Source organism: Burkholderia sp. BCC1988, assembly GCF_905339895.1.
In the GTDB taxonomy this organism is placed as follows: Bacteria; Pseudomonadota; Gammaproteobacteria; order Burkholderiales; family Burkholderiaceae; genus Burkholderia.
In genome coordinates, this window is record NZ_CAJPHA010000014.1 from 1 (window position 1) to 115343 (window position 115343).

General features: G+C 67.2%; 101 protein-coding genes, 3 tRNA genes and 1 pseudogene (1 of these 105 running past the window's edge). 67 read left to right on the forward strand and 38 right to left on the reverse strand.

Going from position 1 to position 115343, the window contains the following annotated elements; translation table 11 throughout:
* Positions 1 to 583, forward strand: a 583-nt coding sequence (locus tag U4012_RS20355) for an aminotransferase class III-fold pyridoxal phosphate-dependent enzyme (protein WP_321801050.1), incomplete at its 5' end; no start/stop codon positions are given.
* Between the two features lie 18 nt (positions 584 to 601).
* Here the strand turns inward: U4012_RS20355 and cysC are convergent.
* The 3 genes from cysC to U4012_RS20370 form a co-directional block, all read right to left on the reverse strand.
* A complete protein-coding gene (gene cysC, locus U4012_RS20360) occupies positions 602 to 1141 on the reverse strand; it encodes an adenylyl-sulfate kinase (protein WP_321801052.1) in 540 nt (179 codons plus the stop codon).
* Between the two features lie 275 nt (positions 1142 to 1416).
* Positions 1417 to 1491: transfer RNA gene (locus U4012_RS20365), tRNA-Val, on the reverse strand.
* Between the two features lie 83 nt (positions 1492 to 1574).
* A complete protein-coding gene (locus tag U4012_RS20370; protein WP_321801054.1) occupies positions 1575 to 2057 on the reverse strand; it encodes an Lrp/AsnC family transcriptional regulator in 483 nt (160 codons plus the stop codon).
* Positions 2058 to 2248: 191 nt separating this feature from the next.
* Here U4012_RS20370 and U4012_RS20375 point away from each other — a divergent pair, with 191 nt between their 5' ends.
* From U4012_RS20375 to U4012_RS20390, 4 genes are all read left to right on the forward strand, one after another.
* Positions 2249 to 3463: an amino acid aminotransferase gene (locus U4012_RS20375; protein WP_321801285.1), complete on the forward strand. Its 1215-nt coding sequence runs from the start codon at positions 2249 to 2251 to the stop codon at positions 3461 to 3463.
* Between the two features lie 30 nt (positions 3464 to 3493).
* A complete protein-coding gene (locus U4012_RS20380; protein ID WP_321801056.1) occupies positions 3494 to 3880 on the forward strand; it encodes a RidA family protein in 387 nt (128 codons plus the stop codon).
* Positions 3881 to 3980: 100 nt separating this feature from the next.
* Positions 3981 to 5051 (forward strand): porin, encoded by a 1071-nt coding sequence (locus U4012_RS20385; protein ID WP_415750391.1) that lies wholly within the window; start codon positions 3981 to 3983, stop codon positions 5049 to 5051.
* Positions 5052 to 5143: 92 nt separating this feature from the next.
* Entirely contained in the window at positions 5144 to 6562 is a 1419-nt protein-coding gene (locus U4012_RS20390) for an amino acid permease (protein WP_044847664.1), read from the forward strand.
* 36 nt (positions 6563 to 6598) lie between these two features.
* Here the strand turns inward: U4012_RS20390 and U4012_RS20395 are convergent, their stop codons facing one another.
* Positions 6599 to 7501 (reverse strand): LysR family transcriptional regulator, encoded by a 903-nt coding sequence (locus U4012_RS20395; protein ID WP_124522172.1) that lies wholly within the window; start codon positions 7499 to 7501, stop codon positions 6599 to 6601.
* A 172-nt stretch (positions 7502 to 7673) separates the two neighbouring features.
* On the opposite strand from U4012_RS20395, the gene U4012_RS20400 reads away from it, so the two are divergent.
* From U4012_RS20400 to U4012_RS20410, 3 genes are all read left to right on the forward strand, one after another.
* Positions 7674 to 9428 (forward strand): acyl-CoA dehydrogenase family protein, encoded by a 1755-nt coding sequence (locus tag U4012_RS20400; RefSeq protein ID WP_321801062.1) that lies wholly within the window; start codon positions 7674 to 7676, stop codon positions 9426 to 9428.
* Positions 9425 to 10645, forward strand: a complete 1221-nt coding sequence (locus U4012_RS20405) for a CoA transferase (RefSeq protein ID WP_321801064.1) — start codon at positions 9425 to 9427, stop codon at positions 10643 to 10645. The genes U4012_RS20400 and U4012_RS20405 overlap by 4 nt, the downstream gene beginning before the upstream one ends.
* Before the next feature lie 190 nt (positions 10646 to 10835).
* Positions 10836 to 12248, forward strand: coding sequence for an MFS transporter (locus tag U4012_RS20410; protein ID WP_321801066.1), 1413 nt, complete (start codon positions 10836 to 10838; stop codon positions 12246 to 12248).
* A 349-nt stretch (positions 12249 to 12597) separates the two neighbouring features.
* Here the strand turns inward: U4012_RS20410 and U4012_RS20415 are convergent, their stop codons facing one another.
* Together U4012_RS20415 and argA are read right to left on the reverse strand one after the other, a co-directional pair.
* Entirely contained in the window at positions 12598 to 12873 is a 276-nt protein-coding gene (locus tag U4012_RS20415) for an oxidative damage protection protein (protein ID WP_006478357.1), read from the reverse strand.
* A gap of 49 nt (positions 12874 to 12922) precedes the next feature.
* The gene (gene argA, locus U4012_RS20420) at positions 12923 to 14302 is read right to left on the reverse strand and encodes an amino-acid N-acetyltransferase (protein WP_044847668.1); all 1380 of its coding nucleotides are present in this window, start codon (positions 14300 to 14302) and stop codon (positions 12923 to 12925) included.
* 23 nt (positions 14303 to 14325) lie between these two features.
* Here argA and hrpA point away from each other — a divergent pair, with 23 nt between their 5' ends.
* From hrpA to U4012_RS20445, 5 genes are all read left to right on the forward strand, one after another.
* Positions 14326 to 18531 (forward strand): ATP-dependent RNA helicase HrpA, encoded by a 4206-nt coding sequence (hrpA, locus tag U4012_RS20425; RefSeq protein ID WP_321801067.1) that lies wholly within the window; start codon positions 14326 to 14328, stop codon positions 18529 to 18531.
* Positions 18532 to 18710: 179 nt separating this feature from the next.
* Entirely contained in the window at positions 18711 to 19700 is a 990-nt protein-coding gene (locus tag U4012_RS20430; protein WP_044847670.1) for a beta-propeller fold lactonase family protein, read from the forward strand.
* Between the two features lie 16 nt (positions 19701 to 19716).
* Positions 19717 to 20691 carry a sterol desaturase family protein gene (locus U4012_RS20435; protein ID WP_321801070.1) on the forward strand — a complete coding sequence of 325 codons (975 nt, stop codon included), beginning with the start codon at positions 19717 to 19719 and terminating at the stop codon, positions 20689 to 20691.
* Between the two features lie 111 nt (positions 20692 to 20802).
* Positions 20803 to 21630, forward strand: coding sequence for an EI24 domain-containing protein (locus tag U4012_RS20440; protein ID WP_044849102.1), 828 nt, complete (start codon positions 20803 to 20805; stop codon positions 21628 to 21630).
* Positions 21627 to 22442 (forward strand): competence/damage-inducible protein A, encoded by an 816-nt coding sequence (locus U4012_RS20445; protein WP_044849103.1) that lies wholly within the window; start codon positions 21627 to 21629, stop codon positions 22440 to 22442. Before U4012_RS20440 ends, U4012_RS20445 begins: the two co-directional genes overlap by 4 nt.
* 147 nt (positions 22443 to 22589) lie before the next feature.
* On the opposite strand, the gene U4012_RS20450 is transcribed toward U4012_RS20445, so the two are convergent.
* Entirely contained in the window at positions 22590 to 23054 is a 465-nt protein-coding gene (locus U4012_RS20450; RefSeq protein WP_044849104.1) for a rhodanese-like domain-containing protein, read from the reverse strand.
* 405 nt (positions 23055 to 23459) lie between these two features.
* On the opposite strand from U4012_RS20450, the gene glnA reads away from it, so the two are divergent.
* The 4 genes from glnA (at position 23460) to U4012_RS20470 (ending at position 29948) form a co-directional block, all read left to right on the forward strand.
* Positions 23460 to 24875, forward strand: coding sequence for a type I glutamate--ammonia ligase (gene glnA / locus U4012_RS20455; protein ID WP_044849105.1), 1416 nt, complete (start codon positions 23460 to 23462; stop codon positions 24873 to 24875).
* A 161-nt stretch (positions 24876 to 25036) separates the two neighbouring features.
* Positions 25037 to 26179 (forward strand): nitrogen regulation protein NR(II), encoded by a 1143-nt coding sequence (glnL, locus tag U4012_RS20460; RefSeq protein ID WP_044849106.1) that lies wholly within the window; start codon positions 25037 to 25039, stop codon positions 26177 to 26179.
* A 46-nt stretch (positions 26180 to 26225) separates the two neighbouring features.
* The gene (gene ntrC / locus U4012_RS20465; RefSeq protein WP_321801076.1) at positions 26226 to 27749 is read left to right on the forward strand and encodes a nitrogen regulation protein NR(I); all 1524 of its coding nucleotides are present in this window, start codon (positions 26226 to 26228) and stop codon (positions 27747 to 27749) included.
* Positions 27750 to 27830: 81 nt separating this feature from the next.
* Positions 27831 to 29948 (forward strand): prolyl oligopeptidase family serine peptidase, encoded by a 2118-nt coding sequence (locus U4012_RS20470; RefSeq protein WP_321801078.1) that lies wholly within the window; start codon positions 27831 to 27833, stop codon positions 29946 to 29948.
* Positions 29949 to 29973: 25 nt separating this feature from the next.
* Here the strand turns inward: U4012_RS20470 and xth are convergent, their stop codons facing one another.
* Complete coding sequence (xth, locus tag U4012_RS20475; RefSeq protein WP_321801080.1) at positions 29974 to 30750, reverse strand: exodeoxyribonuclease III; 777 nt, start codon at positions 30748 to 30750, stop codon at positions 29974 to 29976.
* 186 nt (positions 30751 to 30936) lie between these two features.
* Between xth and U4012_RS20480 the strand changes: the two genes are divergently transcribed.
* Positions 30937 to 31013, forward strand: a tRNA-Met gene (locus tag U4012_RS20480).
* 82 nt (positions 31014 to 31095) lie between these two features.
* On the opposite strand, the gene U4012_RS20485 is transcribed toward U4012_RS20480, so the two are convergent.
* On the reverse strand, positions 31096 to 31788 hold the full coding sequence (locus U4012_RS20485) for an aspartate/glutamate racemase family protein (protein WP_044849110.1): 693 nt from the start codon (positions 31786 to 31788) through the stop codon (positions 31096 to 31098).
* Between the two features lie 216 nt (positions 31789 to 32004).
* Here U4012_RS20485 and dinB point away from each other — a divergent pair, with 216 nt between their 5' ends.
* Positions 32005 to 33330, forward strand: a complete 1326-nt coding sequence (gene dinB / locus U4012_RS20490; RefSeq protein WP_321801083.1) for a DNA polymerase IV — start codon at positions 32005 to 32007, stop codon at positions 33328 to 33330.
* Positions 33331 to 33390: 60 nt separating this feature from the next.
* Here dinB and U4012_RS20495 read toward each other — a convergent pair whose 3' ends face one another.
* The 4 genes from U4012_RS20495 to fixL form a co-directional block, all read right to left on the reverse strand.
* Positions 33391 to 35478, reverse strand: a complete 2088-nt coding sequence (locus U4012_RS20495; RefSeq protein ID WP_321801085.1) for a M3 family metallopeptidase — start codon at positions 35476 to 35478, stop codon at positions 33391 to 33393.
* A 284-nt stretch (positions 35479 to 35762) separates the two neighbouring features.
* Positions 35763 to 36620, reverse strand: coding sequence for a bifunctional methylenetetrahydrofolate dehydrogenase/methenyltetrahydrofolate cyclohydrolase FolD (gene folD / locus U4012_RS20500; protein WP_124522157.1), 858 nt, complete (start codon positions 36618 to 36620; stop codon positions 35763 to 35765).
* Between the two features lie 236 nt (positions 36621 to 36856).
* Positions 36857 to 37495, reverse strand: coding sequence for an oxygen response regulator transcription factor FixJ (fixJ, locus tag U4012_RS20505; protein ID WP_006493245.1), 639 nt, complete (start codon positions 37493 to 37495; stop codon positions 36857 to 36859).
* Positions 37492 to 40008 (reverse strand): oxygen sensor histidine kinase FixL, encoded by a 2517-nt coding sequence (gene fixL, locus U4012_RS20510; protein ID WP_124488317.1) that lies wholly within the window; start codon positions 40006 to 40008, stop codon positions 37492 to 37494. Before fixL ends, fixJ begins: the two co-directional genes overlap by 4 nt.
* Before the next feature lie 270 nt (positions 40009 to 40278).
* On the opposite strand from fixL, the gene aceE reads away from it, so the two are divergent.
* The 3 genes from aceE to lpdA all read left to right on the forward strand — a co-directional run bounded on the left by aceE (position 40279) and on the right by lpdA (position 46745).
* Complete coding sequence (gene aceE / locus U4012_RS20515) at positions 40279 to 42975, forward strand: pyruvate dehydrogenase (acetyl-transferring), homodimeric type (RefSeq protein ID WP_044849249.1); 2697 nt, start codon at positions 40279 to 40281, stop codon at positions 42973 to 42975.
* 70 nt (positions 42976 to 43045) lie between these two features.
* Positions 43046 to 44701 (forward strand): dihydrolipoyllysine-residue acetyltransferase, encoded by a 1656-nt coding sequence (gene aceF, locus U4012_RS20520; protein ID WP_321801089.1) that lies wholly within the window; start codon positions 43046 to 43048, stop codon positions 44699 to 44701.
* Between the two features lie 274 nt (positions 44702 to 44975).
* A complete protein-coding gene (gene lpdA / locus U4012_RS20525) occupies positions 44976 to 46745 on the forward strand; it encodes a dihydrolipoyl dehydrogenase (RefSeq protein ID WP_321801091.1) in 1770 nt (589 codons plus the stop codon).
* 216 nt (positions 46746 to 46961) lie between these two features.
* On the opposite strand, the gene U4012_RS20530 is transcribed toward lpdA, so the two are convergent.
* The gene (locus U4012_RS20530) at positions 46962 to 47528 is read right to left on the reverse strand and encodes a phasin family protein (protein WP_044848197.1); all 567 of its coding nucleotides are present in this window, start codon (positions 47526 to 47528) and stop codon (positions 46962 to 46964) included.
* 92 nt (positions 47529 to 47620) lie between these two features.
* On the opposite strand from U4012_RS20530, the gene U4012_RS20535 reads away from it, so the two are divergent.
* Positions 47621 to 48031, forward strand: coding sequence for a hypothetical protein (locus U4012_RS20535; protein ID WP_321801093.1), 411 nt, complete (start codon positions 47621 to 47623; stop codon positions 48029 to 48031).
* Between the two features lie 151 nt (positions 48032 to 48182).
* Positions 48183 to 49331: a D-alanyl-D-alanine endopeptidase gene (gene pbpG / locus U4012_RS20540; protein ID WP_321801095.1), complete on the forward strand. Its 1149-nt coding sequence runs from the start codon at positions 48183 to 48185 to the stop codon at positions 49329 to 49331.
* A 100-nt stretch (positions 49332 to 49431) separates the two neighbouring features.
* Here the strand turns inward: pbpG and U4012_RS20545 are convergent, their stop codons facing one another.
* On the reverse strand, positions 49432 to 50241 hold the full coding sequence (locus U4012_RS20545) for an IclR family transcriptional regulator (protein WP_124488314.1): 810 nt from the start codon (positions 50239 to 50241) through the stop codon (positions 49432 to 49434).
* A gap of 182 nt (positions 50242 to 50423) precedes the next feature.
* Between U4012_RS20545 and U4012_RS20550 the strand changes: the two genes are divergently transcribed.
* From U4012_RS20550 to iscX, 12 genes are all read left to right on the forward strand, one after another.
* Positions 50424 to 51146: a (Fe-S)-binding protein gene (locus U4012_RS20550; protein WP_321801098.1), complete on the forward strand. Its 723-nt coding sequence runs from the start codon at positions 50424 to 50426 to the stop codon at positions 51144 to 51146.
* 35 nt (positions 51147 to 51181) lie between these two features.
* Positions 51182 to 52594, forward strand: coding sequence for a lactate utilization protein B (locus U4012_RS20555; RefSeq protein ID WP_321801100.1), 1413 nt, complete (start codon positions 51182 to 51184; stop codon positions 52592 to 52594).
* Positions 52595 to 52721: 127 nt separating this feature from the next.
* Positions 52722 to 52949 carry a hypothetical protein gene (locus U4012_RS20560; protein WP_044848193.1) on the forward strand — a complete coding sequence of 76 codons (228 nt, stop codon included), beginning with the start codon at positions 52722 to 52724 and terminating at the stop codon, positions 52947 to 52949.
* Between the two features lie 101 nt (positions 52950 to 53050).
* A complete protein-coding gene (locus U4012_RS20565; RefSeq protein WP_321801102.1) occupies positions 53051 to 53533 on the forward strand; it encodes a low molecular weight protein-tyrosine-phosphatase in 483 nt (160 codons plus the stop codon).
* Between the two features lie 117 nt (positions 53534 to 53650).
* Entirely contained in the window at positions 53651 to 54190 is a 540-nt protein-coding gene (gene iscR / locus U4012_RS20570) for a Fe-S cluster assembly transcriptional regulator IscR (protein ID WP_006760276.1), read from the forward strand.
* A 63-nt stretch (positions 54191 to 54253) separates the two neighbouring features.
* Positions 54254 to 55477, forward strand: a complete 1224-nt coding sequence (locus U4012_RS20575) for an IscS subfamily cysteine desulfurase (RefSeq protein ID WP_044848191.1) — start codon at positions 54254 to 54256, stop codon at positions 55475 to 55477.
* Between the two features lie 68 nt (positions 55478 to 55545).
* Positions 55546 to 55953 carry a Fe-S cluster assembly scaffold IscU gene (gene iscU, locus U4012_RS20580; protein WP_009691729.1) on the forward strand — a complete coding sequence of 136 codons (408 nt, stop codon included), beginning with the start codon at positions 55546 to 55548 and terminating at the stop codon, positions 55951 to 55953.
* 64 nt (positions 55954 to 56017) lie between these two features.
* Positions 56018 to 56341, forward strand: a complete 324-nt coding sequence (gene iscA, locus U4012_RS20585; RefSeq protein ID WP_011885413.1) for an iron-sulfur cluster assembly protein IscA — start codon at positions 56018 to 56020, stop codon at positions 56339 to 56341.
* 94 nt (positions 56342 to 56435) lie between these two features.
* On the forward strand, positions 56436 to 56963 hold the full coding sequence (gene hscB / locus U4012_RS20590; protein WP_044848201.1) for a Fe-S protein assembly co-chaperone HscB: 528 nt from the start codon (positions 56436 to 56438) through the stop codon (positions 56961 to 56963).
* Positions 56964 to 57017: 54 nt separating this feature from the next.
* A complete protein-coding gene (gene hscA / locus U4012_RS20595) occupies positions 57018 to 58886 on the forward strand; it encodes a Fe-S protein assembly chaperone HscA (RefSeq protein ID WP_044848190.1) in 1869 nt (622 codons plus the stop codon).
* A gap of 88 nt (positions 58887 to 58974) precedes the next feature.
* The gene (gene fdx / locus U4012_RS20600) at positions 58975 to 59316 is read left to right on the forward strand and encodes an ISC system 2Fe-2S type ferredoxin (protein WP_044848189.1); all 342 of its coding nucleotides are present in this window, start codon (positions 58975 to 58977) and stop codon (positions 59314 to 59316) included.
* 44 nt (positions 59317 to 59360) lie between these two features.
* Entirely contained in the window at positions 59361 to 59570 is a 210-nt protein-coding gene (iscX, locus tag U4012_RS20605; RefSeq protein ID WP_040144569.1) for a Fe-S cluster assembly protein IscX, read from the forward strand.
* Positions 59571 to 59696: 126 nt separating this feature from the next.
* On the opposite strand, the gene U4012_RS20610 is transcribed toward iscX, so the two are convergent.
* From U4012_RS20610 to U4012_RS20630, 5 genes are all read right to left on the reverse strand, one after another.
* A complete protein-coding gene (locus U4012_RS20610) occupies positions 59697 to 60452 on the reverse strand; it encodes a glycine zipper 2TM domain-containing protein (RefSeq protein WP_124522148.1) in 756 nt (251 codons plus the stop codon).
* Positions 60453 to 60798: 346 nt separating this feature from the next.
* On the reverse strand, positions 60799 to 62325 hold the full coding sequence (gene lysS, locus U4012_RS20615; protein WP_321801105.1) for a lysine--tRNA ligase: 1527 nt from the start codon (positions 62323 to 62325) through the stop codon (positions 60799 to 60801).
* Between the two features lie 75 nt (positions 62326 to 62400).
* A protein-coding gene (gene prfB / locus U4012_RS20620) for a peptide chain release factor 2 (RefSeq protein ID WP_124488306.1) occupies positions 62401 to 63505 on the reverse strand; the annotation gives its coding sequence in 2 pieces (ribosomal slippage) (positions 62401 to 63423 and positions 63425 to 63505; 1104 coding nt in all).
* 183 nt (positions 63506 to 63688) lie between these two features.
* Positions 63689 to 65386 (reverse strand): single-stranded-DNA-specific exonuclease RecJ, encoded by a 1698-nt coding sequence (recJ, locus tag U4012_RS20625; RefSeq protein WP_124488305.1) that lies wholly within the window; start codon positions 65384 to 65386, stop codon positions 63689 to 63691.
* A 10-nt stretch (positions 65387 to 65396) separates the two neighbouring features.
* Entirely contained in the window at positions 65397 to 66473 is a 1077-nt protein-coding gene (locus tag U4012_RS20630) for a regulator (RefSeq protein WP_321801109.1), read from the reverse strand.
* 146 nt (positions 66474 to 66619) lie between these two features.
* Between U4012_RS20630 and U4012_RS20635 the strand changes: the two genes are divergently transcribed.
* The 9 genes from U4012_RS20635 (at position 66620) to ftsB (ending at position 77753) form a co-directional block, all read left to right on the forward strand.
* Positions 66620 to 67873 (forward strand): lipoprotein-releasing ABC transporter permease subunit, encoded by a 1254-nt coding sequence (locus tag U4012_RS20635; RefSeq protein WP_044848183.1) that lies wholly within the window; start codon positions 66620 to 66622, stop codon positions 67871 to 67873.
* Positions 67866 to 68624 (forward strand): lipoprotein-releasing ABC transporter ATP-binding protein LolD, encoded by a 759-nt coding sequence (gene lolD, locus U4012_RS20640; RefSeq protein ID WP_081051465.1) that lies wholly within the window; start codon positions 67866 to 67868, stop codon positions 68622 to 68624. Before U4012_RS20635 ends, lolD begins: the two co-directional genes overlap by 8 nt.
* A gap of 64 nt (positions 68625 to 68688) precedes the next feature.
* Positions 68689 to 69477 (forward strand): TatD family hydrolase, encoded by a 789-nt coding sequence (locus tag U4012_RS20645; protein WP_044848181.1) that lies wholly within the window; start codon positions 68689 to 68691, stop codon positions 69475 to 69477.
* Positions 69478 to 69534: 57 nt separating this feature from the next.
* The gene (locus tag U4012_RS20650; RefSeq protein ID WP_321801114.1) at positions 69535 to 72042 is read left to right on the forward strand and encodes a DNA internalization-related competence protein ComEC/Rec2; all 2508 of its coding nucleotides are present in this window, start codon (positions 69535 to 69537) and stop codon (positions 72040 to 72042) included.
* 281 nt (positions 72043 to 72323) lie between these two features.
* Positions 72324 to 73169, forward strand: coding sequence for an alpha/beta fold hydrolase (locus tag U4012_RS20655; RefSeq protein WP_044848179.1), 846 nt, complete (start codon positions 72324 to 72326; stop codon positions 73167 to 73169).
* Between the two features lie 175 nt (positions 73170 to 73344).
* Complete coding sequence (locus U4012_RS20660) at positions 73345 to 74997, forward strand: CTP synthase (RefSeq protein ID WP_044848178.1); 1653 nt, start codon at positions 73345 to 73347, stop codon at positions 74995 to 74997.
* Positions 74998 to 75000: 3 nt separating this feature from the next.
* Positions 75001 to 75855, forward strand: coding sequence for a 3-deoxy-8-phosphooctulonate synthase (gene kdsA, locus U4012_RS20665; protein WP_044848177.1), 855 nt, complete (start codon positions 75001 to 75003; stop codon positions 75853 to 75855).
* Positions 75856 to 75961: 106 nt separating this feature from the next.
* Positions 75962 to 77245, forward strand: coding sequence for a phosphopyruvate hydratase (gene eno, locus U4012_RS20670; RefSeq protein ID WP_011885396.1), 1284 nt, complete (start codon positions 75962 to 75964; stop codon positions 77243 to 77245).
* An 82-nt stretch (positions 77246 to 77327) separates the two neighbouring features.
* On the forward strand, positions 77328 to 77753 hold the full coding sequence (gene ftsB, locus U4012_RS20675) for a cell division protein FtsB (protein ID WP_044848176.1): 426 nt from the start codon (positions 77328 to 77330) through the stop codon (positions 77751 to 77753).
* A gap of 94 nt (positions 77754 to 77847) precedes the next feature.
* Here ftsB and U4012_RS20680 read toward each other — a convergent pair whose 3' ends face one another.
* The 3 genes from U4012_RS20680 to U4012_RS20690 all read right to left on the reverse strand — a co-directional run bounded on the left by U4012_RS20680 (position 77848) and on the right by U4012_RS20690 (position 79845).
* On the reverse strand, positions 77848 to 78207 hold the full coding sequence (locus U4012_RS20680; RefSeq protein ID WP_321801120.1) for a hypothetical protein: 360 nt from the start codon (positions 78205 to 78207) through the stop codon (positions 77848 to 77850).
* 137 nt (positions 78208 to 78344) lie between these two features.
* Positions 78345 to 79295, reverse strand: a complete 951-nt coding sequence (gene hslO, locus U4012_RS20685) for an Hsp33 family molecular chaperone HslO (protein ID WP_321801122.1) — start codon at positions 79293 to 79295, stop codon at positions 78345 to 78347.
* A gap of 25 nt (positions 79296 to 79320) precedes the next feature.
* Entirely contained in the window at positions 79321 to 79845 is a 525-nt protein-coding gene (locus tag U4012_RS20690; protein ID WP_044848174.1) for a gamma carbonic anhydrase family protein, read from the reverse strand.
* 144 nt (positions 79846 to 79989) lie between these two features.
* Here U4012_RS20690 and U4012_RS20695 point away from each other — a divergent pair, with 144 nt between their 5' ends.
* From U4012_RS20695 to U4012_RS20745, 11 genes are all read left to right on the forward strand, one after another.
* On the forward strand, positions 79990 to 80847 hold the full coding sequence (locus U4012_RS20695; RefSeq protein ID WP_321801125.1) for a ferritin-like domain-containing protein: 858 nt from the start codon (positions 79990 to 79992) through the stop codon (positions 80845 to 80847).
* A gap of 232 nt (positions 80848 to 81079) precedes the next feature.
* Positions 81080 to 81970: an alpha/beta fold hydrolase gene (locus U4012_RS20700; RefSeq protein ID WP_124488297.1), complete on the forward strand. Its 891-nt coding sequence runs from the start codon at positions 81080 to 81082 to the stop codon at positions 81968 to 81970.
* A gap of 82 nt (positions 81971 to 82052) precedes the next feature.
* Entirely contained in the window at positions 82053 to 82883 is an 831-nt protein-coding gene (locus U4012_RS20705) for a 3',5'-nucleoside bisphosphate phosphatase (RefSeq protein WP_321801128.1), read from the forward strand.
* 79 nt (positions 82884 to 82962) lie between these two features.
* Positions 82963 to 83595: an L-threonylcarbamoyladenylate synthase gene (locus U4012_RS20710; RefSeq protein ID WP_124522131.1), complete on the forward strand. Its 633-nt coding sequence runs from the start codon at positions 82963 to 82965 to the stop codon at positions 83593 to 83595.
* Between the two features lie 45 nt (positions 83596 to 83640).
* The gene (locus U4012_RS20715) at positions 83641 to 84303 is read left to right on the forward strand and encodes a site-2 protease family protein (RefSeq protein ID WP_044847994.1); all 663 of its coding nucleotides are present in this window, start codon (positions 83641 to 83643) and stop codon (positions 84301 to 84303) included.
* A gap of 8 nt (positions 84304 to 84311) precedes the next feature.
* Positions 84312 to 85514 (forward strand): tryptophan--tRNA ligase, encoded by a 1203-nt coding sequence (locus tag U4012_RS20720; protein ID WP_044847993.1) that lies wholly within the window; start codon positions 84312 to 84314, stop codon positions 85512 to 85514.
* A 9-nt stretch (positions 85515 to 85523) separates the two neighbouring features.
* Positions 85524 to 86126: a class I SAM-dependent methyltransferase gene (locus tag U4012_RS20725; protein ID WP_321801133.1), complete on the forward strand. Its 603-nt coding sequence runs from the start codon at positions 85524 to 85526 to the stop codon at positions 86124 to 86126.
* A gap of 47 nt (positions 86127 to 86173) precedes the next feature.
* Positions 86174 to 87079, forward strand: a complete 906-nt coding sequence (dapA, locus tag U4012_RS20730; protein WP_044847991.1) for a 4-hydroxy-tetrahydrodipicolinate synthase — start codon at positions 86174 to 86176, stop codon at positions 87077 to 87079.
* A 111-nt stretch (positions 87080 to 87190) separates the two neighbouring features.
* Positions 87191 to 88336, forward strand: a complete 1146-nt coding sequence (bamC, locus tag U4012_RS20735) for an outer membrane protein assembly factor BamC (RefSeq protein ID WP_044847990.1) — start codon at positions 87191 to 87193, stop codon at positions 88334 to 88336.
* A gap of 4 nt (positions 88337 to 88340) precedes the next feature.
* Complete coding sequence (locus tag U4012_RS20740) at positions 88341 to 89117, forward strand: MBL fold metallo-hydrolase (RefSeq protein ID WP_321801138.1); 777 nt, start codon at positions 88341 to 88343, stop codon at positions 89115 to 89117.
* A gap of 142 nt (positions 89118 to 89259) precedes the next feature.
* Complete coding sequence (locus tag U4012_RS20745) at positions 89260 to 89442, forward strand: hypothetical protein (protein WP_185500420.1); 183 nt, start codon at positions 89260 to 89262, stop codon at positions 89440 to 89442.
* A 20-nt stretch (positions 89443 to 89462) separates the two neighbouring features.
* Here U4012_RS20745 and U4012_RS35975 read toward each other — a convergent pair whose 3' ends face one another.
* The gene (locus U4012_RS35975; RefSeq protein ID WP_011657350.1) at positions 89463 to 89708 is read right to left on the reverse strand and encodes a hypothetical protein; all 246 of its coding nucleotides are present in this window, start codon (positions 89706 to 89708) and stop codon (positions 89463 to 89465) included.
* Positions 89709 to 89762: 54 nt separating this feature from the next.
* Positions 89763 to 90983, reverse strand: coding sequence for a cupin domain-containing protein (locus U4012_RS20750; RefSeq protein ID WP_044847988.1), 1221 nt, complete (start codon positions 90981 to 90983; stop codon positions 89763 to 89765).
* A 32-nt stretch (positions 90984 to 91015) separates the two neighbouring features.
* Here U4012_RS20750 and U4012_RS20755 point away from each other — a divergent pair, with 32 nt between their 5' ends.
* Complete coding sequence (locus U4012_RS20755; protein ID WP_044847987.1) at positions 91016 to 91558, forward strand: FKBP-type peptidyl-prolyl cis-trans isomerase; 543 nt, start codon at positions 91016 to 91018, stop codon at positions 91556 to 91558.
* Here U4012_RS20755 and U4012_RS20760 read toward each other — a convergent pair.
* The 8 genes from U4012_RS20760 to U4012_RS20795 form a co-directional block, all read right to left on the reverse strand.
* Positions 91538 to 92812: a hypothetical protein gene (locus tag U4012_RS20760; protein ID WP_321801142.1), complete on the reverse strand. Its 1275-nt coding sequence runs from the start codon at positions 92810 to 92812 to the stop codon at positions 91538 to 91540. The two genes, U4012_RS20755 and U4012_RS20760, sit on opposite strands and share 21 nt — an antisense overlap.
* Complete coding sequence (gene mutS / locus U4012_RS20765) at positions 92793 to 95450, reverse strand: DNA mismatch repair protein MutS (protein ID WP_321801144.1); 2658 nt, start codon at positions 95448 to 95450, stop codon at positions 92793 to 92795. The genes U4012_RS20760 and mutS overlap by 20 nt, the downstream gene beginning before the upstream one ends.
* A 169-nt stretch (positions 95451 to 95619) precedes the next feature.
* Positions 95620 to 95997, reverse strand: coding sequence for a copper resistance protein CopC (locus U4012_RS20770; protein ID WP_321801146.1), 378 nt, complete (start codon positions 95995 to 95997; stop codon positions 95620 to 95622).
* Entirely contained in the window at positions 95997 to 96929 is a 933-nt protein-coding gene (locus tag U4012_RS20775) for a hypothetical protein (RefSeq protein WP_321801148.1), read from the reverse strand. The genes U4012_RS20770 and U4012_RS20775 overlap by 1 nt, the downstream gene beginning before the upstream one ends.
* A 111-nt stretch (positions 96930 to 97040) precedes the next feature.
* Positions 97041 to 97427 carry a DUF2946 domain-containing protein gene (locus tag U4012_RS20780; protein WP_321801150.1) on the reverse strand — a complete coding sequence of 129 codons (387 nt, stop codon included), beginning with the start codon at positions 97425 to 97427 and terminating at the stop codon, positions 97041 to 97043.
* Between the two features lie 346 nt (positions 97428 to 97773).
* Complete coding sequence (locus tag U4012_RS20785; RefSeq protein ID WP_321801152.1) at positions 97774 to 98679, reverse strand: AraC family transcriptional regulator; 906 nt, start codon at positions 98677 to 98679, stop codon at positions 97774 to 97776.
* Between the two features lie 211 nt (positions 98680 to 98890).
* Positions 98891 to 100513 carry an NAD(P)/FAD-dependent oxidoreductase gene (locus U4012_RS20790; RefSeq protein ID WP_124522119.1) on the reverse strand — a complete coding sequence of 541 codons (1623 nt, stop codon included), beginning with the start codon at positions 100511 to 100513 and terminating at the stop codon, positions 98891 to 98893.
* Between the two features lie 66 nt (positions 100514 to 100579).
* Complete coding sequence (locus U4012_RS20795; protein WP_044847980.1) at positions 100580 to 101383, reverse strand: inositol monophosphatase family protein; 804 nt, start codon at positions 101381 to 101383, stop codon at positions 100580 to 100582.
* Between the two features lie 280 nt (positions 101384 to 101663).
* Between U4012_RS20795 and U4012_RS20800 the strand changes: the two genes are divergently transcribed.
* Together U4012_RS20800 and cysE are read left to right on the forward strand one after the other, a co-directional pair.
* Positions 101664 to 102488: an RNA methyltransferase gene (locus tag U4012_RS20800; protein WP_321801155.1), complete on the forward strand. Its 825-nt coding sequence runs from the start codon at positions 101664 to 101666 to the stop codon at positions 102486 to 102488.
* A gap of 335 nt (positions 102489 to 102823) precedes the next feature.
* The gene (cysE, locus tag U4012_RS20805; protein WP_321801157.1) at positions 102824 to 103597 is read left to right on the forward strand and encodes a serine O-acetyltransferase; all 774 of its coding nucleotides are present in this window, start codon (positions 102824 to 102826) and stop codon (positions 103595 to 103597) included.
* A gap of 48 nt (positions 103598 to 103645) precedes the next feature.
* Here cysE and U4012_RS20810 read toward each other — a convergent pair whose 3' ends face one another.
* From U4012_RS20810 to U4012_RS20825, 4 genes are all read right to left on the reverse strand, one after another.
* Positions 103646 to 104446 carry a UDP-2,3-diacylglucosamine diphosphatase gene (locus U4012_RS20810; RefSeq protein WP_321801159.1) on the reverse strand — a complete coding sequence of 267 codons (801 nt, stop codon included), beginning with the start codon at positions 104444 to 104446 and terminating at the stop codon, positions 103646 to 103648.
* Positions 104447 to 104472: 26 nt separating this feature from the next.
* Positions 104473 to 104964 carry a peptidylprolyl isomerase gene (locus tag U4012_RS20815; protein WP_006483987.1) on the reverse strand — a complete coding sequence of 164 codons (492 nt, stop codon included), beginning with the start codon at positions 104962 to 104964 and terminating at the stop codon, positions 104473 to 104475.
* An 88-nt stretch (positions 104965 to 105052) separates the two neighbouring features.
* The gene (locus U4012_RS20820; protein WP_012364186.1) at positions 105053 to 105628 is read right to left on the reverse strand and encodes a peptidylprolyl isomerase; all 576 of its coding nucleotides are present in this window, start codon (positions 105626 to 105628) and stop codon (positions 105053 to 105055) included.
* Positions 105629 to 105667: 39 nt separating this feature from the next.
* Entirely contained in the window at positions 105668 to 106390 is a 723-nt protein-coding gene (locus U4012_RS20825) for a tetratricopeptide repeat protein (protein ID WP_321801163.1), read from the reverse strand.
* A 234-nt stretch (positions 106391 to 106624) separates the two neighbouring features.
* Between U4012_RS20825 and cysS the strand changes: the two genes are divergently transcribed.
* The 4 genes from cysS (at position 106625) to tilS (ending at position 111456) form a co-directional block, all read left to right on the forward strand.
* Complete coding sequence (cysS, locus tag U4012_RS20830) at positions 106625 to 108022, forward strand: cysteine--tRNA ligase (protein ID WP_044847975.1); 1398 nt, start codon at positions 106625 to 106627, stop codon at positions 108020 to 108022.
* Positions 108023 to 108065: 43 nt separating this feature from the next.
* A complete protein-coding gene (locus U4012_RS20835; protein WP_321801165.1) occupies positions 108066 to 108935 on the forward strand; it encodes a DNA-3-methyladenine glycosylase in 870 nt (289 codons plus the stop codon).
* 99 nt (positions 108936 to 109034) lie between these two features.
* A complete protein-coding gene (locus tag U4012_RS20840; protein ID WP_006478433.1) occupies positions 109035 to 110006 on the forward strand; it encodes an acetyl-CoA carboxylase carboxyltransferase subunit alpha in 972 nt (323 codons plus the stop codon).
* A 43-nt stretch (positions 110007 to 110049) separates the two neighbouring features.
* Entirely contained in the window at positions 110050 to 111456 is a 1407-nt protein-coding gene (gene tilS, locus U4012_RS20845) for a tRNA lysidine(34) synthetase TilS (RefSeq protein ID WP_321801168.1), read from the forward strand.
* A gap of 122 nt (positions 111457 to 111578) precedes the next feature.
* Here tilS and U4012_RS35980 read toward each other — a convergent pair.
* Positions 111579 to 111816, reverse strand: a pseudogene (locus U4012_RS35980) (hypothetical protein); the annotation flags it as partial.
* Between U4012_RS35980 and U4012_RS20850 the strand changes: the two are divergent.
* The 4 genes from U4012_RS20850 to U4012_RS20865 form a co-directional block, all read left to right on the forward strand.
* Complete coding sequence (locus U4012_RS20850; protein WP_257771683.1) at positions 111799 to 113052, forward strand: aspartate kinase; 1254 nt, start codon at positions 111799 to 111801, stop codon at positions 113050 to 113052. The pseudogene U4012_RS35980 and the gene U4012_RS20850 overlap by 18 nt on opposite strands.
* A 111-nt stretch (positions 113053 to 113163) precedes the next feature.
* Positions 113164 to 113257, forward strand: a tRNA-Ser gene (locus tag U4012_RS20855).
* 184 nt (positions 113258 to 113441) lie between these two features.
* On the forward strand, positions 113442 to 114815 hold the full coding sequence (locus tag U4012_RS20860) for a hypothetical protein (RefSeq protein WP_321801171.1): 1374 nt from the start codon (positions 113442 to 113444) through the stop codon (positions 114813 to 114815).
* A gap of 449 nt (positions 114816 to 115264) precedes the next feature.
* Positions 115265 to 115343 carry the start of an NADH-quinone oxidoreductase subunit M gene (locus U4012_RS20865; protein WP_321801173.1) on the forward strand. 1451 nt of this gene lie beyond the right edge of the window, so the window shows 79 of its 1530 coding nt (coding positions 1-79); it begins with the start codon at positions 115265 to 115267; its stop codon lies off the right edge, out of view.

Here is a 115343-nt window from a genome sequence, read left to right on the forward strand (position 1 = left end):
TTTCGGCCGCACCGGCGAATGGTTCGCGCACCAGCACTTCGGCTTCGAGCCGGACCTGATCACGATGGCCAAGGGCCTGACCTCGGGTTACGTGCCGATGGGCGCGGTGGGTATCCATGAACGCGTCGCGCGCCCGATCATCGACAACGGCGAATTCAATCACGGGCTCACGTACTCGGGCCACCCGGTCGCGGCGGCGGTGGCGGTCGCGAACCTGAAGCTGCTGCGCGACAACGGGATCGTCGAGCGCGTGAAGCATGACATCGGGCCGTACTTCCAGCGTCGGCTGCGCGAAGCGCTCGGCGATCATCCGATCGTCGGCGAGATCGCGGGGGCGGGGCTGGTCGCGGGCGTCCAACTCGCGCGCGATCGCGCGCGGCGCGAGCGGTTCGACGCCGGCGCCGATATCGGCACGATCTGCCGCGACTTCTGCTTCAACGGCAACCTGATCATGCGCGCGACCGGCGACCGGATGCTGCTGTCGCCGCCGCTTGTGATTCGTGAGGAGGAGGTCGACGAGATCGTCGACAAGGCGAAACGCGCGTTCGATGCGACCGCGGAACGGGTCGGGCGGGTGAGGTGAGCGAACGCAGCGCTTCGGTCAGGCGTAGGCGAAGCGCTGTTGATCGAACTCGATGATGCGCGCGACACACGCGGAGACGGACATCGTCCCGGTCTCGACAACGAGATCGGGCGCGACGGGTGCCTCATAGGGATCGGAGATGCCTGTGAACTGGCGCGTCTGGCCGGTCATGGCCTTCGCATACAGGCGTTTCGGATCGCGCGCGGAGCAGGTCTCGATATCGGTCTTCAGATAGATTTCGACGAAGCGCTCGTCACCGATGGTCTGCCGCGCCAGTTGCCGGTCGGCTGCATACGGGGAAATCAGCGCGACGATCACCATGATGCCCTGATTGTTCATCAGCTTCGCGATTTCGGCGGTACGTCGGCAGTTTTCGGCCCGGTCGTCGCGCCGGAATCCGAGATCGTGCGAGACGCCCGAGCGCAGTTCGTCGCCGTCGAGAATGCAGACCGGAATGTCGTGCGTGCGCAGGTACGCGGCTATCTCGCGCGAGAGCGTGGATTTACCGGCACCACTCAGGCCGGTCAACCACAGGGTATGTGAATTCGGCAATGTCATGATGTGTCGCGACGGCGTGAACCAGCCGCAATGCGCGTGCCGGATTCCGTTCGTCTTCTTGATGGTGGGAAGCCGGTGCCGCTCGGCCGGCTGTCATGGTGGTCGATTCTAGTCAGCCGCTATTCGTACACCGTTACCAATTCGTTACCGATTATTACGTACTGGCCGATGGCGCGCGTCGGAATCACGCGATTATCTCTTGGACGTGTGCATTACGAGTGCGACGCACAAAACGAAAAGGGCCTGCGTCGTGAGACGCAGGCCCTTGAATTCTTTGGTGGGCGGTACTGGGATCGAACCAGTGACCCCTGCCGTGTGAAGGCAGTGCTCTACCGCTGAGCTAACCGCCCAAAGAAGCTGAAATTATGTCAGAGCTTTTCGGGTTCGTAAAGCACTTTCTTCAAATATTTTTCAGGCCGGTGCAAGAGGTGCGTCAGCCGGCCGTCGACGGCTCGACGAGATCGAGGATCGAGCCGTCGCGCTTGAGCGTCGCGAGCACGATGCTCGAATTGATCGACATCACGCCCGTCGCGCGATGCAGCCGGTTGATCACGAAGTCCGAGTAGTGGTCGAGGTCGCGCGCCCGCACCGTCAGCACGTAGTTCGAGCCGCCCGTCACGATCTGCGCGGCGATGACTTCCGGCCACTGCTGGATCGCCTCCACGAAGCGGTCGTGCCATTCGGGCACGTCCGGCCGCATTGACACGTGCACGAGCGCCTCGAATGCGACGCCGACCTTCTTCGGCTCGATCGTGCAGCGGTAGCCGGAAATGGCGCCGCGTTCCTCGAGCAGCTTCACGCGCCGCAGGCATGCCGACGGCGACAGCGCGACCGCGTTCGCGAGGTCCTGATTGCTGATGCGTCCGTCCCGCTCGAGGTGCCGGAGGATCCGCATGTCGGTTCGATCCAGAATCATTTCGCAGAATCCCGTCATTTTTGAGATGGTAGGCGCAGACTCTACTGCAATCGGCGGGATTCGTCATCGAAAAGTGAAGCTCATTCTATTTCGTCCTCGATAACATGCGCTCCATGCCTCGACCGCACGGCCTGACGTGCCGTCACGCCGCCGGCCGTATCGCCGCCTTCAACCCCGACCGTCATTCCGCCATGTACGAACACATTCCCGCCTATCCGGGCGACCCTATCCTGTCGCTGTTCCAGGCGTTCCAGCAGGATGCCCATCCGCACAAGGTCAACCTCAGCATCGGCCTCTATTACGACGACGCGGGCCGCATCCCCGTGCTGGAGAGCACGCGCCTTGCGGCCGAGCGCCTGCGCGAAGCCGGCGCGCCGCATACGTATCTGCCGATGGAAGGGCTCGCCGCGTATCGGCAGGGCGTGCAGCGCCTCGTGTTCGGCGCCGGCTGCACGGCGCTCGCGCAAGGACGCATCGCGACGCTGCAGACGCTCGGCGGCTCGGGCGCGCTGCGGCTCGGCGCGGAATTCGTGAAGCGCTATTTCCCCGACAGCGCGATCTGGATCAGCGATCCGACGTGGGACAACCATCGCGTGATCTTCGCGGCGGCCGGCCTCGACGTGCACACGTATCCGTACTACGACGCAGCGCGCAACGACCTGCGCGTCGACGCGATGCTCGCGGCGCTCGACGCGCTGCCCGCACGCAGCATCGTGCTGCTGCAGCCGTGCTGCCACAACCCGACGGGCCTCGATCTCGACCGCGACGCGTGGCGCGCTGTGATCGACGTGCTCGCGCGCCGCGGGCTGATTCCGTTCCTCGACATGGCGTACCAGGGCTTCGGCGACGGTCTCGACGACGACGCATGGGCCGTGCGCGCGATCGTCGAAGCCGGGCTGCCGGCGATCGTCAGCAACTCGTTCTCGAAGAATTTCTCGCTGTATGGCGAGCGCGTCGGCGGCCTGTCGATCGTCTGCGCGAGCGCGGGCGAAGCGGCGACGGTGCTGAGCCAGCTGCAGGCCGGCGTGCGGCGCACCTACTCGAGCCCGCCGCTGTTCGGCGCGCAACTCGTGTCGGCGGTGCTGAACGACGACGTCCTGCGCGCGTGCTGGGAAGACGAGGTGGCCCAGGTGCGCACGCGCATCAAGCGCATGCGCGGCGCGCTGAAGGCGCGGCTCGACGCGCGCTTGGCCGGGCCCGCGTTCGACGCGCTCGTCACGCAGCGCGGCATGTTCAGCTATACGGGCATCGCCGCGGCCGACGTGGACCGGCTGCGCGCGTCGCACGGCGTCTACCTGCTGCGTTCGGGCCGCATGTGCATCGCGGGCCTGAACGACGCGAACGTCGAGCACGTCGCGTACGCGATCGCCGACGTGCTCGGCGGCACGTCGCGCCAGGCTGCCTGAGCGGCCGATTCCGAACCGAAGGAGGACACGATGGCAGACACGATCCCGGTCGACTTGCCGCAACTCGCGCAGCCGTTCTCGTGGACGACCCGCGCGGGCGGGCTGATGTTTACCGGCCACGGCCCGGTCGATGCGTCCGGCGCGATCGCAGGCGACACGATGGCGGAGCAGGCGCGCCTCACGCTCGGCAATCTCGCGAAGGCCGTCGCGGCGGCCGGCGCGACGATGGACGACGTCGCGCAGGTGCTCGTCTACCTGTCCGACGTGAAAGCGATGCCCGAATTCGACGCCGAATACCGGCGCCACTTTCGCGAACCGTACCCGAACCGCACGTGCGTGGGCGTGCAGGGCTTCGCGCACCCGGACATGCGCGTCGAACTCGTCGCATACGTGGCGTTGCCGGCGGCACGCGGCTAGCCGGCGCGCGACCGCGCGAAGATTGCAGTACCCACGATTACCGACAAGCACCAACACACCCCGACGAACATCAAATATTCAGACAAGGATGGAGACGAAGATGAAGAGTATCAATCGATTCGCACTACCGACGATCGCCGGCCTGCTCGCCGCGAGCGGCGCGATGGCGCAGAGCAGCGTGACGCTGTACGGCATCGTCGACCAGAGCATTCGCTACACGACGCATGCGAACGCGTCGAACGACGTGAGCGTGCAGATGACCAACGGTGCGATCACCAACAGCCGCTGGGGCCTGAAGGGCAGCGAAGCGCTCGGCGGCGGCCTGACGGCGATCTTCCGGCTCGAGAGCGGCTTCGAGCCGCAGAACGGGCAGCTCGACGGCGCGCTGTTCGGCCGCTACGCGTATGTCGGCCTGGCGAGCGACTGGGGCACCGTGAAGCTCGGCCGGCAGGCGACCGAGGCGTTCAACCTGTTCGGCGATCTCGATCCGCTGACGGTCGGCAACTACACGGCCAACATGTGGCCGTACTTCCTCACGCAGGGCCGCGCGAGCAACGTGGTCAGCTACGACGGCACGTTCGGCGGGCTGAACGTCGGCGCGAGCTACGGCTTCGGCGGCGTCGCGGGCAGCCTCGGCGCGAATGCGTACTGGGGCACGCACGTGTCGTACACGCTCGGCGGGCTGATGGTCGGCGCGACCTACCAGCAGGTGCGCGACCTGACGAGCCGCGCGCAGCAGGCATGGGGCGCGGGCGCACGTTACGCGTTCGGCGCGGCGACGCTGTACGCGGGCTATCTCGGCGGCATCGACCGCACCGGCATGCTCGACCGGCAATTGCTGAACGCGCCGGGCCGCGACGTGACCTACGGTGCGTTCGGCGACAATCCGCGCCGCGACGCGATCTTCTATACCGGCGCGAGCGTGCAGATCACGCCCGCGGTTTCGGTGACGGGCGTCGCGTACTACGACGACATCCGCAACGTCAACGGCATCGCCGGTAACGGCGGGAAGCGCTACACGGGCGTGCTCGAGGCCGAGTACGCGCTGTCGAAGGCGACGCAGGTCTACGCGACGGTCGACTACAACCGGGTGACCGGCGGCGCGTTCACCGAAATGCCCGGACGCGGCAACCAGACGGGTATCGCAGCCGGCTTGCGCCACCTGTTCTGAGCATGCGGCGCGCGGTGGCCGGTGCGGTCCGGCACCGGTCCGTGCGCCGTCGACGTTTCGGCCGGACACACGCTTTCGAACGAGGTCATTCGATGCAACCAGAAGGGCAATTCCAGCACATCGCGGCGCGCGAGCAGGGTCTGCGCCGCACGCTTTCCGCACGGCAGATGGCGATGATCGCGATCGGCGGTGCGATCGGCACCGGTCTCTTTCTCGGCAGCGGATTCGCGATCGGCTTCGCGGGTCCGAGCGTGCTCGTCAGCTACGCGATCGGCGCGTTCATCTCGCTGTTACTGATGGGCTGTCTCGCGGAGATGACGGTCGCGCATCCGACCTCCGGGTCGTTCGGCGCATACGCCGAACATTACGTGAGCCCGTGGGCCGGGTTCCTCGTGCGCTATGCGTACTGGGCGTGCATCGTGCTCGCGGTCGGCACCGAAGTCACCGCGATCGCGCTGTACATGAAGTACTGGTTCCCGGGCGTGCCGGGCTGGCTGTGGATCGTCGGCTTCTCGGCGCTGCTCGTGTTCGTCAACGCGCGCAGCGTCGACGTGTTCGGCGCGGTCGAATACGGCTTTTCGGTCGTGAAGATCGCGGCGATCGTCGGCTTCATCGTGCTCGGCGCGTACGTCGTGTTCGGCAATCCGGCACTGGTCGGCGACGGTGCGGCCCGCGCGGGCTTTCACCATTACACCGGGCACGGCGGCTTCTTCCCGAAGGGCATGTGGGGGATGTGGGTCGCGGTGATCGTGTCGATCTTCAGCTACCTGAGCATCGAGATGATCGCGGTCGCGGCGGGCGAGGCGGAAGATCCCGAGCGCGCGGTGACGCGCGCGTTCCGCTCGACGATCGTGCGGCTCGTGCTGTTCTACCTCGTCACGCTCGCGCTGATGCTCGCGATCGTGCCGTGGACGGCGGCAGGGCGCGACGAGAGCCCGTTCGTGAAGGTGATGGAGGCGATCCACCTGCCGGGCGCGGCCGGGCTGATCAACTTCGTCGTGCTGATCGCCGCGCTGTCCGCGATGAACAGCCAGCTCTACATCACGACGCGGATGATGTTCAGCCTGTCGCGCGCGGGTTATGCGCCGAAGGCGCTCGGCGAGGTCGACGCGCGCGGCGTGCCGTTCGGCGCGCTGCTGCTGTCGACGCTCGGCATCGCGCTCGCGACGGTCCTGAGCGTGCTGTACCCGGACGCGTCGTTCACGATCATGATGGCGGTGTCGATGTTCGGCGCGTTGTTCACGTGGATGATGATCTTCGTCACGCATTACTGCTTCCGGCGGCGTCGCGCGGCGCTCGGCCTGCCGGCGCCCGCGTTCCGGATGCGCGGCTTTCCGCTGCTGACGCTGCTCGGCGCGGCGCTGATGCTCGCGGTGATGGTGACGACCTACTTCACGGCCGAATTCCACATGACGCTGATCTTCGGCATTCCGTTCCTGGTCGCGCTGTCCGTCGTGTATGCGGTGTGGTACCGGCGCGCGCAGCCGGTGCTGCAGCCGGAAGCGAAGTAACAGGGAAATGCCGGCGCGAAATGCCGGCGCGCCGGCTCAGCCCGCGAGCGCGGGCAGCGCGTCGATCGATGCGCGCACGTAGTCGGCGAAGCGCAGTGCGACCGGTTCGGCGGTGCCGCTGCGCTTCAGTTCGAGCGTGCGCGATTCGAGCGACGCATCCTTCAGCGGCCGGAACGCGAGCCGGTCGCTCTTCACCTGCTGCAGCACGCGCGGCACCAGCGCGATGCCCATGCCGAACTCGATCATCGACAGGATCGTCTGCCACAGCCGCGCCTCGTGACGGATCAGCGGGCTGAATCCCGCGTTCACGCATTGCGCAATGATCAGGTCGTGATAGTGCGGCGCCGCGTCGCGCGGAAACAGGATGAACGGTTCCTCGGCCAGCGTGGCGAGCGCGACCTGACGGCGCCGCGCGAGCGGATGCGCGGCCGGCAGGCAGCAGACGAACGGTTCCGCGTAGACGGGCGCCGATTCGACCTCGGGCGGGCAGTGGCCCCAGTGCGCGTAGCCGAGATCGATCTGGCCGCGCTGGATCGCCTGCACCTGCGCCTGCGTGTTCATCTCGCTCAGCACGATCTCGACGCCCGGGTAATCGGCCTCGAAGCGCCGCACCGCATCGGGCAGCCCGCGATACAGCATCGAATGGACGAAGCCGATCCGCAGCCGGCCCGCGAGGCCGGACGCAGAGCGCACCGTGAGCCGCTCGGCCTCGGCCGCCTGCAGCAGCAGCCGGCGCGCTTCGCCGAGCAGCACCGCGCCCGCGTTGGTCAGCGCGACCGTCTTGTTGGTGCGCGAAAAGAGCTGCACGCCGAGCGCGTCCTCGAACTTGCGGATGTCGAAGCTCAAGGCCGGCTGCGAGATGAACAGGCGCTTCGCCGCGCGCCCGAAATGCAGTTCCTCGGCGACCGCCACGAAGTAGCGCAACTGCCTCAGTTCCATGCTGTCTCCTTCCCGCATCGGCATCGATAAGCACTGTCTATCGTACCGGATAAATCCTGTATTGGACGCTTATCGATCGCGCGCCTAGGCTCTGTTGAACGCCGGGCACCAGCCGGCCGCGCCGCCACGGCGCGTTCGCCGGCCGGCAGCCGGCCACCCTGGAGACGCATGCATGAACGACACCGCTCGCACGCCGGACACCGGCGCAGCCAACAACATCCCCGACAGCCGGGGCATCAATTTCTTCACGGCCGATCCCGATCTCGGCGCGTTGCTGAAACTGCATCTCGGTGACGCGCGCTACGCGGAACTCGAACCGCAGCTGCACGCGCTCGGCGCGCGCGTGTCGGGCGAGCTCGACGCATGGGCGTCGCGCGCGGACAAGCATCCGCCCGTGCTCGAACACCGCAACCGGCGCGGCGAAGCCGTGCAGCGGATCGACAAGGATCCCGCGTACGTCGCGCTCGAACGCGTCGCATATTCGGAACTCGGGCTTGCGTCGCTGAGCCACCAGCCCGAGGCGGTCGCGCCGCTCGTCAAGTACGCGCTGACGTTCCTGTTCGTGCAGGCCGAATTCGGGCTGTGCTGCCCGGTCAGCATGACCGATTCGCTGACGCGCACGCTGCGCCGCTTCGGCGACCCGGCACTCGTCGAGCGCTATCTGCCGATGCTCGCATCGCGCGATTTCGACACGCTGTTCCAGGGCGCGATGTTCATGACCGAACAGGCGGCCGGCTCCGACGTCGGCCGCATCGCGACGCGCGCGGTGCGCGAAGCTGACGCGCAGGGCGAGGCGGTGTGGCGCCTCTTCGGCGACAAGTGGTTCTGCTCGAACGCGGACGCCGACCTGGCGATGGTGCTCGCGCGGCCCGACGGCGCGCCGGACGGCATCAAGGGGCTCGCGTTGTTCCTGCTGCCGAAGACGCTGCCGGACGGCACGCGCAACCGCTACCGGATCGTGCGGTTGAAGGACAAGCTCGGCAGCCGTTCGATGGCGAGCGGCGAGATCGCGCTCGAAGGCGCGCAGGCATACCTGATCGGCGAGATCGGCCGCGGCTTTCACCAGATGGCCGACATGATCAACATGTCGCGGCTGTCGAACGGCGTGCGCGCGGCGGGCCTGATGCGGCGTGCGCTGAACGAGTCGCTGCACGTGGCCGCCCACCGCGCCGCATTCGGCCGCAAGCTGATCGAGATGCCGCTGATGCAGCGCCAGCTGATGAAGATGCTGCTGCCCGCCGAGGCCGCGCGCGCGATGTTCATGCAGATCGCGCTGCTGCTGCCGCAGGCGGATGCGGGCGACGAGCAGGCCGCGCGCTGCGTGCGCATCCTGACGCCGCTGATCAAGTTCCGCGCGTGCCGCGATGCGCGGCGCGTGACGGGCGACGCGATGGAAGTACGCGGCGGCACCGGCTACATCGAGGAATGGAGCGATGCGCGCCTCGTGCGCGATGCGCATCTCGGCTCGATCTGGGAAGGCACCAGCAACATCGTCGCGCTCGACGTCGCGCGCGCCGCGCAGCGCGAGCAGGCGCTCGATGCGCTGCGCACGTTCCTCGGCGACCGGCTCGGCGCGGCGCCGCTGCCCGACGCGAGCCGCGCGGCACTGCGGCGCATTCTCGCGCGTGCGTGCGATGCGCTCGCCCGGGTCGCGGCGGAAGGCGACGACGCGCGCGTGCGGCAGGCCGCGTCGGCGCTGTACTACGCGAGCGCGGCCGTGCTGATGGCATGCGAGGGCGCGCAGCTCGCGCCCGATTACCGGCGCCTCGCGCTCGCGCACCTGATCGTGCGTCACAAGCTGTTGCCGGTCGATCCGCTCGCGCCGGCGTCGCGCGACGACGAGGCAGCGGCGTTCGATGCGTTGCTGCGCGGCACGCCGGTACCGCTCGACATGGCGCTCGACCTGCTGCCGGAGGTCGAACGATGAGCACCACGAAAGCGACGGAAGCGACCCGCGGCGCACTGGACGGCCTGAAGGTCGTCGACCTGAGCCGCGTGCTCGGCGGCCCGTACTGCACGCAGGCGCTCGCCGACCACGGCGCGACGGTGATCAAGATCGAGCCGCCCGACGGCGACGAGACGCGCGGCTGGGGGCCGCCGTTCCTCGGCGACACCGCGTGGTACTTCATGGGCGTGAACCGCAACAAGGAGGGCGTCGCGCTCGACCTGTCCCGCGACGAAGGGCGCGCGATCCTGTGGCGCCTGCTCGAGAGCGCCGACGTCCTCGTCGAGAACTTCAAGCCCGGCACGCTCGCGCGCTGGGGCATGGACTACGCGCGCGACCTGCAGCCGCGTTTCCCGCGCCTGATCCACTGCACGGTGACGGGCTTCGGCGAGGACGGCCCGCTCGGCGGGCTGCCCGGCTACGACGCGGTGATCCAGGCGATGGCCGGGCTGATGAGCGTGAACGGCGAGCGTGACGGCGACGCGATGCGCATCGGGTTGCCGATCGTCGACATGGTCACCGGACTCAACGCGCTTGCCGGCATCCTGCTCGCGCTCGCGGAGCGCGAGCAGAGCGGGCAGGGCCAGTCGATCGACATCGCGCTGTACGACTGCGGCGTGTCGCTGCTGCATCCGCACCTGCCGAACTTCTTCGGCTCGGGGCGCGTGCCCGAGCGCAGCGGCAACGCGCACCCGAACATCGCGCCGTACGACAGCTATCGCACGGCCACCGTGCCGATCTTCCTCGCGGTCGGCAACGACCGGCAGTTCGCGCGGCTCGTCGCGCATCTCGGCGCGCCGGCGCTCGCCGGCGATCCGCGCTTCGTCGACAACCGCAGCCGCTGCGCGCACCGGCCCGAACTGAAGGCCGAACTCGAGGCACGGCTCACCGCGCATCCGTGCGAGCCGCTCGCGCGCGACCTGATGGCGGCGGGCGTGCCGTGCGGGCCGGTGCGCACGGTCGCCGACGTCGCGCGCGACCCGCATGCGTTGCACCGCGAGTTGTTCGTCGAGATCGGCGCGTATCGCGGCACCGCATCGCCGGTGAAGCTGTCGCGCACGCCGGCGACCTATCGTTCGCCGCCGCCCGCGCTCGGCCGCGACACGCGCGCGGTGCTCGACCGCCTCGGCGTCGATCCCGCGCTCCAGCAGCAGCTGCTCAACGCGGGCGTGCTGAAGGTCGCGCCGGACCCGGCGTGACCGGACGAGTGGCCCTGCAGGCGAGTGACCTGGACCGACAGATCGCGACGTAAAGCGACGTTGGGCAGCGTAAAACAGCCCCGCGTCGAGCAATCGCTCGTAACGCAACTCCGCCAGCCGGCGGCGCAAGGCCGGCCATCCGGCAACGCGCGCGACAGTCGCGCCGCCGATCACAAACATGGAGACATCGATGAGCCGTCCGCAATCCCCGTCCGCCGCGCAGCCGCGGCCTGGCCGTGCCGCCCTCGCGGCGTTCGTCGGCACCACGATCGAGTGGTACGACTTCTACATCTACGGCACCGCCGCCGCGCTCGTATTCGGCAAGGTGTTCTTTTCGAGCACGATGAATCCCGGCGTCGCGACGCTGCTCGCGTTCGTCACGTTCTGGGCCGGCTTCGCCGCGCGGCCGCTCGGCGGCATCGTGTTCGGGCATCTCGGCGATCGCGTCGGCCGCAAGACCGCGCTCGTGATCACGCTGGTGATGATGGGGCTTGCGACGACCGGCATCGGCCTGTTGCCCGGCTATGCGTCGATCGGCGTGTGGGCGCCCGCGGGCCTCGTCGTGCTGCGCGTGCTGCAGGGCATCGCGGTCGGCGGCGAGTGGGGCGGCGCGGTGCTGATCGCGAGCGAGAACGCGCCGAAGCATCGCAGCATCCTGTATGCGGCGTTCGCGCAGCAGGGTTCGCCCACCGGCAACCTGCTCGCCACCGCTGCCTTCTTCGCACTGAGCGCGCTGCCGACGCCGTCGTTCCTGATGTGGGGCTGGCGCATTCCGTTCCTGCTGTCGGCGGTGCTCGTGATCATCGGGATGGTGATCCGGCTGCGGCTCGAGGAATCGATCGACATGCGGCGCGTGCTCGCGCGCAAGCGCACGGTGAAGCTGCCGCTGCGCGACGTCGTGCGCGACCACTGGCCCGTCGTGCTGCTCGCGGCCGGCACGCTGCCGGTGATCAACGTCACGTACTTTCGCAGTACGTTCGCGCTGTCGTGGGCAACCCGGGAGCTCGGCTACGCGCAGGGCACGTTCCTCGGCATCCTGTCGATCTCGCTCGTCGTGCAGTTCCTGATGCAGCCGGTCGGCGCGTGGTTCGTGTCGAAGGTCGACATGCGGCGCGCGATGTGCTGGATCCTGATTCCGGAGATCGTGCTGATGCCGGTGATGTTCCATGCGCTCGCGACGCGTTCGTACTGGATAGCCGTCGCGGGCATGTGCATCTCGACGATTCCGTCGGCGATGTTCTACGGTGCGGTCGGCGGCATGCTCGCGCGCGTGTTTCCGGCCAACATCCGCTATACGGGCCTGTCGCTCGCGTACCAGCTGAGCGCGCTCGTCGTCGGCGGCGGCACGCCGGTGCTCGCGCAGGCGATCCTGAACGCGACCGGCAGCATCGTCGGCGTCGCGATCGCGTCGGGGCTGTACGCGCTCGTGTCGCTCGCGTGCATGCTCGCGCTGCTGAATCGCACCGGCTACCGCGCGGACGAGCTGTCGACGGCCGAGCGCAGTGATGCGGCCGAGTGGGGCGCCGAAAGTGCGAGCGCTGAAAGTCCGGCCGGCGAGACCACGCAGCCAGGCGAGCGCGGCGCGTTGAAACCGGCGGGGTGAGACGGGGAGGCCGGCGTGATTCGGCACGCTGGCGATTCGGTAATTCGGTAACGCGGTAATGCGGTGAGGCGGTAATGCGGTAATGCGGTAATGCGGTAATGCGGTAATGCGGTAATGCGGTGAGGAGGTGAGGAGGTGAGGAGGTGAGGCGGTGAGGCGGTGAGGCGATAATTCGCCGCTCCGGCGACATCGCGCGCCGGACGGATCGCGCGCCGCACGGCCTCGACTCACGCCAAAAATCACGCGTCCCAAAAGCAAACGGCACCGTGCGATCCACGGTGCCGTTTGCCTGGCGGTTGCTTCACTTCGCGACGAGGCCGGCACGGCCGGCCATCGCGATGCGCGGTGCTTAGCCTTCCGTCGGCGGCACGTAGCCGGACGCCTGGTCGGCGCCGTCGCCGAAGAAATACTTCTCGGTCTGCTTCATCAGGTACTGGCGCGCGCGCGGGTCGGCCATGTTCAGGCGGTTCTCGTTGATCAGCATCGTCTGCTGCTTGAGCCAGCCTTGCCACGCTTCCTTCGACACGCTTTCATAAATGCGCTTGCCGAGTTCGCCCGGCAGCGGCGGGAAATCGAGACCTTCGGCTTCCTTGCCGAGTTTCGCGCATTGGATCATTCGAGCCATCGTGTACTTCTCCTGTAATCGGTCTGGGGGAGGGCAGTCGTGCCTGTGCTCAGAGCTGCTTCATCAGCACGAGCGACTTGCGCTGCCAGTTATAGAGTTTGCGGCGGTCTTCCGGCAGGTCGTCGACGCTGACCTTGACGAAGCCGCGCTTGAGAAACCAGTGCTCGGTGCGCGTCGTGAGCACGAAGATGTGCGTGAGGCCGCGCGCGCGGGCGCGCTGCTCGATGCGCTTGAGCAGGCGTTCGCCGTCGCCCGAGCCCTGCGCTTCCGGCGCGACCGTCAGGCACGCCATCTCGCCGATCTTTTCCTGCTGGTACGGATACAGCGCCGCGCAGCCGAACAGCACGCCATCGTGCTCGATCACCGAGAAGTGGTCGATGTCGCGTTCGATCTGGTGGCGGCCGCGCCGCACCAGCGTGCCGTCCGACTCGAGCGGCTCGATCAGCGACAGGATGCCGCCGACGTCGTCCGGCGTCGCTTCGCGCAGGCTCTCGAGGTTCTCGTACGAGATCATCGTGCCGACGCCGTCGTGCAGGAACAGTTCGAGCAGCATGCTGCCGTCGAGCGACTGCGGAATCAGGTGGGCGCGGGTCACGCCGCCGCGGCACGCGCGGATCGAGTGCTTCAGGAAGAACGCGTCGTCACCCTGGATGTTGCCCGAATCGAGCAGTTCGGCGGCCGCGTCGAGCGACATTTCGCGGATCAGCCCGCCTTCGTCGTCGACGATGCCGGGCGCTTCGGTCAGGAAGATGATCTTGTCGGCGCGCAGCGCGATCGCGGCGGCCGATGCGACGTCTTCCATCGACAGGTTGAACGCCTCGCCGGTCGGCGAGAAGCCGAGCGGCGACAGCAGCACGAGCTTGCGGCTCGCGAGCGAATGACGGATCGATTCGGCGTCGATCTTGCGCACGATGCCCGTGTGCGCGAAATCGACCCCGTCGAGAATCCCCACCGGCCGGGCGGTCACGAAGTTGCCGGACACGACGCTGATGTGCGCGTGCGCCATCGGCGAGTTCGGCAGACCCTGGCTGATCGCGGCCTCGATGTCGAGACGCACTTCGCCGGCCGCTTCCTTCGCGGATTCGAGCGCGCGCGCATCGGTGATGCGCAGCCCGTGCGAAAACTCGGATTCGACACCATGCAGGCTCAGCTGCTCCTCGACCTGCGGCCGTGAGCCGTGCACCAGCACGATCTGGATGCCCATCGCCTGCAGGAGCGCGATGTCGGACACGAGCGCGTTCAGCAGGCCCTGCTGCACCACCTCGCCGCCGAACCCCACGACGAACGTGCTGTTGCGGAACTTGTGGATATAGGGCGCGACGGAACGCATCCAGTCGACGAACTGCGCGTGGCTGGCGGCCGAATCGTCGGCGGCCGGCGGCGTCGCGGCGCCGGTCTGGGCGGGAGGGAGGTCGGTTTGGGAATTCATGGGCGGGATTATAATGCGCCCCCATGTCGAATGTACCTAAAAGTCCCGCGCCGACGCGGGCCAAAGCGCCGTCGGCGAAGCACCCGGATGGTGCGGCCGACGCGCGTCAGCAGCAGGGCCAGCCGCCGCGCCAGCAGCAGGAAAAGCCGGCGGGCAAGCCGGCCCACGCGCCGCGCGGCGACGAACGGCGTGGCGATGCGCGCCAGCCGTCCGCGAAGGGCGCACCGCAGGCCGCCGGCGAGCGCGCTCCGCGCCGCGAGCGTGCGCCGCGCGCCACCGTCGCGCCGAATCCCGTTCCGCCGATCACTTACCCCGAAAGCCTGCCGGTGTCGGGCAAGCGCGACGAAATCGCGCGCACGATCGCCGGTCATCAGGTTGTCATCGTCTGCGGCGAGACGGGTTCGGGCAAGACCACGCAGCTGCCGAAGATCTGCCTCGATCTCGGCCGCGGCCTCGGCGCCGGCGGCACGGGCCTGATCGGCCATACGCAGCCGCGGCGCCTGGCCGCGTCGTCGACCGGCCGCCGGATCGCGGAGGAACTCGGCACGCCGTTCGGCGAGGTGGTCGGCTACAAGGTGCGCTTCACCGACAATCTCGCGCCGGGCGCGTCCGTCAAGCTGATGACGGACGGCATCCTGCTCGCCGAGACGCAGACCGATCCGCTGCTGAAGGCGTACGACACGCTGATCATCGACGAGGCGCACGAGCGCAGCCTGAACATCGACTTCCTGCTCGGCTACCTGAAGGAAATCCTGCCGCGGCGGCCCGACCTGAAGCTGATCGTCACGTCCGCGACGATCGACGCCGATCGCTTCGCGCGCCATTTCGGCACCGACGAGCGCCCGGCACCCGTGATCGAGGTGAGCGGGCGGCTGTATCCGGTCGAGATGCGCTATCGCCCGGTGGCCGAGGATCGCCCGGCGGTGAAAAACGCCGAAGGCACGGGCGGCCGCGACCGCGTGAAGACCGCGCGCGAGGCCGAGCGCGACCTGATGGACGCGATCGTCGACGCGGTCGACGAACTGTGCCGCGAAGGCCCCGGCGACGTGCTGGTGTTCCTGCCCGGCGAGCGCGAGATCCGCGAGGCGGCCGAGGCGCTGCGCAAGCACCATCCGCCGCACACCGAGATCCTGCCGCTGTTCGCGCGGCTGTCGGCGGCCGACCAGGACAAGGTGTTCAAGGCGTCGAACGCGCGCCGCATCGTGCTCGCGACCAACGTGGCCGAAACCTCGCTGACGGTGCCGGGCATCCGCTACGTCGTCGACACCGGCCTCGCGCGCGTGAAGCGCTATTCGTACCGGAACAAGGTCGAGCAGCTGCAGGTCGAGTCGATCTCGCAGGCCGCCGCGAACCAGCGCGCGGGCCGCTGCGGCCGGGTGGCCGACGGCGTCTGCATCCGCTTGTACGAGGAAAGCGACTACCAGGCGCGCGCGCGCTTCACCGATCCCGAAATCCTGCGCTCGTCGCTCGCGTCGGTGATCCTGCGGATGAAATCGCTGCACCTGACGGCGATCGAATCGTTCCCGTTCCTCGAGCCGCCGCCCGGCCGCGCGATCGCGGATGGCTACCAGCTGCTCAACGAACTCGGCGCGGTCGACGACGACAACGCGCTGACGCCGCTCGGCCGCGAACTCGCGCGGCTGCCGCTCGACCCGCGCGTCGGCCGGATGATTCTCGCCGCGCGCGACCAGCAGTCGCTGCGCGAGGTGCTGATCATCGCGAGCGCGCTGTCCGTGCAGGACCCGCGCGACCGGCCGATCGAAGCGCAGGAGCAGGCCGACCAGGCGCACCGCCGGTTCGCCGACGAGCGTTCCGAATTCCTGCAGTGGCTGAAGATCTGGGCGTGGTTCGAAGAGGCCGTCGCGCACAAGAAGTCGAACCGCCAGCTGATCGACGCATGCCGGCAGAATTTCCTGTCGCACCTGCGGCTGCGCGAATGGCGCGACGTCCATTCGCAGCTGCTGACGGTCGTGCGCGAACACGGCTGGCGCCTCAACGAGGTCGAGGCGACCTACGAGCAGGTGCATCTGGCCCTGTTGACGGGCCTGCTCGGCAACCTCGGCATGAAGGCCGACGACGATCCGCACTACCTCGGCGCACGCGGGATCAAGTTCTACCTGTGGCCGGGCTCCGCGCTCGCGAAGAAGGCCGGCCGCTGGGTGATGGCGGCCGAACTCGTCGAGACGAGCCGGCTGTACGCGCGCTGCCTCGCGAAGATCGAGCCGGAGTGGGTCGAGAAGATCGGCGCGCACCTGTTGAAGAAATCGCTGTCGGAGCCGCACTGGGAGAAGCGCCCGGCGCAGGTCAGCGCGTTCGAGCGCGCGACGCTGTACGGGCTGCCGATCTACCATCGCCGGCGCGTCGCGTTCGGCCAGCAGGACCCGGCCCGCGCGCGGGAGCTGTTCATCCGCGGCGCGCTCGTCGAGGGCGAATTCGACACGAAGCTGCCGTTCTTCGCGCACAACCGCAAGCTGCTGGCCGACATCGAGCAGCTCGAACACAAGTCGCGCCGGCAGGACGTGCTGGTCGACGACGAGCTGATCTACGCGTACTACGACCAGGCGATTCCGGCGGGCATCCATACGGGCGCCGCGTTCGAGCGCTGGTATCGCGACGAGGTGAAGAAGGGCGGCCAGGCGGACGACAGGCAGCGGCTGCTGTACCTGTCGCGCGACGACCTGATGCGCCACGAGGCGGCCGGCGTGACGACCGACCTGTTCCCGAAACGCGCGACGATGGCCGGCGTCGAAATGGCGCTCACCTACCATTTCGAGCCGGGCACGCCGCGCGACGGCGTGACGCTCGCGGTGCCGCTGTACGCGCTGAACCAGGTCGACGCGCGCCGCTGCGAATGGCTCGTGCCGGGGATGCTGAAGGAAAAGGTGCAGCTGCTGCTGAAGTCGCTGCCGCAGAAGCTGCGCCGGCATTGCGTGCCGCTGCCCGAGTACGCGGCCGGCTTCGTCGAGCGCACGGGCCGCGAGCGCTTCGGCGCGGGCGGCCTCGTCGAGGCGCTGATCGCCGACGTGCGCGGCGAGACGCAGGTCGCGATGAAGACGGCCGACTTCAAGCTCGAGACGCTGCCCGCGCACCTGTTCATGAACTTCAAGGTGATCGACGAGCACGGCCGCCAGCTCGCGATGGGGCGCAATCTCGCGCAACTGCGCCAGGAACTCGGTGCGCAGGCGCAGCAGCAGTTCCAGAAGATCGCGGCGGCGTCGACGATCGCGCCCGGCGGCGAAGCCGGCGCGGACGACGCGGGCGCCACGCCGGCGCCGGCCGCCACGGCGGGTTCCGCAGCTTCGGCGGCAAAGGGCGGCAAGCCGGGCAAGGGCGTCGCACCGCACACGGCCGCCCCGGCGGAAGCCGGCGCGACCGCGCTGTACGAGAACCTGACGACGTGGAACTTCGGCAAGCTCCCCGAGCTGCTGGAGATCCGCCGGCGCGGCCAGACGCTGTACGGCTATCCGGCGCTCGTCGATCGCGGCACGCATTGCGACGTCGAGGTGTTCGACTCGCCGGAGGAGGCCGCGCGGATCCACCGGGCCGGCTTGCGGCGGCTGTTCGCGCTGCAGCTGAAGGAGCCGATCAAGTTCCTCGAGAAGAACCTGCCGGGGCTGCGCGAGATGGCGATGCAGTACATGTCACTCGGCACGCAGGACGAGCTGCGCGACCAGCTGATCGACACGGCGCTCGACCGTGCGTGCCTGCAGGATCCGCTGCCCGACGACGACGCGAGCTTCCACGCGCGTCGCGACGAAGGCCGCAGCCGCCTGAACCTGCTCGCGCAGGAGATCGCGCGGCTCGTCGGGCAGATCCTCGCCGAGTACGCGGGGCTCGCGAAGAAGCTCGCGCAGGCGAAGCCGTTCGCACAGGCCCACGCGGATCTGCAGCAGCAGCTCGCCGCGCTGGTCGGCAAGCGCTTCGTGATCGACACGCCTTACGTGCAGCTTGCACACTTCCCGCGCTACCTGAAAGGCATCGCGCTGCGGATCGACAAGCTGAAGGCCGACCCGGCGCGCGACGCGAAGCAGTCCGGCGAGCTGCTGCCGCTCGTCCAGCAGTACCAGCGCGCGGTGTCGCAGCGCGGCGGCGTCGCCGACCCGCGGCTCGCGGAATTCCGCTGGCTGCTGGAGGAACTGCGCATTTCGCTGTTCGCGCAGGAACTGCGCACGCCGATGCCTGTCTCTGTCAAGCGTCTGCACAAGGTCTGGGAGTCGATGCAGCGCTAGCGCAACGGCGGTTGTCCGGGCCCGCACCGGCGGCCGGCCCGGCCGGCCGCGCGGCGCCTGCCGCGGCAGGCCGCACGGCGGCCGCGGCGTGCGTCGAAGTGGCGCAGGGCCGACTTCCGTCAACCGGCAGGGCCGGTCGAGCGTTTTACAATCACTGCTGTTCCACGACGTGAGTCTTCATGCGCACTTTCCTTTCCTTCGGCCGCACGCTTGCGCTGGCCGCCGCCGTGCTGGCGCCTGCCGCGCACGCGAATAACGTAATCATCCTCAATTCGGCCGAAGCGACGCTTTCCCTGATCGACCAGCAGACCCGCCAGGTCGTCGGCACGATGCCGACCGGCAAGGAGCCGCACCACCTGATGGCGACGCCGGACAATTCGTCGCTGATCGTCGCGAATTCGGTCTCGAACAGCCTGATGTTCGTCGATCCGAAGACGGGCAAGCTGCAGCGCACGGTCGAAGGCATCGAGGATCCGTACCAGCTCGGCTTCTCGCCCGACAACAAGTGGTTCGTGTCGACCGGGCTGCGGCTCGACCGGCTCGACATCTACAGCTACGACGGCCGCGACCTGCATCTCGTGAAGCGCTTGCCGCTCGCGGTGATGCCGAGCCACATCGCGTTCACGAAGGACAGCAAGACCGTGCTCGTGTCGCTGCAGGTGTCCGGCGAGATCGCGGCGGTCGACCTCGCGACGCAGACGGTCAAGTGGAAGATGCCGGTCGGCAACGTGCCGGCGGGCCTGTGGATGACGCCGGACGATAAGTACCTGCTGGTCGGCATGACGGGCGCCGATTACGTCGCGGTCGTCGACTGGCGCAATCAGAAGGTCGTGAAGACCATCCAGACCGGCAAGGGCGCGCACAACTTCCGCTCGCTCGCCGACGGCACGCACGTCGCGATCACGAACCGGGTCGCGAACACGATCAGCATCATCGACGAGAACACGCTCACCAAGGTCGGCGACATCACCGGCCTGCTGCCGGGCCCGGACGACATGGAGCTGTCCGCCGACAAGAAGACGCTGTGGGTGACGTTCCGCTTCGCGAAGAAGGTCGGGATCATCGACCTGGCCTCGCGCAAGCTGGTGCAGACGATCTCCGTCGGCCGTTCGCCGCACGGCATCTACTTCTACGACCGCGCGCCGTGGAAGGCTGCGAACGGCGCGTGACGGGCGGAGGCGGACGATGCTGCACCTGATCGATGCGTTCGTGTCGGACATCCAGACCTGGCTGTACGTCGACGTCGTGCAGCCGCTCCTCTTCAAGTTCAACCTGATGGACTATGACGAGGACACCTACGACGCGCTGTACTGGGTGATCATCGGCGCGCTCCAGATGGTGCTGATGTTCGCGCTGCTGCGCCCGCTCGAGGCGCTCGCGCCCGTCGAGCGCTGGAAGAACCGCCGCGCGGTGCGGGTCGACGTGATCTATACCGCGATCTCGAAGCTCGGCATCTACACGCTGTTCTTCTTCTTCGCGCTGCAGCCGGTGTTCGACCGCTTCCAGGCGTGGCTGCGCCTGCACGGCGTTGCCAACGTCAACCTCGATTATCTGTGGCCGGGCGTGACCTCGCGGCCGATCGTCGCGTTCGCGATCTACCTCGTCGTGCTCGACTTCGCCGGCTACTGGTATCACCGCTGGCAGCACAAGTTCGGCATCTGGTGGGAGCTGCACGCGGTGCATCACAGCCAGCGGCAGATGTCGTTGTGGTGCGACGACCGCAACCACCTGCTCGACAACGTGCTGCAATCCTGCTTCTTCGCGGCGATCGCGCTCGTGATCGGCGTGACGCCGTCGCAGTTCGTCGTGCTGACCGCGGTCACGAACTTCGTGCAGAGCATCCAGCATACGAATGCGCGGCTGTCGTTCGGCTGGCTCGGCGAGCGCCTGCTCGTGAGCCCGACCTTCCACCGGCGCCACCACGCGGTCGGCTACGGCCACGAAGGCACCAAGTACGGCTGCAACTTCGGCGTGCTGCTCCCGTGGTGGGACATGATGTTCGGCACCGCGTCGTGGAACCGCACGGTCGAGCCGACCGGCATCCGCGAGCAGGTCGAAGGCGTGTCCTACGGCGAAGGCTTCTGGGCGCAGCACGGCCTCGCGTTCGTGCGGATCTTCCGGCGCCTCGTTCCCGCGAAGCGCGGCGCGGCGTCGGCCTGAGCGCGTCACTTTCCCGTTGAACGGCTTTCCCGCACGGCCCGCATGCGCTTTGGCGCCTGCGGGCCGTGTGGTTTATCCTTTTCCCGTTTTTCATCGTCGATACAGGTTCGCATGAACGACTTGCTGCGCTCCTTCGTCCGGGCGTTCGCCAGCGCGCTGCACCCGCGCATGCTGTGGCTCACCCTGATGCCGTTCGTCGTCTCCGCGCTGCTGTGGGGCGTCGTGCTGTGGTTCTCGTGGCAAACGCTGATCGACGCCGCGCGCGGCGCGCTCGACGGCTTCGTGCTGACCGCCGCGCTGTACCGCGCGTTCGACGCGCTCGGGATGTCGCAGCTGCATGCGGTCGTCGCGCCGTTCGTCGTCGTGTCGCTCGCGATTCCGCTGATCGTGCTGACCGTGCTGCTGCTGATCGCGACGATCTCGATGCCGGTCGTGATCAGGCACCTGTCGAACCGGCAGTTCGCCGCGCTGGAGGCGAAGCGGGGCGGCACGTTCTTCGGCAGCGTGTTCAATTCGCTCGGCGCGGCGATCGTGGGTGTCGTGCTGCTCGTCGTCACGATTCCGCTGTGGCTGATCCCGCCGTTCTTCGCGTTGTTGCCGCCGGTGATCTGGGGCTGGCTCACGTACCGCGTGATGACCTACGACGCGCTCGCGCAGCACGCGAGCCGCGACGAACGCCGCGCGCTCGTGCGCCAGCATCGCTGGCCGCTGATCGGCATCGGCGTCGCGACCGGGCTGCTCGGCACCGTGCCGACGTTCGTGTGGGTGTCGTCGGTCTGGATGATGGTGCTGTTTCCGTTCGTGGCGGCGGCCATGATCTGGGTTTACGCTTTCATCCTCGTCTTCTCGGCGCTGTGGTTCGGGCACTATTGCCTGCGCGCGCTGGACGACCTGCGCGCGAGTTCGCGCGCCACCGCAATCGACATGGGGCAGGCATGAGCATCGGCATCATCATCATCGGCGACGAAATCCTTTCGGGCCGCCGGCAGGACAAGCATCTGGCGAAGGTCATCGAACTGCTCGGCGCGCGCGGCCTCGCACTCGACTGGGCCGAATACGTCGGCGACGATCCGGCGCGGATCACCGCGACGCTCGCGCGCGCGATCGCGTCGGGCGACATCGTGTTCTCCACGGGCGGGATCGGCGCGACGCCGGACGACCACACGCGCCAGTGCGCGGCCGCCGCGCTCGGCGTGCCGCTCGTGCTGCATCCGGAAGCGAAGGCGCTGATCTCGGAGCGCATTCGCGAGACGCACACCGATGCGGCCACGCCGGTCGACTTCGAGTCGCCGGAAAACCAGCATCGCTTCAACATGGGCGTGTTCCCGGCGGGCGCGACGATCATCCCGAACGGCTATAACCGGATTCCCGGTTTCTCGGTCGGCGATCTCCATTTCGTGCCGGGCTTCCCGGTGATGGCGTGGCCGATGATCGAATGGGTGCTCGACACGAAGTACCGGCATCTCCATCACGCGACGCCGCACGCGGAGCGCTCGCTGTACGTGTTCGAACTGCCGGAGTCGACGCTCACGCCACTGATGGAGAAGATCGAGCGCGATTTCCCGAGCGTGCGCGTGTTCAGCCTGCCGAGCGTCGGCGATGCCGAGCGCGGCGGGATCTATGCGCGCCGGCATATCGACCTCGGTGTGAAGGGCGAGCCGGAGGCGGTCGCGGCCGCGTTCGTGAAGCTGCGCGAAGGCGTGCACCTGCTCGGCGGCGACGTGGTCGAACCGGAGGCGCCGCGCGCCTGAAGGCCTGAAGGCCGCGCGCGTCGATCGCGCATGCGGGCCGTTGAACGGCCCCGCAAAAACCACGGGCCGCGCAACGCGGCCCGTCATCGGGATGTCATCGCCCGGCTCGACGATGTGGCAGTCGGGCGTGCCTGGGCGGATGCGCCGTCAGGCGCCGATCCACGGCAGTTTCCGGAAGCACCAGCCGTCGACCGTCTTGCGGTGGCCTTCGGCATCCTTGCCGCCCTCGAAGCCTTCGAGCAGGTCGAAGGCCTTCGTGAAGCCGGCCTGCGTCGACGCGACCGCGGCGAGCTTCGAGCGCGCGGCGCTGCGGCACAGGAACAGGATCGGCGTATCGGCCGGGAGGGCCGCTTTCAGTTGATCGATGAATTCGGCGTTCGGGACGCCGCCCGGATAGCGCGTCCATTCGAGGTGCAGGTACTGGCCGTCGCCGACGAGCGGGCGGCCGATCCAGTCGAGCTCGGCGCGGGTGCGCACGTCGACGAGGCGTGCCGACGGGTCGAGCTGCAGCAGTTCGAATGCCTCGGCCGGCAGCAGGGCGCCGGCATAGTTGAGCGCGCCTTGGGCGCGGCGTTCTTCGGCCTTCGCGTAAAGCTGGTCGAGCGTACTCATGGCAGGAGGTCTCCGTATCGGTCAAACGAACATTCTAGCGCGGCGCCGCCGCGCGGATGTCCGCGTGCCCGGAGGCGCATGCACCGCCCACGCGCTCACCAAAAGAGTGCAGAATGGCACGAATGCACCAAAAAGATTCGTCGACGCCGTCGCCTCCCCGGGATTGCACCGTTGCGGTGCGGAGGCGCCGCCGCCGGTGCGGCGCCCGGCCCCGGAATCGCGCAGCCGGGCCCCGCTACGGCGCGGGTCGGCGTGATTCGCGTCGGTTTTGCGATGGTTGGCACGGAAGCTGCTATATAGAATTCGGTCGACCCGGGGCACGCTGCGCCAAAGCCAGACTCCGGGCAGCTCGATAAACGAGGCGGTTCCCAGTCCGCCGGAATTGTTCAATCAGGAGAAGAGGTTATGAGTAAAACCGTCGCCGACGTCATGCAGCTCGTGAAGGACGAGGACGTCAAGTTTGTCGATTTCCGCTTCACGGATACGCGCGGCAAGGAACAGCACGTGTCGGTGCCGGTTTCGGCGTTTGACGAAGACAAGTTCGAAAGCGGCCATGCATTCGACGGCTCGTCGATCGCCGGCTGGAAGGGCATCGAGGCGTCGGACATGCTGCTCATGCCGGATCCGAGCGCCGCATTCGTCGACCCGTTCTATGAAGAGTCGACCCTCGTGCTGACCTGCGACGTGGTCGAGCCGGCCGACGGCAAGGGCTACGAGCGCGACCCGCGTTCGCTCGCGAAGCGCGGCGAAGCGTACCTGAAGAGCACGGGCATCGGCGACACCGCCTACTTCGGTCCGGAACCGGAATTCTTCATTTTCGACTCGGTCCAGTGGAACACGGACATGTCGGGCTGCTTCGTGAAGATCAACTCGGAAGAAGCACCGTGGTCCTCGGCCAAGGAATTCGAAGGCGGCAACACGGGCCACCGTCCGGGCACGAAGGGCGGCTACTTCCCGGTCGCGCCGGTCGACACGTTCCAGGACATGCGTTCGGAAATGTGCCTGCTGCTCGAACAGCTCGGCATCCCGGTCGAAGTGCACCACCACGAAGTGGCGGGCCAGGGCCAGAACGAAATCGGCACGAAGTTCTCGACGCTCGTGCAGCGCGCCGACTGGACGCAATGGTCGAAGTACATCATCCACAACGTCGCGCACTCGTACGGCAAGACGGCGACGTTCATGCCGAAGCCGGTCGTCGGCGACAACGGTTCGGGCATGCACGTTCACCAGTCGATCTGGAAGGACGGCCAGAACCTGTTCGCGGGTAACGGCTACGCGGGCCTGTCGGAACTGGCGCTGTTCTACATCGGCGGCATCATCAAGCACGCCCGTGCGCTGAACGCGATCACGAACCCGACGACGAACTCGTACAAGCGTCTGGTCCCGCACTTCGAAGCACCGGTCAAGCTCGCGTACTCGGCGCGCAACCGTTCGGCATCGATCCGCATTCCGCACGTGTCGAACCCGAAGGGTCGCCGTATCGAAACGCGCTTCCCGGATCCGATGGCGAACCCGTACCTGTGCTTCACGGCGCTGATGATGGCCGGCCTCGACGGGATCCAGAACAAGATCCATCCGGGCGAAGCCGCCGACAAGAACCTGTACGACCTGCCGCCGGAAGAGGACGCAAAGATCCCGACCGTTTGCGCAGGCCTCGACCAGGCACTGGAAGCGCTCGACAAGGATCGCGAGTTCCTGACGCGCGGTGGCGTGTTCACCGACGGCATGATCGATGCGTACCTCGCGCTGAAGGAGCAGGAGCTGGCGAAGTTCCGCATGACGACGCATCCGATCGAGTTCGAGATGTACTACTCGCTGTAATCGGCGATGGCGCTTCGATTCAGCGCCGTCATGCCGGTTCGTTCCCGTCGCGTGGCCTGCGGCGGGAACCGCGGAGTCTGAAGGGGGACGGCGTCCAGCCGTCCCTTTTTTGTTCCGAAAATTTCCAATTTCCGACCCGGTAACGCGCGACGACACGCACGATGGCTCTGAAGAATCTCATCAAGGCGAAGACGGGGCAGCCCGAGCGACTGACGGAAGACGAGCGGCTCGCGCGCTCGGGCCTGCTTGCGGGGCTGGAAGCGCTGCCGACGGCCGTGATCGTGCTCGACCGCAAGACGCTGCGGGTCGCGTTCGCGAACCCGTCCGCGGAGGCGATGCTCGACATCTCGCGCCGGCAGCTCGCGCAGCGGCCGTGGGGCGAGATTTTCCCGAATGCGAACGAACTCGCGTCGACGATCACCGCGATCGGCCAGGAGCGCTTTCACGCGACGCATCTCGATACCGTGCTCGACCGGCCCGGCCGCGAGCCGCTGCACGTGCATGCGATCGTCGGCTTCCTCGAGACCGTGCCCGATTTCGTGCTCGTCGAGCTGTTCGAGAACGAACGGCAGTCGCGCACCGATCGCGAGGAGCGCATCCACGACCTGACCGCGGTCAACAAGCAACTGATCCGCAACCTTGCACACGAGATCAAGAACCCGCTCGGCGGCATTCGCGGCGCAGCCCAGCTGCTCGAATTCGAACTGAGCGGCCGCGAGCGCGGCGAGTTGCGCGAATACACGCAGGTGATCATCAAGGAGTCCGACCGCCTGCAGACGCTCGTCGACCGGTTGCTGGAGCCGCACCGGCATCCGCACATCGTCGGCGACGTGAACATTCATGAAGTATGCGAACGCGTGCGCGCGGTGATGCTCGCGGAATTTCCGCGCGGGCTCACCATCGAGCGCGACTACGACGTGAGCGTGCCGGACCTGCGCGGCGACAAGGAGCAGCTGATCCAGGCGCTGCTGAACATCGTGCGCAACGCGGCGCAGGCGCTGCGCGAGCGGATCGCGCAGGGCGACGCGAAGATCGAGCTGCGCACGCGTATCGCACGCAAGGTGACGATCGCGAAGCGCCTGTACAGGCTGGCACTGGACTTGCACGTGGTCGACAACGGGCCCGGCATTCCGGAGGAGATCCGCGACCGGATCTTCTACCCGCTCGTGTCCGGGCGCGACGACGGCAGCGGCCTCGGCCTCACGCTCGCGCAGACGTTCGTGCAGCAGCACGACGGGATGATCGAGGTCGAGAGCCGGCCCGGTCGTACCGAATTTCAGATCCTGCTGCCGCTCGATCATTGAGCGGCAGCATGGCGATTCACCGGATTCACCCATACCTGACCGACCTATGAAGCCGATCTGGATAGTAGACGACGATCAATCGATCCGCTGGGTGCTCGAAAAGGCACTCGCCCGGGACAGCTTCGCGACGAAGAGCTTCGCGAACGTGCGCGACGCGCTGGCCGCGCTCGACCACGAGACGCCGCAGGTGCTCGTGTCCGACATCCGGATGCCGGGCGGCTCCGGCCTCGAGCTGTTGCAGGCGATGCACGAGCGCCTGCCGGGCCTGCCCGTCATCATCATGACGGCGTTCTCCGATCTCGACAGCGCCGTCGCGGCGTTTCAGGGCGGCGCGTTCGAATATCTCGCGAAGCCGTTCGACGTCGACAAGGCGGTCGAGCTGATCCGCCGCGCGGTCGAGGAGAGCTTGCGCGGCGGCGCGCCGCAGGACGAGCGTGTGGCCGAAGCGCCCGAGATGCTCGGCCAGGCGCCCGCGATGCAGGACATGTTCCGCGCGATCGGCCGCCTGTCGCACTCGGCCGCGACCGTGCTGATCACCGGCGAGTCGGGCACCGGCAAGGAGCTCGTCGCGCGGGCGCTGCACCGTCACAGCCCGCGCGCGAACGGGCCGTTCATCGCGCTGAATACCGCGGCGATTCCGAAGGACCTGCTCGAATCCGAACTGTTCGGCCATGAGCGCGGCGCGTTCACCGGCGCGCAGACGACGCGCCAGGGCCGCTTCGAGCAGGCCGAGAACGGCACGCTGTTCCTCGACGAAATCGGCGACATGCCGTTCGACCTGCAGACGCGCCTGTTGCGCGTGCTGTCGGACGGCCAGTTCTATCGGGTCGGCGGCCACAACCCGCTGCGCGCGAACGTGCGCGTGATCGCCGCGACGCACCAGAATCTCGAGTCGCGCGTGCGGCAGGGGCTGTTCCGCGAGGACCTTTACCACCGGCTCAACGTGATCCGGCTGCGGCTGCCGCCGCTGCGCGAACGCAGCGAGGACATCGCGCTGCTCACGCGCCACTTCCTGCAGAAGAGCGCGCGCGATCTCGGCGTCGAGCCGAAGCGCGTGTCCGACGAAGCGCTCGCGTATCTGACGTCGCTCACGTTTCCGGGCAACGTGCGTCAGCTCGAGAACCTCGCGAACTGGCTGACCGTGATGGCGCCCGCGCAGACGGTCGAGATCAAGGATCTGCCGCCCGACCTCGTGCCGGCAGGCGCGCCGGTGACGGCGACCGCCGACGGCGCGGATGCGCACGCCGGCACCGGCGTCGGCGGTGGCGACATCGCGCGCGTGCAGCCGGCGGCGGGTGCGCCGTTGACGGCTGCGCCCGTCGCGGTCGCGCCGAACGGCGCACCGGCCGGCTATCCGATGTGGGAAAGCGGGTTGCGCACGGAAGTCGCGCGGCTGTTGCGCGAGAATTCGGCCGACGTGATGGACGAGCTCGCGCGCCGCTTCGAGGCGGCCGTGATCCGCGAGGCGCTCGATTTCACGCGCGGCCGCAAGGTCGAGGCGGCAGAGCGGCTCGGCATCGGCCGCAACACGATCACGCGCAAGATCCAGGAACTGCATCTGGAGCCGTAAAGCCTCTGTCGCGGCATGCGCGTGCGTCGCGCATGCCGCGATCGGACATAATCGCGGTTTGCCGTCACGTGCGCTCCCGTCATGTCCGATTCCTTCCGCTGGCCCGCCGGGGCCGATCCCTTCCGTTTTCTCGAAGCGCTCGACAGCAAGCGTGCCCGTGCGTGGGTCGACGAGCAGAACGCGCGCACGCGGGTCGCGCTGCGCGACGACGACGCGTATCGCGCGCTGACCGCGCGGCTCGCGCAGGCGTATCTGCCGCGCGAACGCCCGGTGATTCCGACCCGCTGGCGCGACTGGGCGTACGACCTGTGGCAGGACGATCTCCATCCGAAGGGACTGTGGCGCCGCGCGCGCTGGGACGACTGGCGCGCGGGCCGGCCCGAGTGGGAAACGCTGCTCGACGTCGACGCGCTCGGCGCGCAAGAGGGCGAGTCGTGGGTGTTCGAGCAGGACGCGATCCTGTATCCGGACGGCGACCGCGCGCTGCTGTCGTTGTCGCCGGGCGGCGCCGACGCGGTCGTCGTGCGCGAATTCGACCTCGTGCAGCGCCGTTTCGTCGACGGCGGCTTCACGATCGACGTGCCCGGGAATCACACGATAGGCTGGATCGACCGCGACACCGTCTACGTGAGCTGGGATCGCGGCGAGGCGCATGCGACCGCCGCCGGCTATCCGTACGAAGCGCGCCGCTGGGTGCGCGGCACGCCGCTCGCCGATGCGCCGGTGGTGTTCCGCGGCGAACCCGACGACATCAGCGCGGGCGCCGGGTTCGATCCGATCGACGGCCGCCACGTCGCGTGGCGCAGCGTCGATTTCTTCGACGCGCATGCATACCGGCTGACCGACGCGGGCGAGTGGGCGCGCTACGACGTGCCGACGCACGTCGAGGTCGGTTTCTGGGAAGGCTGGCTGATGCTGGAGCCACGGCTCGACTGGGACTGCGGCGGCGTGCGTCACGCGGGCGGCTCGCTGCTCGCGATCCGCGAGCAGGCGTTCCTCGCCGGGGCGCGCGAGCTCACGACGCTGTTCGAGCCGCGGCCGTCGACGTCCGCGTGCACGTGGACGCACACGCGCACGATGCTGATCGCGAGCTGGCTCGACGATGTGCACAACCGCACGATGCTGTGGCAGCCGCGCCAGGGTGAGGACGGCGCATGGACGTGGGACGCGCGGCCGTTCGAATGGCCGGGCGACGCGCAGATCGACGTCGAGCCGGTCGAGTCGACGCTGAACGACGACGTGTACGTGGACGTCGACACCTATCTCGATCCGCCCGAATGCTGGCTCGCCGATCTGGCCGACCGCGCGGCCGATGCGCCGTCGCGTCGCGTGCTGCTCGACCGGCCGCCGGTGCGATTCGATGCGGCCGGGCTCGTCGTGCGTCGCGCGAATGCCCGCTCGCGCGACGGCACGGTCGTGCCGTACACGCTGATCGGGCCGCATGATGCGCTCGATGGCCTGGCGCATCCCGACGGCAGCGCCCGCGTCGCGCGGCCGTGCCTGCTGTCAGGCTATGGCGGCTTCGCGATTCCGAACCTGCCGGGCTACAGCGATGCACTCGGCATCGCATGGCTCGAACGCGGCGGCGTCGCGGCGTTCGCGCACATCCGCGGCGGCGGCGAATTCGGACCGGGCTGGCACGTCGACGCGCAACGCGAGCATCGGCAGCGCTCGTTCGACGACTTCATCGCGGTGGCCGAGGACCTGATCCGCACCGGCGTGACGACGGCCGCGCAACTCGGCATCGAGGGCGGCAGCAACGGCGGGCTGCTGGTCGGCGCATGCATGGTGCAGCGCCCGGAACTGTTCGGCGCGGTGCTGTGCCGCGTGCCGTTGCTCGACATGCGGCGCTATCCGAAGCTGCACGCGGGCGCCGCATGGCTCGACGAGTACGGCGATCCGGACGATGCGCGCGAGGGCGCGGCGCTCGCCGCCTACTCGCCGTATCACCGCGTGCGCGAAGGCGTTGCGTATCCGCCGCTGCTGCTGACGACGTCGACGCGCGACGACCGCGTGCATCCCGCGCATGCGCGCAAGATGGCCGCGCGCATGCATGCGCTCGGACACGAACGGGTGTGGTACTGGGAAAACACCGACGGCGGCCACGGCAGCGCCGACGATCTTGAGCGGGCCGAATCCGACGCGGCGGAATTCGGTTTCCTGTGGGCGCATCTCGGGCCCGCGCCCGCGCGCGCTTGAGCGCAGGCGCGAGCGGGCAGGGCGTTCAGCTGACGACCGCGATCACAGGCGTGTGGTCGGACGGCTGTTCCCACGTGCGCGGCACGCGATCGACCTCGCACGACGTGCAGGTTTCGGCGAGCGCCGGCGACAGCAGGATGTGGTCGATGCGCAGCCCCGCGTTGCGGCGGAACGCGAACATCCGGTAGTCCCACCACGTGAAGGTCTTCTCGGGCTGCTCGAAGCGGCGGAACGCATCGACGAAGCCGAGTTCGATCAGCTTCGCGAAGTGCGCGCGCTCCTGCGGCGACACGAGGTTCTGGCCTTCCCATTTCGCCGGGTCGTGCACGTCGCGATCTTCCGGCGCGATGTTGTAGTCGCCGAGCAGCGCGAGCTTCGGGTAGCGCTGCATCTCGGTGCCCAGCCACGCGTGCAGCGCATCGAGCCACTGCATCTTGTAGACGAACTTGTCGGAGTCGGGTGCCTGGCCGTTCGGGAAATACGCGGACACGATGCGCACGCCTTCGACCGTCACGGCGACCACGCGCTGCTGCGCGTCGTCGAAGCCGGGGATGTTGCGCACGACGTCCGATTCGTCGACGGCGAGCGTGTCGCGCGCGAGGATCGCGACGCCGTTGTAGGTCTTCTGGCCCGCGAACCAGCTGCGGTAGCCGATCGCTTCGAGATCGGCGCGCGGATATTTCTCATCCGGCAGCTTCAGTTCCTGCAGGCACAGCACGTCGGCTCCGCTTTGCGCGAGCCAGTCGAGCACGTGCTGCTTGCGGACGTTGAGCGAGTTGACGTTCCAGGTGGCGATTTTCATGAACGGGAATGCGTGCGGGGTGAATGCGAAGGCCGCCATCTTACCGCGAGCACGGGGCGCGAACGCGCGCGACACACGACGTGAAGCCGGTGCCGTGCCATGCATCGCGATATCGACGGCCTGCGAAGAATTTGTGACAAAAGTATTGACGTGAGTGCTTCATCACCCTATAATTTATTTCTCTGACGCGGGGTGGAGCAGTCTGGCAGCTCGTCGGGCTCATAACCCGAAGGTCGTAGGTTCAAATCCTACCCCCGCAACCAAGCACACCAGACGATGTGCAGCGCAAGTGACCGATGCGCGCTTCGTCGACAGGAACCCGGCCCCGTGCCGGGTTTTTTGTTTTCAGCCCGCCGCCCACTCGACCGCCGCCTTCGCATGCAGCGCGGTCGTATCGAATACCGGCAGCGGCACATCGTCCGCGCCGATCAGCAGCGTGATTTCCGTACAGCCGAGTATCACCGCCTGCGCGCCGCGTTTCGCCAGTTCCCCGATGATCGACACGTAGGTCGCGCGCGACCCGGCATCGATCACGCCATGACACAGCTCGTCGTAGATGATCCGGTGCACGTCGTTGCGTGCGGATTCGTCCGGCACCAGTACGTCGAGGCCGAACTTGTCGCGCAGGCGCTCTGCATAGAACGGCAGCTCCATCGTGTAGCGCGTGCCGAGCAGCGCGACGCGCTCGACGCCCGCGGCGCGCAGCGCGGCGCCGGTCGGATCGGCGATGTGCAGGAACGGCAGCGATACGGCGGCCTCGATCGCGCCGTGCACGCGGTGCATCGTGTTGGTCGTCAGCACGACGAGATCGGCGCCGGCCGCTTCGAGCCGACGCGCGGCATCGGCCATCCGTTCGCCGAGCGCGGCCCAGTCCTGCGCGCGCTGCAGCGCTTCGATCTCCGCGAAATCCACCGTGACCAGCACGCTCTTCGCGTTGTGATGGCCGCCGTGCAGCGCCTTCGAATGGCGATTGATCATCCGGTAGTACTCGGCCGACGATTCCCAGCTCATCCCGCCGATGAGTCCGATCGTTTTCATCCGTCACCTGTGCGTTTCATATGTCGTGGCAGACGAGTATAGGGGCCGGCCCGGGCGCGCGGCGGTACGATCCGCGCGAAGCGGACCGGTACGGCATTGCCGGTCGGGGGCGGCCGGCGAGCGGGTGGAGGCGATCCGAGGCGTTCCGGCTGCGCCGGGCGTCGGCCGTCGGCTATCGGCCGAACGCGGCAGCACGCGACAGTTGAAACGGGCACTGTGTTTTTGTACAGTATCGGCACCGTGAATCCAACCATCATCCCGCCTGCCGATCCGCGCGGGTCGCCGCCCGGCGACGCGCCGTCGCGCGTGCGCAAGATCATCCACTGCGACTGCGACTGCTTTTACGCGTCGGTCGAGATGCGCGACGACCCGTCGCTGCGCAACCGGCCGCTCGCCGTCGGCGGCCGGCCCGACCAGCGCGGCGTGATCGCGACCTGCAACTACGAGGCGCGGCGCTACGGCGTGCATTCCGCGATGTCGTCGGCGCTCGCGATGCGCAAGTGTCCGGACCTGCTGATCCTGCCGTCCGCGATGGACAAGTACCGTGCGGCGTCGCGGCAGATCATGGCGATCTATCGCGACTACACGCACGACGTCGAGCCGCTGTCGCTCGACGAGGCGTACCTCGACGTCAGCGGTTCGCAGCTGTGCCAGGGCAGCGCCACGCTGATAGCGCGGGAGATTCGCCAGCGCGTGTACGACACGGTCGGCGTGACGGTGTCGGCGGGTGTCGCGCCGAACAAGTTCATCGCGAAGATCGCGTCCGACTGGAACAAGCCCGACGGTCTGTTCGTCGTGCGGCCGCACGAGGTCGATGCGTTTGTCGCGGCGCTACCGGTGCGCAAGCTGCACGGCGTCGGCCAGGTGACGGCCGCGCGGCTCGACCGGCTCGGCATCCAGACCTGCGCGCAGTTGCGCGGCTGGTCGCTGATCGACCTGCATCGCGAGTTCGGTGCGTTCGGCCGGCGGCTGTACCAGCTGGCGCGCGGCATCGACGAGCGGCCGGTGCGGGCCGACCAGGAGCGCAAGTCGGTCAGCGTCGAGACGACCTACGTGACCGACCTGACGACGCTCGAGCAATGCGCGGACGAGATCCGCCGCCTCGTCGTGCAGCTCGACGCGCGCATCGCGCGCGCGGGCGCGGCCCGCACGATCCGCAAGCTCTACGTGAAGATCCGCTTCGCCGATTTCCAGCGTACGACGGTCGAGTGCGTGGCCGACGCGACGAATGCGCAGACGGCCGTCACGCTGCTCGCGAAGGGGCTGCAACGGCGCGCGCAGGCCGTGCGGCTGCTCGGCGTGGGCGTGCGCATCGACGAGGACACGGCCGAACGTCACGGGCAGTTTTCGCTGTTCGATGACGATGCGGACGATGCGGACGAGGGGGCTGATACTGACGCCGCTGCCGCTGCCGCTGCCGCTGCCAACGCCAACGCCAACGCCAACGCCAACGCCAACGCGGCAACCGACGCGAACGACGTGAACGGCGCGAACGAGGCGAACGAGGCGAACACCGCCAACGACAAACCTCCCACGCCATGAAAAAAGGCACCGCCGCAGCGGTGCCTTTCGATGCAACCGGACAAGCCGGACAGCGCGCGCTCAGTGCGCGGGCGAGGCCATCCCGTTGTGACGCAGCAGCGCGTCGATTTCCGGCTCGCGGCCGCGGAACGCCTTGAACGAATCCATCGCCGGCCGGCTGCCGCCGACTTCGAGGATTTCGCGGCGATAGCGCGTGCCGGTCGCCGCGTCGAGCACGCTGCCGCTGGCGGCGGCCGCTTCCTCGAACGCCGCGTACGCGTCGGCCGACAGCACCTCGGCCCACTTGTAGCTGTAGTAGCCGGCCGCATAGCCGCCCGCGAAGATGTGGCTGAACGTGTTCGGCCAGCGCGAGAACGCGGCCTGCGGGATCACGTGGTAGCGCTCGTTGATCTCGCGCGCGAACGCATTCACGCCGGTCGTGCCGGCCGGGTCGAAGTCGACGTGCAGCAGCATGTCGAACATCGAGAACACGATCTGGCGCAGCGTGCCGAGGCCGCTCTGGAAGTTCTTCGCGGCGATCATCTTGTCGAACAGCTCGCGCGGCAGCGCGGCGCCCGTATCGACGTGCGACGACATCGACGACAGCACGTCCCATTCCCAGCAGAAGTTTTCCATGAACTGCGACGGCAGCTCGACCGCATCCCATTCGACGCCGTTGATGCCCGACACGCCGAGCTCGTCGACGCGCGTGAGCATGTGATGCAGCCCGTGGCCGAATTCATGGAACAGCGTGATGACCTCGTCGTGCGTGAAGCAGGCGGGCTTGCCGCCGACGGGTGCCGAGAAGTTGCAGGTCAGGTACGCGACCGGCGTCTGCACGGCGTCGCCGCGCTTGGCGCGCGCACGCGCATCGTCCATCCACGCGCCGCCGCGCTTGCCTTCGCGTGCGTACAGGTCGAGATAGAACTGCGCGACGAGCGAGCCGTCGCGGTTCTCCACGCGGAAGAAGCGCACGTCCTTGTGCCACACCGGTGCGTCGTCCGGCTTGATCCGCACGCCGAACAGCGTTTCGGTGACGTTGAACAGGCCCTTCAGCACGGCCGGTTCCGGGAAGTACTGCTTGACCTCGTTTTCCGAGAACGCGTAGCGTTGCTGACGCAGCCGCTCGGCCGCGAACGCGACGTCCCACGGGGCGAGCTCGGTCAGGCCGAGTTCCTTCGCGGCGAACGCGCGCAGTTCGTCCCAGTCCTTGTCCGCGTGCGGACGCGCGCGCGTCGCGAGATCCTCGAGGAACGCGATCACCTGTTGCGGCGATTCGGCCATCTTCGGCGCGAGCGACACTTCGGCGAAGTTGCGGTAGCCGAGCATCTGCGCCTCTTCGCGGCGCAGCTTCAGTTCGTCCGCGACGATCGCCGTGTTGTCCCACTCGGCCTTGCCGCCGCCGTATTGCGGCCCGAGTTCGGACGCACGCGTCGCATACGCGCGGTACAGCGTCTCGCGCATCGCACGGTTCTCGGCGTATTGCAGCACCGGGAAGTAGGACGGGAAGTGCAGCGTGAACTTCCAGCCTTCCTTGCCTTCCTTCTGTGCGGCCTCGCGGGCCGCTTCGATCGCGTCGCCCGGCAGGCCGGCCAGCTCGGCTTCGTCCTGCGCGTAATACGCATACGCGTTGGTCGCGTCGAGCACGTGATCGGAGAACGCCTTCGACAGCGCGGCCTGCTGCTCCTGCAATTCCGCGAAACGCGGCTTCTGATCCTCGGGCAGCTCGGCGCCCGACAGGCGGAAATCGCGCAGGGCGTTGTCGAGGATCTTCTTGCGCTCGGCGGACAGCGTCGCGTATTCGGCGCTCGCGGCGATCGCCTTGTACTTCTCGTACAGCGCGAGGTTCTGGCCGACGCTCGACCAGAATTCGGTCACGCGCGGCAGGTTTTCGCCGTAGGCGGCGCGCAGCTCCGGCGTATCGGCGACCGCGTTCAGGTGGCCGACGACGCCCCATGCGCGCCCGAGCGGCTCCGTCGCCTGCTCGACCGTCTCGACGATCGCGGCCCAGGTCGCCGGCGTCGCGGGTGCGCTCGCCGTGTCGACCGCGCGGTTGGCGGCATCGAGCAGCGTGTCGAGCGCGGGCGTCACGTGTTCCGGACGAATCTCGCCGAAGCGGGGCAGGCCGGAGAAATCGAGGAGCGGATTGGTATTGGCGCTGGCGGACATTAAGACTCCCTGTCTGTTGCCGGATGAACCGGGGTGAAAAGGGTGAGGCGCGATGCGGCGGCGCCCGATATCGACATTATTGGGGCGCATCGCGCGCTTTCCAATCGTTAGTTTCTAACGAGGCGATTGGCGCTGGGCGACGCGGAGCCCGAAAGGGTCGAAAGGGGCGGAATGAAGCGGAGCGCGGCAGTGTGGCAGGGCGCTGACGCGGCCGCGACGGGCGGCCGACGGGACGCCGGCGCACGCATGCGCGCCGGCTGGACGGGCAAGAGGGGCGAAGGCGCTCAGGCGGCCGCGGCGGCGCGCTCGGCGGCTTCGATCGTGTTGATCAGCAGCATCGTGATGGTCATCGGGCCGACGCCGCCCGGCACCGGCGTGATGTGGCCGGCGACTTCCTTCACGCCGGCGAAGTCGACGTCGCCGCACAGCTTGCCCGCGTCGTCGCGGTTCATGCCGACGTCGATCACCGTCGCACCGGGCTTGACCATGTCTGCCGTCAGGATGTTGCGCTTGCCGACCGCGGCGACCACGACGTCCGCCTGGCGCGTGTGCGCGGCGAGGTCGCGCGTCTTGCTGTGGCAGATCGTCACGGTCGCGCCGGCTTCGAGCAGCAGCATCGCCATCGGCTTGCCGACGATGTTCGAGCGGCCGATCACGACGGCGTTGGCGCCTTGCAGCGGGATGCCGTGCGCTTCGAACATCTTCATCACGCCGTACGGCGTGCACGGGCGGAACAGCGGCTTGCCCGTCATCAGTGCGCCGGCGTTCGCGACGTGGAAACCGTCGACGTCCTTCTCCGGCGCGATCGCCTCGATCACCTTGTGGCTGTCGATGTGCGCGGGCAGCGGCAGCTGGACCAGGATGCCGTGGATCTTCGGGTCGCGGTTCAGTTCATCGATGCGCGCGAGCAGGTCGGCTTCCGACAGCGTGTCCGGATACGCATCCTTCAGCGAGAAGAAGCCGTTGTCCTCGCACGCCTTGATCTTGTTGCGCACGTAGACTTCGCTCGCCGGGTTGGCGCCGACGAGGATCACCGCGAGGCCGGGCTGGTGGCCGCGTGCGGTCAGGGCGGCGGCGCGTTCGGCGGCCTGCGCGCGCAAGGTCTTCGAGAGGGCGTTGCCGTCGATGAGGAGGGCTGTCATGGTGGTGGTCCTGCCGGGAAGTTGGAATGCGGGCGTGCGGCGCGCGAAACGCCGCAGCAAAACACGCAATTATACCGGTCGCCTGCCGTCGTCCGACAGCGAATACAAGGAAAGCGTCATGGCGGCGGTGCCGGCGCCCCGGGAGGCGGCGCCGGACCGTGCCGCGCGAGTGGGCCGCATCGCGCGGCGCGGCGGTGCGGCCGGCCGGGCAGGCGCCCGGCGGCCGCGCGCAACGTTCAGGCCTGCTTCTTCGACAGCGCGAGGCGCAGCAGATCGGCGACCGTGTTGACGTTGAGCTTTTCCATGATGTTCGCGCGGTGCGCTTCGACCGTCTTGATGCTGATCCCGAGATCGTCGGCGATCTGCTTGTTCAGGCGGCCGGCGATGATTCGCTCGAGCACCTGCTGCTCGCGCGCGGTCAGCTTCGACAGGCGCTCGCTCGCGGCGCGCTGTTCCTGGACGCTCTTGCTTTCGCTTCGGGCCTTGTCGAGCATCCGCTCGACGAGCTTGCGCAGCTCGGCCTCGTCGAACGGTTTCTCGATAAAGTCCATCGCACCCTTTTTCATCGTCGACACGGCCATCGGCACGTCGCCGTGGCCCGTGACGAAGATGATCGGCAGCGCGGCGTTGTCGGCGATCAGGCGCTCCTGCAGCTCGAGGCCGCTCATGCCCGACATCCGCACGTCGAGGATCAGGCAGGCGATCTGGCCGGCCTGCTGCGCCGGCTGGTACGCATCGAGGAACTGCTCGGCGCTCGAGAAACATTGCACGCGATAGCCGTTCGCCTCCAGCAGCCAGCGCAGCGAGTCCCGTACGGCTTCGTCGTCGTCGACGACGAAGACAGTTTCCTGAGTGGTGGTGACAGGGCTATTCATAGTTCTCCCGTAACGGTATGTGATGCCGATGCCTCGCGCCCCCCTTGGCCGAGATCAGCGGGTTCCCCAATGGGCAGGCTGCAGTGGAATGTCGCGCCGGAAATGCGGCCGTCCGGTTCGACATTGTTGACCACCCACAGACGCCCCCGATGCGATTCGATGATCGAACGGCAGATGTTCAGCCCCATGCCCATGCCGTCGGACTTGGTGCTGTAAAACGGTTCGAACAGGCGTTCGGCGGTCGCTTCGTCGACGCCCGGACCCTGGTCGATCACGCGGATGTCGACGAAACCCGCGTCGATGTCGGCGACGACGCGGATCACGCCGTCCGCCGACGCCGGCTTCACGTCGGCCATCGCCTCGGCCGCGTTCTTCATCAGGTTCACGAGCACCTGCTCGATCAGCACGGGGTCGACATAAATAATAGGCATTCTTGCGAGGATTTCCGTGACGATCCGGATCCTGCGTTTCCTGGCCTCGATTTCGGCGAGCCCGACTGCGTCGGCGACGATGTCCGCGACCCGCGCCGGCTGGCGCTTCGGCTCGCTGCGCTTCACGAATTCGCGGATCCGCTTGACGATCATCCCCGCGCGCAGCGCCTGCTGCGCGGTCTTTTCCAGCGCGGGCTGCAGCGTCTCGGGCGTGCCGCGGCCGCTCTTCACGAGCGCGAGCGTGCCCGAGCAATAGTTGTTGATCGCGGCGAGCGGCTGATTCAATTCGTGCGCAATCGACGACGCCATTTCACCCATCGTCATCAATCGGCTCGTGAACTGCAGCTTCTCTTCCTGCTGGTGCGCGAGTTCCTGCGCCTTCTTGCGGGTCGTGATGTCGGTCGCGATCTGCATCTGCGCGAGGTGGCCGTCCACCCACTGGATGTACTGGCGGCGCACCTCGAACCACTTCTGGATGCTCTCGACGTACACCTCCTGCGCGTCTGCCGTGCTGCTCGTCAGCGCGGCGGCCGGCAGGCCCGCGAACGCATCGACCATGTCGATCGAGTCGGACGACGCCTGCGCGCGGTCGAAGCCGCCGCCCGACAGCTCGAGGTGGCCGTCCGGGCGGATCCCGAACAGGTGGCGGTAGTAGCGGTTCGCGAACAGCAGCTCGGCTTCGTCGGCGGCCAGCACCGATACCGCGGCGTCGAGGCTTTCGAGCACCGTCGTGAAGCGCTCGTGCGCGGCCGCGAGTTCCTCGCGCGCGCGCTTCGGCTCGGTGATGTCGGTCATCGACGACATCCAGCCGGTCTGGCGGCCGGAGCTGTCGATCAGCGGCGAAACGTAGAGGCGCGCATGGAACAGCGTGCCGTTCTTGCGCCGCACGCGCAGCTCGAAGCCCGAGCTCGGTGCCTTGCCGCGCAGCGTCATGTCGAGCTGGCGCTGCATTTCGGGATACGAGTCGCGCGGCCAGTAGGGGAACGGTGCAACCTTGCCGACGAGGTCGGTTTCGTCCCAGCCCGTCATCCGGCAGAACGCGGGGTTCACGTGCGTGATGCGGCCGTGCATGTCGAGCACGCGCATGCCGATCAGCACCGAATTCTCCATCGCGCGGCGGAAGAACGCCTCCGCATACAGCGCCTGCTGTGCCTCGAAGCGTTGGCGCGTGTGCTTCCACAGGCTCCAGAGGCTCCACAGCACGAAGCACGACAGGCCGGCCACGAGCCACACGAGCGTGTTGTTGGTCAGGTTCGTGAGCTGCGGGAACGCGTACACGCGCACGGTCAGCCCCTGGCCGGGCGGGTCGAGCGGCAGGTCGTAGTGGGAGTCGCGCGGCAGGCGCGGGCGCGTCGACGTGGACGACAGCTCGCGGTTGTTCGAGTCGGTGATCGAGATCTTGTACTTCGACGACAGCTCCTGCGGGATGTCGTGCTTCAGGATCCCTTCGACCGAGAACACCGCGGCGAGCGAGCCGAGATATTCGCGGTCGCCGCGCATCACGGGCGTCTGCAGCGTGATGAAGCCGTTGCCGAAGTCGTCGTAGATCAGCGGCGAATAGGCCTGGCGGCGCGTGCTGCGCGCTTCGTCGTACGCGCCGCGCACGGCGTCCTGCATCTGCGCGTCGCCGGGTTTCGCGAGCCGCTGGCCGAGCAGCGGAGGATGCACGGTCGGCCAGCGCTGCACGCCGGGCGCGGTGTACCAGTTCAGATAGAGGATTTCCGGATGCGTCTGCATCACGTCCGCGACGGCCATCTGGAATGCGTTCTGGTCGAGGCGGCCGGACGCGAGATCGCGCGACAGCGCCTGCAGCTGCTCCTGCGCGCCCGTCATCGACAGGCGGATCTGCTGCTGCGCCCACGCGACGTTACGGAACAGGGTGTCTTCCTGCTGCTGCTGTTCGCGGCGATTGAGGCTCCATAGAATGAGGCTCATCACCACGAGGAACACGAGGATCGACAGCAGCGGCGTCAGCAAATAGGAATTGGACCACCACGGTCCGTGGTGCCAGCGGGACGGCTGCGACTCCGCCGGCGGGCCCGACGGTCGCGCCGAGCGTGCGAAAAGCCGATCGGTCAACATGGCAGGATTGTAGCGCAGCGCAATACATGGAAAACCTATACCGGATATGTTGAACGGAAACGGATTTATGCCCGCGGCGCGTGCCGGAGAGGCCCGCCGCAAGGGTGCAGCGCAGCAATATTCCGCATTACGAGAAAAGATCTCATAATTCGAAAATTCTGTTGCGCGGGGCCGGCGACGCTCATTACAATCCGTCGGAGCTTGCCCGCAGGCCGCGCCGCGTCGTCTGCACGAGAGCGATCCTCACATTCCAGGACCCAGGAGACGAGAATGTCCGCTGTACCGAACGAAGTGATGAAATATGTCGCCGCCGAACGTGACGACGACCCGCAAGAAACCGTTGAATGGCTCGAGTCGCTCGACGGCGTGATCTCCTCGGTGGGCACCGGCCGCGCGCATTACCTGATCGAAAAGCAGATCGAGTTCGCCCGCATGCACGGCGAACACCTGCCGTTCTCCGCCAACACCCCGTACATCAACACGATTCCGGTCGAAGCCCAGGCGAAGATTCCGGGTGACCAGGACCTCGAGCACCGCATCCGTTCGTACACGCGCTGGAACGCGCTGGCGATGGTGCTGCGCGCCGGCAAGGACACGAACGTCGGCGGCCACATCGCGTCGTTCGCATCGGCCGCGACGCTCTATGACGTCGGCTACAACCACTTCTGGCACGCGGCGTCCGACCAGCACGGCGGCGATCTCGTGTTCGTGCAGGGCCACTCGTCGCCGGGCGTGTACTCGCGCGCGTTCCTGCTCGGCCGCCTGTCGGAAGAGCAGCTCGACAACTTCCGCCAGGAAGTCGACGGCAAGGGCATCTCGTCGTACCCGCACCCGTGGCTGATGCCGGACTTCTGGCAGTTCCCGACGGTGTCGATGGGTCTCGGCCCGATCATGGCGATCTACCAGGCACGCTTCATGAAGTACCTGGAATCGCGCGGCATCGCGAAGACCGCCGGCCGCAAGGTCTGGGCGTTCCTCGGCGACGGCGAGACGGACGAGCCGGAATCGCTCGGCGCGATCGGCATGGCGAGCCGCGAGAAGCTCGACAACCTCGTGTTCGTGATCAACTGCAACCTGCAGCGTCTCGACGGCCCGGTGCGCGGCAACGGCAAGATCATCCAGGAACTGGAATCGGAATTCCGCGGCGCCGGCTGGAACGTGATCAAGGTCATCTGGGGCAGCCGCTGGGATGCGCTGTTCGCACGCGACAAGACGGGCGCGCTGATGCGCCGCATGATGGAAGTCGTCGACGGCGAATACCAGACGTACAAGTCGGAGTCGGGCGCGTTCGTGCGCGAGCACTTCTTCAACACGCCTGAACTGAAGGCGCTGGTCGCCGACTGGTCGGACGACGACATCTGGGCGCTGAACCGCGGCGGCCACGATCCGCACAAGATCTACGCGGCGTTCCACGAAGCGACCAACACGAAGGGCGCGCCGACCGTCATCCTCGCGAAGACCATCAAGGGCTACGGGATGGGCGAGTCGGGCCAGGCGATGAACATCACGCACCAGCAGAAGAAGCTGCCGGTCGAGCAACTGAAGAAGTTCCGTGACCAGTTCCGCCTGCCGATCACCGACGAGCAGATCGCCGACGTGCCGTACCTGAAGTTCGAGGAAGGCTCGAAGGAACTCGAATACATGCGCCAGAAGCGCATGGACCTCGGCGGCTACCTGCCGCATCGCCGCGAGAAGGCGACGTCGCTGCCGGTGCCGGCACTCGACGCATTCGAGCCGCTGCTGAAGGGCACGGGCGAAGGCCGCGAGATCTCGACGACGATGGCGTTCGTGCGGATCCTGAACATCCTGCTGAAGGACAAGGCGCTCGGCAAGCGCGTCGTGCCGATCGTCCCGGACGAATCGCGTACGTTCGGCATGGAAGGCCTGTTCCGCCAGATCGGTATCTGGAACCAGGAAGGGCAGAAGTACGTGCCGGAAGATTCCGACCAGCTGATGTTCTACAAGGAATCGGAAACCGGCCAGATCCTGCAGGAAGGCATCAACGAAGCGGGCGGCATGTGCGACTGGATCGCGGCGGCGACGTCGTATTCGACGCACGGCGAGATCATGGTGCCGTTCTACATCTTCTATTCGATGTTCGGCTTCCAGCGGATCGGCGACCTGGCATGGGCGGCGGGCGACATGCGCTCGCGCGGCTTCCTGCTCGGCGGTACCGCGGGCCGCACGACGCTGAACGGCGAAGGCCTGCAGCACGAAGACGGTCACTCGCTCCTGTGGGCCGCATCGGTGCCGAACTGCATCAGCTACGACCCGACGTTCGGCTACGAACTCGCGGTGATCGTCCAGGACGGCCTGCGCCGCATGGTGCAGGAGCAGGAAGACGTGTACTACTACATCACGGTGATGAACGAGAACTACGAGCACCCGGCGATTCCGCAGGGCGAGCACGTGGCGGCCGACATCATCAAGGGCATGTACGCGTTCAAGAAGGCCGACGCGGACGCGAAGGCGCCGCGCGTGCAATTGCTCGGCGCGGGCACGATCTTCAACGAAGTGATCGCTGCCGCCGACCTGCTGAAGAACGACTGGGGCGTCGCGGCCGACCTGTGGAGCGTGCCGAGCTTCACCGAACTCGCGCGTGAAGGCCACGAGATCGAGCGCTGGAACCTGCTCCATCCGACCGAGGAGCGTCGCCTGTCGCACGTGCAGAAGTGCCTGAAGGACACGCAGGGTCCGGTCATCGCATCGACCGACTACGTGCGCGCGCTGGTCGACCAGATCCGCGGCCAGATCGATCGCCGCTTCGTCGTGCTGGGCACGGACGGCTTCGGTCGTTCGGACACCCGCGAGAAGCTGCGTCACTTCTTCGAAGTCGACCGTCACTGGGTCACTGTCGCCGCGCTGAACGCGCTGGCCGACGAAGGCACGATCGAGCGCAAGGTGGTCGCGGACGCGATTGCCAAGTACAACCTCGATCCGTCCAAGCCCAACCCGATGACCGTTTAACGCACACGCGCCGTGTGATGCCGCGCGCCGCTTCCGGGAGGGGCGCGCGCGGCCATGGAGACACAAAAAGATGAGTCAAGCGATCGAAGTGAAGGTGCCGGATATCGGCGATTACAAGGACGTGCCCGTCATCGAGGTGCTCGTGAAGGTGGGTGACACGGTCGAGCCCGAGCAGTCGCTCGTCACGCTCGAGTCGGACAAGGCGACGATGGACGTCCCGAGCCCGGCAGCCGGCACGGTCAAGGAAGTGAAGATCAAGGTGGGCGATTCCGTGTCGGAAGGCTCGCTGATCGTCCTGCTCGAAGGCGGCGCCGCGGCGCAGGTGAACGGTGCGGCCGCGCCGGCTGCCGCCCCGGCTCCGGCGGCAGCGCCCGCACCGGCACCGGCTGCAGCCGCGCCGGCTGCCGCGCCGGCAGCGTCGGGCGGCACGCTCGAGGTGAAGGTGCCCGACATCGGCGACTACAAGGACGTCCCGGTGATCGAGATCGGCGTGAAGGTCGGCGACACGGTCGAGAAGGAGCAGTCGCTCGTCACGCTCGAGTCCGACAAGGCGACGATGGACGTGCCGAGCCCGGCCGCCGGCGTCGTGAAGGAAATCAAGGTCAAGGTGGGCGATTCGGTGTCCGAAGGCACGCTGATCGTGCTGCTCGACGCCGTTGGCGGCGCGCCTGCCGCTGCGCCGCAGGCGAGCGCACCGGCTCCGGCCGCTGCCGCGCCGGCACCCGCCGCCGCACCGGCACCCGCGAAGGCTGCGCCGGCTCCGGCTGCTGCTGCCGCGCCGGCCGCCGCAGCGTCGGGCGAGTACCGCGCGAGCCACGCATCGCCGTCCGTGCGCAAGTTCGCGCGCGAGCTCGGCGTGGAAGTCGCACGCGTGCAGGGTACCGGTCCGAAGGGCCGCATCACGAAGGACGACATCACCGGCTTCGTGAAGGGCGTGATGACGGGCCAGCGCGCGGCACCGGCCGCGGCAGCCGCGCCGGCAGGCGGCGGCGAGCTGAACCTGCTGCCGTGGCCGAAGGTCGACTTCTCGAAGTTCGGCCCGTTCGAGGCGAAGCCGCTGTCGCGCATCAAGAAGATCTCGGGCGCGAACCTGCATCGCAACTGGGTGATGATCCCGCACGTCACGAACAACGACGAAGCGGACATCACCGAGCTCGAAGCGCTGCGCGTGCAGCTGAACAAGGAGCACGAGAAGGCGGGCGTGAAGTTCACGATGCTCGCGTTCGTGATCAAGGCGGTCGTCGCCGCGCTGAAGAAGTTCCCGACCTTCAACGCGAGCCTCGACGGCGACAACCTGGTGTTCAAGCAGTACTACCACGTCGGTTTTGCCGCGGACACGCCGAACGGCCTCGTCGTGCCGGTGATCCGCGACGCGGACAAGAAGGGCCTCGTCGACATCGCGAAGGAAATGGCCGAGTTGTCGAAGGCCGCGCGCGACGGCAAGCTGAAGCCGGACCAGATGCAGGGCGGCTGCTTCTCGATCTCGTCGCTCGGCGGGATCGGCGGCACGAACTTCACGCCGATCATCAACGCGCCGGAAGTCGCGATCCTCGGGTTGTCGCGCGGGCAGATGAAGCCGGTGTGGGACGGCAAGCAGTTCGTGCCTCGGCTCACGCTGCCGCTGTCGCTGTCGTATGACCATCGCGTCATCGATGGCGCGGAAGCCGCGCGGTTCAATGCGTATCTCGGCGCGTTGCTGGCCGATTTCCGTCGCATCATTCTTTGATGAGCTGAGGGTTTTCGCAGGGGCGTGGGTTCCATGTCGGTGATCCATGCCCCGTCGTTGAACTTGTTTGCTTGACGGTCGATCAGCGTCGCCCCTGCGCGGGGCGGCGGTCACTTTTCTTTGTCTTCCAAAGAAAAGTAACCAAAAGAAAGGCGCGTCCTTGGGCGGACGGCAAAGGTGGTGCTGCCCGGGTTCGCGTTCTCCAGTCAGGCCGTAGTTCAGCAGCGCGCGAATCCTCTCCCTCTGTCAGCAGCCAAACAAGAAGGGGACGTACATGAGTCTCATCGAAGTCAAGGTTCCGGATATCGGCGATTTCAGCGGCGTCGATGTCATCGAAGTCAACGTGAAGCCGGGCGACGTGATCGAAAAAGAGCAGACGCTCATCACGCTCGAATCGGACAAAGCCTCCATGGAAGTGCCCAGCGACGTCGCCGGCACGGTCAAGGAAGTCAAGGTCAAGGCCGGCGAGAAAGTCTCGCAAGGCACCGTGATCGCCATCGTCGAAGCAGCGGCAGGCGCAGCCGCGCCCGCGAAAGCAGCCGAACCCGCAAAGGCCGCAGCACCGGCTCCGGCCGCCGCGCCCGCCGCCGCCCCGGCCGTCGCTCCGCAAGCCGGCAGCTACAGCGGCTCCGCCGACATCGAATGCGACATGCTCGTGCTCGGCGCCGGCCCCGGCGGCTACTCGGCCGCGTTCCGCTCAGCCGACCTCGGCATGAAGACGGTGCTCGTCGAACGCTACTCGACGCTCGGCGGCGTCTGCCTGAACGTCGGCTGCATCCCGTCGAAGGCGCTGCTGCACACGGCGCTCGTCATCGACGAAGCCGCGGCGCTCGCGTCGCACGGCATCTCGTTCGGCAAGCCGGAAGTCGATCTCGACAAGCTGCGCGACTTCAAGGGCGGCGTCGTCAAGAAGCTGACGACGGGCCTCGCCGGCATGGCGAAGGCGCGCAAGGTCGAAGTGGTCACCGGCGTCGGCGCGTTCGTCGATCCGTATCACATGGAAGTGCAGGGCGAGAACGGCAAGAAGGTCGTCAAGTTCAAGCAGGCAATCATCGCCGCGGGCTCGCAGGCGGTGAAGCTGCCGTTCATGCCTGAGGACCCGCGCGTCGTCGATTCGACGGGCGCACTCGAACTGCGACAGTTGCCGAAGCGCATGCTCGTGATCGGCGGCGGCATCATCGGCCTCGAAATGGCGACTGTGTACGCGACGCTCGGCGCCGAGATCGACGTCGTCGAAATGATGGACGGCCTGATGATGGGCGCGGACCGCGATCTCGTGAAGGTCTGGGAAAAGTACAACGCGAAGCGCTTCGGCAACGTGATGCTGAAGACCAAGACGGTCGGCGCGGAAGCGAAGGAAGACGGCATCTACGTGAAGTTCGAGGGCGAGAAGGCGCCGGCGGAAGCGCAGCGCTACGACCTCGTGCTGGTGGCGGTGGGCCGTAGCCCGAACGGCAAGAAGATCGGTGCCGACAAGGCAGGCGTCGCGGTCACCGACCGCGGCTTCATCGACGTCGACAAGCAGATGCGCACGAACGTCCCGCACATCTTCGCGATCGGCGACGTCGTCGGCCAGCCGATGCTCGCGCACAAGGCCGTGCATGAAGGCCACGTCGCAGCGGAAGCCGCGCACGGCGAAAAGGCGTACTTCGACGCGCTGCAGATCCCGTCGGTGGCGTACACCGATCCGGAAGTGGCGTGGGCCGGCAAGACCGAAGACCAGTGCAAGGCCGAAGGCATCAAGTACGGCAAGGCCGTGTTCCCGTGGGCCGCATCGGGCCGCGCGATCGCGAACGGCCGCGACGAAGGCTTCACGAAGCTGATCTTCGACGAGGAAACCCATCGCGTGATCGGCGGCGGGATCGTCGGCCTGAACGCGGGCGACCTGATCAGCGAAGTGTGTCTGGCCGTCGAGATGGGCGCGGACGCGGAAGATATCGGCAAGACGATCCATCCGCACCCGACGCTCGGCGAATCGGTCGGCATGGCCGCCGAGCTGTACGAAGGCGTCTGTACGGACCTGCCGCCGCAACGCAAGAAGTAACGCGATCGGCACGGCCGGCCTCGCGCCGGCCACCAAAAACGCCGCCGCCCGGGATACCCGGACGGCGGCGTTTTCTTTTGCCCGCGGCCGACGGCAGTGCCCGGTCCGTGCCGCGCCATCGCGCCGGCGCCACCGGGATGCCCGGATGCCCGGATATTCCGTCGCCGGAAACAAAAAAGCCGCGCAGTGCGCGGCTTTGTCAGGAGCAGGGGACGCTTACGCGGCCGGCTTGCTCGAACGGCGCGATGCAGCAGCGCTCGCAGCCTTCGTCGCGACAGCGGCAGCCGCGTTGAAGTTCGTTTCGGCGATCTCGACGGCTTGCTTGGCAGCCTTCTGGACCGTTTCGTACGTCGTGTTCGCAGCGTTCAGTGCCGACTTCAGTGCGGCGACAGCCGTTTCCGAACCGGCCGGAGCGTTCTTCGCGACGTTGTCGACGAGTGCCTGGACCTTCTTGTTCTGCTCTTCGAATTGCGCTTCGGCAACCTTCGCGAACTCGGCTTGCGTCGACGACGCGATTTCATACAGGTGACGGCTGTACGACAGCACCTTTTCCGCGACCGGCTGCGACAGGCTCGCTTGCAGCGCGATCAGTTCCTGTGCGTCCTTCACCGACAGCAGGCGCTGCGCGTTTTCCTGGCTTTCGGTCAGCGTCGACTTCACGACCTGCAGGTTGAGTTCGATCAGCTTTTCGACGCCTTCGAACGCCTTGGTCGTCAGACCGAACAGGCTTTCGAGGTTGGCTTTCTGTGCGGCGGCGATTTGCTCGGGGGTCAGCAAGGACATGTCAAGCTCCTGAAAAGCGATCACGTCGATCGCAGGGATAAAGGGCACTACGATGGGGAACCTCGGCGCCGCGTGCTTTGTGCAACGCAGCAATGAGTCATATTTTAGGGCAGAGAAAAGTCTTGTCAAGCACTTTTTGTGCATTGCACAATCACGACAAATTATCGATAAAACAACGGGTTATCGCGGCCGGTTCGGAATCGGTTTCAGACGTGTTCCCACATGGTGCGCACTTGGCCGGGGCAGGCGCGCCGCACCGTGATCATGCACAGGTAAACCTGACAGGCATGTGGAACGTTATGCTTCTGTTCCTGTCGAAAAGCGCGCCGTTTCGCGATGCGCGTGCCGTGGCGACGTGCCGCCGCCGCGTCAAGACCGGTGCCTGGTACACCGAACGCCGGATACGTACTTTCCCCGCTTTAATTCGTCGCCAAAGTGACGTTATCTCAATTAACCGCGTGGTAATTCGGGAGACGGGTACTGTCGGGCGGCGCATCCCATGAATTTTTTCGATGGGAGCGCGAGGGTTGATCGAGTCATCCTTGGTCGACCCTTACATTCCGGTTTAACGACGATCGGTAAGTGCCTAATATTGCTCTTTTTTTCAGCTTTAACTACACTTGCGGAAACCCCGCCCGCTTTGTCCAGACCCCAATGAAAGCCGAATCGTTTTCACCGCGCAGATTGTTGCAGAGCATGACGCTCGGCACGGCTGTGTCGGTCGCCGTCGCCTTGCTGGCGACCGCCGCGTCCGTCGCGCCCGCTGACGCCTTTGCCGCCACTGCGAAGACCCACCAGGCCGCCAAGAAAGCCGCTTCCTCTTCGGCAACGAAGAAGACGGTGAAGGCCGCCTCCGCGAAATCCGCCAACGTCGCGTCGGCCGATGCGCCGAAGGCGTCGCGCAAGCGCGCGACGCTCGCGTCGAACGTGCACGGCCACCGCGGCGCGGTGCGCAAGGTCGCGTTCCAGCCGCGTCGCCCGACGGTCGGCCAGGCATTCGGCCTGCACGACACGCCGGACGCGCTCGCGCTGCGCTCGAGCGTCGCGTACGTCGTCGACCAGAACACCGGCGAGCCGCTGTTCGACAAGAATTCGCTCGCCGTCGTGCCGATCGCCTCGATCTCGAAGCTGATGACGGCGATGGTCGTGCTCGACTCGAAGTCGCCGATGACCGACCAGATCGAAGTCACCGACGAAGACCGCGACTACGAGAAGGGCACGGGTTCGCGCCTGTCGGTCGGCTCGGTGCTGTCGCGCGAGGACATGCTGCACATCGCGCTGATGGCGTCGGAAAACCGCGCGGCCGCCGCGCTGTCGCGCTACTACCCGGGCGGCCGTCCGGCGTTCATCGCCGCGATGAACGCGAAGGCGAAGTCGCTGGGCATGAACGACACCCACTTCGAGAATTCGACGGGTCTGTCGAGCTCGAATGTGTCGAGCGCGCGCGACCTCGTGAAGATGGTCAACGCGGCGTACCAGTACCCGATGATCCGGCAGTTCTCGACCGACCGCACGTACGACGTCAATACGGGCAAGCGCAACCTGGTCTACAACAGCACGAACGCGCTGATCCGCGGCAACGGCTCGTGGGACATCGGTCTGCAGAAGACGGGCTTCATCAACGAGGCGGGCGAGTGTCTCGTGATGCAGGCGACGATCCATGGCCGGCCGATGGTGATCGTGCTGCTGGATTCGTTCGGCAAGTATTCGCGCTTCGCCGACGCGGCACGCCTGCGCAACTGGCTCGACGCCGGCGGCGGCGAGCGCCTGACGGCCGCCAACACGGCGAACGGCGGCACCTGAGCGCGCCACGGCGGTTCGCCGCCGTGCCGATCGCCGCAAAGAAAAAGCCCCGCGATGCGGGGCTTTTTTTCGTCCGGCGCCATGCGGCGGGCGGCGCGGCTCACGCGTGCCGTTGCAGCCCTTCGGCATCCTTCGTGGGCGCGGGCCGGTAGCCGAGCGATTCCGAGATGGTCAGCGCGGTGCGGCTCAGCTGGCCGAGCCACGCGTCCTGCAGGCGGTCCGCCGGGGCCGACAGCGACAGGCCCGCGACGAGCTTGCCCGAGTCGTCGTAGATGCCGGCCGCGATGCAGCGCACGCCCAGCTCCAGTTCCTCGTTGTCCCGCGCGCACGATTGCTGGCGTACGAGTGTCAGCTCGCGCTCGAGCTTCGCGATGTCGGTGATGCTGTTCTGCGTATGGCCGGACAGCCCGGTGCGCGTCGCATAGGCGCGCACGCGCGAGGTTTCGTCGACCGCGAGAAACAGCTTGCCGACCGACGTCAGGTGCAGCGGCGCGCGGCCGCCGATCGCGCGGACGACCTGCATCCCCGAGCGCTCGGAATACGCGCGCTCGATATAGACGATTTCGTCGCCCTGACGCACCGACAGGTTCACGGTCTGGCCGGTCAGGCGATGCAATTCGCGCATCGGCATCAGCGCAGCGTCGCGTACCGACAGGCGCGCCTTCACGAGGTTGCCGAGCTCGAGCAGCCGCATGCCGAGCCGGTAGGTGCCGGGATCGGAGCGGTCGACGAGGCGGCAGGTCACCATGTCGTTGAGGATGCGGTGTGCGGTCGACGGATGCAGCTCCGTGCGCTGCGCAAGCTCTTTCAGGCTGACGGGGTCGCTGTGCGCGGCGAGCGCGTCCAGCAGCCGCATCATGCGTTCGATCACCTGGATCGACGTTTTGGAATCCGGGGTGGGTTGGCTCATGTCGGGGGAGAATCGGTTGACGCGTCAAGCGGTGTTGCGTCGATTGTATCTCGTATCGTGAAAAAAGCGAACGCCGTTCGAGGAAGTCCTCGTTTCCGGCATCGCGTACTTGCGCGCGTGCCGGCGTTGGTCTTGCCGGCCAAACGGCGGATAATGAGAGCCGTTTTCTCGAAGGAGCGCGTATGCGAGTCGGTTTGTTCGTGACCTGCCTGGTCGACCTGATGCGTCCGGAAATCGGCTTTTCCGCGCTGAAACTGATTCGCGAAGCCGGCTACGAAGTGTTCGTGCCGCCCGCGCAAACCTGCTGCGGCCAGCCGGCCTACAACTCGGGCGACCGCGCGCTCGCACGGGATCTCGCCGAAAAGACGCTGCGCGAGTTCGAGCAGTTCGACTACGTCGTCGCGCCGTCGGGCTCGTGTGGCGGCATGATCCGCGCGCACTACGGCGACCTGTTCCGCGACGACCCCGAACTGATGGGGCGCTATGCGCGATTCCAGCAGAAAGTCTACGAACTGACCGATTTCCTCGCGAACGTCGCGAAGGTGACGCTCGCCCTCGGCGAATTCACGGGGCCCGTCACCTATCACGACTCATGCTCGGGCCTGCGCGAGCTCGGCGTGAAGGCGCAGCCGCGCGCGCTGCTCGCGCAGCGCGGCGTGGCCGTCACCGAGATGAAGGACTGCGAGCACTGCTGCGGCTTCGGCGGCACGTTCGCGGTCAAGTACGGCGACATTTCGGCGGCCATCGCGGACGAAAAGTGCGCGAACGTGCGCGCGTCCGGTGCGGGCGCCGTCGTGCTCGGCGATCTCGGCTGCATGCTGAACATCGAAGGGCGGTTGCGCCGCACGGGCGACCGCGACACCCGCGTGCTGCACGTCGCGCAGGTGCTGGCGGGCGACGTCTGACGCCCGGTTCCCGCTTACTTTTCCTCGATACCGCGATGCAAGTTCAATCGATGCATTTCAAGGCGCGCGCCGGCCAGAAGCTGGCCGACCAGCGCCTGCAGCAGAACCTGAAGAAGCTGTCGACGAAGTTCGTGTCCGCGCGCGCCGATGCGATGACCGCGATCGACTTCCAGGCGACGCGCGCCGCGCTGAAGGCGCGCCGCAACCGTGCGCTGGAGAACCTCGACGTGTGGCTCGAGGCGTTCGAGCGCGAGGCGACGCGCCGCGGCACGACGGTGCTGTTCGCAGAAACGACCGCGGACGCCGCGCGGCTCGTCGCCGACATCGCGCGGCGCCACGACGTGAAGAAGGTCATCAAGACGAAGTCGATGGTGTCCGAGGAAATGCGCCTGAACGCGGTCCTTGCCGAGATGGGCGTGCAGTCGATCGAGACGGACCTCGGTGAATACATCCTGCAGATCAACGACAACGAGCCGCCGAGCCACATCATCGCGCCCGTCGTGCACAAGGACAAGGACGAGATCGCCGATCTGTTCGCGCGCACGCACCACCGCGAGCGGCTGACCGAGATTCCGGACATGACGCGCGAGGCGCGCGAGGTGCTGCGCCCGCATTTCCTGTCGGCCGACATGGGCGTGACGGGCGGTAACTTCGTGATCGCCGAGACGGGGTCGGTTGCGCTCGTCACGAACGAAGGCAACGAAGGGATGTGCACGGTGATGCCGCGCGTGCATGTCGCGGTGACGGGCATCGAGAAGGTGCTGCCGACGCTCGAGGATCTCGCGACCGCGATGCGTCTGCTGCCGCGCTCGGCGACCGGCCAGAAGACCTCGAACTACTTCTCGGTGCTGACCGGGCCGCGCGGCCCCGGCGACGAGGACGGCCCGGAACACAATTACGTGGTGCTCGTCGACGGCGGCCGCACGGGCCTGATCGGCGGCGAATTCCAGGAGATGCTGCGCTGCATCCGCTGCGGCGCGTGCATGAACCATTGCCCGGTGTACCAGAAGGTCGGCGGGCACGCGTATGGATGGGTCTATCCGGGCCCGATGGGGTCGGTATTGACGCCGAGCTACGTCGGGATCGACCGTGCGCTCGACCTGCCGCAGGCCGCGACGCTATGCGGCGAATGCGACAGCGTGTGCCCGGCCGGGATCCCGCTGTCGCACCTGCTGCGCACGCTGCGCGAGAAACAGGTCGAGCGGCACCTGCGGCCGTGGCGCGAGCGCGCCGCACTCGCCGCGTGGGGCTTTGTCGCGCGCCGGCCGCTCCTTTACGCGCTGACGACCAAGCTCGCGGTACGGATCCTGGAGCGGCTGGGCGGCAACGGCGGCTCGCTGCGGCGCCTGCCGATGATGGGTGGCTGGATGGACACGCGCGACATGCCGACGCCGACCGGCCGGACGTTCCGCGAACTGTACGCGGCCTCGCAAAGCCACCTGGGCTGACGACTGTTCATCGGGTGGCAACAGTGCGTTCGCTATTCATGTATTTATCTTGATAGGTGCGGTCTATAGAATCCTGCCTGTAGTCCCCGGAATCGGGTTTCGGGGCATGAGGTCAAGGAGCCGCATCATGAAAAAGACAATATCGATGTACTGGCCGCTGGCAATCGTCGTCCCGCTCGCGGCGGCCGCTTATCTGCACGCGATGGCCGACGCGCCGGCGCGTGGACCGATCGCCGTTCACCAGGCATCGGCCGAACTCGCGCGCGCGGTGTCGTTCGGTCTGGTCGACGACGCGGCGAAACCGCTGCCGGCCGCATCCGGCGACGTCGTGCTCGCCGCGCCCAAGGCGCTGTGAGGCACGCCGCCGTCGCTTCGCGCGGCGGCGCGATTCCGGGCGCCTTTGTATAATGGCGCGTTATTCTCCCGCGCGGCTCGCCGCGGCTTTCCGATAGTGCGATGACCCGCGTTGCGATCTGTTTCGTCTGTCTCGGCAATATCTGCCGTTCGCCCACCGCAGAAGGCGTGATGCGCCACCAGGTCGGCGCGGCCGGGCTGGCCGACCGGATCGAGGTCGATTCGGCCGGTACCGGCGACTGGCACGTCGGCGAGCCGCCCGACGCGCGCGCGCAGGCGGCGGCCCGCACCCGCGGCTACGACCTGTCGGCGCTGCGGGCGCGGCAGGTGAGCGCGGCGGATTTCGAGCGGTTCGACCTGCTGCTGGCGATGGACGAAGCCAATCTCGCGGAATTGCGGCGGCGCTGCCCGCCCGGGCAGCGCGACAAGGTGCGCCTCCTGATGGAATTCGCGCCGGGCGCGGCCGAGACCGAAGTGGCCGATCCTTATTTCGGCGGCGCGCAGGGCTTCGAACAGGTGCTCGACCAGGTCGAGCGCGCGTGCGCGGGCCTGCTGGATACCCTCCGGAGCGGCGCCGCACGCTGATCGCGGCGGGGTATTCAGCGGTCTGCGAATACCCTGTCGAAGACATGGATACTTGACTAAAAACGTCAAATATTTATACTTGACCAAAATCGTCAAGATTGCAGTCCCCTAGACACCATGAGACTCACCACCAAAGGCCGTTTCGCCGTCACGGCGATGATTGACTTGGCACTGCGCCAGGAGCAGGGCCCGGTGACGCTTGCAGGCATCAGCCAGCGCCAGCGGATTTCGCTCTCGTATCTCGAACAGCTGTTCGGCAAGCTGCGCAGGCATGAAATCGTCGAATCCGTGCGCGGCCCGGGCGGCGGCTACAACCTCGCGCGTCGCGCGCAGGACGTCACCGTCGCCGACATCATCATCGCGGTCGATGAACCGCTCGACGCCACGCAGTGCGGCGGCAAAGGCACGTGCGACGGCTCGAAGCAGCCCGACGGCCATTGCATGACGCACGAGCTGTGGTCGACCCTGAACCAGAAAATGGTCGAATACCTCGATTCGGTATCGCTGCAGGATCTCGTCGATCAGCAGCGCGCACGCGAGGGCGCGCCCGCAGTGCTGCGCGACCGGCGCGCGCCGGAGCCCGCCGCGGCGCCGGCCGAACCGGTGCGCACGATGCCGCTCGGTCCCAATTCGGTGTTCAACATCGCGAGTTCGTGAGCGCGAACGCGCCGCACACCCCATAACGCACATAGTCCCTGCACAGAATACCCGGAGCGACAGATGACCCAAGAGACTCTCCACCTGCCCATCTACATGGATTACAGCGCGACGACGCCGGTCGACCCGCGCGTGGTCGACAAGATGGTGCCGTACCTGCGCGAGCAGTTCGGCAACCCGGCATCGCGCAGCCACGCGTACGGCTGGGATGCGGAACGCGCGGTCGAGGAAGCGCGCGAACAGGTGGCTGCGCTCGTGAACGCGGATCCGCGCGAGATCATCTGGACGTCCGGCGCAACGGAATCGGACAACCTCGCGATCAAGGGTGCCGCGAACTTCTACAAGGGCAAGGGCAAGCACATCGTCACGGTGAAGACCGAGCACAAGGCCGTGCTCGACACCTGCCGCGAGCTCGAGCGCGACGGCTTCGAAGTCACCTATCTCGACGTGAAGGAAGACGGCCTGATCGACCTCGACGTGTTCAAGGCCGCGCTGCGCCCGGACACGATCCTCGTATCCGTGATGCACGTGAACAACGAGATCGGCGTGATCCAGGACATCGAGACGATCGGCGAGATCTGCCGCGAGAAGGGCATCGTGTTCCACGTGGACGCCGCACAGTCGACCGGCAAGGTCGAGATCGACCTCGCGAAGCTGAAGGTCGACCTGATGTCGTTCTCGGCGCACAAGACCTACGGCCCGAAGGGCATCGGCGCGCTGTACGTGCGTCGCAAGCCGCGCGTGCGCATCGAAGCGCAGATGCACGGCGGCGGCCACGAGCGCGGCATGCGTTCGGGCACGCTGGCGACGCACCAGATCGTCGGCATGGGCGAAGCGTTCCGCATCGCGCGTGAAGAAATGGCGACCGAGAACGAGCGCATCCGCATGCTGCGCGACAAGCTGCTGCGCGGCCTGTCGCAGATCGAGGAAACGTACGTGAACGGCGACATGGAGCACCGTGTCCCGCACAACCTGAACATCAGCTTCAACTTCGTCGAAGGCGAGTCGCTGATCATGGCGATCAAGGACGTCGCGGTGTCGTCGGGCTCGGCTTGCACGTCGGCGTCGCTGGAGCCGTCGTACGTGCTGCGTGCACTCGGCCGCAACGACGAACTCGCGCACAGCTCGATCCGCTTCACGGTCGGCCGCTTCACGACGGAGCAGGACGTCGACTTCGTGATCAACCTGCTGAACAGCAAGATCGCGAAGCTGCGCGAACTGTCGCCGCTCTGGGAAATGCACCAGGAAGGCATCGATCTGTCGACGATCGAATGGGCCGCACACTGAACACCGCATTGAATACATTCGCGGGCGGATTTGCGCACGCAGACGTAACGAGTCAAGGAGTTTGAGTCATGTCATACAGCAACAAGGTTCTGGATCACTACGAAAACCCGCGTAACGTCGGTTCGTTCGCGAAAGACGACGACGCGGTCGGCACGGGCATGGTCGGCGCGCCGGCCTGCGGCGACGTGATGAAGCTGCAGATCCGCGTCGGCGCGGACGGCGTGATCGAAGACGCGAAGTTCAAGACGTACGGCTGCGGCTCGGCCATCGCGTCGAGCTCGCTCGTGACCGAGTGGGTGAAGGGCAAGACCCTCGACGAGGCACTGTCGATCAAGAACACGCAGATCGCCGAAGAGCTGGCCCTGCCGCCGGTGAAGATTCACTGCTCGATTCTCGCGGAAGACGCGATCAAGGCAGCCGTGGCCGACTACAAGAAGCGCCACGACACCAAGGAAGGCGATCAGGCAGCAGCCTGAGCGGCATCGAGCGGCTTGTGAAGGATCGCGGCGGGCCCGGGTGGCGCGCCGCGGCAAGGACATCATGGCAATTACACTGACCGAAAAAGCAGCACAGCACGTCCAGAAATACCTCGTCCGTCGCGGCAAGGGTGTGGGCCTGCGGCTTGGCGTTCGCACGACCGGGTGCTCGGGGCTCGCGTACAAGCTCGAGTATGTCGACGAGCTGGCTCCCGAGGATCAGGTGTTCGAGAGCCATGGCGTGAAGGTCGTCGTCGACCCGAAGAGCCTCGCGTACATCGACGGCACCGAGCTCGACTTCGCACGCGAAGGCCTGAACGAGGGGTTCAAGTTCAACAACCCGAACGTGAAGGACGAGTGCGGCTGCGGCGAATCGTTCCGCGTGTGACGCGGGTTTCCGCGCGATGCGGGCAAGAGGCGGCACGGGCCGCCTTTTTAATGTGCGGCGTTTGCCGCGCGACGAACCGGAATTGAACGCGACGATGGTTTCGCTGAAAGACAGCCACTTCGATCTGTTTCACCTGCCGGCGCAATTCGCGCTCGACGAGACGGCGCTCGACAGCGCCTATCGCACGGTGCAGACGCAGGTGCACCCGGACCGCTTCGCGGCGGCCGGCGACGCGCAAAAGCGCATCGCGATGCAATGGGCGACCCGTGCGAACGAAGCCTACCGCACGCTGCGCGATCCGCTGAAGCGCGCGACCTATCTGCTGTCGCTGCGCGGCGTCGACATCGGTGCCGAAAACAACACCGCGATGGAGCCCGCGTTCCTGATGCAGCAGATGGAGTGGCGCGAAGGCATCGAGGATGCCGCGGCTGCCCGCAACGTCGACGCGCTCGATGCGCTGCTCGCCGAGCTGCGCGACGAAAAGCGCGTGCGCCTCGAGCGCCTCGGCACGCTGCTCGACAGCGCGGCCGACCAGGCCGCCGCCGAGGCCGTGCGCCAGCTGATGTTCATCGAACGGGTCGCGTCGGAAGTGGGCGCGCAGATCGAGCGCCTCGAAACTTAACCGCGTGCCTCGCGGCACGCGCAGCAAACGGGCCGAGCGCCCGAACGAACCAAGATGGCTTTACTGCAAATTTCCGAACCGGGCATGGCGCCGGCGCCGCACCAGCGGCGACTCGCTGTCGGGATCGATCTCGGCACGACGAACTCGCTCGTCGCGGCCGTGCGCAACAGCGTGCCCGAAGTGCTGCCGGACGAAGCGGGCCGCGCGCTGCTGCCGTCGGTGGTCCGTTATCTGGAGAAGGGCGGCCGCCGCATCGGTCACGAAGCGAAGGAGCAGGCCGCGACCGATCCGCGCAACACGATCGTGTCGGTCAAGCGCTTCATGGGCCGCGGCAAGGCCGAGGTCGAAGGCGCGGCGAACGCGCCGTACGAATTCGTCGATGCACCCGGCATGGTGCAGATCCGTACGATCGACGGCGTGAAGAGCCCGGTCGAAGTGTCGGCCGAGATTCTCGCGACGCTGCGTTACCGTGCGGAAGACACGCTCGGCGACGATCTGGTCGGCGCGGTGATCACGGTGCCCGCGTACTTCGACGACGCGCAGCGCCAGGCGACGAAAGACGCCGCGCGCCTCGCTGGCCTCAACGTGCTGCGCCTGCTGAACGAACCGACCGCGGCCGCGATCGCCTACGGTCTCGACAACGCGGCCGAAGGCCTCTACGCGGTGTACGACCTCGGCGGCGGCACGTTCGACCTGTCGATCCTGAAGCTGACGAAGGGCGTATTCGAAGTGCTGGCCGCGGGCGGCGATTCCGCACTCGGCGGCGACGATTTCGACCACGCGCTGTTCGGTCACGTACTTGCGCAGGCCGGCATCGACGCGAAGGCGCTCGCGCCCGAGGACGTGCGCCTGCTGCTCGATCGCGTGCGCGTGCTGAAGGAAGCGCTGTCGTCCGCGCCGCAGGCGTCGCTCGACGTGACGCTGTCGACCGGTGCACACCTCGTGCAGACGATCTCGCACGACACGTTCGCCGCGCTCGTCGAGCCGCTCGTGCAGCGTACGCTGACGCCGACCCGCAAGGCCCTGCGCGATGCGCAGGTGAGCCCGGCCGACATCAAGGGCGTCGTGCTGGTCGGCGGCGCGACGCGCATGCCGGTGATCCGCGAGGCGGTCGCGAAGTATTTCGGCCAGCCGCCGCTCGTCAACCTCGATCCGGACCAGGTCGTCGCTCTCGGCGCGGCGATTCAGGCCGACCTGCTCGCCGGCAATCGCGGCAGCGGCGACGACTGGCTGCTGCTCGACGTGATTCCGCTGTCGCTCGGCGTCGAGACGATGGGCGGTCTCGTCGAGAAGATCATTCCGCGCAATTCGACGATTCCGATCGCGCGTGCGCAGGAATTCACGACCTTCAAGGACGGCCAGACCGCGATGGCGATCCACGTCGTGCAGGGCGAGCGCGAGCTCGTCGCCGACTGCCGCTCGCTCGCGCGCTTCGAGCTGCGCGGCATCCCGCCGATGACGGCCGGTGCGGCGCGCATCCGCGTGACCTACCAGGTCGATGCGGACGGGTTGCTGTCGGTGTTCGCGCGCGAGCAGCATTCGGGCGTCGAGGCGTCGGTCGTCGTGAAGCCGTCGTACGGCCTCGCCGACGACGACATCGCGAAGATGCTCGAGGACAGCTTCAAGACCGCCGAGATCGACATGCGGGCACGCGCGCTGCGCGAAGCGCAGGTCGAGGCCGAGCGGATGATCGAGGCGACGCAGGCGGCGCTGGCGGCCGACGGCGAATTGCTCGACGATGCCGAACGCACGCAGGTCGACGCGCTCGTCGCGGCGCTGCGCACGATCGCGCAGGGCGACGACACGGACGCGATCGAGACCGCGACCAAGACGCTGGCCGACGGCACCGACGAATTCGCGGCGCGCCGGATGGACAAGAGCATCAAGCGCGCACTGTCGGGCCGCCGCCTCGACGAGATCTGAACGAACGAAATGCATGCGGGCCGGCGACGGCCCGCACGATATTGAACCGTGCGGCGCCAGCCGCCGCACCCTGACTGACGGAACGGACATGCCTCAACTGGTGGTGCTGCCTCACGTCGAACTGTGCCCGGACGGCGCAGTGATCGACGCGACGCCCGGCAAGAGTATTTGCGACAACCTGCTCGACCACGGGATCGAAATCGAGCATGCGTGCGAGAAGTCGTGCGCGTGCACGACCTGCCACGTGGTGATCCGCGAGGGCTTCAACGATCTCGAGCCGTCCGAGGAGGACGAAGACGACCTGCTCGACAAGGCATGGGGCCTCGAGCCGACATCGCGCCTGTCGTGCCAGGCGATCGTGAAGGAAGATTCGGACCTGGTGGTCGAGATCCCGAAGTACTCGATCAACCACGCGAAGGAAAATCACTGACGGATCGGCGGGGCGGACTCGCCACGTATACGGGAGAGCAGGCCATGAAATGGACCGATTCGCGCGAAATCGCCATCGCGCTGGCAGACAAGCATCCGGACGTCGATCCGCAGCGGATCAATTTCGTCGACCTGCGCCAATGGGTCATCGAGCTGGACGGCTTCACCGACGACCCGGCGCACTCGGGCGAGAAGATCCTCGAAGCGATCCAGGCTCACTGGATCGACGAATCGGACTTCGACGACGAAGACTGAGGTTCGCGCCGACGCCCGCACCGCGTGGCGCCGGCAACGCTCCCGCAAAAGGAAAAGGCTCGTGACGCGTCACGAGCCTTTTTCATTTCCGCGCGGCGCAAGAGCCGCGCGGCGATTCGTCATGCATTACGAGCCGACCAGCGTGCCGTTCTCGATCCGCACGCGCTGGCCCTGGCCGAACGGCGGCGGGTTGTGGTACGTGAACGTGCGCGTCGCGCCGCTTTCCATCTGGACCTGCACCTGGTAGTCGGTTTCCGCGCGCACCTGCTTCTCGACCTGGTTGCCGGCGAGACCGCCGCCGAGCGCGCCGATGATCGTCATCGCGGTGCGGCCGTTGCCGTGACCGAACTGGTTGCCGAGCAGGCCGCCGGCCGCTGCGCCGCCGACCGCGCCGATCCCCGAGCTCTGGCCCGGCGTGCGCGTCTGCGTAATCGCGACGACCGTGCCGCAGGTCTGGCAATAGGCCGGCTGCGCGGGTGCGGACGGCTGTTGTGCGTATTGCGGCGGTTGCGGTGCCGGCGTATGGCGGTGGTGCGTGGCTGCCGGGCGCGGCGCGGGCCGCGGCTCGGCTTGTGCCGCAGCTGCCTTCTCCGCAGCGGCTTTCTCGGCCGCAGCCTTCTGCGCGGCCTGTTCGGCTGCCTGCTGCTGCGCTTGCGCGGCGAGCGCGGCGCTGGCAGCTGCCGCCGTATCGACAGCCGGCTGCGACGCGATCAGCGCGGCCTGGGTCTGGCCGTTCTGCGCGTTGTTGCTGCTGGCCTTCGGGAAGATGCCCGTGATCGCGGCAGTGGCGGCGAGGCTGGCGACGATGACGGCGCCTGCGGCGGTCGCGATGAGCGGGTGCAGGCGTTGCTTTTGCGGCGTGGTTTGATTCTGGTTGTCCATTTTCTTCTCCGGTGTCGACCCGGTTTCGCACGTTGGCGCTGGCCGGATCCCACGCTCGGGAGCGAGCAGACTTGGCGTTCCGGCGCCTCGTTCTGGTCCCGTGGTCATGCGTGGTGACGCAACAGGAGTGTCGTCCACGAGCGAGCGGCGCACCGTATCAAGGTGTAACGAATTGCAGCGCGGGATCGGCGTTTGCTACAGGGAAAACCCGGAGAAGGCCGTCGCGACGAGGGAATAAAACGGGGGAGGATCGAAAACCGGCGAACGCCGGCAGGCGGGATTTACGCGTGGTTACAAAGCTGACGCGTGCGCGCCGCGAGGGGCGGCGCACACGCGGGCACGGCCGTCAGTCTTCGCGGCGCAGGTGCGGGAACAGCAGCACGTCGCGGATCGTCGGGCTGTCGGTCAGCAGCATCACGAGACGGTCGATGCCGATCCCGCAACCGCCCGTCGGCGGCATCCCGTGTTCGAGCGCGCGGATGTAGTCGGCGTCGAAGAACATCGCTTCCTCGTCGCCGGCATCCTTCTGCTCGACCTGCTTCTTGAAGCGCGCGGCCTGGTCTTCCGGATCGTTCAGCTCCGAGAAGCCGTTCGCGATCTCGCGGCCGGTCATGAACAGCTCGAAACGCTCGGTGATGCCCGGCACCGTGTCCGACGCGCGTGCGAGCGGCGACACTTCGACCGGGTAGTCGATGATGTAGGTCGGCTCCCACAGCTGCGATTCGGCGGTTTCCTCGAACAGCGCGAGCTGCAGCGCGCCGATGCCGGCGTTCAGGAAGGCCGGCTGCGACACGTCGACGCCGAGGCGCTTCAGTTCGGAACGCAGGAACGCGTCGTCCGACAGCTGGCCGTCGGTGTACTGCGGCGCGTACTTCTGGATCGCCTGCGTGATCGTCAGGCGGTGGAACGGTTTCGCGAGATCGAGCTCGCGGCCCTGGTACTGGATCGTCGCGGTGCCGAGCGCATCGATCGCCGCCTGGCGGATCAGCTGCTCGGTGAAGTCCATCAGCCAGCGGTAGTCGGTGTACGCGGCGTAGAACTCCATCATCGTGAATTCCGGGTTGTGGCGCGGCGACACGCCTTCATTCCGGAAGTTGCGGTTGATCTCGAACACGCGTTCGAAACCGCCGACGATCAGGCGCTTCAGGTACAGCTCCGGCGCGATGCGCAGGAACATCTGCATGTCGAGCGCGTTGTGGTGCGTGACGAACGGCTTGGCCGCGGCGCCGCCCGGGATCGGGTGCAGCATCGGCGTCTCGACTTCCATGAAGTCGGCGTTGTCCATGAACTTGCGGATCGACGCGATGGTCTTGGTGCGCGCGCGGAACGTGTCGCGCGTTTCCGGCGTGACGATCAGGTCGACATAGCGCTGGCGATAACGCATTTCCTGGTCGGCGAGGCCGTGGAACTTGTCCGGCAGCGGACGCAGCGCCTTCGACAGCAGGCGCAGTTCCTTGCACTGGACCGACAGCTCGCCCTTGTTGGTGCGGAACAGCACGCCGCGTGCGGCGACGATGTCGCCCAGGTCCCACTTCTTGAATGCGTCGTAGGTTTCCGCGCCGATGTCGTTCGGCGTCACGAAGAACTGGATCTGGCCCGAACCGTCCTGCACCGTCGCGAAGCTCGCCTTGCCCATCACGCGCTTGAGCATCATGCGGCCGGCGACCGACACCTCGACCGGGTTCGCTTCGAGCGCGGCCTTGTCCGAGTCGGCGAATTTCACCTGGAGATCGGCGGCGTGATGCGTCGGCCGGAAATCGTTCGGATAGGCGACGCCTTGCTCGCGCAGTGCGCGCAGCTTCTCGCGGCGCTCGGCGATGATCTGGTTTTCGTCCGCCGCGACGGCGGGCTGCGTTTGGGTCGGTTCGGTCATGATGGTCGGAATTCGGAGTGGGTGCGGCAACGCAACGGGAAGGGCGGCGCGACCGGAGGGGCCGCGCCGCGGCGCTTACACGCCCTGTTTGAGGCTCGCGCTGATGAAGTCGTCGAGATCGCCGTCGAGGACGGCTCTCGTGTTGCTCATTTCGACGTTCGTGCGCAGGTCCTTCACGCGGCTCTGGTCGAGCACGTACGAACGGATCTGGTGGCCCCAGCCCACATCGGTCTTGCTCGATTCGAGCTTGTCCTGTTCGGCCTGGCGCTTGCGCATTTCGACTTCGTACAGGCGCGATTTCAGCATCGCCATTGCTTCGGCGCGGTTGCGGTGCTGCGAGCGGTCGTTCTGGCACTGCACGACGATACCGGTCGGCATGTGCGTGATCCGCACCGCGGAGTCGGTCTTGTTGATGTGCTGGCCGCCCGCGCCCGAGGCGCGGTACGTGTCGATGCGCAGGTCGGCCGGGTTGATCTCGACTTCGATCGAATCGTCGATTTCCGGATAGACGAACACCGACGAGAACGACGTGTGACGGCCGCCCGACGAGTCGAACGGCGACTTGCGCACGAGGCGGTGGATGCCCGTTTCGGTGCGCAGGAAGCCGTATGCGTATTCGCCCGTGACCTTGACCGTCGCGTTCTTGATGCCGGCGACGTCGCCGTCGGACTCTTCGAGCACCTCGGCCTTGAAGCCCTTGCGTTCGCAGTAGCGCAGGTACTGGCGCAGCAGCATCGATGCCCAGTCGCACGCTTCGGTGCCGCCGGCGCCGGCCTGGATGTCGATGAAGCAGTTGTTCGGGTCGGCCGGGTTCGAGAACATCCGGCGGAACTCGATGTCGCCGACGCGTGCTTCGAGCTTCTTCGCGTCGTCTTCCGATGCGACGAGGGTGTCTTCGTCGCCTTCCTCGCGTGCGAGCTCGAACAGGTCGAGCGCATCGCGCAGGTCGCTATCGAGCGCCGTCAGCGTCGTGACGACGCCTTCGAGCAGCTTCTTCTCGCGACCGAGCGCCTGGGCGTTCTTCGAATCGTTCCAGACGTTCGGGTCCTCGAGTTCCTTGTTGACTTCGGTCAGACGCGCAGCTTTGGCGTCGTAGTCAAAGATACCCCCGAAGCTCGCCCGCGCGGTTGCGCAGGTCGAGCAGGGAGCTTTCGATCGCGTTGAGACGTTCCGCTTCCATGATCGTTCGCTATTCTTGCTTCGTAAAAAAGCGGAATTATAGCCGATCGGCAGGGTTTCCCGGTGACGCGAAGTGTGCTTGCGTGCGCGCCGCGGCCCCGTCCGGCGCGGCGCGCATGTGGTTCGCATGTGGTCTGCACATGGCCCGCGGGCCCCGCGGGCCGGGTGGCCGGCCGGTTGGCGTTCAGCCGGCCGCGTGTTCGACGATCAGCTGGACGCGCGTCACGCCGTTCCACGTGTCGGCCACGAGCCGGTACGCGATCAGCGCGCTCGCCGGCAGCGGCTCGGTGTGGTTGAACCAGATCGCGTTGAAGCGCTGACGGCCGCGCGCCAGTTGCAGCTTCAGGTGCTTTTCCTTCACGAGCGACTGCGACACGACGTCGAATTCGCCGGAGAAAAGCGGGGCCGGAAAGCCCTGGCCCCAGACGGCTTCGTCGAGCAGCCCGACGAACTGCGGCGTGAAATACGCTTCCTCGAGTTCGCCGTCGGTCTCGATCACGCGCGCCAGCGCGTCGTCGGACAGCCATTCGCGCGCGACGGCCTCGAACGCGGCCGCGAAGCGCGGCACGTTGTCGGTGTCGAGCGTGAGACCGGCCGCCATCGCGTGGCCGCCGAACGCGACGATCAGGTCGGGCTCGCGCTTCGACACGAGGTCGAGCGCATCGCGCAGGTGGAAGCCGGGAATCGAGCGGCCCGAACCCTTGACCCGCGTGCCGGCCTCGTCCGCATGCGCGAACGTGAACGACGGGCGGTGGAATTTCTCCTTGAGCCGTCCGGCGACGATGCCGATCACGCCCTGGTGCCATTCGGGATTGAACAGCGTGATCGTGCACGCGTCGGCCGGATCGACGTCGGCGAGATCGGCGAGCGCCTGCTGCTGCATGCCGGCCTCGATCTCGCGGCGCTCGCGGTTCATCACGTCGAGCTGCTGCGCGAGGTCCCACGCGCGGCCGATGTCGTCGGTGATCAGGCACTCGATGCCGAGCGACATGTCCGAGAGCCGCCCGGCGGCGTTCAGGCGCGGGCCGAGGCCGAAGCCGAGGTCGAAGCCCGATGCGGTGCGCGCCTCGCGGCCGGCGGCGCGGAACAGCGCGGCGATGCCCGGCTGCATGCGGCCGTTGCGGATGCGCTGCAGCCCCTGTGCGACGAGCACGCGATTGTTGCCGTCGAGCCGCACGACGTCGGCGACGGTGCCGAGCGCGACGAGGTCGAGCAGCCCGTCGAGACGCGGTTCGGCCTCCTTGCTCGCGAATGCGCCGCGGCGGCGCAGCTCGGCGCGCAGCGCGAGCAGCACGTAGAACATCACGCCGACGCCGGCGATGTGCTTGCTCGGGAACGCGCAGCCGGGCTGGTTCGGGTTGACGATCGCGCGCGCGGCGGGCAGCGCGTCGCCGGGCAGGTGGTGGTCGGTCACGAGCACGTCGATGCCGCGTGCGTTCGCGGCCTCGACGCCCGCGACGCTCGCGATCCCGTTGTCGACGGTGATCAGCAGGTCGGGCTTGCGCGCGGCCGCGAGTTCGACGATCTCGGGCGTGAGCCCGTAGCCGTATTCGAAGCGGTTCGGCACCAGATAGTCGATTTGCGCACCGAACATCCGCAGGCCGCGCACCGCGACCGCGCAGGCGGTCGCGCCGTCGCAGTCGTAGTCGGCGACGACCAGCAGGCGCCGCTGGTCGGCGATCGCGTCGGCGAGCAGCGCCGCGGCGTCCGCGCAGCCTTTCAGTTCGGTGGGCGGCACGAGGCGCGCGAGCGCGGTTTCGATGTCGGTCGGGGACTGCACGCCGCGCGACGCATACAGGCGCGCGAGGACGGGATGCAGGCCGTGGCGCGCGAGCGCTTCGGCGTCGGCGGGCGCGACGGGGCGGGTAACGATCCGGGTCATACAGGTCGGGTTATTCGAACAGGGATGCCAGCGCGCGGCGGCGCCAGAACTTGCGCAGGTCGCCGCGCGTCGCGTGCAGCGTCACGGAGCTGGTGTCGCCGCACAGCGTGAAGTCGACGCCGGCCAGCTCGCCGTTCTGCAGCGCGGCGAGGGCGGGCGCGAACCAGTCGCGCTCGAGCGCGGCGAGCGCGTCGTGCCAGCGTGCCCAGTCCTGTTCGATGAACGGGGCGGACAGCGTGGGCAGCTCGACGAGCGTCGCGCCGGCGGCGGCGGGTAGTGCGCCGAATGCGGCCGGCGCGGCGCCGGCCTCGGCCTGGGCCGCGCGCGCGAGGCCGAGCGCGGCGGGCGACACGGACAGCACGCGCGCGAACGGCTTGCCGACCGGCTTCAGCGTGCCCTGCGCGTGGAACCAGATCGAATTGACGGCGGGCAACCCGCGCGCTTCGCGCGCTTCGTTGACCGGATGCTGGAACCACGCCATCTGCACTTCGTTCTGCAGCTTCATCCACATCCGCGAGCGTTCGCCGGTGTGCGCCTCGTGCGGCAACCAGATCTCGATGTTGCGGCCGCTGGCGCGCAGCGGCGCGGCGCCGGCGAGGCGGGCGAGCTGCTCGCTGGACAGGTACCAGCGCGCCGGATGCGGCGCTTCCAGTCGCACGCCGAGCTCCTCGATCAGCGGGCGCGCGACCGCCAGCAACGCGGCGGCGTCGCCGTCGTCGAGCGCGAGGCTCGCCGGGTCGACGAGCACGAGGTGATCGTGCGCGATTTCGACATGGACGGGCTCGACGCACGCCCAGGCCTGGGTGCCCGGGTCGCCGCCGTCCGCCAGCAGCATGTAGGGCGCGAGCGGCGCCTCGTCGGCGGCGTTGCCCTGGGTCGCGCCGAACCGGCGGGCCAGCCAGCGCTCGTGCGGCAGCGTGCGCTGGAAGTCCTCGCCGGCCACGCGCTCGACGAGGCTCGCGCGGGCGAGCAACTTTTCGAGCGCGGGGCTGTCCAGCGTGTGCAGGGACGAGGCCGCATCGGCCGCCGACGGCAGCGCGAACGGAACGAGAAAATGGAGGCGTCGGTCGTGCATGATGGTGCGCATTGTATGGCAAACTGCGCGCGTGATCGGGCCGGCTGACGGTCCGATTGGGCCCGATTGCGTCCGGCGACCGCTTTTTTCGACCGCGCCCCGGGCGGCGCTCCGGCCTCGGGCCGCCATCCCCGCCGTAACCAGCAGAAAGGATTCGCTTGAAACTTCCGTACGAATGGCAGATCGGCTGGCGCTACACGCGCGCCGGCAAACGCACGACCGGCAACGGCTTCATTTCCTTCATCGCGCTCGTGTCGATGCTCGGGATCGCGCTCGGCGTCGCGGCGCTGATCGTCGTGCTGTCCGTGATGAACGGCTTCCAGAAGGAAGTGCGCGACCGCATGCTGTCGGTGCTCGCGCACGTCGAGGTGTTTTCGCCGACCGGCTCGATGCCCGACTGGCAACTGACCGCGCAGGAAGCGCGCCGCAATCCGTCGGTGACGGGCGCGGCGCCGTACGTCGACGCGCAGGCGCTGCTCACGCGCCAGGACGCGGTGAGCGGCGTGATGCTGCGCGGCGTCGAGCCGTCGCTCGAACCGCAGGTGTCGGACATCGGCAAGGACATGAAGGCAGGCCAGCTCGCCGCGCTCGTGCCCGGCCAGTTCGGCATCGTGCTCGGCGACGCGCTCGCCGGCAACCTCGGCGTGACGGTCGGCGACAAGGTCACGCTCGTCGCCCCCGAAGGCACGATCACGCCGGCCGGGATGATGCCGCGGCTCAAGCAGTTCACGGTCGTCGGCGTGTTCGAGTCGGGCCACTACGAATACGACAGCACGCTCGCGATGATCAACATCCGCGACGCGGAGGCGCTGTTCCGGATGGCCGCGCCGACCGGCGTGCGGCTGCGGCTCACCGACATGCAGAAGGCGCCGCAGGTCGCGGTCGAGCTGTCGCATACGCTGTCGGGCAGCCTGTACATCCGCGACTGGACCCAGCAGAACAAGACCTGGTTCTCGGCCGTGCAGATCGAGAAGCGGATGATGTTCATCATCCTCACGCTGATCATCGCGGTGGCCGCGTTCAACCTCGTGTCGTCGCTCGTGATGACGGTGACCAACAAGCAGGCCGACATCGCGATCCTGCGCACGCTCGGCGCGCAGCCGGGCTCGATCATGAAGATCTTCGTCGTGCAGGGCGTGACGATCGGCTTCGTCGGCACCGCATCGGGCGTCGCGCTTGGCTGCCTGATCGCGTGGAGCATTCCGTGGCTGATCCCGATGATCGAGCATCTGTTCGGCGTGCAGTTCCTGCCGCCGTCGGTGTACTTCATCAGCGAGCTGCCGTCCGAGCTCGTCGCGGGCGATGTCATCAAGATCGGCCTGATCGCGTTCGTGCTGTCGGCCGTCGCGACGCTCTATCCGAGCTGGCGCGGCGCGAAGGTGAAGCCGGCGGAGGCGCTGCGCTATGAATGATCGCGCGACCGCATTCGCGGATTCACGACAACCCATCAGACAGGATTCGGCAGGTATGCAGGAATACGTGCTTCAGGCGCGCGGGATCACGAAGGCGTTCGTGCAGGGCGGCTTCAACGTGCAGGTGCTCAACAACACCGAGCTGACGGTGCGACGCGGCGAGAAGCTGGCGGTCGTCGGCGCGTCGGGCTCCGGCAAGAGCACGCTGCTGCACGTGCTGGGCGGCCTCGACGAACCGAGCGCGGGCGAAGTGTCGCTGCTCGGCAAGCCGTTTACGCAGCTCGCCGAGCGCGAGCGCAACGAGCTGCGCAACCGCGCGCTCGGCTTCGTCTACCAGTTCCATCACCTGCTGCCGGAATTCACCGCGCTCGACAACGTCGCGATGCCGCTGCGCATCCGCCGGATGACGACCGAGGACGCGCGCGCGCAGGCACAGGCGATGCTCGAACGTGTCGGTCTCGGCCCGCGTGCGAAGCACCGGCCGGGCGAGCTGTCGGGCGGCGAGCGGCAGCGCGTCGCGATCGCGCGCGCGCTGGTGACGAAGCCGGCCTGCGTGCTGGCCGACGAGCCGACCGGCAACCTCGACGGCACGACGGCCGATACCGTGTTCAACCTGATGCTCGAGTTGTCCGAGACGCTCGAAACGAGCTTCGTGATCGTCACGCACGATCCCGAGCTCGCCGCGCGCTGCGACCGCATCATGCGCCTGCGCGACGGCGTGCTGCACGAGGAGCCGGCGCTGCCGGTGTGAACGAACGCCTCCGCCGTGCCGCCGGACGAGTCCCGGCGTTGCGGCGGGACGCAGGAAAGCCGCCATGTGGATCGATACGCATTGCCATCTCGATGCCGCCGAATTCGACGCCGACCGCGACGCGGTCACGCAGGCGGCGCGTGCGGCCGGCGTGTCGCGCATCGTGATTCCGAGCATCGGGCGCGACAACTTCACGACCGTGCGCGAACTGGCGCAGCGCACACCGGGCGCGGTCTATGCGCTCGGCATCCACCCGATGTATACGCCGCACGCACGCGACGAGGATCTCGACCGGCTGCGCATGGAGATCGAGGCGAGCCTCGACGATCCGCGCTTCGTCGCGATCGGCGAGATCGGGCTCGACTACTTCGTGCCGGGGCTCGACGAAGCGCGGCAGCAATTCTTCTATCAGGGGCAGCTCAAGCTCGCGCGGGAATTCGACCTGCCGGTGCTGTGCCACGTGCGCAAGTCGCAGGACCGCGTGCTCGCCGGGCTGCGCCGCTTCGGCGTGCGGCGCGGCATCGCGCATGCGTTCAACGGCAGTTTCCAGCAGGCCGACGCGTATCTCGCACAGGGGCTGCATCTCGGTTTCGGCGGCAACGTGACGTTCGGACGCGCGTTGCAGATCCGCCGGCTCGCCGCGCAGTTGCCGCTCGACGCGATCGTCGTCGAGACCGACGCGCCCGACATCGCGCCCGAATGGGCGTACAAGTCCCGCAATGCGCCCGACCAGGTGCCGCGCATCGGTGCCGTGCTCGCCGAGCTGCGCGGGATCGACGCGCACGCGCTGTCCCTATCCACAACGGCTAACGCGCTCGCCGCGCTGCCGCGACTCGCCCTTTCGTCCGCATAATCGTTGCCGGAAGGCGCCGTGTCGACAGCGGCGGCGCCAGGTCGACGAGGAGGCGCGATGCGCGTGTGGTGGATCGCGTTCGCGCTCGGCGTCGTCGTGCTGCAGCGGCAGGCGGCGTTGCCGGGCGCGGGCGTCTGGGCAGGCGGGGCGGCCGTGCTGGCCGGTTGCGGCGCGCTGCTCGCATGGTGTGCGCGGCGCCGTCGAACCCGCGCGATCGTCGCGCTCCGGTGGGTGCTGTGCGCGTGCGCCGCCGGTGCGATCGGATTCGGCTATGCGGCCGCGCGCGCCGAATGGCGGCTGCGTGACAGCCTGCCCGTCGAGCGGGAAGGGCGCAACATCGTCGTCACGGGCGTGATCCGCGGGTTGCCGGTGATCGACGACACCGGCGCGCGACTGCTGTTTGCCGTCGAATCGAACGATGCGGCGCTGGCCCGGTTTCCTCCCGTGATCCGGTTGTCATGGCGCACGTACGGCGCGCCCGCGGCACGCGACGCGATGCCCGATTTGCGCGCCGCGCAGCGCTGGCGCCTCGTCGTGCGCCTGAAGCGTCCGCATGCCGAGGCGAATCCCGGCGTGCGCGACAGCGAGGCGGCATGGCTCGCCGCGGGCATTCGCGCGATCGGCTATGTGGTCGCGCCCGAGCGGGCGGAACTGCTCGACGCGCGTGCGTCGGGATGGCGCGCGTCGATCGATCGGCTGCGCGACGCGCTGCGTGCCGGTATCGGCGATGCGCTCGGCAGCGGCGCGCGCCATCGCGGCATCGTGACCGCGCTCGCGGTCGGCGATCAATCCGGCATCGGCGACGACGCGTGGCGCGTGCTGCGCAATACGGGCACGAGTCATCTGGTCGCGATCTCCGGGCTGCACGTCGGGCTCGTCGGCGCGCTCGCCGGCGGGATCGCATCGATCGTCTGGCGGCGTCTGCGCTGGCGAGGACGTGCGGCGGCGCTGATGATACCCGCGCCTTACGTGGCTTCCGTTGCCGCGCTGGCGGCCGCCGCCGGCTATGCGGCGCTCGCCGGCTTCAACGTGCCGGCGCAGCGCGCATGGTGGATGATCGCGGCCGGTGCGGCCGCCTATCTGGCCGGACGCAGCGTGCCGACCTCCGCGGTGCTGTGCGCGGCGCTCGGCGGCGTGCTGCTCGCCGATCCGTGGGCCGTGTTGTCCGCCGGTTTCTGGCTGTCGTTCGGCGCGGTCGCGGTAATCCTGATGGCGGTCGCGGGCTGGCGCGCGGTGCGCGAATTCGACGGGGGCGACGGGCGCGACAGCGGCGACGGTGCGGGGGATGGCACCGCCGCGGTCGACCGCTGGCGGTGGCTGAGAGCAGGGTGCGCGCGTGCCGGGCGCCGAATCGCGGAGGCCACGCGCGTGCAGTACGCGGTGACGATCGGCCTCGCGCCGCTGACGGCCGCGTGGTTCGCGCAAATCTCGGTATCGGGGCCGTTCGGCAATGCATTTGCGATTCCGTGGGTCAGCGCCGTCGTGACGCCGGTCGTGCTCGCCGGTATCGGGTTGCCCGCGCCGTTGGACGGCTATGCGTTCCGGCTCGCGCATGCGGAGCTCGAACCGATGATGGCGCTGCTGGGGCATCTCGCCGACTGGCCGGCCGGCGTATTCGGGCTGCGCATGCCCGACTGGCCGGTGTTGATGCTGGCGTGCATCGGCGTCGCATGGGTGTTGATGCCGCGCGGCTGGCCGCTGCGCTGGGCCGCGCCGATCACGTGGCTGCCGCTCGTCGCGCCCGCATCCGATGCGCCGCCGCCAGGCGGTTTTCGCCTGACCGTGCTCGACGTCGGGCAGGGCGCGTCGGTGCTGGTCGAGACCGCACGCCGGACCTTGCTGTTCGATGCGGGGCCGGGGCCGGAGTCGACCCATGCCGGCCAGCGGATCGTTGCGCCGTCGTTGCGCTCGCGCGGAATCCGGACCGTCGATACGCTCGTGCTCAGTCATGCGGACGCCGATCACGCGGGCGGCGCGGCGGCCGTCTATGCGGCGGTCGAGGTGCGTCAGCTGCTTGCCGGCATCGCGCCGCGGCATCGGCTGTGGCGCGACGCGCAGGCGGCCGGCGTGACCGATCGGTTGCCTTGCGCGGCCGGGCAGCGGTGGAGCTGGGACGGTGTCGTGTTCACGATGCTGTGGCCGCCGCACGTGGCGGGGGCCGGTCCGTCGAACGAACAATCGTGCGTGCTGCGCATCGACGCGGTGGGCACGTCGGCCCTGCTGACGGGCGACATCGAGGCACGCGCCGAGCGCCGCCTGGTGGCCGATGCGCGCGACGCGCTGGCCGCGCAGATCCTCGTCGTGCCGCACCATGGCAGCCGCACGTCGTCGGTCGAGCCTTTCCTCGATTCGGTCGGGCCGCGCGTCGCGGTATTTCCTGTAGGCTATCGCAATCGCTTCGGGCATCCGCACCGGACGGTCCTCGCACGCTACGAGGCGCGCGGGATTCCGCTGCCACGCACCGATCGCGACGGGGCCGTGCGGTTCGACGTCGCGCCGGCTAACGGCGGTTTTGCGTTCGAGCGTTATCGCGATGCGCAGCGACGGTACTGGATGGACCGGTGAGTTGGTGTGATCGCGCGCAGCAGGAACGAAGAGACCGGAGAGGTGCTGGAGCAGCGGAGCCCGCCGATCGCGAAGCATGGGGCGGGAGTAAGTGCTAAAGCACCAACTCCGGTCGACCGCGAAGCATGGGACAGGAGTAGGCGCTGAAGCGCCAACTCCCGTCGACCGCGAAGCATGGGACAGGAGTAAGCGCTAAAGCGCCAACTCCCGTCGACCGCGAAGCATGGGATCGGAGTAAGCGCTGAAGCGCTAACTCCGATCGACAAAGGAGACATTGGCGTTTGAAGGACATCCTCCACTTCTCGCATGCGAACGGTTTTCCGGCCTCGACGTACCGGACGATCTTCGCCGAGCTGGCAGACGACTACGACCTGCGTTACATCGAGCGCATCGGTCACGACCGCCGCTACCCGGTGACGCGCGACTGGCCGCATCTCGTCGAGCAGCTGCTCGACGACATCGGCAGCCGCTACGAGCGCCCGGTCTGGCTCGTCGGCCATTCGCTCGGCGGCTACCTGTCGCTGATGGCCGCGCTGAAAAAACCGCACTGGGTGCGCGGCGTGGTGATGATCGATTCACCGATCATCGCGGGATGGCGCGCCGGCGCGCTGCGCGCGAGCCAGTGGGCGGGGCTCGACGAGCGGCTGTCGCCGGCGGCCGCGACGCGCAACCGGCGCACGCGCTGGGCGAGCCGCGACGAAGCCTGGCGGCACTTTCACGAGAAACCCGCGTTCGCGCGCTGGGACGAGCGGATGCTGTCGGACTACATCGACCACGGCATCCCGCAGGCGGGCGCCGACGGCGAACGCGCGCTCGCATTCGACCGGCAGGTCGAATACCTGATCTACCGGACGCTGCCGCACACGCTCGGCCCGCGGCTCGCGCACGGCGCGCCGGTGCCGCTCGGCTTTCTCGCCGGCACGCGCTCGCGCGAGGTGCGGCAGGTCGGGCTCGAGGCGACGCGCCGCGCCGCGCGCGGGCGCATCGAATGGATCGAGGGCAGCCACCTGTTCCCGATGGAGCGGCCGATCGAGACGGCCCGCGCATTGCAGCGGATGCTGAATTCGCTGAAAACGGCGGAGGGCGGCGTGCCGCGAGACAGCGCGGCGCTCGCGAACAGCGCCTGACGCCTTGGTCCGGTGCTCCGCGTCCGGCGTGCGCGGTTGCACCGTCCGGCCGGCCGGTTCGCCCCGGCGCGCACGGCTGGCGCGGCACAGCGCGAAAGGGCGGGATCATCGCGTCAATTGCTGAGAGAAGGGCGGGCTTTACGGTATAATCCGTTTTTCCCGCGAGCATCCAGCGATGACCAAATATGTTTTCGTCACCGGCGGCGTAGTTTCTTCCCTCGGCAAGGGTATTGCCGCCGCCTCTCTCGCCGCGATCCTCGAATCGCGCGGTCTGAAAGTCACCCTCCTCAAACTCGATCCCTACATCAACGTCGACCCCGGCACGATGAGCCCGTTCCAGCACGGCGAAGTGTTCGTGACGGAAGACGGAGCGGAGACCGACCTCGACCTCGGCCACTATGAGCGCTTCATCAGCACGAAGATGCGCAAGGCCAACAACTTCACGACCGGCCAGATCTACGAATCGGTGATCCGCAAGGAACGCCGCGGCGACTATCTCGGCAAGACCGTGCAGGTGATTCCGCACATCACGAACGAAATCCAGGCGTTCATCGAGCGCGGGGCGGCATCGGCCACCTGCGGCGAACCGGACGTCGCGATCGTCGAGATCGGCGGCACGGTCGGCGACATCGAGTCGCTGCCGTTCCTCGAGGCCGCGCGCCAGATGAGCCTGCGCCTCGGCCGCAACAGCGCGTGCTTCGTGCACCTGACGCTCGTGCCGTACGTCGCGACGGCCGGCGAGCTGAAGACGAAGCCGACCCAGCACAGCGTGCAGAAGCTGCGCGAGATCGGCATCCTGCCGCACGTGCTGCTGTGCCGTGCGGACCGCCGCATCCCGGACGACGAATCGAAGAAGATCTCGATGTTCTCGAACGTGCCGGAAGACGCCGTGATCTCGGTGTGGGACGCCGACAGCATCTACAAGATTCCGCAGATGCTGCACGACCAGGGCCTCGACCGGATCATCTGCGAAGAGCTGAAGCTGTCGCCGAAGGACGCCGACCTGAGCATGTGGTCGGAGCTCGTCGAGAAGCTGGAAAACCCGAAGCACGAAGTGACGATCGGCATGGTCGGCAAGTACGTCGATCTGACCGAGTCGTACAAGTCGCTGATCGAGGCGCTGCGCCACGCATCGCTGCACACGTCGACCAAGGTCAACATCGAGTACATCGACTCGGAAGAGGTCGAGACGAACGGTGTCGACAGCCTGAAGCATCTCGACGCCGTGCTGGTGCCGGGCGGTTTCGGCCGTCGCGGCACGGAAGGCAAGATCGCGGCGATCCGCTATGCGCGCGAGGCGAAGGTGCCGTACCTCGGCATCTGTCTCGGCATGCAGCTCGCGGTGATCGAATTCGCGCGCGACGTCGTCGGCCTGAAGCAGGCGAACAGCACGGAATTCGATCCGGAAACGCCGGAACGCGTGGTCGCGCTGATCACCGAGTGGCACGACCGCGAAGGCAAGGTCGAGACGCGCACCGAGGAATCCGATCTCGGCGGCACGATGCGCCTCGGCTCGCAACGCTGCCCGATCAAGCCCGGCACGATGGCCGAAGAGATCTATGGCAAGGACGTGAACGAGCGCCATCGCCACCGTTATGAAGTCAATAACCGCTTCGTGCCCCAGCTCGAAGCCGGCGGCCTTATCATCAGCGCCCGTACCCCGAGCGAGGATCTGCCGGAAATGATGGAGCTGCCGCGCTCGATGCACCCGTGGTTCGTCGGCGTCCAGTTCCACCCGGAATTCACGTCCACGCCGCGTGACGGTCATCCCCTCTTCAAGTCGTTCGTCGAAGCCGCGCTCGCCAACAAGCAAGCGCGCGGAGTGTAAAGCATGAAGCTGTGCGATTTCGAGGTCGGTCTCGACCAGCCTTTCTTCCTGATCGCGGGTACCTGCGTCGTCGAATCGGAGCAGATGACGATCGACACGGCGGGCCGCCTGAAGGAGATCTGCGAGAAGCTGAACGTCCCGTTCATCTACAAGTCGTCCTACGACAAGGCGAATCGCAGCTCGGGCAAGTCGTTTCGCGGCCTCGGAATGGACGAGGGCCTGCGGATCCTCGGCGAGGTGAAGCGCCAGCTCGGCCTGCCGGTGCTGACCGACGTGCATTCGATCGAGGAGATCGAGCAGGTCGCGTCGGTCGTCGACGTGCTGCAGACGCCCGCGTTCCTGTGCCGCCAGACCGACTTCATCCACGCGTGCGCACGCTCGGGCAAGCCCGTCAACATCAAGAAGGGCCAGTTCCTCGCGCCGCACGACATGAAGAACGTGATCGACAAGGCGCGCGACGCGGCGCGTGAAGCCGGGCTGTCGGAAGACCGCTTCATGGCGTGCGAGCGCGGCGTCTCGTTCGGCTACAACAACCTTGTGTCGGACATGCGCTCGCTCGCGATCATGCGCGAGACGAACGCGCCGGTCGTGTTCGATGCGACCCACTCGGTGCAGCTGCCGGGCGGGCAGGGCACGAGCTCGGGCGGCCAGCGCGAATTCGTGCCGGTGCTCGCGCGTGCTGCCGTCGCGACGGGTGTTGCGGGCCTGTTCATGGAAACGCACCCGAATCCGGCCGAAGCGAAGTCGGACGGCCCGAACGCGGTGCCGCTGAACCGGATGGGCGCGCTGCTGGAGACCCTCGTCACGCTCGACCAGGCGGTGAAGCGCAATCCGTTCCTGGAAAACGATTTCAACTAAAGATCGAATGAACCATGCGACGGCTTCGCGCGTCAGTAGCGTAAGCAGTGTCGGCGCGCATGCCGTCGCAGTTTGAAGAATCCATCGTCATTCTCAGAGGAAACCCATGAGTGCCATCGTAGATATCATCGGCCGCGAGATTCTGGATTCGCGCGGCAACCCCACCGTCGAATGCGACGTGCTGCTCGAATCGGGCACGATGGGCCGCGCGGCGGTGCCGTCGGGCGCGTCCACCGGCTCGCGTGAAGCGATCGAACTGCGCGACGGCGAAGCCGGCCGCTACAACGGCAAGGGCGTGCTGAAAGCGGTCGAGCACATCAACACCGAAATCTCCGAAGCCATCATGGGCCTCGACGCGTCGGAACAGGCGTTCCTCGACAAGACGCTGCTCGAGCTGGACGGCACCGACAACAAGTCGCGCCTCGGCGCGAACGCGATGCTGGCCGTGTCGATGGCCGTCGCGAAGGCGGCGGCTGAAGAAGCCGGCCTGCCGCTGTACCGCTACTTCGGCGGCTCGGGCGCGATGCAGCTGCCGGTCCCGATGATGAACATCGTCAACGGCGGCGCGCACGCGAACAACAGCCTCGACATCCAGGAATTCATGATCGTCCCGGTGAGCCAGCCGACGTTCCGTGAAGCCCTGCGTTGCGGCGCGGAAGTGTTCCACGCACTGAAGAAGATCCTGAGCGACCGCGGCATGAGCACGGCAGTCGGCGACGAAGGCGGCTTCGCGCCGAACTTCGGCAGCAACGACGAGTGCCTGTCGACGATCCTGCAGGCGATCGAGAAGGCCGGCTACCGTGCGGGCGAAGACGTGCTGCTCGCGCTCGACTGCGCAGCCTCCGAGTTCTACCACGACGGCAAGTACCAGCTCGCGGGCGAAGGCCTGCAACTGTCGTCGGCCGAATTCACCGACTACCTCGCGACGCTCGCCGACAAGTTCCCGATCGTGTCGATCGAGGACGGCATGCACGAAGGCGACTGGGACGGCTGGAAGCTGCTGACCGAGCGCCTCGGCAAGAAGGTGCAGCTCGTCGGCGACGACCTGTTCGTCACGAACACGCGCATCCTGAAGGAAGGCATCGAGAAGGGCATCGCGAACTCGATCCTCATCAAGATCAACCAGATCGGTACGCTGACCGAAACGTTCGCGGCAATCGAAATGGCGAAGCGCGCGGGCTACACGGCCGTGATCTCGCACCGCTCGGGCGAAACGGAAGATTCGACGATCGCGGACATCGCGGTCGGCCTGAACGCCGGTCAGATCAAGACGGGTTCGCTGTCGCGCAGCGACCGCATCTCGAAGTACAACCAGCTGCTGCGCATCGAGGAAGATCTCGGCGACATCGCGAGCTACCCGGGCAAATCGGCTTTCTATAACCTGCGCTAACGCGCTACTATCGGGTTCGTCATCTCGACGCCGCTCTGTGCATGTCGCGCGGAGCGGCGCTTCTTATATCTGCGTCTCTTACATGCGGCTTGTCACTGTCGTCCTGATTGCCTTGCTGGCGCTCATTCAGTACCCCCTATGGTGGGGACACGGCGGCTGGTTGCGGGTGCACGAATTGCGCCAGCAGCTCGGCGATCAGCTGCAGAAGAATGCGGACGAGAAGCTGCGCAATGAACGGATCGCGGGCGAAGTGCAGGATCTGCAGGGCGGTACCGCGGCCATCGAGGAGCGCGCGCGCTACGAGATGGGCATGGTGAAGGACGGCGAAGTGTTCGTGCAGTTCGTATCGCCGAACGCGCCGGCCAGCCCGCTGAACAACACGCCGTCGAGCACGTCGACGCGCGGTACCGTGTCCGCGGCACCCGTGCGTGTCGTGCCGAACCCGCAGTCGATCGCGAAACCGTCGCGGCATCACGGCGGCGAGAAGGGCAAGGCCGCGCATCACTGAGCGCGGGAGTCCGAACCATTGAAAAAGCGCGGGAAATGCCGCGCTTTTTTATTTCCTGCCAGTCGTCAATCGGGTCGGTCGACGCGATGTCGCGTCACCACCACCAGCCCGGGTAACCGTAGCCATAGCCGATGCCGGTGCCCCATCGGCTGCCCCAGCCGCCGCCGTAATAGCCGCCGTAGACCGTCACGGGCGGCGGCGAGTAATACGACCAGGCGCGCGCGGCGGCCTCGGCCGCCATCGCGTCGTTCTGCTCGCGCAGTACCTGCCGGTCGATCTCGTCGTAGCGTTTGCGCTCCGCGCTCGACAGGGCGGGCGGCCGGCCGCCCGACGCGCCCGGCTCGGGCAGGCGGCTCAGGATCGTCGACGAAGGCGGCTGCACCGCGCAGCCGGCGAGGGCCAGCGTGCCGGCTGCGACGCTGGCCAGGACGAGAGTGCGGAACGGGCGATTCATGTGTTTCTCCAGCAGCGCGCCGCAGTGCAAAGCGGCTTGCGCCGAAGGCGGGACCTGCGGCGCGTGAGCCGTGCGGGCGACGCTCGTGCGTCATTATGCGCCCGCGCCCGCATCGCGGGCACGGACGCGCGGCGCGCTCAGTGACGCTGCTCGGTCGCGGGCGTGATGCCGGTCGCGAGTTCCGGCGCGGCGAACAACTGCGCGACGTCGACGGGATCGAATTCGTAGCGCTGGTTGCAGAACTCGCAGTGGATCTCGACGTGACCGCGCTCGACGATCACGCTGTCGACTTCGTCGCGGCCGAGCATGCGCAGCATCGCGCCGACCTTCTCGCGGGAGCACGAGCACTGGAAACGCGTCCCGGCCGGGTCGAAGTGCTGCACGTTTTCCTGCCAGAACAGCCGGCGGAACACGACTTCCGGTTCGACCTCGAGCAACTCCTTGGCGGACAGCGTGCCGCCGAGCGTGCAGACGCGCTCCCAGGTGTCGGCGTCGGTTTCGGCGTTGCGCGGCACGATACCGCCGTCGCCAGGCAGCTTCTGCAGCAGCATGCCGACCGCGCGGTCGCGATCGGCCGCGAGCCACAGCCGCGTGTCGAGCTGCTCCGAGTGGTGCATGTAGTGCTCGAGCACCTGCGACACCGATTCGAGCGGGCCGTCGACGCCGTTCAGCGGCACGATGCCCTGGTACGGCTGCTGGCCCGGCAGCTTCTCGGCCGGGTCGAGCGTGATCACGCAGCGGCCGTGACCGCTCGCGTTGACGAGCGACGCGAACGGCATGTCGTCGCCGATCGTCTGCGCCGCGTCGCCGGCGAACTTGGCCGTGGCGCGCATCGACAGGTCCGAGCCGCACTGGACGACCAGCATCTGGACCGGCCCGTCGCCGAAGATCTGCATGATCAGGGTGCCGTGAAATTTCAGGTTCGCCGACAGCAGCGCACACGCGGCCATCATCTCGCCGAGCACCGTGCGCACCGGGGCAGGGTAGTCACGGCGGGAAAGCACCTCTTGCCACGTGTTGCGCAGCGACACGATCTCGCCGCGCACGGGTGCCGAATTGAACATGAATTTCTGTAACTGGTCGCTCACTCTTCTTCCTTGAAATCCGCGCGAATCAGCCGATCCGCACGAGTTGCTCCTTGAAATGCGCACGCCGCTCGACGTACGTCTTCGCATTTGCGCGCAGCCGCGCGATGTCGTCTGCCGACAGCTCGCGCACGACTTTCGCCGGGGCGCCGAGAATCAGCGAATTGTCCGGGAACGTCTTGCCTTCCGTCACGACCGCGCCGGCACCGACCAGACAGTTGCGGCCGATCACCGCTCCATTCAAGACCACCGCCTGAATCCCGACCAGCGAACCCTCGCCGATCGTGCACCCGTGCAGCATCGCCTGGTGCCCGATCGTCACGTTTTCGGCAATCGTCAGCGGAAAGCCCGGGTCCGTATGCAGGACCGCGCCTTCCTGGACATTGCTGCCGGTGCCGACCGTGATCGTCTCGTTGTCGCCGCGAATCGTCGCGCCGAACCAGACGCTCGCGTTTTCCTCGAGCACGACCTTGCCAATGATGGCCGCCGTATCGGCGACGAATACGCTTTCGTGGATCGTCGGGGCCGTCTCGCCCAGTTTGTAGATCGTCACGGAGTCTCCTGGTCTCTTCGATGATGGGCGCCGGTAGAATGGCGCGTCTGGCGTGCCGGGCGCGTTGCGTGACGGCACAAACGCTTATTGTAAACCGTCGCGTGCGTGCGTTCCCGCGATGCGTGCGGATGGTGCCCCCGTTTGATGAGCATGCAGCCTTCTTCCCTTACCGCGGCGCCGCGTTGCGTGCGCCGCGCCGCACTCGACGCGCTGCGGATCGCCGAGCCGGCCGCGAAGGCCGCGCAGGTCCGTGCGCTGTATGACGCGCTGCTCGCCGGACAGGCCGCGATCGCGCCGGCGCTCGGCCTGGACGAGCCGGCCGACCTGCCCGGCCGTCCGGCGCGCCCGCCGCTCGTCGAGCCGCGCCAGCTCGAGCGCCGCAGCATGCGCTCGCCCGCGGGGCGCGCGGTGTTGCTGCACGCGCTCGCGCATATCGAATTCAACGCGATCAACCTCGCGCTCGACGCCGTGTGGCGCTTCTCCGGCATGCCCGACGCGTTCTACGCGGACTGGCTGAAGGTCGCGGCCGAGGAGGCCTATCACTTCACGCTGCTGTCCGACCGGCTGGCCGGGTTCGGGCATGCGTACGGCGATTTCCCCGCGCACAACGGGCTGTGGGAGATGTGCGAGCGGACCAAGGCCGATGTGCTCGCGCGGATGGCGCTCGTGCCGCGCACCCTCGAGGCGCGCGGGCTCGACGCGTCGCCGCCGATCCGTGCGCGGCTCTTGCAGGCGGGCGACGACGCGTCCGCGGCGATCCTCGACGTGATCCTGCGCGACGAAATCGGCCATGTCGCGATCGGGAACCGCTGGTTCCGGCACTTGTGCGGCGCCGCCGGCCGCGATCCGGTTCCCACCTACCGCGAGCTTGCCGAGCAGTACCATGCGCCGCGGCTGCGCGGCCCGTTCAATTTCGACGCGCGCCGCACCGCGGGATTCGAGCAGGCGGAGCTGGACGAACTCGCCGCGCAGGACGTGCCGGACGGCCCGGCGGCGGGTTAGGGCGAGCGGGCGCCGCCGGCTCCGGACGAGCGGGCGCCGCCGGCTCCGGACGGGCGGGCGAACGCTGCCGCCGACTGGCCACACGGGCCGCTCGGCGGCATTTCCGTGGCAGCCGATGCGCCGGACACGTACCGTCGGCTCACCGTCGCTAGAGCGCAGCCTCGACTGCCGGCCGCCGGAACGGAAGTGCCATCGCTATAATCGAACGACCATTCTTTTTTTGGCGGCTGCAATGAATGCCTCGAGTTCTGTTTCGGATTTCGTCACCGTCCGCGGCGTCAAGCTGCATGTGCGGCGCTGGGGCCGGCCCGATGCGCCGACGCTGTTCATGCTGCACGGCTGGATGGATGTCGCGGCATCGTTCCAGTTCGTCGTCGACGCGCTCGCGGGCGACTGGCAGGTGATCGCGCCCGATGCGCGCGGCTTCGGCCTGTCCGACTGGCCGGTCGCGCGGCAGGGCGGCGGTCATTACTGGTTCCACGAGTACCTGGGCGATCTCGACGCGCTGGTCGATCACTATGCGCCGACCGGCGAAGTCAACCTGGTCGGGCACAGCATGGGGGCGAACGTCGTGTGCCTGTACGCGGGCGCGCGGCCGGAGCGCGTGCGGCGCGTGGTCGACCTCGAAGGGTTCGGGCTCGCCCCCGCGCGGGCCGAGCAGGCGCCGCGCCGGCTGCGCGGCTGGCTCGACGAGCTGCGCGCGCCACCGGTGCTGCGCCCGTACGCGTCGCTCGACGACGTCGCGGCCCGGCTGACCAAGACCAATCCGCGGCTCGATCCGCGCCGCGCGGCGTTCCTCGCCGCGCACTGGTCGAAGCGCGGCGACGACGGCCTGTATCACCTGCTGGCGGACCCCGCGCACAAGATGGCGGGCCCGCAGCTGTACCGGCTCGACGAGGTGATGGCCGTCTGGAAGCAGGTGCGCGCGAAGGTGCTGCACGTCGAGGCCGTCAATTCGCCGACGCTCGCCTACATCGCGGGCGACATCCCGCTGGCCGAGTTCAAGGCGCGCTTCGGCGCGTTCCCCGACTGGCGCGAAAAGCTCGTCGAGGATGCCGGCCACATGGTCCATCACGACCAGCCGGAGCAGGTCGCGGCGCTGATCGAGGCGTTCTGCGCATAGGCCGGCGGCGGCCGCGGCGGGGCAGGCGGGCGGCGCATTTGCCGCATTGCAGTAGAATGAAGCTTCACCTGCCATACCGACAATGAACGCTGATCTCCACTGCCATTCGAATGTTTCCGACGGGTTGCTGTCGCCTGCCGACGTCGCGCGCCGCGCCCATGCCGGCGGCGTGACCCTGTGGGCGCTGACCGACCACGACGAGATCGGCGGCCAGGCGGCGGCGCGCAGCGAGGCGGAAGCGCTCGGCATGCGCTATCTGAGCGGCGTCGAGATTTCGGTCACGTGGGCGTCGCGCACCGTGCACATCGTCGGGCTGCACATCGATCCGTCGAACCCGGCGCTCGTCGACGGCCTGTACCGCACGCGCCACGGCCGTGCGGCCCGTGCGAAGGCGATCGCCGCGCAGCTCGAGACGCTCGGCATCCCCGGCGCGTACGAAGGCGCGCTGAAGTACGTGTCGAATCCCGACCTGATCTCGCGCACCCACTTCGCGCGTTTCCTGGTCGAGAACGGCCATGCCGCATCGACGTCCGACGTGTTCGACCGCCTGCTCGGCGACGGCAAGCCGGGGTTCGTTCCGCACCGCTGGGCGACGCTGTCCGACGCCGTCGCATGGATTCGCGCGGCGGGCGGCGAGGCCGTGGTCGCACACCCGGGCCGCTACCGCTATACGCCGGTCGAATTCGACGCATTCTTCGGCGAATTCATCGATCTCGGCGGCCGCGCGATCGAGGTCATCACGGGCAGCCACACGCCCGACCAGTACCGCGAATACGCGGACGTCGCGCGCCGCTTCGGCTTCGAGGTGTCGCGCGGTTCGGATTTCCATGCGCCGGGCGAAGGCCGCGTCGAACTCGGCAGCCTGCCGCCGTTGCCGCCCGACCTGAAACCGGTCTGGGAGCGCTGGCTCTGACGCGTCGCGGCCGCTTGCCGTTCGCCGTTCGCGCTGCCGGCGAGGCGCGCATCCGACTTCTCCCTCTTTACGTGTCCCCATGTCCCAGTTCTTCAGGATTCATCCGGATAATCCGCAGCCGCGCCTGATCAAGCAGGCCGCGGACATCGTCAGCAAGGGCGGCGTGATCGCAATGCCGACCGATTCGAGCTACGCGCTCGCGTGCCACCTCGACGACAAGGACGCGGTCGAGCGCGTGCGCCGCATCCGCGGCCTCGACGAGAAGCAGCACCTGTCGCTGCTCGTGCGCGACCTGTCGGAACTGGCCAACTTCGCGATGGTGGACAACCGTCAGTACCGGCAGATCAAGTCGGTGACGCCGGGCCCGTACGTGTTCATCCTGCAGGCAACCAAGGAAGTGCCGCGCCGGCTGTCGCATCCGTCGCGCAAGACGATCGGGCTGCGCGTGCCCGATCACGCGATCACGCTCGCGCTGCTCGAGTCGCTCGGCCAGCCGCTGCTCGGCACGACGCTGATCCTGCCGCCGGACGACGAGCCGCTGAACGATCCCGACGACATCCGCGCGCGGCTCGAGAAGCAGGTCGATCTCGTGATCGACGGCGGCGCGTGTCCGCGCGAGCCGTCGACCGTGATCGACCTGACGGGCGACGCGCCGCAGCTCGTGCGCGCGGGGCGCGGCGCGCTCGAACCGTTCGGGCTGTCGGCCGCGTAAGCGCCATTCATTTTTGCGCGAGTGCGCTTGTTACAATAACGCGATATGGACGCTTCCCTGATTCAGACCATCGCCGTCTACGCGCTGCCCGTGATCTTCGCGATCACGCTGCACGAGGCTGCGCACGGCTATGCCGCGCGCCTGCTCGGCGACAACACCGCCTACATGATGGGGCGCGTGTCGTTCAACCCGATGCGCCACATCGATCCGCTCGGCACGATCGCGATTCCGCTCGTGATGTATTTCCTGACCGGCGGCGCTTTCCTGTTCGGCTATGCGAAGCCGGTGCCGGTATCGTTCGGCAACCTGCGCGATCCGCGCTGGGGCAGCCTGTGGGTGGCGCTCGCGGGTCCGGCCTGCAACTTCGTGCAGGCGCTGGTCTGGGGCGTGCTGACCATCGTGCTGCCCGCGGCCGGCATCGACGAGCCGTTCTTCACGCGGATGGCCTATGCGGGCGTCAGCGCGAACCTGGTGCTCGGCGTGCTGAACCTGTTTCCGCTGCCGCCGCTCGACGGCGGCCGCATCCTCGCGGCACTGCTGCCGCCGAAGCAATCGATCGCGCTGTCGCGCATCGAGCCGTACGGTTTCATCATCGTCCTCGTGCTGGTCACGACGGGCGTGCTGACGAATTTCTGGCTGCGCCCGCTCGTGAACGCCGCGGCCGGCGTGCTGAGCGCCATCCTGTCTCCCTTCGCCTCGCTTTTCTAACGACAATCATGTTCCCAGATCGTATTTTCTCCGGCATGCGACCCACCGGGTCGCTGCACCTCGGCCACTACCACGGCGTGCTGAAAAACTGGGTGAAGCTGCAGTCCGAGTACCCGTGCTTCTTCTGCGTGGTCGACTGGCATGCGCTGACGACGCACTACGAAACGCCCGAGGTCATCGAGAAGAACGTGTGGGACGTGCTGATCGACTGGCTCGCGTCCGGCATCGATCCGGCGCAGGCGACGCTGTTCATCCAGAGCAAGGTGCCCGAGCATGCGGAGCTCGCGCTGCTGCTCGGCATGAGCACGCCGCTCGGCTGGCTTGAACGCGTGCCGACCTACAAGGAGCAGATGGAGAAGCTGAAGGACAAGGACCTGTCGACCTACGGCTTCCTCGGCTACCCGGTGCTGATGGCGGCCGACATCCTGCTGTATCGCGGCTCGCTTGTGCCGGTCGGTGAAGACCAGGTGCCGCACGTCGAGATGACGCGCGAGATCGCGCGCCGCTTCAACTACCTGTACGGCCGCGAGCCGGGCTTCGAGGAGAAGGCGCTCGAGGCCGCGAAGAAGCTCGGCGGCAAGCGCGCGAAGCTCTATCACGAACTGCGCAACGCGTACCAGCAGGAGGGCGACGACGAGGCGCTCGAACAGGCGCGCGCGATGCTGCAGGAATCGCAAAGCCTGTCGATGAGCGACCGCGAGCGCCTGTTCGGCTATCTCGAAGGCGCGCGCAAGATCATCCTGGTCGAGCCGCAGGCGCTTTTGACCGAAGCGTCGCGGATGCCGGGCCTCGACGGCCAGAAGATGTCGAAGTCGTACGGCAACACGATCGGCCTGCGCGAGGACGCCGAGACGATCACGAAGAAGGTCCGCACGATGCCGACCGATCCGGCGCGCGTGCGCCGCACCGATCCGGGCGATCCCGACAAGTGCCCGGTGTGGCAGCTGCATCAGGTCTATACGGACGAAGCGACGCACCAGTGGGTGCAGAGCGGCTGCCGCTCGGCGGGTATCGGCTGCCTCGACTGCAAGCAGCCGGTCGTCGAAGGGATCCTGCGCGAACAGCAGCCGATGCTCGAGCGCGCACAGAAGTACATGGACGATCCGTCGCTGCTTCGCGCGATCGTCGCGGACGGCTGCGACAAGGCGCGCAAGCACGCGGTCGAGACGATGCGCGACGTGCGCGAGGCGATGGGCCTGTCGTACACCTGACCTGACGGCATGCGCGAACCCGTGATTGCCGCCGCGGGCGGCCACATCGCCCAGACCGAGCCGTCGCGCTGGGTCAGCCGGTGGTCGCGGCTCGTCCCGGCGGGCGGCGCGGTGCTCGACGTCGCCGCGGGCGGCGGCCGCCATGCGCGCTGGTTTGCGTCGCACGGGCATCCGGTCGTCGCGCTCGACCGCGATCCGGCCGCGCTGGCCGCATTGCGCGCGATTCCCGGCGTCGACGCGCGCGACGCCGATCTCGAGGGCGCGCCCTGGCCGCTGCCGGCCGGCGCGTCGTTCGCGGCGGTGATCGTCACCCATTATTTGCATCGTCCACTCTGGCCCCATCTGCTCGATGCGGTGGCGCCGGGCGGCGTGCTGATCTACGAAACCTTCGCGCAAGGAAACGAAACGGTCGGCAAACCGTCCAATCCCGCGTTCCTGCTCGCCCCGGGCGAGCTGCTGGACGCGGTGCGCGGCCGCCTGCGGGTGGCCGCGTACGAGGACGGATTCGTCGCCGCGCCGCGCGAGGCGTTCGTGCAGCGCATCTGCGCGGTACGCGAGGGCGCGACCCCGACGGCGGGGGCGGGAATTCCACGTTACGAACTGCCCGGCTAATCCGCTACAATCTCAACGTTTACCGGTACATCAATCAATCGCGTTTCATGGCTAACGGCACCCAAGACGGCATTCAAATCCGCGGCAGCATCCCCGCGATCGTCACCCCGATGCTCGAAGACGGCAGTCTCGACCTGCCGGCGTTTCGCAAACTGATCGACTGGCACATCGCGGAAGGCACCGACGCACTCGTCGTGGTCGGCACGAGCGGCGAGTCGGCAACGCTCAACGTCGAAGAGCACATCCTGATGATCCGCACGGCGGTCGAGCATGCGGCGAAGCGCATCCCGATCATCGCGGGCGCAGGCGGCAATTCGACCGCCGAGGCGATCGAACTGACGAAGCACGCGAAGGCCGTCGGCGCCGACGCGACGCTGCAGGTCGTGCCGTACTACAACAAGCCCACGCAGGAAGGGATGTACCGGCACTTCAAGGCGATCGCCGAAGCGGTCGACCTGCCGGTGATCCTGTACAACGTGCCGGGCCGCACCGTCGCGGACATGGCGCACGAGACGACGCTGCGCCTCGCGCAGGTGCCGGGCATCATCGGCGTGAAGGAAGCGACCGGCAACATCGATCGCGCCGCGCACCTGATCAAGGCCGCGCCGAAGCATTTCGCGATCTACAGCGGCGACGATCCGACCGCGATCGCGCTGATGCTGCTCGGCGGCCACGGCAACATCTCGGTGACGGCGAACGTCGCGCCGCGCGCGATGAGCGACCTGTGCCGTGCAGCGCTGGCCGGCGACGTCGCAACGGCGCGCGAGCTGCACATGAAGCTGCTGTCGCTGCACAAGAACCTGTTCATCGAGGCAAACCCGATTCCGGTGAAGTGGGCGCTGCAGGCGATGGGCAAGATGCAGGGCGGCATCCGCCTGCCGCTTACGCCGCTCGACGAGCGCTGCCACGATGTCGTACGTTCGGCCCTCGTCGAGGCCGGCGTCCTCGCCTGAGGCTCAGGCGGCCGCGTCCTGCGGCCGCCGGCTCGACCCCTCATCAACCCGCACCGGCCGGCTCCGTCCGGCGCCGCTCCTGACGAGCGTTCTAGCAAGACGAAGGATTTCATGAAACGTTTCGCCTTTTCCTCTCGCGCCATCCAGGTTTCGGTGGTGGCGCTGGCGCTGGGCGCGCTCGCCGGCTGCGATACGCTGAACGACTATCTGGCTCCTGACCGGGTCAACTACAAGAACACGGGTTCGGCGCCGCCGCTCGCGGTGCCGAGCGACCTGAAGCCGGTGCCGACGACCCAGCAGTTCGTCGCGCCGCCGAGCAACGCCGGTCTCGGCACGCTGCCGCCGCGGGCGACCACGGCCTCCGGCAACGCGACCGACGGCGTCCCGAGCGCGCAGGATCCGCTCGGCATGCATATCGAGCGCGACGGCGATCGCCGCTGGCTCGTCGTGGACGGGCGCACGCCCGAGCAGCTGTGGCCGATCCTGAAGGAGTTCTGGCAGGAAAACGGCTTCTCGCTGAAGACCGACGCACCGTCGACCGGCATCATGGCCACCGACTGGGCCGAGAACCGCGCGAACATTCCTGACGACTGGTTCCGCCGCACGATCGGCAAGGTCATCGACTTCGCGTACTCGTCGGGCACGCGCGACCGTTTCCGCACGCTCGTGAACCGCACGCCGGACGGCAACACCGACATCTCGATCACGCACAGCGCGATGGAGGAAATGATGGTCGGTCCGCAGGGCGGCACGTCGTCGCGCTGGGAAGAGCGTCCGCGCAACCCGGTGCTCGAGGCCGTGTTCCTGTCGAAGCTGATGCAGAAGTTCGGCCTGAGCGACGCGCAGGCGAAGCAGCTGCTGACCGATGCGCGTCCCGCGACGGCGCCGGCGAAGGTCGCTGACACGAGCGGCGGCGCCGCGACGCTGCAGCTGGCGGAATCGTTCGACCGTGCGTGGCTGCGCGTCGGTCTCGCGCTCGACCGCACCAACTTCGCGGTCGACAATCGCGACCGCGAGAAGGGCCTGTACACCGTCCGCTACGCGAACACGATGGAAGAGCTGAAGCGCGACGGGCTGTTCGGCAAGCTGTTCTACGGCGGCCCGTCGGCGGCCAAGCCGGGCAAGGAATACCTGGTCAACGTGCGCGCGCAGGGCAATGGTGGCACGCAGGTCGCGGTGGTCGACGCGAACGGCCAGGTCGACAACTCGTCGGACGCGCAGCGGCTCATTTCGCTGCTGCAGGCCCAGCTGAACTGACCGCGTGCGCTTCGCCAGCCTTGGTAGCGGCAGCGAAGGCAACGCGCTGGTCGTCGAGGTCTCGAGCGGCACGACGACCACCCGCGTGCTGCTCGACTGCGGTTTTTCTGCGAAGGAGGTCGAGCGCCGCCTCGGCCGCCTGAATCTCGGCATCGACGATCTCGATGCGATCCTCATCACCCACGAACACAGCGACCACGTCGGCAGCGCGCTGACGCTCGCGCGGCGCGGGTCGCTGCCGCTCTACATGAGCTGGGGCACGGCGCGCGCAGTGGGCGCGGACGAGGCCGATGTCGATCTCCACGTGTTGTGGGGCGACGAGACGGCCGCGATACGCGATCTGGCCGTGATGCCCTATACGGTGCCCCACGACGCGCGGGAACCGCTCCAGTTCGTCTTCATGGACGGCTGTCGCCGGCTCGGCGTGCTGACCGACGTCGGCATGGCCACGCCGCACATCACGACCGTCCTGAGCGGCTGTGACGCGCTGGTGCTCGAATCCAACCACGATACCGCGATGCTCGCCGGGAGCCGCTATCCGCAGTCGCTGAAGGCGCGGATCGGCGGCAATCATGGCCACCTGAGCAACGATGCCGCCGCCGGCATCCTCGCATCGCTCGAACGCAGTCGCCTCCAGCATCTGGTCGCGGCGCACCTGAGCCAGCAGAACAACCGGCCCGAGCTGGCCCGCCAGGCGTTTGCCGGCGTACTGGGAACGGACGGGGAGGAGGTGGTCGTGGCCACGCAGGACGCGGGCTTCGACTGGCTGACGCTCGGTTGAGCGGGCGCAGAGCGGCGCAGAGCGGCGCAGAGCGGCGCGGGAAGGGGCGGGCGGCGTCTTGGCCTGCTTGCCTGCCGGGTGCGATGCGCGGAACCGACAGACGTAAAAAAACCGGCCCGAAGGGCCGGTTTTTTTTCAGCTGATGCTGAGGCTTACTGGCTTGCGCCCGAAGCCGGAGCAGCCGTCGCTGCCGAAGCAGCCGACGCCACAGCAGCAGCTGCGTCGCTCGCAGCAGCCGTTGCCGACGAAGCAGCAGCCGAAGCGTCGCTCGCAGCACCAGCAACTGCCGAAGCAGCCGACGAAGCAGCAGCCGATGCGTCGCTAGCAGCCGACGAAGCAGCTTGATCAGCGCTCTTGTTGCAAGCAGCCAGTGCAACAGCAGCCAACAGGGAAGCTACGAGGAGGGATTTCTTCATGATCACGTCCTTTTATGGTTAAAGGTAAGCAACAGCGCGAAACAATACCGGTAATGTGCTCCAACACCGACCTGGGCCGCTGGTGGAGACGCACTTCTAGAGCGTGAATCTTCCCTACGGCTTGGGCGGAAATTATATGCACTTTCCTATCGACCGTCGACAAATGCGGGGTCAATACGTTGTCTTTCCCATACAGAATTTGATCTGCACGGGCATACGGGGCGGCCCACTAAATCCGGTATCCGACCCGCAGCCAGCCCGCACAATACCATTCGTGCAGCAAGGCTGTCATCGAGGGAGCCCGGGATAGTGTTACAAACCGTTTCGCCTCCATGTGGCGGAGATTGGCCAGTTCGGGCAGCCATTCGCCGGCTTGCTCGAGCGGTTGTTCCTCGCCATTAATGAAGTACGATCGCGCGTTATACATCAATGCGGCGCGTCTGTCGAGATGCACGCCCCGGCGCGACGCCTGCGCGACGAACGCGGCCTCGGACAGCGGCCGCGCCGGCGGCTCGAATACGACGTTCGATTTGGGCTCGCTCAGGTAGCAGCCGAGGAATTCGGCGACGTCGCGCTTGCGCCAGCGGATCGCCTCGACGATCTCGGCGACGCGCTCGACCATCGCCGGCGGCAGTTGCGCGGGGGTGTCGACCGCCGGCTGCTTGGGGTCGCGGTAGAGCGCGTCGCCGCGCTCGTCGCGCAGGCCGCCGCGTTCCGCGAGGTAGTACAGGAATTGCGCGCCCAACTCCCCGGCGGACGGCGCCCGGAAGCCGATCGAGCAGGTCATGCATTCGCCTTCGGCCACTCCGTCGTGCGCGATGTGCGGCGGCAGGTACAGCATGTCGCCCGGCTCGAGCACCCATTCGTCGCTCGGCTCGAAATGCTCGAGGATCTTCAGCGGCACGTCCGGCTGCAGCGACAGGTCCTTCTGCGCACCGATGCGCCAGCGGCGCCGGCCTTCGACCTGCAGCAGGAATACGTCGTACGAGTCGAAGTGCGGGCCGACGCCGCCGCCGTCCGTCGCGTACGAAATCATCAGGTCGTCGAGACGCGCGTCCGGGATGAAGCGGAAGCGGTCGAGCAGCGCGCGCGCCGCGTCGACGTGGAGGTCGAGCCCCTGCACGAGCAGGGACCAGGATTTGCGCGAGATGGCCGGCAGCGCGCCCGGCTCGAACGGGCCGTGTGCAAGTTGCCACTTGTTACGAAAATGGGTGATCAGCCGCGATTCGGCGTCATAGTCGGCTGCCAGCTCGAACAATGCGTCGCGCGTGACAGGCGGCTTCACGCCGGGGATCGCCTGGCGGATCAGCAGCGGCTTTTTCTGCCAGTAGCGGCGCATGAATTGCGCCGGCGTGAGGCCGCCGAGCAGCGGCGTGGGAAGATCGGAAGGCGGCGCGCCGAGCGGGGCGTCAGCGGCATCCCGCGGTTCGGCTTGAGACCGGTTGCGCATCGTATAATGAGACTTGTATTTGGGAGAATTGGATGAAAATCGCAAAAAACACCGTCGTGTCGGTCGCTTACAAGCTGTCGGATGCGCAAGGCAATCTGATCGAGGAAAGCGACGAGCCGATGGTTTATCTGCACGGCGGCTATGATGGCACGTTCCCCAAGATCGAGGAACAGCTCGACGGCCAGGAGCCCGGTTACCAGGCGCAGGTTCAGCTCGAGCCGCAGGACGCGTTCGGCGACTACGATCCCGAACTCGTGAAGATCGAGCCGCGCGATCGTTTTCCCGAGCCGATCGAAGTGGGCATGCAGTTCGAAGGCACGCCGGAAGACGGCGACGAGGAAGTGGATTCGCTGATCTACACGGTCACCGACATCGCCGAAGACAAGGTCGTGCTCGACGGCAACCACCCGCTCGCGGGCATGGCGCTGCGTTTCGCGCTCACGGTCAAGGACGTTCGCGAAGCGACCGAGGACGAGATCGAGCATGAGCACGCGCACGGCGCGGAAGGCCTCGAAATCGTCGACGAGGACGAAGACGAGGACGGCGACGCACCGTCAGGGCGCACCCTGCACTGAACTGGCGGGCAGGCCGGGCGCCGGCCCCGACGCAGGGGGCGGCGCGGGCCACGAGGCGCCGCCCGGCGTCGTGCCGTCGCCCTGCAGCGGCGGCGCGACCGACGACGAGTCGGGCAGGGCCGGCAAGGCCGGGATCTCCGGCATCTGCGGCAGCGGGACCTCGTCGCGCGGCACGACCGGCAGCGCGGGCGGGGTCGGCAGATTCTTCGGCACGTCCTGCAGGCTCACGTTGAAGATCGTCTGCCGTGCCGGCGACACGTTGACCTTCACCCACTGATTCGCCGGCTGACGCGGTCCGATCGCGACACGCGTCACATTTCCCACCAGCACACCGTCGTCCGCATGCAGCGGGCGATCGATCAGGAAACCATTCGCAAGCGGCTCGCTGCTCGCGTGCATCACCAGGATCGGGCCGCGGAATGTCGCCGCCGCCTTCACCAGCGTTCGTTTCAGTTCACGGAAGCCGTCGCGCACGCGCGGCCGGTTGAAACGCAACCACGCGAAGCGTTCGGTCCGCTCGTAGCGATCGAACTGCGGATCGCCTTCGAACATCACCACCATTGCGCGCGCTTCGCGCCGCTTCGCGTATTCGGCCGCGTGGTCGATCCAGAAGCCGTTCGCGACGATGCGGTCCTCGAATTCACCGTTGCGGCCGCCGGCCGTCAGATAGTGATTGTTCGGCGCCGGTGCGTTCAGCGCGACGTAGACGACGTCGTCATGCATCCAGCGCGCGTTTTCGCGATACGGCCGGAACCGCGCGACTTCACTTTCGCGGGTGATCTGCAGCGCGCCGGCGTCGGGCAGTGCGGCGTCCGCCAGCAGGGTCTGGCGCAGGAAGTCCAGGCGTTCGACCGGGTCGTAGCTGCCGCCGGCCGCCGTGTTGCACGTGACCCAGTCGTCGTGGCCGGGAATGAACACGAGCGGCACGCGCGATGCGCCCAGGATCGCGCCGCGCTGCGTGTACAGCGGGTCGCGGCACGCTTCCTTCGCACCCTTGAGGTCGCCCGCATAGACGACGAAGGCCAGATTGCGCTCGCGCGCGATCGATTCGAACAGCCGCTGCGCGGCCGGCTCGTCGGCCGGCGCGTTGATGACGCCCGACACGATCGCGAACGAGTAGGGGGCGGCGGCACGCTTGGGCGGCGCCGCGAGCGCGCTCGCCTGCACGAGCGCGAGCGTCGCCGCGACCAGTGCGGTTGCGGCGGCGCGGGCCGGCCGGCCCGACGGGAGGCGTTTACGCGTGCCCGTCGGCATCGTGCGAGCGGACGAGCGTGCGCAGTTCGTACAGCAGGTCGAGCGCCTCGCGCGGCTTGAGGTCGTCGGGATCGATGTCGCGCAGCTTTTCGAGCGCCGGATGCGGGACGTCGGCCGGCGCCGGCGCATCCGCGCACGCGAGTTCGTCGGCCGCGGCGGGCGGCGCGCTGAACAGGTCGAGCTGCGGCGTGTGCTGCGCGGCCGACTGCTGTTCGAGATACGCGAGATGCTTGCGCGCGGCGCGGATCACCGGCGCCGGCACGCCCGCGAGTTGCGCGACCTGCAGCCCGTAGCTCTGGTTCGCCGGGCCTTCGTTGACCGCGTGCAGGAACACGATGCCGTGGCCGTGCTCGACGGCCGACAGATGGACGTTGGCCGCTTGCGGGAATTCGGCCGGCAGCTGCGTCAGCTCGAAGTAGTGCGTCGCGAACAGCGTGTAGCAGCCGTTTTGCGCGAGCAGGTGACGCGCGATCGCCCATGCGAGCGCGAGGCCGTCGAACGTCGACGTGCCGCGGCCGATTTCGTCCATCAGCACGAGGCTCTGCGGTGTCGCGTCGTTCAGGATCGCCGCGGCTTCGGTCATCTCGACCATGAAGGTGGAGCGCCCGCCGGCGAGATCGTCGGCCGCGCCGATGCGCGTGAAGATCCGGTCGATCGGGCCGAAGCAGGCCGATTTCGCGGGCACGTAGCTGCCGACGTACGCCATCAGCGCGATCAGCGCCGTCTGCCGCATGAAGGTCGACTTACCGCCCATGTTCGGGCCGGTGATCAGCAGCAGCTTGCGCTCGGCGCCGAACCGGCAGTCGTTCGCGATGAACTGCTCGACCTGCGCTTCCACGACCGGGTGGCGACCCTGTTCGATCTCGATGCCGATTTCGTCGGTGAAGGCGGGCGCGACCCAGTCGAGCGTGCGGGCGCGCTCGGCGAACGCGGCGAGCACGTCGAGCTCCGCGAGCGCCGACGCGACGCGCTGGCACTCGGGAATGAACGGCAGCAGCGCCTGCAGCACGCCGTCGTACAGCGCGCGCTCGCGGGCCAGCGCGCGTTCCTGCGCGGACAGCGCCTTGTCCTCGAAGGTCTTCAGTTCGGGGGTGATATAGCGCTCGGCGTTCTTCAGCGTCTGGCGGCGGCGATAGTCGTCGGGCACCTTGTCGGTCTGGCCGCGCGTGACCTCGATGTAGAAGCCGTGCACCTTGTTGTATTCGACGCGAAGGTTCGCGATGCCCGTGCGGGTGCGCTCGCGCGCCTCGAGATCGATCAGGAACTGCCCGCAGTTCTCGGAGATGTCGCGCAGTTCGTCGAGCTCCGCGTCGTAGCCGCGCGCGATCACGCCGCCGTCGCGCACCATCGCGGCCGGCTCGGGGGCGATCGCGCTCGTCAGCAGGTCGAGGCATTCGGCGGGCGGCGCGAGCGCCGCGTCGACGCGGGCAAGCGCATCCGCGTTCGCGACGATCGCGCTGATGCGCTCGCGCAGCGCGGGCAGCGCGGCGAACGTGTCGCGCAGGCTCGACAGGTCGCGCGGCCGCGCGGACAGCAGCGCGAGCCGCCCGGTGATCCGTTCGACGTCGGCGATCTGGCGCAGCGCGCTGCGCAGTGCGTCGAGGCTCGCGTTCGCGGGCGCGTCGAGCAGTGCGCCGATCGCTTGCTGGCGCGACTGCGCGGCGACCGACGCGCGCGGCGGATGATGCAGCCAGTGACGCAGCAGACGGCTGCCCATCGTCGTGCAGCAGGTGTCGAGCAGCGAGTACAGCGTCGGCGATTCGGTGCCGCGCAGCGTTTCGGTCAGCTCGAGGTTGCGGCGCGTCGCCGGATCGAGTCCGATGTATTCGGTTTCGTTCTCGACCTTCAGGCTGCGCACGTGACGCAATTGCTGACCCTGTGTCGCGGCCGCGTACAGCAGCAGTGCGCCGGCGGCTCCGCATGCGCTCGTCAGCGAATGCGCGCCGAAGCCGTCGAGGCCCGCGACGTCGAGCTGGTCGCACAGGCGCTGCGTGCCCGATGCGATATCGAAGTGCCATGCCGGCACGCGCTTGATCGCGCCGGCGCCCGCAGGCACGGCGTCGGTCGCGCCGTCCGCCGTCAGGATTTCGGCCGGCCGGATGCGTTCGAGCGCGGCGCCGAGCTGGTCGGGTTCGATCTCGGCGAGCCGCAGCGCGCCGCTCGCGAGGTTCAGCCACGCGAGGCCGATGTTGACCGCGACGCCGCGCTTGTTGTGGCCCGTGCACATCGCGAGCAGGTAGACGTCGTTCTTGTCGGACAGCAGTGCCGCGTCGGTCAGCGTGCCGGGCGTGACGACGCGCACGACCTTGCGCTCGACCGGCCCCTTCGACGTGGCGGGGTCGCCGATCTGCTCGCAGATCGCGACCGATTCGCCCATCTTCACGAGTTTCGCCAGATACTGTTCGACCGCATGATGCGGGACGCCGGCCATCTTGATCGGCGTGCCGGCCGAGGCGCCGCGTTGCGTGAGGGTCAGGTCGAGCAGGCGTGCGGCTTTCTCCGCATCCTCGAAGAACAGCTCGTAGAAGTCGCCCATCCGGTAGAAGACGAGCGTGTCGGGGTGATCGGCCTTGATGCGCAGGTACTGCTGCATCATCGGAGTATGGCCGGCGAAGGCTTCGGGCGACAGCGTGGTCATAGGTCAGGCAGGAAGTTGTTGCTTTGGTTGCCCGAGTTTACCAGTCGCTTCCATGTGCACGGGCGAAGTTCGCCGTTCGGCCAGTTGCCGGCGGCCGCGACGAGCCGCCGCCGGCTTGGACGGTCGGAGGTCCAAAGCACCCGAAATCGGCTGGACGTCGCCGGATCCGCTACCTGATCTTGAACGAATAATCGCCGCGCGTGCGATGCCCGTCCGACGCGACCGCCACCCAGTGCACCGTGTACGTGCCGGGCGGCGATGGCGGCAGTGCCACGTGGATCGACTTCGTGTCATTCGGGTCGACTTCCGCCTTTTCCGTGTTCACCTGTTTGCCCGCCGAATTGCTGACGCTGAGCGAGCTGAATGCGGGTTCGAGCGGTCCGTCGAAGATGATCGTCACGCCTGCCGGCGCCGCTACTTCCGCGCCCGCGGACGGCGATTGTTTCTGCGGAAACACATGGGCGAATGCCGTCGACGCGGTCAGGATGCCCGTCGCGAAGGCCGCTGCGCATGCCCCGGAATGAAATCGGTCGAATCTGCGCATCATTATTCTCCGTTGCCGAACAGCGGCTTGCCGATCGAGCGGGGCAGGATGTCATCGAGATAAAGATGCACTTGCAACAGGATGCCCACGCCCGTTCCGCTCGCGTGATTGACCGGGATCTGCGCCTCGATGCCGAGCTGGCCCCAGCGATTCAGCCACAACGCGCCGGGGTTGATCGTTCCGGTCGTATGGCCCGAACACGGACTGGCGGTGCACGTGCTCATCGGCAACTCGACGACCGGGATCAGGCTGTCGAACGGCGCCTTGAGGCCCACGTCGCGCACGAAGTGCTGCAGATAGGGCAGGCTGTATTGCACGGTGACGCCCCAGTTCAACGAATTCGGATCGGCACGGTTCAATGCCAGGCGGGGGCCGACGGTGCCCGTGATCGCCAGCGGCTTCAGGTACTTCAGGCTGTCTGGCAGGTCGCCGAAGCCCTTGCCGAAGTACAGCGTCGGCGTGATCGCCGAGTGCGGATCGGCGATCGACCTCGCCCCCGTTCCGCCCAGCTCCGCGGTCGCGCCGACGGAGGCCATGAGCTCATGCCTTTCGTTGACGTAGAAGCGGTATTTGGCACCGACCTGCCAGTTGTCGAAACCGCGCGCCGAGCCGTCATTGGGCGCATTGAGATTGACGTACGTGCCGGTCACGGTTAGCTGGAAACGGGACGTGATCAGCTTGTCCCATTCGAGTGTCGTCGTGTTGCTGTTCTGCTTGTCGCCATCATCCGTGTCGGACTGGAGGTGGCCGAACTCGAGGTTGAGTTCGTCCCCGACGCCGGGATCGTCGACCGCCATGGTCGCCGGAAACACGCGGTTGCCGGCAATCGCGTGAGCCGTTGCAACGGACGGTAAAAGCAGCAGGACGGCAAATGCGGCTGGAATGACGGACGCTACAAGCGCCGGCATGGTATTGCGTACAGGTTGGGTGTACATGGTCCCCCCGTTCTGAAGATCGCGTCGATGCGCTCGCGGGTCCGTCAAAAGACAAAGGACGCGCGAGCACCGGCGATGCAATGTCACAAGCATCGCCGCTGGCTGACTCATTCAGGATGAAAGCGGAGGGGCGCGCGGCTGTGCCGCGGTAAATCGGAAAGCGCTGCGGGGTGCCTGCAACAGGGGCGCCAACGCCGGATGAGCGGCCCGGTCCGTCGGCACGAATCCCGAGGTTCCGCCCAGTAACACCGGCATGTCGGCAAGCAGCCCGCAATATGCGCACGCCTGCCAGTGAACTGCCTTCCCGGGCAACGATGAATGGTCGGGGGCGGTGACATCCGGACCGTCCTCGTTCCGTACTGTACAGAACGACCCGGATACCGCCTCGAACGCTCGCTCGGACGACAGGCTCTGCGACACCGTCGGCGCAAGCGTCGTCAGCAGGATCGCAAGCAATCCCAGAATGCTGCCGATCTTCCTGCGAAGCAGAGCTGACATGACCTTGGCGGAATCATGCACCAGCAGGCGCGTTGCCGAAATTATGGCATGCGTGCCGGACCGCCCCCGATGGGTAATCTCCCGCCTCGTGCATACGCAACGGGAGGAATTTCGCGCCGGTTCTGACGCATGTCGGGCGTTCGTTTGCGCCAGACGCGACCGGCCGCTTCGGGGTGCGGGAGCGGCCGGTGCAGGCGTTTCATGGCGTAGGCTCGGGCCTCATCGCCTGGTCGATGCTTGGTCGGATGACGCGCAGGTACCGCTGCCTTCATCGGCGTGACGTCGGCAGGTGCGGTGGCGGGTCGGGCGTTCATGCGACGCGCAAAGCTCGCGTCGGCCACGCTCCTCAAACGTTGTCCATGCGCCAACGACGCGGCGTAACACCGGTCAGGCGCGTGAATGTTCTCGTGAAGTGGCTCTGGTCGGCGAAGCCGCATGCATCCGAGATCATTTGCAGCGGCATGGACGATGTGCGCATGTACATCATTGCGCGTTCGATGCGCTGATTGATCAGCCAGCGATGGGGCGGTAACCCGGTGGTCTGATGAAAGGCCTTCACGAAATGGCCACGAGACAGGCCGCACGCTTTCGCCACATCGGCGATCGAGATGTTGCCGGTAAGGTGTTCGAGCAGAAAGCCTTTCGCCACGCGCTCCTGCCACGCCGTGAGTGTGCCGGTCGACTTCTCCCGCCGCTCGCCGATGCCGCCGTACAGACGCGCGACATGCGTCTGGAAGGCGAGCGCGACGTGGTCGATAAACAGCTGGGATGCGTGTTCGGGCCGCGCCAGGGCGGGGAGCAGGGCTTGGCCCAGGCGATGGATGACCGGATCCGTTGCACTCAAATGCGGCGGCAAGTAAAGCTGGGGCCGCTGCCTGCCACCGATTTCATCGACTGTCTCCTCCAGCGTTCGGCGCGGGAGGTGAAAATGGATGCAGTCGAACGCCCCCTTCAGGTCGGAAACCCAGTTGCGATCGAGGTCGTGAATCGTGACGGTCCCCGCGTCATAGGGGACGAAACGAGCAACACGTCCGTCAAGCCACAATTCCTGTTCGCCGAACGCGCGCAATTGCAACACGATGAGATCGGCGTTTTCAAGTTCGTATGGCGCGGTTCGGCCAATATTTCTACGAGATGTCTGCAGTCGGCTGATGCCGACCTGGGTGTGCGGCAGCGTCTGCGTGACCACGCTTTGCCTGAGGTCGGCCGGCATGAAATCAGATGACGCGTTGTCCGACTGTGCGGCGGTCATGGATTCGTGGAAACGTGGAGAATTCGGCCGCGGAGTATACCAAAGCGAAATTTGGCCTGGCATCGGTCGTGTTCGGCACATCGACCACTAATGGCCGCGGTGCATCGCAAAGAGGGGGGAGCTTCGCGTGGCGAGCCTTGTCAGGCAGGGTGCAGATACTGCTGGATCACCCGGCGCACGGACCTTCGTGCGCCGGGCCCGACGGGCAAGATCAGGACGCGTGCGCCGACATCAGATCGAGGGCCACCGCCTGCGCGACCTCGATACCGTCGATGGCTGCCGAATAGATGCCGCCGGCATACCCGGCGCCTTCGCCGGCCGGATACAACCCTTCGACGTTCACGCTCTGGTAATTGTCCTTGCGCCGGATCCGGATCGGCGACGACGTGCGCGTTTCCACGCCGGTGAGCACCGCGTCGTGCATCGCGAAGCCGGCGATCTTCTTGTCGATCTGCGGCAGCGCTTCACGAATGGCTTCGATCACGTAGTCGGGCAGCGCGGTGCTGAGGTCGGTCGGGCGCACGCCCGGCTTGTACGACGGCACCACGGAACCGAGCGACGTCGACGGCCGGCCTGCGATGAAATCGCCGACCAGCTGGCCCGGCGCGCTGTAATCGCCGCCGCCGAGTTCGAACGCGCGTTCTTCCCACTTGCGCTGGAACGCGATGCCCGCGAGCGGCCCGCCCGGATAGTCCTCCGGCGTGATGCCGACGACGATGCCCGCATTCGCGTTGCGCTCGGCGCGCGAATACTGGCTCATGCCGTTGGTGACCACGCGGCCCGGCTCGGAGGTCGCCGCGACCACTGTGCCGCCGGGGCACATGCAGAAGCTGTAGACCGCGCGTCCGTTGCTGCAGTGATGAACCACCTTGTAGTCGGCCGCGCCGAGCTGCTTGTGGCCCGCGAACTTGCCGAAGCGGCTGCGATCGATCAGCCCCTGCGGATGTTCGATCCGGAAACCCAGCGAGAACGGCTTCGCTTCGACATACACCCCGCGATCGTGCAGCATCTGGAACGTGTCGCGTGCGCTGTGGCCCACGGCCAGCACCACGTGATCGCACCGGAGCGTTTCGCCGTTCGACAGCGTGAGCGAACGCACCTTGCCCTGATCGATCTCGATGTCCTCGACCCGGGTTTCGAAGCGCACTTCACCGCCCAGTTCGTGGATGGTCGCGCGCATCTTTTCCACCATGCTGACGAGGCGGAACGTGCCGATGTGCGGCCGGCTCAGATAGAGGATGTCCTCCGGCGCGCCGGCCTTGACGAATTCGTCGAGCACCTTGCGGCCGTAGTGATGGGGATCCTTGATCTGGCTGTACAGCTTGCCGTCGGAAAACGTCCCGGCCCCGCCTTCGCCGAACTGCACGTTGGACTCGGGATTGAGGACGCTCTTGCGCCACAGGCCGAAGGTGTCCTTGGTGCGCTCGCGCACGGCCTTGCCGCGTTCGAGGATGATGGGGCGGAAACCCATCTGCGCGAGGATCAGCCCCGCAAACAGGCCGCACGGCCCCATGCCGATGACGACCGGGCGCAGGAAGTTGCCGTGCTCGGGCGCCTTCGTGACGAAGTGGTACGCCATGTCGGGCGTCACGCCGCAATGCGGCGTGCCGGCGAGTCGCGGAAGCACGGCCGCTTCGTCCTTGACCTCGACATCGACGATGTACGTGAGCTTGATGTCGGAGCGCTTGCGCGCATCGTGCGCACGGCGGAACACCGTGTAACGGAGGAGCCCGTCTGCCGCCACGCCAAGCTCCGCGAGGCGCGCGCGAATCGCGGCTTCGAGGGCGCTCTCGGGGTGGTCGAGCGGGAGTTTAAGTTCGCTTAGCCGTAACATGAATATTCGGATACGGTCGCCACGAAGTCGTGGCGGTGTTGAGACGGGCGCGGGCGCGGCGCGGATTTACTCCGCTGCCGGATGCATGTAGCTGTAGCGGTTCAGGATCGGGATCATCTGCGCGTAGATCTTCGGATTCGCCGCGACGATCTCATGACGATGCAGGAAATCGGCGTCGCCCGTGTAGTTGCCGACGAGGCCGCCAGCTTCGGTGATCAGCAGGCTGCCCGCCGCCATGTCCCACACGTTGATACCTTGCTCGAAGAACGCGTCGAGACGGCCGGCCGCGACGTTCGCGAGATCGAGTGCGGCCGCGCCCGGGCGGCGCAGCCCCGTGCAGGCCTGGGTCATTTCGGTGAACAGGCGCGCGTAGGCGTCGAGGCCGTCCTTCTCGCGGAACGGGAAGCCCGTGCCGACCAGCGCGTCCGCCAGGCGGTCGCGGCGGCCGACGCGGATGCGGCGGTCGTTCAGGTACGCGCCGCGGCCGCGGGTGGCCGTGAACAGGTCGTTCTTGTTCGGATCGTAGACGACGGCCTGCGTGACGACGCCCTTGTGCTCGAGCGCGATCGACACGCAGTAGTAAGGGAAGCCGTGGATGAAGTTGGTCGTGCCGTCGAGCGGATCGATGATCCACTTGAATTCGGATTCGTTCTCCGATTCGCCCGATTCTTCCGCGAGGATCGCGTGGTCGGGGTAGGCGGTCTTCAGCGTCTCGATGATCGCCTCTTCGGCGGCCTTGTCCACTTCGGTGACGAAGTCGTTCTGCTGCTTCTTGCGGATCTCGATCAGGTCGAGGTCGAGGGACGCACGGTTGATGATCTGTCCGGCGCGGCGCGCAGCCTTGACAGCGATGTTGAGCATGGGATGCATGAGCCTGGATCCTGTAGCCGGCGGCACGGGCCGCCACGAAGTGGAACACACCGCCCGGAACGGCGCAAAACGTGCCGGGCGAGATGAGACGCGAATTGACAAAGAGCAGGGTACGACCCGCGTCGCACGGGGTGCGGCGCGTAAGCGCATGATTTTACCCGATTTTCGGGAGTTTCAGGTGACCGGGATGCGGGGAAACCCCACTGGCCGTCCGGACGAGTGGGTTTGCCGGGGCGATGGCGATACCATACTGCCATTCTGACGAACCGAGTCGTATGTAGTGGAAACCCCGCAGAACCCCGCCGTGCCGTCCGAATCGGGCACGGCTTCGTCCCCGCCGCCGTCCGGCGGCTTCACCTCCACCCGTTTCGTGCTCGTCGAGCCGAGCCATCCCGGCAATGTCGGGGCGGCCGCCCGCGCGCTGAAGACGATGGGTTTCTCCAGGCTCGTCCTGGTCGCGCCGCGCGTGCCGCACGTGCAGAGCGACCCCGAGGCGATCGCGATGGCGAGCGGCGCGGACGACGTCCTCGCGTCCGCGCACGTCGTGCCCACGCTCGGCGACGCGCTGTCCGGCGTCCACTGGTCGATCGCGCTGACCGCGCGCACGCGCGAATACGGGCCGCCGCGCCTTGCGCCGCGCGCGGCCGCCGAACAGGCGCACACGCAGGTCGGCACCGGCGACATCGCGCTCGTGTTCGGCAACGAACGGACGGGCCTCGCGAACGAGCACGTCGAGCAGTGCAGCGCGCTTGCGCATATCCCGGCGAATCCGGCCTACAGTTCGCTGAACCTCGCGCAGGCCGTGCAGGTGCTCGCGTATGAACTGCGTGTCGCGTTCCTGGAGCAGGGAAGCGAGGCGTCGCGCGACGTGCAGGCCGAAGTCGGCACGCTCGCGCAGAGCGACGAGATCGAGCGGATGTACGCGCACCTCGAGAACGCGCTGGTCGCGCTCGATTTTCTCGACCCGCGCAACCCGAAGAAGCTGATGCCGCGGCTGCGGCGCCTGTTCGCGCGCACCGGCCTCGAGCGCGAGGAGGTCAACATCCTGCGCGGCATCGCGAAGCACATCCTGCTGAAGTCCGGCACGCCCGAAGGCGACGCGTAAGCGGCCGAAGTACGCCGCGGCCGGGCGCTCATGCGTTCGACGGATGCGCTCCGCCTGCAGCCGGCGTGTCGCATCGGCCGCCGCGACGGGGGTGCCCGGTCCGTGCCCGGCCACCGGATGACCGCATAACCGCATAACCGCATAACCGCGTTACCTGGCCACGACGGGCGTCCCGCGCGAATACCCGCGCCGCCGACGGGGTGAACGCGCGACGCTGTGCGGCCGCGGGCGAGTGGCCCTACAATCGCCGAACATCATAAGCAAATTACCCGGCGCGATAACGACCGGCCGTTGCCGGCGGGCGTGCCGGCCTTTTCCCCAGCCCAGACCCGATCATGTTCACCAGACTGCGCGAAGACGTTGCGACGATTCGCGAGCGGGATCCCGCCGCTCGCAGTGCCTGGGAAGTGCTGACCTGTTATCCGGGGCTGCACGCGCTCGTGCTGCATCGCTTCGCGCATGCGTGCTGGCGCGCGAAGCGCTACTGGCTCGCACGCTTCGCGTCGCAGGCCGGGCGCTTCCTGACGGGTATCGAGATCCACCCGGGCGCGACGATCGGCCGGCGCGTGTTCATCGATCACGGGATGGGTGTCGTGATCGGCGAAACCGCGATCGTCGGCGACGACTGCACGATCTATCAGGGCGTGACGCTCGGCGGCACGTCGCTCACGCGCGGCGCGAAGCGCCATCCGACGCTCGAGGCCGGCGTGATCGTCGGTGCGGGCGCGAAGGTGCTCGGCGGTTTCACCGTCGGCGCGGGCGCGAAGATCGGTTCGAACGCGGTTGTCGTGAAGCCGGTGCCGGCAGGCGGTACCGCGGTCGGTAATCCTGCGCGCATCGTGCTGCCGGCGCAACCGAAGCCGCAGCCCGAGCGCGCCGCGTTCTGCGCGTACGGGATCACGCCGAACGCGGACGACCCGATGTCGCTCGCGATTCACGGCCTGATCGACCACGCGGCGAAGGAAAGCCGGCGCGTCGACGAGATCGTCGCGGCGCTCGAGCAACTCGGCACGCATCTGGAAACGCTGCAGGGCGCGGACGCGGCGCGTCTCGATCTGCGCAGGCTGTCGGCGGTGCTGGAAGGCAAGGCGGTCGAGCGCCAGGCGTAACGCGGCGCATGCCGGCGGCCGCCGGCAGCTGCGGTCGTGTCGCTCGCGTCAGTCGAGCGGCATCGCGTGGATGCCTTCGGCGTCCACGCGCAGATAGCCGCCGCGCGGCATGCCGTGGTCGAGATCCCAGTCGGGCAGTACCCAGCGAATCCCGCCTGGTTCGAGGTGGCGCGCGGGGCGATGCGTGTGGCCGTGAATGATCACGCTCGCACGGCTCTTCCGGAACAGCGCGGCGATACCTTCACGCGTGACATCGTAGATCGGCGAAGCGGGGCGCATCCGGCCCGCTTCGCTGTTCGAGCGCATCCGTTGCGCGAGCGCGCGGCGCCAGCGGAACGGCCACGCGAGAAACAGCGCCTGCGCGACGCCATTGCGGGCAAACCGCCGAAATATCTGATAGCCGCGATCGGCCGTGCATTGCGCGTCGCCGTGGGTGAGCACGATGCGCTGGCCGAACGACGTGATCAGCGCCGGGTCGCGCAGCAGCATCGCGCCGGCCGCCTTCATGAAGCGCCGGCCGAGCAGGAAATCGCGGTTGCCGTGCATCACGTAGAGCGCGATCCCGCGCTCCGAGAACGTATGCATCAGCGCGGCCATGCGTGCCGCGAACGGATCGTGGTCGAGCACGTCGTCGCCGATCCAGTATTCGAACAGGTCGCCGAGGATGAACACCGAGTCGGCGCTGTCGGCCGTGTATTTCACGAAATGCTCGAACGCGGCGACCGTCTTCGGAATCGCCTCGCTCAGGTGCAGATCGGAGAGAAACAGGAACGGGCGTGCGGCTTGCGCGTATTCGCGCTCGCCCGGCACGCCCGCGGAGACGCTTCGCGGCGGACTCTCCTGCAACATCGAAGTGCCTCCGTAACGGCTGTGGGTCAGACCACCACGGCCTTTTCGATCACGACGTCGTCGGTCGGGACGTCCTGGTGGAAGCCCGCGTTGCCCGTCTTGACGCCCTTGATCTTGTCGACCACGTCCTGGCCTTCGACAACCTTGCCGAACACGGCGTAACCCCAGCCCTGCGGCGTCGGCGACGAGTGGTTCAGGAAATCGTTGTCGTTCACGTTGATGAAGAACTGGGCGGTCGCCGAGTGCGGATCGTTCGTGCGCGCCATCGCGATCGTGTAGTTGTCGTTCTTCAGGCCGTTGTTCGCTTCGTTGTCGATCGGCGCGTCGGTCGGCTTCTGCTTCAGGCCCGGCTCGAAGCCGCCGCCTTGAATCATGAAGCCGTTGATCACGCGGTGGAACACCGTGCCGTCATAGTGGCCCTTCTTCACGTAGTTGAGGAAGTTCTCGACCGTCTTCGGTGCCTTCGCGGCGTCCAGCTCGAGCTTGATCACGCCGTGGTTCGTGTGCAGTTCAACCATGATGAATTCCTTCGGTGAGGCGGTTTAAATGGCACGCGGCCGGTCGTGCGACGCGGCCGCGTGTGGCGCCGGACGTGCCGGCAGGTGCTTATTTCGAAACGATGCTGGCCGATTCGATCAGGACCGGCTGGGCCGGCACGTCCTGCATCGGGCCGCGCGAGGTCGTCGCCACGCCTTCGATCTTCTTCACGACGTCGAGGCCCGACACGACCTTGCCGAACACCGCATAGCCGTTGCCGTCCGGGTTCGGGTAGTCGAGGCCGCTGTTGTCGACCGTGTTGATGAAGAACTGCGCGGTGGCCGAGTTCGGATCGCTGGTACGCGCCATCGCGATCGTGCCCGTCAGGTTCTTCAGACCATTGCGGCTTTCCAGCGGGATCGGCGCGCGGGTCGGCTTCTCCTCGAAGTTGGTCTTGTAGCCGCCGCCCTGGATCATGAAGCCCTTGATCACGCGATGGAAGATCGTGCCGTTGTACTGGCCGGCCTTCACGTAGTCGAGGAAGTTGGCGACCGTCTTCGGCGCCTTCTCCGGGTAGAGCTCGACACGGATGTCGCCCTGGGAGGTCTTCAGCTGCACGACGGGGTGCGCGGTGGCCGATTGCGCGAACGCGGGCGCGGTCGCGAGAAGGGCGGCGCCGCCAAGCGCCAGCAACAGACGTTTCATTGCGATCCTCAGGTTGGGAGGGAGGGAAGGTTGCGCCGCTTACTGCGACGGCGCGACGTACGGCGCTGCCAGCGCACCGGACGGACCGTTGAACTGGAACGTCGGCGACATCGGCAGCGTAGTGGTGCTCACGTTTGCGGCGGCGCGATCGGTGTACGCGCGCGTGGCCGGCGTGACGGCGCGCGCGTTGGCGGCCGGCTTCGGCGGCGACACGATCTTCTGCAGGTCGGCGAGGCGCTGGGCGGTCGCGCCGCTCGTGCGGCCGAGCGATTGCGCGCGCTTGTACGATTCGGCCGCGAGGCGCAGATAGAGGTCGCCGAGGTTTTCGTAAGCGAGCGAGTAGCCCGGGTTCGATTGCGTCGCGGTGACGAGCGCGCTGCGCGCTTCGTCGTAGCGGCCGTGCTTCGCGTAGAGCGCCGCGAGGTTGTTGTACGGTTCGGGCAGTTCGGGATAGGCCTGCGTGATCGCGACGAACTGCTGGATCGCGTCGTCGTCGCGGTTCAGGCGGGCGAGCACGGTGCCGCGCTTGAACTGCGCCTGCACGTCGTGCGGATTCGCCGCGATGCGCGCGTCGAGTTGCGCGAGCGCCTGTTTCCATTGCTTGCCGGAGATCGACGCGTCGATTTCGGGCGTGCCGTCGGCGGTGGCCGGGGCCTTCTGCGCATGCGCCGCGGGGGCCGCGAACAGCGTCAGTGCGACGCCCATGACGGCGGTCGCAACGAGGGTCGCAGCGCTCGGCGCGCGGCCGCGATGAGGTTTCATAGGCGTAAATCGGAATGTTATACTCCGAGCCATTCTAACAAAACGTCTGCGCGTTCCGGCGAGCGGCAGACAGTCTTTCTTTGCCTCTCGTGGCCGTCACCGCTGTGCTTGCAGCCTGACCGCCCCATGTGATAACGAGGACGCGCGGCGGCGAGCCGCAGCTGGTGGTCCGTCCGTTTCGCATGCTGGGCGAGCTTCGCCAGGGCGGTTTCCTTCGGCTCACGGTTCATCTCTATGGAATCACTGCGCATCTACAACACGCTCGCGCGTGACAAGCAAGTTTTCGTGCCGCGCCAGTCAGGCGAAGTGCGGATGTACGTATGCGGGATTACCGTCTACGACTATTGTCACGTGGGCCACGCGCGCATGCTGGTCGTGTTCGACCTCGTCCAGCGCTGGCTGCGTGCGATCGGCTACCGGGTCACGTACGTGCGCAACATCACCGACATCGAGGACAAGATCATCCGCCGCGCGGTCGAGAACGGCGAGACGATCAAGTCGCTGACCGACCGGTTCATCGGCGCGATGCACGAGGATGAGGCGGCGCTCGGCATCCAGCGTCCGGACATCGAGCCGCGCGCGACGCAGTTCATTCCGCAGATGCTCGGGATGATCGAGAAGCTCGAGGCGAACGGCTACGCGTACCAGGCGAGCGACGGCGACGTCAACTATTCGGTGCGCAAGTTCGCGAACTACGGGAAGCTGTCGGGCAAGTCGCTCGACGACCTGCGCGCGGGCGAACGCGTTGCCGCAAACGATGCGAAGCAGGATCCGCTCGACTTCGTGCTGTGGAAGCGTGCGAAGGAGGACGAGCCCGACGGTGCGTCGTGGGCATCGAAGTACGGGATGGGCCGGCCGGGCTGGCACATCGAGTGCTCGGCGATGGGCTGCACGCTGCTCGGCGAGCATTTCGACATCCACGGCGGCGGGCAGGATCTGCAATTCCCGCACCACGAGAACGAGATCGCGCAGAGCGAAGGCGCGACCGGCCAGACGTTCGTCAACTACTGGATGCACAACGGTTTCGTGCAGGTCGACAACGAGAAGATGTCGAAATCGCTCGGCAACTTCTTCACGATCCGCGAAGTGCTCGAGCGGTACGACGCCGAGGTCATGCGCTTCTTCATCGTGCGCACGCACTACCGGTCGCCGCTCAACTACAGCGACGTGCATCTCGACGACGCGCGCGCGTCGCTCACGCGCCTGTACACGGCGCTGAAGGATGTCGAGCCCGACACGCTCGCGCTCGACTGGAACGAGCCGCACGCGCAGCGTTTCGCGGCCGCGATGAACGACGACATCAACACGCCGGTCGCGGTGGCGACGCTGTTCGAACTGGCGGGTGAAGTCAATCGCACGCGCGATGCATCGCTCGCGCGGCAACTGAAACAACTGGCGGGCCTTCTGGGCCTGCTCGGCCGCGAACCGCGCGCGTTCCTGCAGCAGGGCACCGGTGCCGCGCAGGCGGGCGGGCTCGCAGCCGACGAAATCGAAGCGAAGATCGCCGCGCGTGTCGCGGCGAAGCAAGCGAAGGACTATGCCGAAGCGGACCGGATTCGGGCGGAACTGCTCGACGCCGGTATCGCACTTGAAGACAAACCGGGCGGATCGACCGAATGGCGTCGCGTATGAGCGCGATGCGTTCCACTGACCGATCCGTCAGGTAGGAGGCAGGATGGCAACGGCCAGAAAAGCGCCGGTCAGGCGTGCGACTCCGCTCGCCGCGCGTCCGGCAGCCAAGCGCGCGCCAGCGGCGAAGGCGGACGCGACGCGCGCCGTGCCGAACGGCGCGCTCAACGGTCATGCAAAGCCCGCGCGCGCGAAGGGCGTGGACGCGGCGCAGCCGGAGGTCGCGATGGCGGCCGCCGACGCGGCCCGCAAGATGCGGGCAGCCGATGCGGCAGTCGACGGCGCCGATGGCGTCGTGCGTCCCGCGTACTGGGATAAAGCGAGCGCCGATCTCGTCAAGCGCGACCGCATCCTGAAGAAGCTGATTCCGAAGTTCGGCCCCGCGCATCTCGTGAAGCGCGGCGACCCGTTCGTCACGCTCGCGCGTTCGGTCGTCGGCCAGCAGATCTCGGTGCCGTCCGCGCAGGCGCTGTGGGCGCGCATCGAGGATGCGTGTCCGAAACTCGCACCGCAGCCGGTCATCCGGCTCGGCGCGGACAAGCTGATCGCGTGCGGGCTGTCGAAGCGCAAGACGGAATATATTCTCGATCTCGCGCAACACTTCGTGTCGGGCGCGCTGCACGTCGACAAATGGACGTCGATGGACGACGAGGACGTGATCGCGGAACTCACGCAGATCCGCGGCATCAGTCGCTGGACGGCCGAGATGTTCCTGATCTTCAACCTGTCGCGGCCGGACGTGCTGCCGCTCGACGATCCGGGCCTGATCCGCGCGATCAGCGTCAATTACTTCAGCGGGGAGCCCGTCACGCGCAGCGAGGCGCGTGAAGTGGCCGCCAACTGGGAGCCGTGGCGTACCGTCGCGACCTGGTACATGTGGCGCAGCCTCGATGCACCGGACGCCGACGCCGATTGACGGCTATCGGGTTTTAAACATCAATAGTTGAGAGCCGGTTTTGCACGTCGCCCGCGCGGGTAGAATACGCGCTGCCGCAAGACCCAAGGATTCGAACACATGAAGACCACGTTTCTGGATTTCGAACAGCCGATCGCCGAACTCGAGGCCAAGATCGAAGAGCTGCGATTCGTGCAGGACGACTCGGCTGTCGATATTTCGGAAGAAATCGAGCGGCTGTCGAAGAAAAGCCAGCAACTGACGAAGGACCTCTACGCGAACCTGTCGCCGTGGCAGGTCTCGCAGATCGCGCGGCATCCGCAGCGTCCGTACACGCTCGATTACGTTGCGGAACTGTTTACCGATTTTCACGAGCTGCATGGCGACCGCGCGTTCGCGGACGACCTGTCGATCGTCGGCGGCCTCGCGCGCTTCGGCGGCCATCCGTGCATGGTGATCGGCCACCAGAAGGGCCGCGACACGAAGGAGCGCGCCGCGCGCAACTTCGGGATGCCGCGTCCGGAAGGCTATCGCAAGGCCGAACGGCTGATGCGTCTCGCCGAGAAATTCGGGCTGCCGATCTTCACGTTCGTCGACACGCCGGGCGCATACCCGGGCATCGGCGCGGAAGAGCGCGGCCAGTCGGAGGCGATCGGCCGCAACCTGTACGTGATGGCCGAACTGAAGACGCCGATCATCACGACCGTGATCGGCGAGGGCGGTTCGGGCGGTGCGCTCGCGATCGCCGTGGCCGACACCGTGATGATGCTGCAGTTCTCGACCTACTCGGTGATCTCGCCGGAAGGCTGCGCGTCGATCCTGTGGAAGAGCGCCGCGAAGGCGCCCGAGGCCGCGGAAGCGCTGGGCCTGACCGCGCATCGCCTGAAGGCGCTCGGCCTGATCGACAAGATCATCAACGAGCCGCTCGGCGGCGCGCACCGCGATCCGAAGGGCATGGCCGCGCTGCTGCGTCGTGCGCTCGCCGATTCGCTGCGCCAGTTCCAGGGCATGAGCATCGATGCGCTGCGCGAGCGCCGCTTCGAGCGCCTGATGGCCTACGGCAAGTTCAAGGAAACCACGCCCGGCGCATGACCGGCGTGTTCGCATCGCGCGCCGTCCGGCGCGCGTCTCGCTCGTGATCCCCCCGACCGAATTCTCCGCCGACCGCGTCGTCCTCGACGCGGTCGGCGTTGCGCTTGCCGATCTGCCGGCCGATGCGCGCATCGCGATCGCGTACAGCGGCGGCCTCGACTCGACGGTGCTGCTCGACGCGGCCGTACGCGTGGCGGGCGCCGCGCGCTGCGTCGCGCTGCACGTGCACCACGGCCTGAGCGCGAACGCCGACGCATGGGTCGCGCATGCGCAGGCGACGGCCGGGCAACTCGGTGTCGCGTTCGAGTCGGAGCGTGTCGATGTGCCGCGCGACAGCGGCCTCGGCATCGAGGCGAGCGCGCGCGAGCGCCGTTATGCGGCGCTCGACGCGATGTGCGAGCGCCACGGCGTGGCCGCGCTCTGGGTCGCGCAGCATGCGGACGACCAGGCGGAGACCGTGCTGCTCCAGCTGTTGCGCGGCGCGGGGATCGCAGGCCTGGCCGCGATGGCGCCGCGTTATCGGCCTGACGGCGCAAGCGTCGAGCGCGTGCGCCCGCTGTTGCGATTGTTGCGCGCGCAACTGGAGCGCTATGCGGCGCAGCGCGCGCTGACGTGGATCGACGACGAATCGAACGGCGACACTCGCTACGCGCGCAATGCGCTGCGCATCGACGTGCTGCCGGCGCTCGCCGTGCATTTCCCGGGTTTTCGCGATGCGCTGGGCCGCGCGGCCCAGCATGCGGCCGCCGCGCAGCGGCTGCTCGACGATCTCGCCGAACTGGATTTCGCCGGCGCCGCGCGCGACGACGGCCGCGCGCTGTCGCGCGATGCGCTGGTCGCGTTCGACGATACGCGCGGCGCGAACCTGCTGCGTTTCTGGATGCGCCGGCTCGGGCTGCCCGGTGCGTCGGCGGGGCGGCTGGCGAACATGATGCGGCAGCTGCGCGCCGCGCACGACGCGCATGCGCTGCGGGTCGATCACGCGGGGCAGTGCCTGCGGCTCTATCGCGACACCGTGTACTGGGAGGCGGGCGACAGCGCCGAGCCGGCCGACGACGGCACCGGAACGCCGCATCCCGAATCCTCGTTCGCGTGGGACGGCCAGGAAGTCTGGCGCGTGCCGGCATGGCGCGGCACGTTCGTGTTCGCGCCGGCCGAGGCCGGCAGCGACGGCGCGGTGCCGGAGGCGCTGCTGCGCAGCGCGCCGCTCGCCGCGCGCGCCCGCGCGGGCGGCGAGCGGCTGCGTACGTCGCCCGGCGGCCCGGGCCGCACGCTGAAGAACCTGTTCCAGGAGCGCGGCGTGCCGGCCTGGCAGCGCGACGTGCCGCTGTTGTTTGCGGGCGACCGGCTCGTCTACGTGCCGCGGCTCGGCGTGAATCACGGCGACGGGCTGGCCGATGCCGGCGCGTGGCGCCGGATCGAGTGGCGTCCCGACCTGCTGATCGCATAGCGGCGACACGCTTGCCGCCGCGCGATCGCGCGCCGGTTTTCACCATTTGGTAAACAGCGCCGGAACGCTTGCCCAACCGGCGAGCGGCTTGTCAAGCGGGCCTCTATCGGGTACGCTCGGACGTTTGCTCGGCTCGATTTTTGAGCGATTTGTGCAGGTTTCCCGCGTGACGTACCCGGTTTGCGCGGCCTGATCGGCCTTCCGGGCAAAATCCGTCACGCTTGCGTGTTGCGTCCCAGCCGTCTCCCTCGTCGTCCGTCCACAGCCACAAGCCGCGTGACCGAACGGCAACGCGGCCTGCCCAGCGCGCCCGTGCGGCTTCTCCTTCAGTTCAGAACGACAATGGCACTCATCGTACACAAATACGGCGGCACTTCGATGGGCTCGGTCGAGCGCATCAAGAACGTCGCGAAACGCGTCGCAAAATGGCATCAGGCCGGGCACCAGCTGGTGGTCGTGCCGTCCGCGATGTCCGGCGAAACCAACCGTCTGCTCGGTCTCGCGAAAGAGATTTCGAGCCAGCCGAGCCCGCGCGAGCTCGACATGATCGCGTCGACCGGCGAGCAGGTCAGCGTCGGCCTGCTGTCGATCGCGCTGCAGGAAATCGGCGTCGAGGCCGTGAGCTATGCCGGCTGGCAAGTGCCGATCAAGACGGACAGCGCGTTCACGAAGGCGCGCATCCACTCGATCGACGACGAGCGCGTGAAGGCCGATCTGAACGCCGGCAAGGTCGTGATCATCACGGGCTTCCAGGGCGTCGATCCGGACGGCCACATCACGACGCTGGGCCGCGGCGGCTCGGACACGTCGGCGGTGGCGGTCGCGGCCGCGCTGGATGCCGAAGAGTGCCTGATCTATACGGACGTCGACGGCGTCTACACGACCGACCCGCGCGTGGTCGAAGAGGCGCGACGCCTCGATCGCGTGACGTTCGAGGAAATGCTGGAAATGGCCAGCTTGGGCTCGAAGGTCCTGCAGATCCGCTCGGTCGAATTCGCCGGCAAATACCAGGTGAAGACGCGCGTGCTGTCGAGCCTGACCGATCCGCTGATTGCGCTCGACGAAGAAATGCGCTCGGGCACCCTGATTACTTTTGAAGAAGACGAGACCATGGAAAAGGCAGTCATTTCCGGCATCGCGTTCCAGCGCGACGAAGCACGCATTGCGGTGATGGGCGTGCCCGACAAGCCGGGCATCGCGTATCAGATCCTCGGCCCGGTCGCCGACGCGAACGTCGACGTCGACATGATCATCCAGAACCAGAGCGTCGAAGGGAAGACGGACTTCACGTTCACGGTCGGCCGCGGCGACTACCAGAAGGCGATGGACATCCTCACCAACCAGGTGCAGGGCCATGTGAGCGCCGAGCGCGTGCAGGGCGACCCGAAGGTGTCGAAGGTGTCGGTCGTCGGCGTGGGCATGCGTTCGCACGTGGGCGTCGCGAGCAAGATGTTCCGCACGCTGTCGGAAGAAGGCATCAACATCCAGATGATCTCGACGTCCGAAATCAAGATTTCGGTGCTGATCGACGAGAAATACATGGAGCTGGCCGTCCGCGCGCTGCACAAGGCATTCGAACTCGACCAGCCCGCGTGAATTTTTTCGTGATGCATTGAAGAAAATGCATCACGGAAATTGACGCACGGTTCGAAACCCTATATTATCTCGTTCTCGTCGCACTGCCTCCCTGGTGCGAGCGAAAGTTTGGGAGACGTGGCCGAGAGGTCGAAGGCACTCCCCTGCTAAGGGAGCATCTGGGCCAAAACCTGGATCGAGGGTTCGAATCCCTCCGTCTCCGCCAAAAGCGGTGACAAAGCCCCGCAAGTTCTCGGACTTGCGGGGCTTTTTCTTTTCCGGCGTCGTTTCCGCACGCGCCGCCGGCGCCACGCTTCGTCCGGACAGCCAATCAATGCTCGACTCGGGCGGCGCTCATGCGCTAAATAGGCGTATCGCCTCGCGCGGCTCAATCGGGAGTTCCGGCACGCATGCATTCCGTACTGACCATCCTTTCGCACCGTCCCGTCGACGGGCTCGTCGACAATCACGAACGTTACGCGCGGGCCCACGGCTACCGGCACGCGATCGTCGACGGCACGCACGTGTACGGCGAGCGCCAGCAGGTGCTGCACAAGTACCACGCGATCATCGCGCAGCTCGTCGCGATGGAGCAGGGCGCGTTGCTGCTCGTGCTCGATCAGTTCTCGGTCGTGTTCGGCCAGCATGCGTTGCCGGCCGTCGCGGACGGTTATGACGCGATCGTCACGACGCAGACCTCGAAGTCGTCGTTGCCCGCCGCGAGCGGCATGATCTTTCGCAACGTGCCCGACGTGCGCGAGTGCTTGCGCAAGCTGGTGGTCGAGCTCGGCAAGTGGGCGATGCGCATGCCCGAGCGGCAACACGCATGCGAGGCGACGCTGCTTGCCGAGCACTTCCCGCCGCTGCCGTTCGATCAGCCGCTCGCGACCGGCCATTTCGCGTCGGCCCAGACGGTATGGCGCGACGGGCTAGCGATCGACGCGGTCGTCGGCGCGCATCCGCTCGTGGCGCACCAGGCGCCCGAATGGCAGCAGATCGATGGCGTATGGGCGCCGACGCCCGACTACGACTTTCGCTACGTGCTCGCGCTCGTCGACGACGCGGCGCGTGTCCAGCGGGGCGAGCAGCCGAGCGCGATGGACGACTGGCGCACCGCGCAGCAACGGCCGCGCGAGCCGGTGCGGCACCTGAACCCGCATGCAAGCATTGCGTTCGTGAGCCTGCACACGTCGCACATCGCCGGTTACGGCGATCTTCACGAAGAGAACTTCGTTCGCTACTGCACGCGACACGGCTATGCGTACCACGCGTATCGCGAACCGCCCGCGTTCCTGCCGGCCGGCGTCGATGCGAACTGGGCGAAGCTGCACCTGATTCGCGAACATCTGCCGGATCACGCGTTCGTGTTCTGGGTCGACGCCGACATCCTCGCGATCGACCAGCGCCAGACGGTCGACGGCGTGATCGACGGCCGCGATTTCGTGATCGGCACCGACCACACGGCCTGGGCGATCAACTCGTGCATGATCGGCGTGCGTAACGTCGCGCCGATGCGCGAACTGGTCGAACGCATATGCGCGCGCATCGAGCGCATCGGCGATCGGTCGTCGGTCTATGCGAGCGGCGGCGACCAGCAGGCGATCTATGTCGAACTGCTGGAGGCGGGCATGATCGACGCGCGCTACATCGTCGATGCGATGTCGCTCGCGTCATCGCCGGTCTATGCGACGCGCGACAGCCGCTTCGTCCATTTCCCCGCGCAACACAATCACTATCGCGCGGTGACGATGCGCGTATGGGACAGGCTGAGCCATCAACGCTGACGGAATGCGCGGCGATTTCCGTGTTCCGGATCGCGGCGATCGGCGGCCGGTGAAATAAAAATGAAAGTATCCGTGTAAGGATTGAATCGCTCTCATTCATCCTTCCCCGCATTCCACGCTTGCGCCCCGAAGAATCGGTCTTCCGGCCAAAAATGCGGCATCGCACCGATTCGTGCGATCGGCGCCGCATCACAATACGAAAAATTACGCATAAAAATCAGCGATCTATCCGGGCGTCGTGAAAAGCTCCTCTGCTGCGATGCAAAAAATAATCATTCGCCTTATGCTGGTTAACCCGATTGCGCTTGAGCGGCGTCAAGCTTTGCCCTGATTCCGCTTTACATTTTGCCAACATTGGCGGTCCGCGAAATCTATCTGTCGATTTGATTTCGTTTCCTTCGTCACGCCTGTTTCCGATGCAGCGCGCGACCCTCTCAAGGCCTGTTGACATGCATGATTTCCCCTTTCTGAGCCTGGCGATCTGGGTTCCGATCCTGTTCGGCGCGTGCCTGCTGCGCGCCGGTTCCG

Bases quoted from the DNA above. Each gene is read 5' to 3' on its own strand.
- cysC (WP_321801052.1), bottom strand. From the start codon at position 1,141: ATGACATTGCCGAATTCACATACCCTGTGGTTGACCGGCCTGAGTGGT.
- U4012_RS20370 (WP_321801054.1), bottom strand. From the start codon at position 2,057: ATGATTCTGGATCGAACCGACATGCGGATCCTCCGGCACCTCGAGCGG.
- U4012_RS20375 (WP_321801285.1), top strand. From the start codon at position 2,249: ATGTACGAACACATTCCCGCCTATCCGGGCGACCCTATCCTGTCGCTG.
- U4012_RS20380 (WP_321801056.1), top strand. From the start codon at position 3,494: ATGGCAGACACGATCCCGGTCGACTTGCCGCAACTCGCGCAGCCGTTC.
- U4012_RS20385 (WP_415750391.1), top strand. From the start codon at position 3,981: ATGAAGAGTATCAATCGATTCGCACTACCGACGATCGCCGGCCTGCTC.
- U4012_RS20390 (WP_044847664.1), top strand. From the start codon at position 5,144: ATGCAACCAGAAGGGCAATTCCAGCACATCGCGGCGCGCGAGCAGGGT.
- U4012_RS20395 (WP_124522172.1), bottom strand. From the start codon at position 7,501: ATGGAACTGAGGCAGTTGCGCTACTTCGTGGCGGTCGCCGAGGAACTG.
- U4012_RS20400 (WP_321801062.1), top strand. From the start codon at position 7,674: ATGAACGACACCGCTCGCACGCCGGACACCGGCGCAGCCAACAACATC.
- U4012_RS20405 (WP_321801064.1), top strand. From the start codon at position 9,425: ATGAGCACCACGAAAGCGACGGAAGCGACCCGCGGCGCACTGGACGGC.
- U4012_RS20410 (WP_321801066.1), top strand. From the start codon at position 10,836: ATGAGCCGTCCGCAATCCCCGTCCGCCGCGCAGCCGCGGCCTGGCCGT.
- U4012_RS20415 (WP_006478357.1), bottom strand. From the start codon at position 12,873: ATGGCTCGAATGATCCAATGCGCGAAACTCGGCAAGGAAGCCGAAGGT.
- argA (WP_044847668.1), bottom strand. From the start codon at position 14,302: ATGAATTCCCAAACCGACCTCCCTCCCGCCCAGACCGGCGCCGCGACG.
- hrpA (WP_321801067.1), top strand. From the start codon at position 14,326: ATGTCGAATGTACCTAAAAGTCCCGCGCCGACGCGGGCCAAAGCGCCG.
- U4012_RS20430 (WP_044847670.1), top strand. From the start codon at position 18,711: ATGCGCACTTTCCTTTCCTTCGGCCGCACGCTTGCGCTGGCCGCCGCC.
- U4012_RS20435 (WP_321801070.1), top strand. From the start codon at position 19,717: ATGCTGCACCTGATCGATGCGTTCGTGTCGGACATCCAGACCTGGCTG.
- U4012_RS20440 (WP_044849102.1), top strand. From the start codon at position 20,803: ATGAACGACTTGCTGCGCTCCTTCGTCCGGGCGTTCGCCAGCGCGCTG.
- U4012_RS20445 (WP_044849103.1), top strand. From the start codon at position 21,627: ATGAGCATCGGCATCATCATCATCGGCGACGAAATCCTTTCGGGCCGC.
- U4012_RS20450 (WP_044849104.1), bottom strand. From the start codon at position 23,054: ATGAGTACGCTCGACCAGCTTTACGCGAAGGCCGAAGAACGCCGCGCC.
- glnA (WP_044849105.1), top strand. From the start codon at position 23,460: ATGAGTAAAACCGTCGCCGACGTCATGCAGCTCGTGAAGGACGAGGAC.
- glnL (WP_044849106.1), top strand. From the start codon at position 25,037: ATGGCTCTGAAGAATCTCATCAAGGCGAAGACGGGGCAGCCCGAGCGA.
- ntrC (WP_321801076.1), top strand. From the start codon at position 26,226: ATGAAGCCGATCTGGATAGTAGACGACGATCAATCGATCCGCTGGGTG.
- U4012_RS20470 (WP_321801078.1), top strand. From the start codon at position 27,831: ATGTCCGATTCCTTCCGCTGGCCCGCCGGGGCCGATCCCTTCCGTTTT.
- xth (WP_321801080.1), bottom strand. From the start codon at position 30,750: ATGAAAATCGCCACCTGGAACGTCAACTCGCTCAACGTCCGCAAGCAG.
- U4012_RS20485 (WP_044849110.1), bottom strand. From the start codon at position 31,788: ATGAAAACGATCGGACTCATCGGCGGGATGAGCTGGGAATCGTCGGCC.
- U4012_RS20495 (WP_321801085.1), bottom strand. From the start codon at position 35,478: ATGTCCGCCAGCGCCAATACCAATCCGCTCCTCGATTTCTCCGGCCTG.
- folD (WP_124522157.1), bottom strand. From the start codon at position 36,620: ATGACAGCCCTCCTCATCGACGGCAACGCCCTCTCGAAGACCTTGCGC.
- fixJ (WP_006493245.1), bottom strand. From the start codon at position 37,495: ATGAATAGCCCTGTCACCACCACTCAGGAAACTGTCTTCGTCGTCGAC.
- fixL (WP_124488317.1), bottom strand. From the start codon at position 40,008: ATGTTGACCGATCGGCTTTTCGCACGCTCGGCGCGACCGTCGGGCCCG.
- aceE (WP_044849249.1), top strand. From the start codon at position 40,279: ATGTCCGCTGTACCGAACGAAGTGATGAAATATGTCGCCGCCGAACGT.
- aceF (WP_321801089.1), top strand. From the start codon at position 43,046: ATGAGTCAAGCGATCGAAGTGAAGGTGCCGGATATCGGCGATTACAAG.
- lpdA (WP_321801091.1), top strand. From the start codon at position 44,976: ATGAGTCTCATCGAAGTCAAGGTTCCGGATATCGGCGATTTCAGCGGC.
- U4012_RS20530 (WP_044848197.1), bottom strand. From the start codon at position 47,528: ATGTCCTTGCTGACCCCCGAGCAAATCGCCGCCGCACAGAAAGCCAAC.
- U4012_RS20535 (WP_321801093.1), top strand. From the start codon at position 47,621: ATGAGTCATATTTTAGGGCAGAGAAAAGTCTTGTCAAGCACTTTTTGT.
- pbpG (WP_321801095.1), top strand. From the start codon at position 48,183: ATGAAAGCCGAATCGTTTTCACCGCGCAGATTGTTGCAGAGCATGACG.
- U4012_RS20545 (WP_124488314.1), bottom strand. From the start codon at position 50,241: ATGAGCCAACCCACCCCGGATTCCAAAACGTCGATCCAGGTGATCGAA.
- U4012_RS20550 (WP_321801098.1), top strand. From the start codon at position 50,424: ATGCGAGTCGGTTTGTTCGTGACCTGCCTGGTCGACCTGATGCGTCCG.
- U4012_RS20555 (WP_321801100.1), top strand. From the start codon at position 51,182: ATGCAAGTTCAATCGATGCATTTCAAGGCGCGCGCCGGCCAGAAGCTG.
- U4012_RS20560 (WP_044848193.1), top strand. From the start codon at position 52,722: ATGAAAAAGACAATATCGATGTACTGGCCGCTGGCAATCGTCGTCCCG.
- U4012_RS20565 (WP_321801102.1), top strand. From the start codon at position 53,051: ATGACCCGCGTTGCGATCTGTTTCGTCTGTCTCGGCAATATCTGCCGT.
- iscR (WP_006760276.1), top strand. From the start codon at position 53,651: ATGAGACTCACCACCAAAGGCCGTTTCGCCGTCACGGCGATGATTGAC.
- U4012_RS20575 (WP_044848191.1), top strand. From the start codon at position 54,254: ATGACCCAAGAGACTCTCCACCTGCCCATCTACATGGATTACAGCGCG.
- iscU (WP_009691729.1), top strand. From the start codon at position 55,546: ATGTCATACAGCAACAAGGTTCTGGATCACTACGAAAACCCGCGTAAC.
- iscA (WP_011885413.1), top strand. From the start codon at position 56,018: ATGGCAATTACACTGACCGAAAAAGCAGCACAGCACGTCCAGAAATAC.
- hscB (WP_044848201.1), top strand. From the start codon at position 56,436: ATGGTTTCGCTGAAAGACAGCCACTTCGATCTGTTTCACCTGCCGGCG.
- hscA (WP_044848190.1), top strand. From the start codon at position 57,018: ATGGCTTTACTGCAAATTTCCGAACCGGGCATGGCGCCGGCGCCGCAC.
- fdx (WP_044848189.1), top strand. From the start codon at position 58,975: ATGCCTCAACTGGTGGTGCTGCCTCACGTCGAACTGTGCCCGGACGGC.
- iscX (WP_040144569.1), top strand. From the start codon at position 59,361: ATGAAATGGACCGATTCGCGCGAAATCGCCATCGCGCTGGCAGACAAG.
- U4012_RS20610 (WP_124522148.1), bottom strand. From the start codon at position 60,452: ATGGACAACCAGAATCAAACCACGCCGCAAAAGCAACGCCTGCACCCG.
- lysS (WP_321801105.1), bottom strand. From the start codon at position 62,325: ATGACCGAACCGACCCAAACGCAGCCCGCCGTCGCGGCGGACGAAAAC.
- recJ (WP_124488305.1), bottom strand. From the start codon at position 65,386: ATGACCCGGATCGTTACCCGCCCCGTCGCGCCCGCCGACGCCGAAGCG.
- U4012_RS20630 (WP_321801109.1), bottom strand. From the start codon at position 66,473: ATGCGCACCATCATGCACGACCGACGCCTCCATTTTCTCGTTCCGTTC.
- lolD (WP_081051465.1), top strand. From the start codon at position 67,866: ATGAATGATCGCGCGACCGCATTCGCGGATTCACGACAACCCATCAGA.
- U4012_RS20645 (WP_044848181.1), top strand. From the start codon at position 68,689: ATGTGGATCGATACGCATTGCCATCTCGATGCCGCCGAATTCGACGCC.
- U4012_RS20650 (WP_321801114.1), top strand. From the start codon at position 69,535: ATGCGCGTGTGGTGGATCGCGTTCGCGCTCGGCGTCGTCGTGCTGCAG.
- U4012_RS20660 (WP_044848178.1), top strand. From the start codon at position 73,345: ATGACCAAATATGTTTTCGTCACCGGCGGCGTAGTTTCTTCCCTCGGC.
- kdsA (WP_044848177.1), top strand. From the start codon at position 75,001: ATGAAGCTGTGCGATTTCGAGGTCGGTCTCGACCAGCCTTTCTTCCTG.
- eno (WP_011885396.1), top strand. From the start codon at position 75,962: ATGAGTGCCATCGTAGATATCATCGGCCGCGAGATTCTGGATTCGCGC.
- ftsB (WP_044848176.1), top strand. From the start codon at position 77,328: ATGCGGCTTGTCACTGTCGTCCTGATTGCCTTGCTGGCGCTCATTCAG.
- U4012_RS20680 (WP_321801120.1), bottom strand. From the start codon at position 78,207: ATGAATCGCCCGTTCCGCACTCTCGTCCTGGCCAGCGTCGCAGCCGGC.
- U4012_RS20695 (WP_321801125.1), top strand. From the start codon at position 79,990: ATGAGCATGCAGCCTTCTTCCCTTACCGCGGCGCCGCGTTGCGTGCGC.
- U4012_RS20700 (WP_124488297.1), top strand. From the start codon at position 81,080: ATGAATGCCTCGAGTTCTGTTTCGGATTTCGTCACCGTCCGCGGCGTC.
- U4012_RS20705 (WP_321801128.1), top strand. From the start codon at position 82,053: ATGAACGCTGATCTCCACTGCCATTCGAATGTTTCCGACGGGTTGCTG.
- U4012_RS20710 (WP_124522131.1), top strand. From the start codon at position 82,963: ATGTCCCAGTTCTTCAGGATTCATCCGGATAATCCGCAGCCGCGCCTG.
- U4012_RS20715 (WP_044847994.1), top strand. From the start codon at position 83,641: ATGGACGCTTCCCTGATTCAGACCATCGCCGTCTACGCGCTGCCCGTG.
- U4012_RS20720 (WP_044847993.1), top strand. From the start codon at position 84,312: ATGTTCCCAGATCGTATTTTCTCCGGCATGCGACCCACCGGGTCGCTG.
- U4012_RS20725 (WP_321801133.1), top strand. From the start codon at position 85,524: ATGCGCGAACCCGTGATTGCCGCCGCGGGCGGCCACATCGCCCAGACC.
- dapA (WP_044847991.1), top strand. From the start codon at position 86,174: ATGGCTAACGGCACCCAAGACGGCATTCAAATCCGCGGCAGCATCCCC.
- bamC (WP_044847990.1), top strand. From the start codon at position 87,191: ATGAAACGTTTCGCCTTTTCCTCTCGCGCCATCCAGGTTTCGGTGGTG.
- U4012_RS20745 (WP_185500420.1), top strand. From the start codon at position 89,260: ATGCTGAGGCTTACTGGCTTGCGCCCGAAGCCGGAGCAGCCGTCGCTG.
- U4012_RS20750 (WP_044847988.1), bottom strand. From the start codon at position 90,983: ATGCGCAACCGGTCTCAAGCCGAACCGCGGGATGCCGCTGACGCCCCG.
- U4012_RS20755 (WP_044847987.1), top strand. From the start codon at position 91,016: ATGAAAATCGCAAAAAACACCGTCGTGTCGGTCGCTTACAAGCTGTCG.
- U4012_RS20760 (WP_321801142.1), bottom strand. From the start codon at position 92,812: ATGCCGACGGGCACGCGTAAACGCCTCCCGTCGGGCCGGCCGGCCCGC.
- mutS (WP_321801144.1), bottom strand. From the start codon at position 95,450: ATGACCACGCTGTCGCCCGAAGCCTTCGCCGGCCATACTCCGATGATG.
- U4012_RS20770 (WP_321801146.1), bottom strand. From the start codon at position 95,997: ATGATGCGCAGATTCGACCGATTTCATTCCGGGGCATGCGCAGCGGCC.
- U4012_RS20775 (WP_321801148.1), bottom strand. From the start codon at position 96,929: ATGTACACCCAACCTGTACGCAATACCATGCCGGCGCTTGTAGCGTCC.
- U4012_RS20780 (WP_321801150.1), bottom strand. From the start codon at position 97,427: ATGTCAGCTCTGCTTCGCAGGAAGATCGGCAGCATTCTGGGATTGCTT.
- U4012_RS20785 (WP_321801152.1), bottom strand. From the start codon at position 98,679: ATGACCGCCGCACAGTCGGACAACGCGTCATCTGATTTCATGCCGGCC.
- U4012_RS20790 (WP_124522119.1), bottom strand. From the start codon at position 100,513: ATGTTACGGCTAAGCGAACTTAAACTCCCGCTCGACCACCCCGAGAGC.
- U4012_RS20795 (WP_044847980.1), bottom strand. From the start codon at position 101,383: ATGCATCCCATGCTCAACATCGCTGTCAAGGCTGCGCGCCGCGCCGGA.
- cysE (WP_321801157.1), top strand. From the start codon at position 102,824: ATGTTCACCAGACTGCGCGAAGACGTTGCGACGATTCGCGAGCGGGAT.
- U4012_RS20810 (WP_321801159.1), bottom strand. From the start codon at position 104,446: ATGTTGCAGGAGAGTCCGCCGCGAAGCGTCTCCGCGGGCGTGCCGGGC.
- U4012_RS20815 (WP_006483987.1), bottom strand. From the start codon at position 104,964: ATGGTTGAACTGCACACGAACCACGGCGTGATCAAGCTCGAGCTGGAC.
- U4012_RS20820 (WP_012364186.1), bottom strand. From the start codon at position 105,628: ATGAAACGTCTGTTGCTGGCGCTTGGCGGCGCCGCCCTTCTCGCGACC.
- U4012_RS20825 (WP_321801163.1), bottom strand. From the start codon at position 106,390: ATGAAACCTCATCGCGGCCGCGCGCCGAGCGCTGCGACCCTCGTTGCG.
- cysS (WP_044847975.1), top strand. From the start codon at position 106,625: ATGGAATCACTGCGCATCTACAACACGCTCGCGCGTGACAAGCAAGTT.
- U4012_RS20835 (WP_321801165.1), top strand. From the start codon at position 108,066: ATGGCAACGGCCAGAAAAGCGCCGGTCAGGCGTGCGACTCCGCTCGCC.
- U4012_RS20840 (WP_006478433.1), top strand. From the start codon at position 109,035: ATGAAGACCACGTTTCTGGATTTCGAACAGCCGATCGCCGAACTCGAG.
- U4012_RS20850 (WP_257771683.1), top strand. From the start codon at position 111,799: ATGGCACTCATCGTACACAAATACGGCGGCACTTCGATGGGCTCGGTC.
- U4012_RS20860 (WP_321801171.1), top strand. From the start codon at position 113,442: ATGCATTCCGTACTGACCATCCTTTCGCACCGTCCCGTCGACGGGCTC.